We start from the raw sequence: 112,654 nt of genomic DNA, 5'->3' as shown, positions 1-112,654 counted from the left end.
AACACCTCGAAGTTGATGATCGCGCCCTGGTTCTTCAGGTCGCGCATGAAGGCCTGCAAGCCTTCGGTGACGTCCTTGACGTAGGTGGCGGTGATGGAACGGTCGACCGCCCACTTGTGGCCGTAGAGAATCGCGTCCATGACGATGTCCATGGTCCGCACGCGGGTGACGAAGGCCCATTTCGGGTCGCTGGACAGGGTGCGGTTGCCCCACAGGCGGAAGCCGTCGTCACGGATGATGGTGGCGATGTTGGCGTTGTTCAGCAGGTTGGCGCGGCAGCTGTCGTCGCCATCGAGGAACTCCACCGCGCGGCTGGTGCCGGTGATGCCGACGAACTCCTTGTTCGAAGGCGAGGCCCAGAAGCCGTACTCGCGGTCGGTGAAGGCGAACAGGCCGGCGACCCAGGCCGACCCCGGCGCGTCGACGGTGGCCTCTGCGGCGTTGTCCCAGTAGCGCACGCCCGGGTCGACCAGGAAGGCGCGCTTGGCGCCGAAGTTCTTGGCGTAGGCGATGGCCGCTTCGTCGGTGCTGTTGGGGCCGTCGATGATGGCGATGGCGCGCAGCTTGTCGGCCAGGGCCACCAGGGCGGTGCCGACGGCTGGGGTGGCGCTGTGCTTGGGGGCGACCAGCAGGCGTGGCTGGGCGTTGAAACGGCTCTTGCCGTCGAGCAGCGCCTGCAGGCCGGTGCGCTTGCCGTCGGCCAGCACGTTGCCGATGATCGCCGAGGTCTGCTCGGCGGCGTCCTCGAGCTTGGCCACGCCGCAGGCGACGATGACCGCCTTGGCGCGGCTGTAGATGGCGCGGCAGGCCTGGGTGATCGCCGCGTCCTGGCCGAACGCCGCGACCGCTTCGCGCTCGCTGGTGATCAGCACCAGGTCATTGGCCTTGGCGCTGGCGCCCGGGCCTTCGCTGAAGGTGTCGACCAGGCCGATGATCGAGGACGACGGCAGCGCGATGCTGCGCGCGCCGCTGTCGACGTTGGTCACGGTGACGCCGTGGAAGAATCCACTCATGTAGGTTTGCTCCAGATGAAAAATAAAGGCCCCGCGAAAGCGGGGCCGGGAAGATGCTGGCGTTGTAGGCGCCGCGTCAGTTGTAGGGAATGGGCAGGTTGGCCGTTTCAATGAACAAAACGGGAACGACCGGAATGCTTGGATCAAGCACTTTCCTGTAGCAGAACGCAGGTCCGCCGTGGTGGACGTAACCCAACGCGTAGCAGGTGAATGCCGCTCCCGTGAAGGCCACACCCTGGTTCCAGGTCATCAAAAACGGATTGTCAAAATACCGGTAGAACGCCTCCATGCTGCTGCCCCAGGCCATGGTGCTGGTAGCCAGGGTGCCACTGGTGGTGAGCGCGGGATTAATCATCCGTTGCAGGCCGACCAGGTGCGTAGCCGAGGAGAACGTTCTCAATCCCTTGTCGTCGTAAAGCTCGATGCCAAAATTGACCGCAGGGGCCTGTGCCGCGCTCATCAATTTGCATACATAAACCTGTACGGTACCGGGCACATCCGAGGCGATCCACAGCGGTAGTCCGTAGGGATGCGACTGCTGATAGGGCTGCGATGGCCGCCCCTCATACCACACCGTTGTCGTCGCCCCAGGTTTGGAATGGCGCATGAAGATCAGGCAGTCTTGTTGATTAAGTAGATTGCCAGGCGCCTGGTCGACATAGAACGAAGCCGCTCCGCCTTGGTTCATTCGATTGGTCACGACATTCATCGTAAAACTTTTGAACAATCGCAGCGGGTAGGTTTGAGTGCTTAGCGACAACGTACCGTTGTCATGGTAGACATCAAACATCCTGTACCCCCCAGTACACAACGCTTGGTACCCTGATGATGTCGCGAGACGCCCACATGTTCTGAACGGGGAAGGTCCAACTGGCCACCCCGTTGCTCCAGGTGACCACGGGATGCAAGGGGATCTGCGTGGCATTCAGGATGGTGGGCCTTGAAAAGTAGGCGAACTGTCCCTTGGCCGCGATCGGCAGAGCGATGGAACCGTTGGCGTTGGTGGTGGTGAACATTCCCATTGCCCGGAAGGGCAACGACGAGGTGGAGAACAGCTCGACGCCGTTCGCATCCCTGACCTGCAATCCCTGCGTCATTGTTGCTCCCTGTTGTAAAGAACGCCCGATGGTGCGCGGCGTTGTCTGTTGAAGACAGATGATCAATTGGCGAAGGCAGCAACCATCCGCCTACTCGGGAAAGGGATATCGCGCTCTGATCTCGCCTACTTTTTCCATCCAGGCGCTGTAGTCCGGGAGTTCCCCGGTAACCAGAGCGTTGTAATCAGCCTCATTCTTCAGCGGGTCGGACTCCTGCACATACGCGAATCTGCGCTGCATCATCACTTGCTCTGTAGTCAGGGGACGCTGCGGTGGCGTGCGAAGAACCGGCAAACCATGCACATCAGCAATGATTTCCTTGCCTGCCGCCTGCCCCTCCAACAATTCGGCATAGGTCGTCGTCCAATCTGCCTGTTCTATCGCGTCATCCGGCAGATGCCAGCCGTGAATGTCCGCAGTCAGGAAGCCGCCTGCGGTCGCGGAGTAGTAAATGTCTTGCATTGCTTGCGCTCCTTAGCTGCCGATGGCCTGCCAGGCGAAACCGTAGGTGGCTCCCAGGGAAATACTCCCAGGTTTCTCGGTGACCACGGTGGTGAATCCCGAGGGCGTGACGGTCGCACTTTCATCGACAATGAACATCGCCCCCCCTCCCCCCCAATGACAGCCGGTTATCGAATGCACCGTATTAGGGAATTTGGTGGGGAAAACCACTGCCGCCCTCCCAGTGGAAGCGTTGATTACTCCTCGTCCCCACTGCAAGATCAAGCCGTTGGGCATGCGGGAGTACCCGTTGGTAGCCAACGTGCGGCTCCAAGGCAACGTGACGGGTTCGACACCGGGTCCAAACATCGACCACAAACCACCACCGATATGCAGCACGTCAACATAGGTATCGGACGCAATTACCCGGGCAACGCTCGAGTAGCCGGACGTCAAGGTTTCCTGGATCTTGTCGGCACCCTGTGGAACGATACTCAGGGGGTGCGTCCCCCAGTTGTGAATCCTGACGCACGCCCCAGGCCCCACTCCCGCTGACGCGACACTTGGAACAGAGTACGACTGCGCGGATGTACCCCAGAAATGCACGATGCCACCAAGATGTTCCGGCGTACCGCTCACAGGGCCAGGGGCATTGAATGCCGCGACACCACTGAATTGCTGCCCCCTCGCCTGAACGAATGCCGTACTGGCAATTTGCTGGCTGTTGCTACCAGAGACCGCAGTAGGAACCGTTGGGGTTCCGGTCAACGCCGGGCTGTCCAAGGGGGCCTTCAAGGCCAGCGCAGCATCGACCTGGCCTCGGGTGTAGACATCGGTCAGACCGTACCCGGCAACCGTGGTCGGAGTGGTCGCGGCAATCACTCGCCCATACTTGTCTACCGTGACACTGCGGTAAGTCCCTGCCGATACACCGCTACGGCCGAAGGCCATTTCATAGTTCTGGGCACTGACTCCCAAGGTCGTCGGCCCATCGCTGACCAGTTGCCAGGCGCTGTCGCCATTGAACGTGCCCTTCTCGACCAGCACCAGCAGGCCAGAGGTGACCTTGGCATCGCTATCGGCATCGCGGCTGCGCGCCCATGGGCCTGAGCCCACCTGATACAGACCATTGTCCTTGGCAGACGTCTGATCCTTCACCAAAACCCGGGTGCCGGCTTGCACTGCAACGCCATCAATGGTTTGCAACCCGCTCAAACTGATGGGCGCTGTGGTCGCCACCTGCACCGAATGCTTGAAATCCTGCCGGGCCAGCTCCTCGGTCACCCACTCACGGGTAGCGAGCACCACGGACGGGTCGATCTTCAGCTGCACGTTGCTGGCGCTGCTGACCACCAGGTTCATGCGCACCACCTGGGTGCGCCCTGAGCCCTGGCTGAGCAACGGTTTGTAGGTCGGTGCGCAGTTAGCCACGGCAACCATGTCGCCATCGGCGTCGTACAACGCGATCTCGCGGATCCACTTACCGCCCACGTCCGCCGGGATGACCTGCTCGGCGACGATGATCGCACTGTTCTTGTCGTCCACCTTCAGCTGGTTCAACGGCGCCCGGCGCCATTCGTTGATCAGGCTGGTCTGGGTGGCGTTGGGGGTGGGGTCGGCGCCGCTGGCGTCGCCCACGCCCATCTGGGTGATTTTCCACGGGATGCCCAAGGCATCCGCGTTGGCCTGTTTCGCCGCGCCCACGTTGGTGAGGATGGCGTAGAACTGGGAATTCTGGTCAACCATGTGCAATGTCCAAGGTATCGATTGTGTGTTCCCGGCCGCCGCGACCGATGGCACCACTGACGATCAGGTCAGGCGATGCCGGCGGGTAGACGTCGAGTTCATCGCCGTCCTGCTGCGTGCAGCCGAAGTAGAGGACGCCACGGCTTTCGAGGCTGATCGCCAGCCCCGTCATGTGGCGGCTGACCGGCCGGGCGTCGTCGATCAGCGACGACAGTTCGTTGTAGGTTTGCTCGCTGATGCCGCTGTCGGTCACCCCGACCTTCAGGGCAAAGGTCCCCGGCACCCCGGCAGGCTCGGCCTGCCACCACTCCTGCACCTCGATCAGGTAGCCGAACGGCTCGACCACCCGGCGCAAGGCGCCGAGGGTGCCTTTGTGGGCATGGACGAAGAACGCCGAGCGGATCACCGAGCGCTTGATCGCCTCGCTCCAGCTGTCGTCCCAGCGGTCCACCGACCAGGCCCAGGCCAGCTGGTAGAGCAGGTGTGCCGGGCAAGTGTCGGGGTTGTAGAGGGTGCGCAGGGCGGCCTTGAGGTCTTCGTCAGCCGCCACTTCGATGGCCCGCTCCAGCGGCGTGCGGTTGAGCGGCAACAGGCTGTGCATGTCACTCACCCCGCTGCAGGTCGATGCCGGTGCACCAGGCGGCCTGGGCCTTGCTCGGACGAATGTCGCGCCAGCCGAGCAGTTCGACCCGGCTGACGCCGTCGATGTGCAATTGCGCGTCGATGCCCGAGCGGGCGACCTCGACGCCCAGGCGCCGGCGTGGGTTGACCCAGGCCTGCAGACGGCGTCGGCATTCGCTGAGCACCGTCTCGTACTCCGGGCCGTTGTCGGCCATGTGCAGCACCGCCTCGACGCGGTAGGGCAACACCTCGGCGCTGCGCACATTGACGCGGTCGGCGACCGGGCGGATATCGTCGTCGTTGAGGTAGGCCGTGACCTGGGCCAGCAGCTCGGGGCTGGCCACGCCATCGTTGTCCAGGCTCAGCACGGTGACGTCCACCACCGCCGGCGACGGGCTTTCGGCGGTCGCGTCGGCGACCCGCCCCGAAGCGTTGCGGGCATGGAGGATGTAGCTGTTGCGCGGGCCGGCGGTGGTCAGGCCTTCATAGACCAGTTGCACGCGCTCGCGCAGGGCACCGTCGGATTCAAGGATCGCCTCGGTAGGTGGCAGCGTGGTCGGGTCCTGCGCCTGGATCACCAGGCGTTGCAGGCTGACGTTGGCCGCCAGCTGGTCGAGGTCGCTGCCCTGGGCATAGGCCAGCAACAGGGCCTTGGCGGCGTCGTTGATGCGCGCCCGGTTGAGCAGCTTGCGGTAGGCGCCGACCTCGAGCAGCTTGGTGACCGGGTCGCTTTCCAGGTTGGCGGTCCAGGCGTCGCCCAACTGGGCGCGAAAGCTGGCCAGGTCATCCTGGTACAGCACTTCGAAATCGAGGTCTTCGAGCAGTTGCGGGGCGGGCAGTTTCGACAGGTCGACCTGGCTCATACGGTCACCTCCACCAGGGCGTCGTCGCCCAGGTAGCGGCCGCTCAGGGCCAGGCTGACCTGGCCGTCGAGCACGGCCAGGACCTTGACCCGCTCCAGTTGCAGGCGCGGCTCCCAGCGCCCGAGGGCGCGGGCCACTTCGGCCTGCACCGCGCTTTTCCAGCCTTCGTTGACCGGCAGGTCGACGTAGCGACGCAACTGGCTGCCGTACTCCGGGCGCATGCGCCGGCTGCCCAGCGGGGTGGTGAGGATGTCTTCGATGGATTGACGCAGATGGGCGACGCCCGATAAGGACTGACCGGTGCGGCGGTCCAGGCCGATCATGGGGTACCTCTTTTCCCATGCTCATCCAGTGTGCGGATATGCATGACGTTCTCCTGATATGAAAAAGCCCACGGGCGTGGGCTTGTGGTTCGACTCGACAGGGTCAGGACGGCGGCGCTGGCCAGTCGATCTCGGCGGGGTAGCCTGGCTGCTCGAACACACGGTTCAACGCGATGCGGTAGCGCTTCCAGGCTTGCAAGCGGGTGGTCTCGACCTCGCTGGCGTCATCCAGATCGACGGCATCTTGCAGCGGGGCGATGGCGCTGTCGGCCAGGCTGCGCAGACGCGCGACTTCAGCCTGGGCAGCGCTGCCAGGGTCGGGCGTCAACAGCCTTTGGTAGTACGCCTGGACTTCGGCTTCGCTCAGCGCAACCAGGGCGCTGTCGATATACGCATCCTGCGTGCCATCGGCCTTGAAGGCATGAATCATCGCCAGGCCATCCCATGGCTCGGCGCGGTAATACTTCATGTGCGGATCGAACATTTAGATCCTCCTGTCATCGCATTTCCACCCAGCTGTTGAGCGGCCCCGGGTTGTTGCCGACGAACAAACCATACGCCGCGCCCGCCGGGACAATGATCGCGCCAGTGTCGATGTACTGGCCTGCTGCGCCGCTATAGGACCCGGTGAGGGTGACGCCATTGACGACCCACTGCAGGTACGAGTTGACCTGAGTGGCAGGACCGACCAATGCCTTGGCCTGGATGGGCCGCCCGCTGTCGTTCACATACGAGGTATTGAGTGCCCGGGCGGTCGCTTGCCAGCCCTGCCCCACGGTCCCCATCGGCGTGGTATTGACCCATGCCGTCCAAACTCCGCCTAGTACCCGGCGGATGGCCGTCAGTTCATTGGTGACCGACCAGGCAACCTGCACGCATTCACTGTTGGCCGCACGCCACATGGTGCGCACTACGCCATAGGCAATGAAAGCGGGTCGGTTGACCGTGGTATCGATAAACTGACAGTCCCGGTTGTATTCGAAGTTCAGGTTGCTGGAAACACTCAGCCCAGTGGTCGGTGCACACTTCTCATACCACCCCGTCCAGGTGCCATTGATCAGCATTCGCTGGTAGAGGCTACTGTCGTTGTAGGCGGTGAACGACTGCATGGAGTAACTGCCCGCCACCGAGCACACACGCAGATAACCGTTGGTATTGAACGGCAGCACGCCAAGGCTCTTGCCCTCGACGTAGTAATCACCGGTGGAGCGCAGCGCGTTGATATCACCCTCGACCACGCCAGGGGTGAAACCACCGATGGCGAAGTCTCCGACTTTCAATACCCGGCCAGCGGTGGAGTCGCCGGTGGATGTGGTCAGGGCCGCGAAAGCCGCGGTGCCAAAGTCGGATGCAGCCGGGGTTGAGCGCCAATCGCTCCAGGCCTGGATATTGGCATTGAAGCCTCGGCTTGCCGACTTGCCAGTCATCGGATCCAGTGCGATCTGGACAATGAACCCTACGGCTGTCTGCGCGACACACACCACTGGGTAGGTAATCCCTGGCGGAAGGTGAGCCGTTGTTCCACTCAGGGCACTGTACCAACCTGGGCTGGTCGCCTGGTTGAGGTCGGAAACGTCCCGGGTAGGCGAAATGGGCGCGGTCAGCCCCATGTCGTCCATCATCTTGAAGTTGTTGTTGATCCGCATGAACGCGGTGCGCAGAACGTCACCGTCCGCGCCGCTGGGAGGGGTTCCCAGCTTGATTGAATCGAGTGGCATATGACCTCTTAGTATTCTGTTACGTCCAGAACCAATCCGTTGGTGTAAGCCGCAACCTAACCCTGGTTACTGCCCGATCCTGGCCTTGCAAAGACGGTGATGAGTTTGTTGCTGATCAGATAGGCGCGGGGGTCTGGCACTGGCCGTGCCACATCCGGACCGCCCCAATCTGGAGCGTGGCCTTGCCGCTCAGGACCTGTAGCCCTGCCGACATCAGTACACGTCATAGACGTGATGCCTGGCTGTACCACCCCGCCAGTCTGGCCAATGGTCAATGCTTGTGATTGGCGGTGTTGCCGGCGGTGTCGATGATCCGCCCGCCGCCATTGATGTCGCCGCTGACCAACAGCGGGCCGTTGACCGTGACCTTGCCGGTCAGGGTGATGGCACTGGCCTCAAGGCTGATCGCATCGTCGCTGACCAACAGGGTGCTGGCGCCGACCTGGACACGCGCGTTGCCCGTGGGCAGCTGGATGTCATAGCGCCCGGCCTGCCAGTCATAGCTCAGCGAACCGCCGTCGGCGAAACGCCAGACTTCCACATGGTCACGGTCATCCGGTGCGCTGCCGGCATTGCCATACAGGCCAGGCACGAAGGTCCCTTGTGCCGGCTCGCCGCTGGGGCTGATCAGCACACCCTGCTCGCCCAGGCTCGGTGCCCGCCAGTGGCGGGCCTTGCCGGCGGCCTGGCTGTGCCAGCGCAACCAGGCGCTGGTCCAGTCGCCGTCGCTTACCCGCACCCGTGCCGCGGCCAGGTCCACCGCCACCACCGAGCATGGAATCACCAGGCACGCCAGCATGCGGTCATGCATCGCCGTGGCGTAGCTCATGCCAGGTCCTCCGGCGCCCAGTAGGCCTGCTGCTTGCCCGGGCCGGTATCTGGATCGAGCCCCAGCATCAGGCTGCCAGGCGGCTGGTCGGACCAGTCCCAGCGCGGCTCGCCGAACAGGATTGGCTGTTCCCAGCGCACCTTCCAGCCGGGGCCGTCGTACTGCGCCTGGACATTGCGGCAGGCTTCGACGAAGTCCAGCCCCCACAGTTGCTGACGCAGCAGGTCCATCAGCTGCGCGGCCAGTTCGCTGCCCTGCAACCGCGCCTCGGGCTGGGTCGGGTCCGGGGTGATGTCGGCCTCGAAGGTGGCAAGCAGTACCGAGCGGCCATCGCGCGGCGCGCCGTCGGCAGTCATGCGCAAGATGCCGTGGCGCAATGCGGGCAGCGCGGGCGAAGTGTCGGCGTGGTCATGGCTGTCGACCGAGGCCAGCGCCGGCAGCGCTTCGCGCACCCTGGCCGTCAGTGTCGCGGTGAGTGTGGAGAGTTCGCTCATCGGCGATTCCTCATGCAGGCAAGCGGCGATCATTGCGGTGCGGATGGCCACTCGAGGGTTTCAGGAAAACCGTCCTGGTCGGGCAGGCGGTTGAGCGCCACGCGGTAGCGCTTCCAGGCCCTGAGGTTGTCCAGTTCCTGAACGCTGGCCTCCTCCAGGTCAACCGCATCCTGCAGCGGGGCAATGACCTGGTCGGCCTGGGCGCGCCGCTCGGCGATCTCGCGCAGGGCGGCGGCCAGCGGGTCGGGACGGGGCTCGGGCAGCGGCTCGGGCGGCAGCGGCTCGACGGCCACGTGCAAGGTCAGGCTGTGCTGCAGGTCGACCGCGACACCGTCGCGGCTGATACTGATTTCCAGCGCTGGCGCGACATGCCGGATGCGCACCTCGACACCTGCATCCAGCGGGTTGATGACATACCCCCAGCCTTCCGGTGGCGGCGCCATGCCCAGGGTGCCTTGCACCCGGTACTCACCGATGCCCGCCTTGTGGCTGCTGATCGCGTTGCGCCCCAGCGAGGTCACGTCGATGACTTCGCCGGTCGGCCCATTGAGGTTGATTGCGGCTCGGGTCATATCAGATCGCCTTGAGGGTACCGTCGGCGGCACGGGTGGTGTTGCCGGTGTGGTAGATGACGTTGAAGGTGGCCGTGGCGAAGCTGCCCGAACGCAGCACCAGGCGAGCTTCGGGAGACTGTCCGAAGAACAGCTGCGCGCCGCGGAACTCGGTCTCGCTGTAGGGCACCGTGAGCACCGAGCCATAGGCGATGCCCGTGGCCCCGACGTACTGGGTGTTCGGCGTGATCAGGGAAAATCCACCTTCCATGCGGTTGATCGAATCGCTGTAGGGGGACGACTTGCCGCCGACCCCGAACGCGCCGACCTCCAGCACGTTGCCTGCCGCAAGCCCAACGTTGCGCGTCGCGGCAGTCCCCAGGCCCAATGCTGCGCGAGCCTCGACGGCGCTCTTGCCGCCAGTGCCACCCTGGGCGAGGGTCAGGGGTGTGACAAGCCCGGTCAGCGCCTTGATATCGGCGTTGTTGCCTGCCGCAGCCTTGCTGGTCTGCAGGTTGGCGTCGGCTTGATAGAGTTCGTCGAAATTGGCGACAGCCTTGACCCAGGCGGAGCGCTGGGTGTCGCCGCCGGCACCGCCGGGTGCGGTGCCGAGGTTGATGGTCTGTTTGGCCATGTGTATCTCCATGCTGGGCCGTGCGCCAGCCGCTGGCTGGCGCTACGGGAGGGTGGAAGGTTGCCGCGCAGGCACGAGCGTCAGTAACCGGAAACGCTCGCGATGATCAGCGGCGCCATGGGGCCGGGCTCAGGGTCAGGCATGCTGGCATTGGGCTCGAGGAACATTTCGTCGGACCAGTTCCTGTCCTCGATGACCGCCAAGCGCCGCCCCAGGCTGACCCTGCCGTGGTCGACACAGATCATGTCGCGCTGGACGAAGGTCGTGGTGTGGAATGGCGGGGCCAGGTAATAACGGCGGTAATAGGCCAAGCCGGCGGCATAGGTGTTGCCAGGCACCACCGGGAAATCCATCCCGGCCTTGGTCACCGGCCCGGCATAGGCGATGCGCAAGGTCTTGTGGCTGGAGTCATATAGCAGTTCACCGCTCGCCGAGTAACTCTGCAGCCCCCACTGGCTGGGCATGATCGGCGCCTTGGCAAACACGTAGATCGTGATGACCGTGGGGTTGAAGCAGGCGAACCGAACCACATCCTTGTGCCCCAGCCCGTACTCCACCGAGATGTACTGGCCCTGGGTATCCCCCAGCAACAGCACGCCGTGGGCGGGCAAGGTCACATCGGCGCCGGCCATCAGCGAGCGGTTGAACGGATCGAACCCCTCGACCAGCGCGATGGTGCGCTTGTGTACCAGGCTGAGCACCGGGTTATTGCCCGTCAGTTGAATGTGATTGCCCTCGGCAAAGACTTCCAGGCCCATCAAAACACTCCATAGATGATTTCTACCGAGACGCTGTAGCCGTACTGGGCATAGGCACCGGTGTAGCGAAACGCCGGGAAGCTCCAGCTGAGCGTTTGCCCTTGCAGCTTGACCACCGGATAGATCAGCTCGTAGGGCAGCTGATAGTTCGGAGGTCGCGACGGCAACGCGTCAGGGTGAAAGAAGTAGAACGGCTCGCCACGCATCAGCTCAGGCACGATCAGGCTGCCTGCGCGGGTCCCGGTCACCACCGAGCCGAGCAGGGTGCCCAGGCGGTTGCTGGTATCCAGGTTCGGGCTCGCGTCTTCATTCCAGGTTTGCAAACCGAGCTTCATCCATCACCCCCAGATGCCCATGCGCACACGCAAGGTGTTGTTGGCGTCGAAGATCTGGATCAGTTGGTTGGTGATCACCAGGCGCCCCTGGCCATCCACCGAGCCGTTGATCTCGAACGCGCCGCTCTTGTCCAAACGCCATCCGGTGCGGCCGGGCACATAGTTGTTCGACTGGATCACATTGCCGATCTTGGCACTGCTGATGGCGCCGTCCTGGATCAACGCGGCGTTCATGAATACCTGGCCGTTGCTCACCGAAAATGGCGTGAACAGCTTGCCGCCCGCCTGGGTGCCGACCACCGAGAACCTGTCGGCGCGCACCAGGAACTGGCTCTGCTTGTCCTCGATGCCCAAGGACACCCCCGCCGCCACGTACTGACCGTCGTTGGTCACCTCCATCTTCACCGACCACATCGTCGACAACTTCTTGTCGAGCCCGGCTTGTACCTGGCTGATCTGCTGCACCGAGGCGTTGGTCTGGCCTTGCTGCACCTGCACGGTGTCCAGCTTGCGCGCCATGGCCAGGCCATCCTCGATGCGCGCCGACTGCTCGGACCACACGCCGACGAAGGTCTGGGTGGAGCCCGCCAGGTCGCTGCCGCTCCCCGCCAATGGCGGGTTGACCTGGGCGTAGATGCCGTCCAGGCGGGTGCCTTGGGCGGTGACCTTGCCGTCGAGCTGGGTCGCCTGGGTCTGCAAGGTGGTGATGGCCTTGGCCTGCCCCGCCGCCTGGCCCGCCACATCGCCGACGCGACTGGTCAGGTCGGTGATGGACGATCCCTGGGCGACCAGGGTCCGGCCTTGCTGGCTGACCGTCGCGCCCAGCTCGCTGATGGCGCTGGCATTGGCATTGTCGGCCTGGGTGACCCGCCGGGCGACGATGTTGCACCACAGCGAGCGGCCGCTACCGTTGGCCGGCTCGGTGCGCACGAGGATACGCCCCTTGACCGCGCCAGCTGGAGCCTTGACCCGCCCGCCAAGCTTGCGAAAGCCCTGGGCAGTGGCGGCCGGGAAGCTGAAGGCAGCCAGATAGCCCAGGTTCTTGTTGTCCTTGTCATAGAACTGCATCTGCAATTGCGCGGTCTGGCCGCTGGCCATTTCATCGGCACTGACCTCGGCTGCGAGGTCGAACTGCTCGTCCGAGCTGCAGAGGATATTGTTGCCCGTGCCACAGAAGCTGTTGCCATAGAAAGCGATGGCCTTGCCATAGCGGGTACCGCCCAGGTTCGCCGGCACCACCACCGCAGGCGCTGGGTAAAGCTTGGCATCGAAGGTCCAGGGCTGGCTGTCGCCGTCCTCGAAATCGCCCTTGATCACCAGGTTGTCCGGCTGCTGGCCCAGCGCGGCCTTGAGGCCAGTAATCGCCGAAGCCTGGCTGTCGAGCTTGCCCTGGGCCTCGCTGACCTTGTTGCTCAGGGTGGTCACGGCAGCGGCATCGGCCTTGCCCGACAGCGCGCTCTGCAACCCGGTGAGCTGGGTGTTCTGCACCGTGTTGATACCCTCGGCGGCGGTGATCTGGCTTTCCGCCTTGCTCATCCGTGCCGCCAGGCCGTTGCTGTCCTTGACCACCTGGCCCACATCCAGCCAGTAGCCGGCATTGGGCGGCGGCGTCTTGACCGGCACCGCCTTGAGTGCCTGGTACAGGCCCTGGGCCTGACGTACCAGATCGCCGAGGGCATAGGCCTTGGCCGGGTCGTAGTTCAATGCGTTGGCGGCGCGGGCGACATCGTCCAGGCGCGACTGCACATCGCTGTTCAAGCTTTGCAGGCGCTGGTTCACCGAGCCATTGCCGGCGCCGTCGATCAGCTCGATACGGTCGAACAGGTGCTTGCCCAGGGCCGACTCGCTGATCTTGCCGGAAAAGTAGCGGTCATAATCGCTCTGCTCGGCACTCGATTGGCCGCGTACGCCGATGCCGTCCGGATACCATTTGCCGACGTTGCCACTGCGGTCCACCAGGCGTGCCCAGAAGAACAGTTGCGCACCGGCGGCCAGGCCCTGAAGCTCATGCTCGGCCTGCGGGTAGGCAAAGTCGCCGAGCTTCCTGGCATCGACGCGGTTGGCGCTGGTGCCATACCAGATTTCCGTGCGCTGGGTATCGCCTGTGCCCTCGGGGAATTGCCAGCTCAGGCCGACGGCGAACACCTTGCTGGTGGCCAGTAGCTGAGCCACCGCCGCAGGCGTGCCGAGCTTGCCCTTGAGCGGGGTCAGTTCGGACAGTTTCCAGATCGAGGTGATCTCGCCGACGCTGATCGAGCGCACCCGTGCCAGGTAGTCGCCGGCATAGATCCCGGTGACGTCAACGCTGGTGGCACCGCTGCGCGGCAGGCTGATCCAGTTGCCATCGTCCTTGCGCCACTCCACTTCATAGGCCACCGCGCCCGCCACGGCCGGCCAGGTGATGGTCAAGGTGCTGACCGCCAGGCCTTGGCTGACGGCATGGTTGCTGCTGAGGCTGACACTGGCCGGTGGTGGCACCAGGTTGATCGGCGTGACGCTGACAGGCCGTTCTTCCAGGCGGGCACCGCTGTCGATATGGGCGAACTTGCTCGGCTCGTACTGCACCGCGCTGATCTCGTACACCCCAGGCTCGGGGCGCGACACGCTGGTCACCCGGTACAGCGGCACGCTCAGGTCCGGCGCGTCCAGCGCCCAGACCAGCTCCGCCTCGGGGGCGACGCTGTAGGCCGAGGTCAGGGTCAGGCGACGACCCGCGACCGTCTCTACCGTACGTGCCTCGCAGGTGCCGTCGGGCAGGTTGAGGATCAGCCGATCCCCCACTTTCGCCTGGGTATCACGGTCGAGGGTGACCTGACGGCCGCTGGCCGCGGCAATCCGACCACCGATGGCACGCCCGGCCAACAGCTCGTCGGCCACCGGAATGACGAAGCCGGGCAACGGGATGCGCCCGTCCATGCCGACCCGGAAACTGATGCCCCGGTCACGGGCGTTGGTCGCCAACGCCCACTTGCCACGGCGCTGCGCCTCGGATTCGCGGGTACAGCCGATGGCGCTGATTTCCAGTGGGTTATCGCCATAACGGCGCTGCAACTTCTCGTCGGTGACCACCGTGACGTCGGTGTCATAGCTGTTCAGCGGGTTGTCGTAGCTGATCAGGGCGCGGCTGTAGCGGCTGCGTTCCGAGCCACTGGAATAGCTGAACTTGCCGCCGATGACATTGGCACGGGTGTAGGCGAAGTCGAAATCGGTGGCCCGTGGCATGTCCGCCAGGCTGTACAACTGCCCCTGTGCCCAGTAGGTCATGCCGCGGTAGATCCCGGCGATGTCGCGCAACAGCGACCAGGCCTCGGCCTTGCTCTGCAGGTTGAGGTTGCAGATGAAACGCGCTTCCTGGCCGCCCTTGCCGTCGGGGACCAACTGGTCGCAGTACTGGGCGATGCGGTACAGCTCCCACTTGTCGACCATCCATGGCTTGATCCGGCGGCCCAGGCCGAAACGGTCGTTGGTGCAGATACCGTAGGTGACCCAGGCCGGGTTGTCGGTCCAGGCTTCCTTGAAGGTACCGTCCCACACGCCGATATAGGCGCGGGTGTCCGGGTCGTAGTTGCTCGGCACCGGCCACTTGCGGCCTCGACATTCCACGGTCACGGCAGGAATGTTGCGGAACTGCTCGGCGGAGAACTCGATGTACAGCAACGCGGTGTTGGGGTAACGCAGCTTGGCGTCGATCACCTCGGTCAGGCCGGCGAGCTGCATGGTGTCGGCGACCTTGTTGTTGTTCTGGTTCGGCGTCAGCCTGCGCACGCGCAGGGTCCAGCCGCTCGCGGCCTTGGGCAGGTCGATGCGTCGGGTACGCTCGTAGGTGCTGGTGGTCTTGCCGTGTACCGCGTCCTTGAGCACTTGCTGGTAGGCGCCGCCGTCGGTGGCCACCTCGACCACGTACTCGATACGGTGCCCGTTGATGTTGCCGGCGCTGTCCATGGCCTGCAGCGCCGGCCAGGCAAAGCGCAGGCGCACCGCCGACAGGCGGGTGTCACTGATGGCATGCACCCAGGGCTTGTCGCTGCGTAGCTCGATACCCTGGCTGATCTCGTTGTCCACCGACGGGATGCCCGGGATATGCGGCTGCTCGACCGAACCGGTGCGCCACTCCCACTTGACGCCTGGGAAGTTGTAGTTGCCCTGGTCGTCCATCAACGGCGTGCCGTCGAGGTAGATGTCACGGGCGCTCGGCGTGCCGGCGAATTCTCCCTCGCCAATCGCCAGCAACATCTTGGCTACCGCGATGGAACGCAGGCTGTCCGGCGCCTCGACCGGCGTCTTGGGCTTCTTCTGACCACCTTTGCGACCGATGATCACAGGTCTGTTGGTTTCGCCCATGTGTTCCTCCAGGCGTAAAAAAACCGCCTCCGAGGCGGTTGGCTGAATGGGGCCGGGGATGCAGGCCGGCTATGGCCCTGTACCTGGCGTTGGGTCCCGGGCGGTCAGAGCCGGTCCTCGGCATAGATGGCGGCGCTGATGATGGCGCCACCCCAGCGCCGCTTGCCCACGCACAAGGGCACCGGGTTGCCGGATGCCGTGGTGTTGCGCGCGGCGCCAAAGGCATAGCCGGGGGTGTTTTCCGGCGCCTGGCTCATGCTCAAGCCCTTGGGCTGCGGGCTGAGCAGCTGCATGACGCCACCCAGGGCCATGGCCGCGCCCATGTGGGCGACGAAACCGGCCGTCCCTTCCGAGGCGAAGGCTGCACCGACGCCACCGCTATAGAAGGCGGCAGCAGCGATCATCACGATGCCGACGATGGTTTGCAGGGTACCGGCGCGCTTGCTGCCGGCGACCACGGGGACGATGCGGATCTCCTCCCGGGCCTGGAAGCCGAGCTCCGCCTCGCCGACATTGCGCCGGTCGTTGAACACGGCAAACTCCAGGCCGCGTGAGCGGGCATTGGCCAGAAACCGTTCGAAACCAGGTACCAGCACGCACAAGGCCTTGATCGCCTCACGCGGTGTGTTCACCGCCAGCTCGAAGGTCTTGCCGAACTGGCGTAATTGGCCGCCAAGCCTGATACGGGTCAGCGGCGATTGAAGGGTGGCTGCTGACATTGCAACTCCTTGTGCGTAAGACGGCTGCCCAGGGCAGCCGTATTGACCAGGTGGCACCCCGCCCTCACAGGCGGTCCTCGGCGTAGATGGCCGCGCTGACGATCGCCCCGCCCCAGCGCCGCTTGCCGATGCACAGCGGCACCGGCAGACCGGTGGTGACGGTGTTGCGGGCGCTGCCGAAGGCATAGCCCGGGGTGTTCGAAGGGCTGGCGCTGAGCTTGAGGCCCTTGGGCTGCGGGCTGAGCATCTGCATCACGCCCCCCGCCATGAGGCCGGCGCCCATCTGCACCGCCCAGGTTTGTCCGAAATACAGCCCGCCGACGATCATCACCGCGCCGACGATGGTCTGCAGGATGCCGCCACGCTTGCTGCCGGCCAGCACCGGGACGATACGCAGCTCCTTGGTGCCCCCCAGGGCAAAGGCATCGCTGTCGACGTTGCGACGATTGCGGAAAATCGCGAAGCGCATGCCCAGACGGTCGAGCCGACGAATCTCCTGCTCGAAACCCTCCAAGGTGTTGCGCAAGGCCCGAAACACTTCCCATGCCTGGCCGCTGTCCAGGCGCCGCCGGTGTTCGCGGCCAAACTTGCGCGCCAGCACACCGGACAACTTGATGGTGGTCAGGGCCGGCGCATTGATCACGGATACAGCCATCGAGGGCCTCCTGTGCGAATCTGCTTGAAACGAAGGCCGCTCATTGGCGGCCATCGGCATCGCGGTGGCGCAACACCAGCCGCGTACGGTCCAGCCACGGTCCACCGAACACGATCACTTCGCTGGGGCGCCCGTACAGATGGTGCAGCAGGAACGGGCCAGCGCCGGTGGGCGTCCATGGCTCACCTGGCAGGCGCGGATCACTGCCCAGAAAAATCCCGGCATGGTTGGGGTGCGCGGTACGCCCAATGGCCATGACCAGCATGTCGCCACGTTGCGGGCTGTCCACCACGGTAAAACCAGCATCGGCGTAGGCCTGCTCGTACAGGCTGGGGCCCTGGGCATCCTCCCACCAGCCGTCTTCCCGGGCATAGCGCGGGAAGCTCAGCCCCCATTCGCGCAGGTACCAGTCGGCGCACACCTGCCAGCAATCCCACAGGCCATGCACGAACGGGCGCCCCAGCAATGGCGTTTGCCCCTGGGGCAGGATCGTGCGCAGGTCACCTTCCGGCCAGGACAGGATATGCCAGGGCAACCCCGTGGCCTCGCACATGGCCAGGTCACGGGGGGAAGGCCGGCTGCTGGCGTCCGGGTGCGAGTGCACCACCGCGACAATTTCCCCGAGGTCTTCCGCCGCCGCGTAGTCGTGCGGATCGATGCGGAACTCTTCGTCGGGTTCGCTGGCCGTGTTGCGACAGCGCTGGTAGTCAAGCCGCCCTGCCCGCTCGATGACCAACCCACAGGCTTCGCGGGGGTAGTCCTGGGCGGCATGGCAGCGGATAGCGTCGAGCAGGTCCGGTGCCATGGTTCAGTTCCGGGCGATCAGCGAAACGGCGGGGAAACCGCCATGCGGCAACTCGGCCGCCTCACCGAAGCGCAGCTTGCACGAGCGCAAGCCCCCCTTGCAGCGATCCTTGGCCGGGTCATCGGTGGGACGATCCTCATCGTCAAAGCGCAAGCTGCCGGTGTAGCCGCAGTTCGGACCACGGTAGCCATTGGTCATCGCCCAATGGCAATAGGCGGTCATCTGCCGGCCGGGCAAGCCATGGCTGTCGATCTCGCCGGGGGACGACAGCTCCCACTGCACGTGCTCGTCGTCTTCCTGGGTCTTCTGGTCGAGGAACCAGATTTCCAGGGCTTCCTGGGTTGGGTCGGCCTGGTTGTTGCCGGCGGCGAAGTTGCGCGCATCCAGGTACTGCCCCAGGGTCTGGCGCACGGTCAGCTTGAACTTGAGCAGGTCCTCGAAGGCCAGGCACAAGGCAGTGACCCGGCCATCGACATTGCCGGCGGTGAACTTCGGCCGGGTGGCCCGGCCGTTGCTGTTGGCACCGATACCATCGACCTGCACCGGCCAGGCGGCATACTCGCTGCCCTGCCACCAGATCGAGCGGGCCGGCAGTTCGGCCGCGCCAGCCGCGGCGACCGTCTCCGGATCGTGGGCGATGGCATGACCATGAAAGCGCAGGGTATCGGCGCCGAACTCGCTGCCGTCGATCTCGAACAGCACGATTTCCGCGCCCGGTTCGAGTTTCTGGATGTCATTGATCAGCGCCATGGCTGCTCTCCTCGGTCATGGATGAAAGGCCTGCTCGAACGTCGCGCTGATGCTGTAAAGGCCGCCCCCCTTGGCGGTGGGCTGATAGCCTTTGCAGCGATACAGGCCCGGCTTGCCCAGGGGCGCGGTCCAGCGGAAGGCTCGGCTGCCGGCATGGCGGTCGAGAAACTCGGCGATCGCGCGGATCTTGGTGTCGTCGCCAATGAACACCAACGGCCAGGACTGGCTGCGGTTGTTGATGCCATCGGCCACCGCCTGTTGGTAGCCGTCGCCGAACTGCACCGTGCGCACGCGGTATTCCACGGTGCCGGTCGGTTCGGTCCTGGGGCTCCAGGTAAAGGTTTCCATGTGATGTTCTCCTTGATCAGCGACCGTGAATGGCCGACCAGATCTGCCCGCCGGGCCTCAGCTCACGAGAGATCTGTTCGCTGGCGCCCTGGCGGGCGGCACCGGCATAGGCATTGGCCAGGCGCTGGGCATTGCCATCGCCCGCAGCGGCATTGCCGTCGCCGGCGGCCACGTTGATAGTCTGCTGGATGACCACTTCGCTGCTGTGGCTGGCAGCACCACCGCCACCGAGTGCGCGAACGCCCAAGGCGCCGTCGGCGCCGCGGGTCAGCGGCATGATCGCCTCGGGGCCGGCTTCGCCGAACAGCGCCATCGGCGCCAGGGTCGGCGTGCTCGCGACACCGTTGGTGAAGGCGCCCCCCTTGGCGAAGGCGGAGCCGCCATAGGAAATACCCGAAGCGTTGAGCTGCGGGGTGAAGGTGGTGGTGCTACCGCCCACGGTCATGCTGCTGGCAGCTGGCGTGGCCCCCCCGCTGAACCACGAGCCAACCAGGTTCATGCCGAACCCGAGCAAGCTGCTCAGCGCCTTGGAGGCGGCGGTCTTGGCAGCCAGCGCGGCCATGTCGGCGATCACCGACTTGGCAAAGTCGGAGAACGACAGCTTGCCGGTGGTGGCAAAGGTCTGCACGGCCGTGCCCATGCGCTCGAAGACACTGGCAAAGACGGCTTGCGACTGCGCCGCGACGTTGCTGGAGGTCTCCAGGTACTCCTCCCAGGCTGCGGATGCGCCGACCATCCAGTCGCCGCGCGCCTGGCTCATCATGTCGTAGTCGTTGAGCACCTGGTTGGTCATGTCGGCATGCCGGGTGCGCATGTCCTCCAGCTGCTGCTGGTAACTGGCGCCATCGGGGCCTGCGGCGCCCAACGGGTTGGCCTGTTCGAACTGGGCCCGTTCGGCGTAGTAGCCTTCGTCCACCTTGAACAGCTGGTCAGCCAGCCCGCCCTGGCGCTTGCTCATGCTCATCTTCGCCACTTCCAGCTCGGCACTGGCGTGTTGCTGGCGCAACGCCTCGCCATAAGGCCGCTCGGGGGCGTTCTGCACAGCCTGCTGCCAGCTCGGCGGCGTGTAGGCGGACTGGAAACGATCCAACGCCTTCCTCGAGATATCCAGGCTCGAGTCGGCGACGGCGCCCACACTCTTGAGGTACTTCTGGTTGAAAGCCTCGACGTTCTTCTGCATCTCGCGCAGGGTGCGGTCACTGAGGGCCGAAGCCCTGGACAGTGCCCGTTCGAGGCTGGAGAGGTCGATCGTCGGGCTGAAACTGGCAAGGTTGGTTGCCATGGGCCTACTCCCTGATCATTGTGAAACCCGCCATGGCGGGTTTCGTGAAGAAGGTGGTGCCGGTCATCAGCACCACTGCTGCATGGCACTCTCGAGCGACACCCCCTGGCGCCGCTGGTGAGGCATGAAATCGATCAACTCGGCGCTGCCGCCGGCCTGATGGTTGGCCTGCAGCGCCAACATGGCGATGCTGGCCTCCAGCCGGCGACCGCCGTGCAATGAGCCATGGCGCTGGATGTATTGCGCCCAGTCCCTGGCCTCTGCGTAGCTCAGCCGCTCCTTGGCTTCGCTGATCGTGCGGCCGCCGATACCGTTGAGCACCAGCTCGTGCCAGAACTCATCGGCGGCCGTCAGTTCTTTGCCGGGGTGTTACCGGTGCCGTTGACTTCGTTGATGGCATTGAGCAGCACGAAGCCCAGCGACGGCTCGAGGTTGAAGGCATCCTCGACGCTCAGCGGCTCCTCGCCGTCCTCGCCCAGGCTGACCGAGGCGGCCAGGTAATGGGCGTTGCGGCTGTGGGACGAAGCCTGTTCGGCGAACAGGCGCTCGATCACCCCGAACGAATGGCGGCGCACGTGCACCACCAGGGTCTGGGCAAGCATGGCGCCAGTCTGTGGGTCAGGCCGGTTCCAGACGATTTCCTTGCGCACGCGCTGCTCGTCGACGATGCCACCCAGGGCCTTGAGTTGATTGATGTTCATTCAGTTCTCCGGGCTCAGGCCTTTTTCGCCCAGGTGGAGCCGCCGGTGCGCTGGATGCTCACCGAAGTGGTAACCACCGCGTTGAGGGCGAAATTGAACGGGAAGTCGGCCACATAACCTTCGAAGGCGAACCAGGTACGGGTGGCCGGCAGCTCGAAACCATCGCCCTTGCTGTTGACGGTTGGCGCCACGCCCTTGCCGTCGGACCAGCCCACCACCCACTTGACGGTGGTGTTGCCCTTGGCTTCGGACAGCTGGTGCAGGCGGATGTGGCTGGCGTTGGTCGGGTCGGCATTGAGGCCGAGGGTAGCGGTGCCTGGGGTGCGCAGGCCTTTCTTGTAGGTGCGCTCCGCGGCATCGAGGGTGGTGTCCTCGATCTGCTCGGCGGGGGCGCCGCCTGGTTCGAACGAGGTCACGTGATCGACTTCCAGCACGCTGAGCGGGCCGGTGCCGGAGACCGGTGGAACCAGTGCATAGATCTGGGTGCCTTGGGTAAGAATCGACATAGGGGTGTTCTCCTTGAACATGATGAAAGCCGCCACGGGGAATCCCGGACGGTCGTGTGCTGCAGGTGAAAGGTGGAAAAAGTTCAGGCTGGCTTGGAGCCGTCGAGGTAGGGCGGGGCATCCGGGTCCGGTTCACGGCTCTTCAGATAAGCCACCAGTTGCTCGTTGCTCATCGCCAGTCGTTCGATCGACTGCCCCAGCGCGGTCTGCACCGAGGCCTGGTTACGCAGCGCGGCCAGCAGTTCGTCGAGTTGCGCTTCGTTCATAGGTGCTCCTTGCTCAATGCCTGCGGTCGTCGGCATCCACGCCGGCCGCGGGTTGCTCGATGCCCAGGCGACGAGCCGCCCAGCGTTCATAAAGGCCGATGGCAACATCGGCACCGGCCATGGCGGTGAGGCAGCCGAAGGCGCTGGCACTCCAGATGGTCATGCCGCTGGCGTACAGCAGCATCACCGTGGACACGCCACAGACCATGCAAGCTCCGGAGCGCAAGGCCAGGCGACGCAGCAGCCCCCAGCCCCGCGCCCCCGCCTTGTCGGCCCGCCACATTTCGCCAGACAGGCCGCCGAGCAAGGCCAGGACGATCACCAGCCAGAGCGGCATGTCGAGCAGTGCCTGTTGTTCGTTTGTCAAAGTCCTGTCTCCTTGGAAAATGGCCACCTCATCCCTCCATCGACTGGATGATCGGCACGCCGGGTAACTCATCGACCAGGACATGCAGCATCAGCGTGCTGATCAGCCGGTAAGGCTGACCGTCGCGGGTGACGGTCACCAGCAGGTCGCCCGAAGCCGCGTCGTGCTCGATGGCGACGTCGGCCTTGTTGTCCATGTGGCTGAGCGAGTAGCCCCAGCCGACACTCGCGGGTGGAAACGGCACCAGGCCCAGGCTGCCAGTGACCTTGAAGCGACCCTCGCCGAGAGCCTGCGAGGCCAGTCGCGTCTGCGCCGGGGTGATGTCGTAAGTGCTGCCATCGTTGAGCAGCGTGATGATTGCGCGCATTCAGGCCACCTTGATCGTGCCGTCGTTGCCGACCTGGCAATTGGCTGTGTTGAGCGTGGTAACGATGGTGAACGGCACCTGCTGCAAACTGGCCGCCGGTGGCGGACCGTCGACCACGATGCCCCAATTGGCCTCCTGCCCCCCCGGCATCGCCAGCGCACCGGTGTTAAGGCAACTGACCGCAAAGCGCGGGTAATAGGCCCTGGACGGGAACTTCAGGTACAGGTTGGCCAGGCCGTTTTCCTCATAGAGGATGATCTGCAGGGCGTTACTGGCCGCCAGGGTGCCCATCTCCCGCGAAGACGTGTTGACCAGCGCGGTCGCCGCGACGATCTTGCCGTCGTAGAAATACCAGCTCAGGTCGATGGTGACCGGCGAGGTGTAGGTCGCCAGGCAGCCGTGCAGGCGCACTATTGGGGCGATGCCTCCGGCGCTGGGCACCTTGGTCTTGAGCGTGAAGGCGTTCACGTAGTTGGACACCGCCAGCACCCCGACCTCGCGGTACAACTGGCCGGACAATGTCGAGTAGTCTGGCTGGAGGGCGCGATCCTTGAGCAGCGCCAGGTTGCGATTGACCTTGTCGAAACCGGTGCGCACCGTGTCGCCGCCGACGCCTGTGGGCGCCGTGCCCATATTGATGATTTCGAAACCCATTTCACCTCCGTTGCGATGAATTTCGTGGATATGAAGCTGCGATGGTCGAACCTATCGCGCTGCCTCGGCATTCCAAAAAGCCCGCCATGCAGGCTTTTCAGTAATGCGTTGATCAACCGCCGGCCACGACTGGTGACGCCGCGCGGTTGCGCTTCAAATTGGTGACTCCGACCGCGGCCGCCTGCCCGCCGGATAACTGATCGTGGTGCTTTACGCTGCACACCCGGGCCAGTTGCCAACCCTCTGAACAGTCGAGGCCTGTTCATCGCTGCCTGTGTAACAACCGGTTGCAGACCGGCTTGAGACACAGAATATGCATGCATGCATATGCAGTCAATGCGTTTGCGGAAAAATTTATGCACATGTTTTTGCCGAATGCATGAAGGGCTTTGCGGATGCGGGTTGTAGGGCTTTTCCGAGGGCGAAAAAAAACCCGCCTGGGCGGGTTTTCGAGATCAAGGGAAGGTCAGCGGGCGTACATGCCCCACCAGAAGACGTGGCCCAACAGGCTGATCTGCTCATCCTGCATCTGCTGGAAGCTGTAGTCTTCGTCCGGGTGCTCGTCGCGATTGAAGCTGCGCAGGCGAATACCGGTGGGCAGGCGATACACCTGCTTTACCCGCAACTGGCCATTGTGATTGATGGCATAGAGGTCGCCATCGATGATGTCGCCGATCGTGCATTTGCCGGTGTTGACGCCAACCGTGGCGCCATCGCGCAATACCGGCAGCATGCTGTTGCCACGCACCGTCACGCACTTGGCATGGTCGAATTGCACGCCATTGTGGCGCAGGCTGCGCTTGCCGAAACGCAAGCGCGCGTTTTCGCTTTCTTCGATGACGAATCTTCCTGATCCTGCTGCCAATTCGACCTCACGGAGAAAAGGAACGGACACCTCGTCGTCCTCGACGGGTGTTTCATCGTCCCACAGACTGATATCGCTCAGCGCGGCGTGGCCCTGGCCCGCAGCAGCCGCTTCACGCGACTCGCCCAGCTCGGCACGCCCGCGCAGCTGGTCGGTGCTGACGCCGAAGTACTCGGCGATCTTCGACACATGCTTGTCGGACGGGTCGACGATCTTCTCGCTGAGGATACGCGACAGGGTGGATTGGGGAACGCCCGTTCGCCGATGCAGCTCTGTCGGGGACAGGCCGTGGCGGTCGAGCAGTGCTCTGAGTACGGAGGCTACGTTGCGTTTTTGCATAGCGTGCATAATGCAACCCCGACGGACTAAATGCAATGCCTGCAGGGCCCACGCGTGAACGACCTCGCTGCAGGCCTGCACGCCGCCGCTCTGCAGGCCAATACCTGCGTGGATTTGCCCCGCCCATTCGACCTGCGTCGGGGGGAAAAAGCCTGTACCATGAGCGGTTTCGAAATTCGCCACCAGATCAACCGCTGTAAGGCCCTGAATGTCTGATCTCTCCGCACACACCCCGATTGTGCTGGAGTATTGACGAAAAAAAGCGCCCAAGCCCCATACACAAAGGGCTTGGGCGCTTTTTTGTATCTGATGGCGAAACGTCCAAAGGGCATTGAGGGGCATAGAATGGCGCTCAGTTTGCCCCATTTTTGCCCCATGATCTGGGGTGCCCTTCTACCGGACTCGCCATAGCTGATCGATCCGCGTGGTGTATGAACGACTCATCATCTCGCGCCGCATCCCCCAGTCAGGGGTGTCGGGGACGCTGGCCGTGCGCATCGTTCCTCGGCCGTACTTGCCGTTGATTTCGTCCAGCATCGACATCAACCGATCGCAAGCCGCCGGCTGCGTCACGGCGAACAGATCATCGCTGAACTCCCCTGGCTGCCGCAGATCCATCAGCAGAACCTCGGCCTTGCTATAGCGGAAACCCGAGCGGTAGACCTGCGCCGCCGCTTCGGTGGCAGCCCTGGTGAGCAGCAGCGTATCGTTGGTTGGGTATGGCAGCTCGACCAAGGCGCCCTTGGCATACTTGGCTTCGTCCGGATTGAACATACCGGTGCGGATGCTGACCCGCATGCGCTTGCATACCGATCCCTGGGCGCGCAGCTTCTCCGCCGCTCGCGCCGTGTAGGTGGCCACCGCCTGCTTGATCGGTGCCAGCGCCGTCAGCCGCTTGCCAAACATCCGACTGCAGCAGATCTCCTGCTTCGGCGGGTCCGCCTCATCCAGCTCGAGGCAAGGGGTACCGGCGAGCTCGCGCGCGGTCTTCTCCACCACGGATCCGACCGACTTGCCTTCTTATAGCAACTCGCGCGCAAGCATGGCGCTGTGCTGGCCAAACCGGCCTGTGTTAAGTCAGGAGTCCCTGTTCAGAGTTGCCTGAAACATAGGGACAAGAAGCTGGCTTCCCCTTTCGTTAAGATGATCGTCGTCAAAGTAGATAGGCAGACCGCCCATATCCCCCCAGCACTCTCCCGCGCTACACAAATATGGAATAGGGTCTAACACTTTCGCTCCACACTGCTCGACAGCCTGATCAATGGCCTGCAGCGCATCGAAATTTCGGGAGTTGTAACTAGCACTCGACATTAAGGTGCGCGCCGGGGAGTTCAGCATCATAGATCGCCCCATAGTCACAGGAACATTATTGCCCTGTTCAGGTGTAGGCCTAACGATATAAACCTCCCTAACTGCAGCTAGCTCACAAACGGTTTTTACGATACCGGCGCGCATCTGCTCCCGATACTGGCTCGTACCAAACGCGAAACCATTGATAGAGAATTTGGAAACCAACCCCATGAGAGCCGGGTCATCCTCGTTCGGGCCATCGAAATAGACTGAAAATCTATTTACTAGAACCACTGGCACATTTTTTGGAAGCTTACTTACCTGACGCAGGCTCCACTCCAAAAATAAACCGCAATCATGCTTCGGCACTTCATTTCGAATGCCGTAAGCCAGCGGGCAGGCATTAGCTGACCATTGAAGCACGTCGCCTTCACTCATCGCAGACTTCACCGCTGTAACTATTGAGGATGAGTGACTATCACCAATAACAACTGCTTTTACTTTACCCTCATTACCATATCGACAATCAGGGACAGGGTGATCTTTTGGTCCCATTTTGGACGCACCTGCGGCGCACTCGCTCAAACGAGGATTTCTGTTATTTGCTTGGTTTATAACTTCGAGGGTTGGAGGATCCAGCCTGCCGGGAAATCCACGATTGATCACTGAAAGAACTCCAGAAGCCCCTACGATAAGGGCAGCGCACAGCAGCAGAGCATATGACACGACTCCCGACCGTTTACTAAAGCCATTACGAACTGCTTTCTCCACGTATCGATAGGACAATGTCCCGAGCACTAGCGTAGAACAGAGCCCGTACAGAGTCGCCATCAAGTGCCCTTTCAAGCCCCAAAACGCCAGCAGGACCGCAATCGGCCAATGCCAGAGATAGATTGAGTATGAGCAACTACCTAACCACTGGGTAGCAGTACCTCCAGTCCACCAGGAACCTTGGCGCGCAGCAAGGATGACCAATGCCGCTCCAAAAACCGGGACGGCAGCCCGCCATCCTGGCCACTGGCTCCCGCTGTCAAAAATTAGAATAGAGAACACGATCAGCGAGAAACCAATCGCCTCAATCCAACGCCGGAAAATTTCACTAAGGACAAAACGGTCAGCATAGAAAAAAATCAGACCGCCCACCAGCAGCTCCCATGCTCGGGTGTGCAGAAGGTAAAATGCCGCCTCGGGCTTCCCTGATGTAAGTGTTATGGAAAGGCAGAATGACGCTATTAAGCCAAGCACTACCGCAATTACTAGCGCATTACATTTCGGACGCAGCTTCCAAATCGAAAACATCACGACTGGAAGCACCATATAGAACTGCCATTCAACAGAAAGAGACCATGTATGCAGAAGCAAATTATCATGGGCTTCAGGTGTAAAATACCCTGCACTCTGCTTCAGCTTGACATTAGAAAAAAAGCCGAGTGCCGCAATCACATAGACTCCAAGCTCCTTGAGCTCGGAGGGCAGTAAGACATACCACCCCAAGACCAAAACCCCGAAGCACAGCACGACAAGTGCAGGCAGAATACGCTTGGCCCTCGCTAAATAGAATTCGATAATAGAGAATTTCTCACCTGACAGTCCGCGCGCAATAATTCCGACCATAAGATAGCCAGAAATCACGAAAAATAGATCGACCCCAACAAAGCCGCCCGAAAAACCCGCGACATCAAAGTGATACAATACTACCGATGCGACCGCCCATGCTCGGAGACCGTTTATATCGGAACGGAATCCGACTGCTTTACTTTCCATAACTTCCCATCAGCAAAAATCGTCCTATTTCTCGTCACATCCGCGTGAGGAGATACGACCCACGTGTCAATCAATCAGGCAGCCCCACGCTTGGATCTGTGGGTTAGGGATAGCCTCGAAGAGAGCAATGATTTCACGAAAGCCACCTATACGCCACCATAGGACGAAACCTAGGGAAGGCGCCATGCAAGAGCGCATCCTTAGGCACTCCCAGGCAAGATACGCACCTCATCGCGCGAAAGAATCTACATACGCCTGGCAGGCCTTCAGCGCGATCAATCCTCGATCACCTTCGTCGGTGATGGCGATAATTCGTTTAGCATGCGCTGGGTCAAGTTGGGCGCGTAGGGCTCCATCCACCACGCCTCCGGTGCCGGCGGGCGCTCGCACCCCACCGCCACAACCCTGGGCGGCAACGGATCCGGCATCGACCAGAACTGACAACCGCAGATCAGCAGTAGCAAGCCGGTCGCGCAGGCGAGCCAGAGCTTGTTGAGCATCGTTCATCTCCTTCCAGTAGGTTTGGTCCTGCGCCTGCAGGCGATCTTCCAACTCGCGCCTGGCTGCCTGCAACTGTTCGAGCTGACCGAGCACCGCCACCGCAGCACCCTCCCGCTCCCGGCCATGCTCCAGATCCTTTGTCGCAAGCCGCTGCTCATAGCCCGCCGCCTGAGTGGCCAGCTCGTTGGCCTGCCACAACTAGGCAAGCCGTGCGCCGACCACCGCCCCGAACACCAGTGCCAGCAGGGCTAGCCGCGATTCGAGGCCCATCAGATCAGCACCTCCTCTGCGCGCTCGTAGATCTCCAAACGATCGGCCTGTCCGTTGAGCCCGCCGTTAATGCGTCGCGTGATGGCTTCGAACGCAGAAGGCCCCTTGTCGGCCAGCGAGTTAAGGCCCGCCTGATGCCAGAACCACCCGGCTGAGTCAGCGGCATGCTCAGGGCGCTCGATGAGTTCGGGGTGGGCCAGCAGGTCCAGGCCAAGCGCCTCGCCACAGCGCTTGTAGTTGGCGCGCCCGGTGATCTGAATCAGGCCACGGCCACAGTACTTTTGGCCGTCGCCGTCGGCCTCGGGCGTGTTGCCCAGGCGGGCGGCGAGCTTGCCGGTGTCCTACTTTGCCAGGTACTGGTCGCCGCCCAGTTCGCGGACGTAGCGCAACTGGCCGGACTCATGGCCGACCTGGGCGAGGAAGGCACGCTTGCGCAGCGCGGTGACGATGCCCCACTTCACCGTGTGTACCACAACCGACATGAATGGAGAGATGAGTCGGTAACCCCGCTCCTGTCGCCAAGCACCCAAGCAAGGAAGGGAGTGATCAATGAGTGGTTCGTCTCAACTGCCTGGAACACGAAATGGGCAGGCATCCAGCGCCGTGCCGGAATCCGTCCGAGACGCCCCTACAAGACACGGCACACGTACGCATGCTGGTGCCTGACGGCACGAGGGAATCTGGCGTTCATTGCAAAGCAGATGGGGCACAAGGACTTCACGATGCTTGTAGAGGTATATGCAAAATGGATGGATGATGAGTCGTCCCAAGAGCTGGATCGAATCTGGATGGGTATTTGCCAAGGCCGCCGCAAAAATTAAAGAGGAGCCCCCCGCCGGCGAACCGGCGGGATGGGCTGCTACCGCAAGGACAGCATCATGGTGAGCGGAGAAATTTCTGGGCAGCGGACAAAGCCGGCCTTCTTCGCGTAGAACTCAGCAAGCGCCTCGTTCAGAGGATGAACCAGCAGCGCAGCAGTACCGACAACCTCAGAAGATGCGAGCACCCGGCCAATGGCATCCTGCAGAAGCCCTTCGGCAAAACCGAAACCCTGAGCAGACATCGTCACCCCCATGCGACCGAGAATCGTCGCAGGATGGACATCTGGGGTATTCCGCTGGAGCTTCTTGGGCAACACGTGCTCACGCACGATAGAGCCACTAGACAGAGTGTAGTAACCGGCCACCCGGTTAGTGCCCTTGAAGCAGATCACGTAGACCACCGCTTGCTTCTTCTCTTGCGCCCTCCTTGCGTACTTGTGAAGGTACTCGGTGATCGAGCTCTCTCCACAGTCAAAGTCACTGAAATCGTGAAACGCGTTCAGCTTCTCGGGTTTGCTCAGCTCCAGGGGGCAGGCTTTGACATCAGTTTTTCTAAACACTTGTTACTCCTTAACGGATTGGATTCAAGTGCCTGTTCAAAGCGGTCGAACGCTTCATCATTGAGAATGAATAATTGACGATCCATGATCACTTCTTCCGCTCTCTTGCAAGCAGCATCCAAAATGAAGCTAGTCCTGTCAGTTCCCAGCAGCTCCACGGCCGCATCGATCAGGCTTCGTTTTTTTGTATCAACCCGCATGTTGATTGGTACGGGTTTATCTCGCTCGATGTTTAGAGCAGACATTTTTCTTACCTCTAATAGTTTGGTTACTGGTTCCTTTTTCTCCTTATAGGTCCACTTCGAATTAGGTTGTCACGTCGTATGTCACATCGAGCTGCTTGCATGCGGTCACACATTTGCTTTGCCTCGGTATGCCCCAGATAAGCGGGGACTTTTGCCCAGAGAAAACGGGACTTGATCTAGACCTTCTTAGGCTATGCTCCTGACATGTCGGAGCTTAGGTGTGGAGGCCATCTCCACGTTTCCAATACTACCCGATTCGTGTAGCCAACGTCTACACGCGTGTATGAATCTGACTTACAAAAAACCCGCCTCGCTCCAAAGCGGCGTCGTGGTACCCTAGATACATTCTCCGCAAGGACTGCGGCATCGAGCCCTTAGCTTTCAATCGAAATGCCCCGTCCATGCCCCAGCGCCAGAACAGAATCCCCTAAGCTATTGATGAATAAAGCAATTACTGATTTTTCAGCACACACCCCGATGATGCAGCAGTACTGGAAGCTGAAGAACCAGCACCCGGACCAGCTGATGTTCTACCGCATGGGCGACTTCTACGAGATCTTCTACGAAGATGCGAAGAAGGCCGCGAAACTGCTGGATATCACCCTGACCGCCCGTGGGCAGTCGGCGGGCCAGTCGATCCCCATGTGCGGGATTCCATTCCACTCGCTGGAGGGCTACCTGGCCAAGCTGGTCAAGCTCGGCGAATCGGTGGTGATCTGCGAACAGATCGGCGACCCGGCCACCAGCAAGGGCCCGGTGGAGCGCCAGGTGGTGCGTATCATCACCCCCGGCACGGTCAGCGACGAAGCGTTGCTCGATGAGCGCCGCGACAACCTGATCGCCGCCCTGCTCGGTGACGAGCGCCTGTTCGGCCTGGCCGTGCTGGACATCACCAGCGGCAACTTCATCGTGCAGGAGATCAAGGGCTGGGAGAACCTGCTGGCCGAGCTCGAGCGCATCAACCCGGTGGAGCTGCTGATCCCCGACGACTGGCCGCAGGGGCTGCCCGCGGAGAAGCGCCCCGGCGCCCGTCGCCGCGCGCCCTGGGACTTCGACCGCGACTCGGCGCGCAAGAGCCTCTGCCAGCAGTTCGCCACCCAGGACCTCAAGGGCTTCGGTTGCGACAAGCTGACCCTGGCCATCGGCGCGGCCGGCTGCCTGCTGACCTACGCCAAGGAAACCCAGCGTACCGCCCTGCCCCACCTGCGCAGCCTGCGCCACGAGCGCATGGACGACACGGTCATCCTAGATGCCGCCAGCCGCCGCAACCTGGAACTGGACATCAACCTGGCCGGTGGCCGCGACAACACCCTGCAATCGGTGATCGACCGCTGCCAGACCGCCATGGCCAGCCGCCTGCTGACCCGCTGGTTGAACCGTCCGCTGCGCGATCTGAAGGTGCTCAAGGCACGCCAGGACTCGATCCGTTGCCTGCTGGACGGCTACCGCTTCGAAAAGCTGCAGCCGCAGCTCAAGGAAATCGGCGATATCGAGCGGATCCTGGCGCGCATCGGCCTGCGCAACGCTCGCCCACGTGACCTGGCACGCCTGCGCGACGCCCTGGGCGCGTTGCCCGAGCTGCAGAACGCCATGGCCGAGCTGGAAGCGCCGCACCTGGCACGCCTGGCCGCCATCACCGGCACCTACCCGGAGCTGGCCGGCCTGCTGGAGCGGGCGATCATCGACAACCCGCCAGCGGTGATCCGCGACGGCGGCGTGCTCAAGACCGGCTACGACAGCGAGCTGGACGAGCTGCTGGCCATGAGCGAAAACGCCGGCCAGTTCCTGATTGACCTGGAAGCCCGCGAAAAAGCCCGCACCGGCCTGGCCAACCTCAAGGTCGGCTACAACCGCGTGCACGGCTATTTCATCGAGCTGCCCACCAAGCAAGCCGAACAAGCGCCAGGCGACTACATCCGTCGGCAGACGCTCAAGGGCGCCGAGCGCTTCATCACCCCCGAGCTCAAGGCCTTCGAAGACAAGGCGCTGTCGGCCAAGAGCCGCGCGCTGAGCCGCGAGAAGATGCTCTACGACGCGCTGCTCGAGACCCTCATCGGCCACTTGGCGCCACTGCAGGACAGCGCCGCCGCCTTGGCCGAGCTGGACGTGCTGAGCAACCTGGCCGAACGCGCGCTGAACCTGGACCTGAACTGCCCAAGCTTCGTCGACGAACCCTGCATGCGCATCGAGCAGGGGCGCCACCCGGTGGTCGAGCAGGTACTGACCACGCCGTTCGTGGCCAACGACCTGGGCCTGGACGACAGCACCCGGATGTTGATCATCACCGGCCCGAACATGGGCGGTAAATCCACCTACATGCGCCAGACCGCCCTGATCGTGCTGATGGCGCATATCGGCAGCTACGTGCCCGCCGCGCGCTGCGAGCTGTCGCCGGTCGACCGCATTTTCACCCGTATCGGCTCCAGCGACGACCTGGCCGGCGGGCGCTCGACCTTCATGGTCGAGATGAGCGAGACCGCCAATATCCTGCACAACGCCACCGACCGCAGCCTGGTGCTGATGGACGAAGTGGGCCGCGGCACCAGTACTTTCGACGGCCTGTCGCTGGCCTGGGCCGCCGCCGAGCGCCTGGCCCAGCTGCGCGCCTATACCCTGTTCGCCACCCACTACTTCGAGCTGACCGTGCTGCCCGACAGCGAGCCGCTGGTGGCCAACGTGCACCTGAACGCCACCGAGCACAACGAACGCATCGTGTTCCTCCACCATGTGCTGCCGGGGCCTGCCAGCCAGAGCTACGGCCTGGCGGTGGCGCAACTGGCGGGCGTGCCCGCGGTGGTGATCCAACGTGCCCGCGAACACCTGGGCCGGCTGGAAACCGCCAGCCTGCCCCACGAGGCGCCGGTCGTACGCAACGACACCAGCGCCCGCAGCAACACGCCTCACGTGCCGCATCAAAGCGACCTGTTCGCCAGCCTGCCACACCCGGCCATCGAGAAGCTGGGCAAGCTGGACCTGGACGACATGACGCCGCGCCAAGCTATCGAAACGCTATATCAACTGAAAAACCTGTTATAACGGCACACCGCGCAAGCTGGTAGAATCCGGCGCGGTTTGCGAGTGCTGCAGGCTATTAGCCTGGCCTGCAGCCACCACCGTGAACCGCGCTGCCCTGGAAGGAAGGGCAAGCTGCCGTCGCCTGAGGAGAGAATTAGAAATGACCTTCGTCGTCACCGACAACTGCATCAAATGCAAGTACACCGACTGCGTGGAAGTCTGTCCGGTGGACTGCTTCTACGAAGGCCCGAACTTCCTGGTGATCCACCCGGACGAGTGCATCGACTGTGCGCTGTGCGAGCCAGAATGCCCGGCCCAGGCCATTTTCTCGGAAGACGAAGTGCCAGCTGGCATGGAGAACTTCATCGAGCTCAACGCAGAGCTCGCGGAAATCTGGCCGAACATCACAGAGAAGAAGGATGCGCTGCCAGACGCCGAAGAGTGGGATGGCAAAACTGGCAAGATCGCCGATCTGCAGCGCTGATCGCGCCCGGACGCAAAAAGGCCCGCAAGGGCCTTTTTCATTTTCCGCGGGCAAAAAAAAGGGGCGGTTTGACCCGCCCACATTTTTTCCGTAGTCCCTGTTTGTCCCAAACATCATCCTGATGAATCGCGTCCCGCGATGTCCTTGGCCGTCATCCTTGAAAGCCTGTGTCAGTCCGTAGACACAGTTCAGATATTAGCGATTCCCCGGCAGGGAACAAGCGTCGAATTTGTCAGGATGATTCCGGCGATACATTTTTCAACACCGTTAAAATCATTGTTTTTCAATTAGTTATGAAAATTAAACCATTGAAAACGACATTGATTTACCGATCCCTACAGCAATAGCTTACGCGCTTGGTAAGCAAATGCTTACACGTGTTGTTGCGAGGGTGGCTAAAGGAATATTGAGTCGGGTTGGCCGTAGCGGATGGGCGAGTGGATGGCACCGGCTGCGCCGGTGTTCGCCAGCAAGGCTGGAGCCTGCAACACCATCATTCCTGGGGCAACGAGCTGCTGCCAGAACGCAAACGCCCCGAACAAGTCGGGGCGTTTGCCGTACCTGGCTCAACGACTACTGAAACAACGACTCGCTGGACAGGCCATTCTTCTCGAGGATCTCGCGCAAGCGCTTGAGGCCTTCGACCTGGATCTGCCGCACCCGCTCACGGGTAAGGCCGATCTCCAGCCCTACATCTTCCAGGGTGCTGCTTTCATGCCCACGCAGACCAAAGCGGCGCACCACCACTTCGCGCTGCTTGTCGGTCAGTTCGCCCAGCCACTGATCGATGCTCTGCGACAGGTCGTCGTCCTGCAGCAGCTCGCACGGGTCGGTGGGGCGGTCGTCGGTCAGGGTATCGAGCAGGGTCTTGTCCGAGTCCGGGCCAAGCGAGACGTCCACCGACGACACCCGCTCGTTGAGGCCGAGCATGCGCTTGACCTCGGCCACCGGTTTTTCCAGCAGGCTGGCGATTTCTTCCGGCGACGGCTCGTGGTCGAGCTTTTGCGTCAGCTCCCGCGCGGCACGCAGGTAGACGTTGAGCTCCTTGACCACGTGAATGGGCAGGCGGATTGTGCGCGTCTGGTTCATGATCGCCCGCTCGATGGTCTGGCGGATCCACCAGGTCGCATAGGTCGAGAAGCGGAAGCCACGCTCAGGGTCGAACTTCTCCACCGCGCGAATCAGGCCCAGGTTGCCTTCCTCGATCAGGTCGAGCAACGACAGGCCACGATTGACGTAGCGGCGGGCGATCTTGACCACCAGGCGCAGGTTGCTTTCGATCATGCGCTTGCGACCGGCAGGGTCGCCTTTTTGCGAGAGGCGCGCGAAATGCACTTCTTCCTCTGGCGAAAGCAGAGGCGAAAAGCCGATTTCGTTGAGATACAGCTGCGTGGCATCGAGCGCCCGGCTGTAATCGATGTACTTGTGCTGCTTGAGCGATGCGCCCTGTTTCGACTTGGTCCGAACCGAAGGTACAGCAGGTTCGTCTGACACCACATCCGTTTCCAAAACGATGCCCGTCTCCATCAGTAGGAGGTCATCGTCGATGTCAAACTCCGGCACTTCTTTACTGAGAGCCATTGTTATAGTCCTTTGCTGAGTTCGAACTCAGACTCGAGCGTCACCCTTCCATGGCAGCGCTGGAGCCTGTCCCCTCTACATCCAAGGAACAGGCCGGGACATTGATCAACGGCGTGGCAGGAACTGGAGTGGATCGACGGGTTTGCCCTGGCGGCGAATCTCGAAATGCAGCTTCACCCGATCAGTGCCCGTGGACCCCATTTCTGCGATCGTCTGCCCTGCCTTGACCTGCTGCCCCTCCCGAACCAAAAGCCTGCGGTTGTGGCCGTAGGCACTGACGTAGGTATCGCTATGTTTGATGATGATGAGCTCGCCATAGCCCCTCAAGCCACTGCCGGCGTAGACCACCGCTCCATCAGACGCAGCAAAAACAGGCTGTCCCAAATCACCGGCGATATCAATGCCTTTATTCAAACTACCGTTTGAAGCGAATTTTCCAATCAGCACGCCGTTCGCCGGCCACGTCCAACCGCCGACGGCACGCTCTGCGGCGGGCACCTGGGCAACCGTTTGCGAGGCGCCGGAAGAGGCAGGCGTGGCACTTTTGCCATTGCCTGCGGGCGGTGGTGGAGTACCGACCGGACGGCGGATGACCGTGGTCTTGCTCGATGACGACGGGCTGCTGACGACCGTGGTGCTGCCCCCCGCGCCGCTGCTGAAACGGATCGGCTGGCCGGGGCGGATGGTGTAGGGCGCGGCGATGTTGTTGCGCGCCGCCAGTTCCTTGTAGTCCCAGCCATAGCGGAAGGCGATGGAGAACAAGGTGTCGCCCGGCTTGACGATGTACTGCCCCGAGGTGACGGTCGGGCGCTTGGGCGCCGCGTTGTTGCGGTCGACCACGCGCGCGCCGTTCGAGCCGGTGCTGGAACAGCCGGCCAGCAAGGTCCCCATGGCCAGCGCCAGCACCAGAAGCTTCAACCCCGACCGATCCTTGCGCTGCCGCATGACTGTGTGACCCACCCGCGCTCCCCTCATGGTGCCTGAATACGACGATACGAAATGCAATATTGTTTCAATTATAACCGAGCCTGCGCCCCGGGGGTGGCTCGCAGTTGGCCCCGACGCTCGGCAGTGGCCACGCCAGATAGACAGGGCCGGCGCGCAGTAATTCGTCGTGCGCGCAAATATTCCGGGACCGCTCAGGCCAACGGGCCGTTGAGCAGCGGCACGAAGCGCACCGCCCCGAGCATACGGCGCGAGAAACCATGCTCCTCGCGCACGATCAGCATCAACTGCTGGGCCTCCCCCGCCGGGCCCACCGGGATCACCATGCGCCCCCCCGGGGCCAGCTGGTCGAGCAGCGCCTGGGGGACTTCCGGCGCCACGGCGGTGACGATGATGCCGTTATAAGGCGCCAGCGCTGGCCAGCCTTCGCAACCATCGCCCCAGCGGAACACCACGTTGCGCAGGTTGAGCTCGACCAGGCGTTCCTTGGCCCGGTCCTGCAGCACCTTGATCCGTTCCACCGAGAACACCCGCTCCACCAGCTGGGCGAGGATCGCCGTCTGGTAGCCCGAGCCGGTGCCGATTTCCAGCACCTTGTCCAGGGGCCCGGCCTCCAGCAGCAGTTCGCTCATGTGCGCGACCATGAACGGCTGGGAGATGGTCTGGTTGTGGCCGATCGGCAGCGCGGTGTCTTCGTAGGCGCGATGAGCCAGGGCCTCGTCGACGAACAGGTGGCGCGGGGTGCGGCGAATGGCCTCGAGCACCTTGGCGTTGGACACGCCCTCCTCGTACAAGCGCTGGATCAGCCGCTCACGGGTGCGCTGGGAGGTCATGCCGATCCCACGCCGCATCAAATCGTCCTGCTCGCGCATCAGAGCACGCCCTCCAGCCAGCCCTCGAAACGCTCGAAGGCGTCGTTGAAGGTGCGGTCCAGCTGCAACGGGGTGATCGACACGTAGCCTTGCATCACCGCATGGAAGTCGGTGCCCGGGCCGCCGTCCTCGGCGTCGCCGGCCACCGCGATCCAGTAGCCTTCCTTGCCGCGCGGGTTGACCACCTTGGTCGGCGCCGCCGCCCGCGCCCGGTGCCCCAGGCGGGTCAGCTGGATGCCACGGATGTGCTCCAGCGGCAGATTGGGGATATTGATGTTGAGCACCGTGCGCGCGGGCAATTCCAGGCGCGCCTGGGCCTCGACCAGGCGCCGGGCGATATACGCGGCGGCCGGCAGGTTGTCGGGTTGGCGCGAGAGCAGCGAGAACGCCAGCGAGGTGCCACCCAGGAAGCGCCCTTCGAGCGCGGCGGCGACCGTGCCGGAATACAGCACATCGTCACCCAGGTTGGCGCCCAGGTTGATGCCGGAGACCACCATGTCTGGGGTCTGCGCGAGCAGCCCGTTGAGCCCCAGGTGCACGCAGTCGGTCGGCGTGCCATTGAGGCTGATGAAGCCGTTGGCCAGGGTCTGCGGGTGCAGCGGGCGGTCCAGCGTCAGCGAACTGCTGGCGCCGCTCTTGTCTTGATCCGGGGCAATCACCACGCACTCGGCGTAGTCCGCCAGCGCAGCATGCAGCGCGGCGAGGCCGGGTGCGGTAACACCGTCGTCATTCGAAATCAGAATACGCATGGGCTGTCCGTCTGCCCTGCCGGCACCAGATCGACGAGTTCGCGCACCACCACGGTGGCGAAGCATCCGGCCGGAAGGACGAATTCCAGTTGCAGGATATCAGGCTCGGGATAATGCCACGTCAGCCGCCCAATAGGGAGCCGCAGGATGCGCCGTTCGTGATCCATGCCCGCTCGCGCCAGCCAATCGCACAGCGCTGGGTGGCGCGCGGCGACCGCGGACTCCAGCGCCAGGGCCGCGCCCTGGCTTGGGGCCGCGCCCGCGCCCCACAGCGCCCCGGTCGGGTGCAGGTCGAGAATGGCCAGGCGCGGATCGCTGCATGCGGCCTCGTCGGCCATGAAGAAGCTGCGCTTGTCGGTGAAGGCCAGCAAGTCGCCGACCTGGGCGCGCTGCCAACTGCCATCGGCGACGCGCTCGGCCAACACCTGGTTGAACAGGTAGCTGCGCCCGGCGGACAGCAGCCGCGAGCGCAGGTTGCGCTGCTCGGGCAATGCCTGGCGCGCGGCCCAGTCCTGGGCGTCGTGCACGTTGCCGCCAGCATGGCCGAAGCGCTGGGCGCCGAAGTAGTTCGGCACGCCGTGCTGCTTGAGCTGCTCGAGACGGGCGTCGATGGCCCCGTGCTCGGCGTGCAGCGCGGTCAGGCGCAGGGTGAAGCCGTTGGCCGAATGGGCGCCGCGTTGCAGCTTGCGCTGGTGGCGCACCTGCTTGAGCACGCGCAGAGTGTCGTCCTCGGCCCGGGACAGATCCGGGTCGGCCTTGCCCGGCAGGTGCAGGCTGAACCACTGGCGGGTCAGGGCCTGGCGGTCCTTGAGCCCGGCATAGCTGATGGCGCGCACCGGCACGCCGGCGGCGCGGGCTAGGCGGCGGGCCGCTTCCTCGGTGTTGAGGTCGCGCTTCTCGACCCACAGCCACAGGTGCTCGCCCTGGCCGGACAGCGGGATGTCGAGCACTTCGTCGACCTGGAAGTCATCGGCCACGGCCTTGAGCACCGCTGTGCCCAGCGCTTCGCCCGAGGCCCGTGGCCCCAGCAGTTGCAGGTCGTTCATGCGGACAGCAGCAAGGCGACGGCGTGCACGGCGATGCCCTCCTCACGGCCGGTGAAGCCCAGCTTTTCCTCAGTGGTGGCCTTGACGTTGACCTGGTCGAGCTCGACCTGCAGGTCGGCGGCGAGGTACTGGCGCATGGTCTCGATATGCGGCGCCATGCGTGGGGCCTGGGCGATGATGGTGGCGTCGATGTTGCCGACCTTCCAGCCCTTTTCGCCGACGATGCGCACCACATGGCGCAGCAGCTCGCGGCTGTCGATGCCCTTGAAGCGCGCGTCGGTGTCGGGGAAGTGCTTGCCGATATCGCCCAGCGCCGCGGCGCCCAGCAGGGCATCGCTCACCGCATGCAGCAGCACGTCGCCGTCGGAGTGGGCCAGCAGGCCGTATTTATGGGGGATACGCACCCCGCCCAGGGTAATGAAATCACCGTCGCAAAAACGGTGGACATCGTAGCCATGGCCAATACGCATAGAAAAACGCCCTGATTGAGTCAGGGCGTGATTCTACCTGCTTTGCAGGGGCTTGGGCGGATGTGTTTGGGGCTGTCGATGACGACCCGTAGGAGCCGGCCGGCGAACACCGGCATAGCCGGTGCCATCCTGCGCAGCGCCTGTTTCGCCAGCAAGGCTGGCTACGGCCCCCAGGCACGCCCTTGCCTTGGGCTACACCCTGCCCAACGCCACTGCGTGATGGCGCAGGTGTTCATCGATGAAGCTGGCGATGAAGTAGTAGCTGTGGTCATACCCCGGCTGCAGGCGCAGGGTCAGCACATGCCCGCCTTTGCGTGCCGCCTGCTCCAGCGCTTCGGGCTTGAGCTGCTGCTCGAGGAAGTCGTCACGGTCGCCCTGGTCCACCAGCAACGGCGGACACTCGCCGGACGGGGTTTCGGCCAGCAGCACGCTGGCGTCCCACTCGCGCCAGCGCGCACGGTCGTCCCCCAGGTAGCGGCCGAAGGCCTTTTCGCCCCATGGGCAGTCCATCGGGTTGCTGATCGGCGAGAACGCCGACACCGAACGGTAGCGCCCAGGATTGCGCAAGGCGCACACCAGCGCGCCGTGGCCGCCCATGGAATGGCCGCTGATGCTGCGCTGCCCGGAGGCCGGGAAGTGCGCCTCGATCAGTGCCGGCAACTCATGGACCACATAGTCGTGCATGCGGTAATGCTGCGCCCAGGGCTGCTGGCTGGCATTGAGGTAGAACCCGGCGCCGAGGCCGAAGTCGTAGGCACCGTCAGGGTCGCCCGGCACCTGCTCGCCGCGCGGGCTGGTGTCCGGGGCGACGATGATCAGCCCAAGCTCGGCGGCCAGGCGCTGGGCGCCGGCCTTTTGCATGAAGTTCTCGTCGGTGCAGGTCAGGCCGCTGAGCCAGTACAGTACCGGCAGCTGCTCGCCCTGCTCGGCCTGGGGCGGCAGGTACACGGCGAACACCATGTCGCAGCCAAGCACCTTGGAGCTGTGCCGGTAACGCTTGTGCCAGCCGCCGAAGCTCTTCTGGCAGGAGATGTTTTCCAGCGTCATGGCAGGGCCTCAGAAGTGGATAACGCTACGGATGCTCTTGCCTTCGTGCATCAGGTCGAAGGCCTTGTTGATGTCTTCCAGGCCCATGGTATGGGTGATGAAGGTATCCAGCGGGATCTCGCCTTTCTCGGACATCTCGACATAGCTCGGCAGCTCGCTGCGGCCACGCACGCCGCCGAACGCCGAACCGCGCCAGACGCGCCCGGTGACCAGCTGGAACGGACGGGTGGCGATTTCCTGGCCGGCGCCGGCCACCCCGATGATCACCGATTCGCCCCAGCCCTTGTGGCAGCACTCCAGCGCCGCGCGCATCAGCTGTACGTTGCCGATGCACTCGAAGGAGAAGTCCACGCCGCCGTCGGTGAGGTCGACGATGACTTCCTGGATCGGACGGTCGTAGTCCTTGGGGTTGATGCAATCGGTGGCGCCCAGCTGGCGGGCGATCTCGAACTTGGCCGGGTTGATGTCGATGGCGATGATCCGCGACGCCTTGGCCTTGACCGCGCCAATCACTGCCGACAGGCCGATGCCGCCCAGGCCGAAGATGGCCACGGTATCGCCAGGCTTGACCTTGGCGGTGTTGAGCACCGCGCCGATTCCGGTGGTCACGCCACAGCCGAGCAGGCAGACCTTCTCCAGCGGCGCGTCCTTCTGGATCTTGGCCACGGAAATTTCCGGCAGCACGGTGTACTCGGAGAAGGTCGAGGTCCCCATGTAGTGGAACAGCTGCTGGCCCTTGTAGCTGAAGCGGGTGGTGCCGTCGGGCATCAGGCCCTTGCCCTGGGTGGCGCGAATGGCCTGGCACAGGTTGGTCTTGCCAGACAGGCAGAATTTGCACTTGCCGCACTCGGGGGTGTACAGCGGGATCACATGGTCGCCCACGGCAACCGAGGTGACGCCCTCGCCCACCGCCTCGACGATCGCCCCGCCTTCATGGCCGAGGATGGAAGGGAAGATACCTTCCGGGTCGGCACCAGACAGGGTGTAGGCGTCGGTATGGCAGACACCGGAGGCGACGACGCGCAGCAGCACCTCGCCCGCCTTGGGCATGGCCACGTCGACTTCGACGATTTCCAGGGGTTTCTTCGCCTCGAAGGCAACAGCGGCGCGGGACTTGATCATCAAGGGTCTCCAGACTGAGTGTCGATTGCAGTCTTGCAGTGTAATTCACCCTTGTTTGGTGAATAATCCAGGCAACCACAAAACATTATTGCCATACAGGGACAATCCATGAGCAGTCGCTGGGAAGGCATCGACGAGTTCGTCGCCGTGGCCGAGTCTGGCCAGTTCACCGCGGCAGCCGAGCGGATGGGTGTGTCGTCATCGCACATCAGCCGGCAGATCGCCCGCCTGGAGGAACGCCTGCAAACCCGCCTGCTATACCGCAGTACCCGGCGGGTGACCCTGAGCGAGGCCGGGCAGACTTTCCTGCAACACTGCCAACGCCTGCAGGATGGCCGCGAGGAGGCCCTGCGGGCCATGGGCGATCTGGCCAGCGAGCCGAAGGGCCTGCTGCGCATGACCTGCGCGGTGGCTTACGGCGAGCGTTTCATCGTGCCGCTGGTAACCCGGTTCATGGCGCTGTATCCGCAACTGCGGGTCGAGGTGGAGCTGAGCAATCGCACCCTCGACCTGCTGCACGAAGGCATGGACCTGGCGATCCGCCTGGGGCGCCTGCAGGATTCCCGGCTGGTGGCCGCGCGCCTGGCACCCCGGCGCATGTACCTGTGTGCGTCACCGGCGTACCTGGAGCGCTATGGCCGGCCGCACAGCCTGTCGGAGCTGACGCGGCACAACTGCCTGGTCGGCAGCTCGGACCTGTGGGTCCTGCAGCAGGATGGCCGCGAGATCAGCCAGCGGGTGCAAGGCAACTGGCGCTGCAACAGTGGCCAGGCGGTGCTGGATGCGGCGCTGCAGGGCATGGGCTTGTGTCAGCTACCGGATTACTACGTGCTCGAGCATCTGCACAGTGGCGCGCTGGTGTCGTTGTTGGAGGCGCACCAGCCACCGAATACGGCGGTGTGGGCGCTGTATCCGCAGCAGCGGCATCTGTCGCCGAAGGTCAGGCGTTTGGTGGACTATCTGAAGGAAGGGTTGGCGCAGCTGCCGGAGTATCGGGGAGCCTGAACGAATGCTGGGGCTGTTGCACAGCCCTTTCGCGACACAAGGCCGCTCCTACAAGGGGACGCTATTACCTGTAGGAGCGGCCTTGTGTCGCGAAAGGGCCGCACAGCGGCCCCAGCGATTTCAGCGGCGCCCAGCCCAGCGCTGACGCAACCACTCCAAGTCCTCTGGCCGGGTCACCTTGATATTGTCGCTGCGCCCTTCGACCAGGCGCGGCGCATACCCGGCCCACTCGATGGCGGACGACTCATCGGTGACCGCAACATCGGACACCAGGCACTCGGCCAGCGCCCGGTGCAACATGCCGAGGCGGAACATCTGCGGGGTGTAGGCTTGCCAGACGGTGCTGCGGTCGACCGTCGCCGCCACCCTGCCCTCGCCGTCGGCACGCTTGAGCGTGTCCCGAGCGGGTACGGCGAGCAATCCACCGACGGGATCTTCAGCCAGGGCTGACAGCAACTTGTCCAGATCGCCACGCGCCAGATTCGGCCGCGCGGCGTCGTGCACCAGCACCCAGTCGTCATCCGACGCGCCTTGGGCGTGCAGCAGCAATAGCGCATTGAGCACCGAGTCAGCGCGCTCGTCACCGCCCGAGGCACGCTGGATACGCGGATCGCTGGCACAGCGCAGGCCGGGCCAGTAAGGGTCGTGTTCGGCAATGCTGACCACCACACCCTTGAGCGCGGGGTGGCCAAGAAAACAGTCGAGGCTATGCTCGAGAATGCTTTGTCCGCCCAATTGCAGGTACTGCTTGGGGCGGTCGGCAGCCATGCGGGCACCTACGCCCGCGGCGGGAATCACGGCCCAGAAGGCCGGCAATACAGGGGTCATTTCTGCGGCAACTGGTAGAGGGTTTCGCCCTCCTTGACCATCCCCAGTTCATGGCGAGCCCGTTCTTCCACGGTCTCCATACCTTTCTTCAACTCCAGGACCTCGGCATCGAGCACACGGTTGCGCTCCAGCAAACGTTCGTTTTCCGCATGCTGGTCGGCAATCTGCTGCTTGAGCTCGGCCACTTGCGCCAGGCTGCCGTTACCGACCCAGAGGCGATATTGCAGGCCTCCAAGCAAAAGGAGCAGGACGAGGAACAACCAATAGGGACTGCGCATGAAGATATCCAGGGTAAAAAAGGCCGCCGCAGCGAGCTTCCGATAGCACGAAGCCTGGCCGAGGCCAGGCTTCGTCGACAGAAACCCGTGGGAAACGCCTGAAAATTCAATATGAACTTTCAGGCCGCCCCGGCTGCTGCCTTTTTACCATCTCTTGCTCAGCCGCGAAACTCGGCGCGACCGCGATAGACGGCCTTGGCACCCAGTTGCTCTTCGATGCGCAGCAGCTGGTTGTACTTGCTGACGCGGTCGGAGCGGCACAGCGAACCGGTCTTGATCTGGCCAGCGGCGGTGCCCACGGCCAGGTCGGCGATGGTCGAGTCCTCGGTTTCACCGGAACGGTGCGAGATCACCGCGGTGTAGCCAGCGGCCTTGGCCATCTGGATGGCTTCCAGGGTTTCGGTCAGCGAACCGATCTGGTTGAACTTGATCAGGATCGAGTTACCGATGCCCTTCTCGATGCCTTCCTTGAGGATCTTGGTGTTGGTGACGAACAGGTCGTCGCCGACCAGTTGCACCTTCTCGCCGATCTTGTCGGTGAGGATCTTCCAGCCAGCCCAGTCGGACTCGTCCAGGCCGTCCTCGATCGAGATGATCGGGAAGCGCTCGGTCAGGCCCTTCAGGTAGTCGGCGAAGCCTTCGGCGTCGAACGACTTGCCTTCGCCGGACAGGTTGTACTTGCCATCTTCATAGAACTCGGAGGCTGCGCAGTCCAGCGCCAGGGTCACGTCGGTGCCCAGCTTGTAGCCGGCTTTTTCCACGGCTTCGGCGATGGCGCCCAGGGCGTCTTCGTTGGAAGCCAGGTTCGGCGCGAAACCACCTTCGTCACCCACGGCGGTGTTCAGGCCACGGGCCTTGAGCACGGCTTTGAGGTGGTGGAAGATCTCGGTGCCCATGCGCAGGCCGTCGGAGAAGGTCTTGGCGCCAACCGGCTGCACCATGAACTCCTGGATATCGACGTTGTTGTCGGCGTGCTCGCCGCCGTTGATGATGTTCATCATCGGCACCGGCATGGAGTACTGGCCCGGGGTGCCGTTGAGGTTGGCGATGTGCGCGTACAGCGGCAGGTCCTGGTCCTGGGCGGCGGCCTTGGCGGCGGCCAGCGAGACGGCGAGGATGGCGTTGGCGCCCAGCTTGGCCTTGTTCTCGGTGCCGTCCAGTTCGATCATGGCGCGGTCCAGGGCTTTCTGGTCCGATGGGTCCTTGCCCAGCAGCAGGTCGCGGATCGGGCCGTTGATGTTGGCGACGGCCTTCAGCACGCCCTTGCCCAGGTAACGGCTCTTGTCGCCATCACGCAGCTCCAGCGCTTCGCGCGAGCCAGTGGAAGCACCCGAAGGCGCGCAAGCGCTGCCGATGATGCCGTTGTCGAGCAGGACATCGGCTTCCACGGTGGGGTTGCCACGCGAATCGAGAACTTCACGACCTTTGATGTCGACGATCTTTGCCATTGTTGTAAGCACTCCAGAATTGACGAAAACAACGCAGCTTTTGGGAATTCTTGCCGTTCACCAGGCGACATGGCACGGGCAGGCCTGGGGAAGGGAGCCCCTGACCGAAAGGTCAGGGGTGGAACGGGCGGTACTTTACCCGAGAAATGAGCTTTACGCGGTTTCTACCGTCGGAAAACTTTTCACCAGGTCATCCAGCTGCTTGAGCTGGCTGAGGAACGGTTCCAGCTTGTCCAGGCGCAAGGCGCATGGACCATCGCACTTGGCGTTGTCCGGGTCCGGGTGGGCCTCGAGGAACAACCCGGCCAGGCCCTGGCTCATGCCGGCCTTGGCCAGGTCGGTGACCTGGGCGCGGCGGCCACCGGCGGAGTCGGCGCGACCACCCGGGGTCTGCAGCGAGTGGGTCACGTCGAAGAACACCGGGTACTCGAACTGCTTCATGATGCCGAAGCCGAGCATGTCCACCACCAGGTTGTTGTAGCCGAAGCTCGAACCACGCTCGCAGAGGATGAGCTGGTCGTTGCCGGCCTCGACGCACTTGGCGAGGATGTGCTTCATCTCGTGGGGCGCCAGGAACTGCGCCTTCTTGATGTTGATCACCGCACCGGTCTTGGCCATCGCCACCACCAGGTCGGTCTGGCGCGACAGGAAGGCCGGCAGCTGGATGATGTCGCACACCTTGGCCACCGGTTCGCACTGGTAGGGCTCGTGCACGTCGGTGATCACCGGCACGTTGAAGGTGCGTTTGATCTCCTCGAAGATCTTCAGGCCTTCTTCCATGCCCGGGCCGCGGTACGAGTTGACCGACGAGCGGTTGGCCTTGTCGAAGCTGGCCTTGAACACGTACGGGATGCCGAGCTTCTCGGTGACCCGCACGTACTCCTCGCAGACCTTCAGGGCCAGGTCACGGGACTCCAGGACGTTCATGCCGCCGAACAGGACGAACGGCTTGTCGTTGGCGATCTCGATGTTACCGACGCGAATGATCTTCTGGGTCATGGATCAGGCCTTGTTCTTCTGTGCCAGGGCCGCCTTGACGAAGCCGCTGAACAGCGGGTGCCCGTCACGCGGGGTGGAGGTGAACTCCGGATGGAACTGGCAGGCGACGAACCATGGGTGGTCCTTGGACTCGACCACTTCGACCAGCGCGCCGTCTTCGGAGCGACCGGAGACCTGCAGGCCCGCTTCGACCAACTGCGGCAGCAGCACGTTGTTGACTTCGTAGCGGTGGCGGTGACGCTCGGTAATGATGTCCTTGCCGTAGCAGTCGTGGACCTTGGAGCCGGCCGCCAGTTGGCAGTCCTGCGCGCCCAGGCGCATGGTGCCGCCCAGGTCGGACGCTTCGGTACGGGTCTCGACCGCGCCGGTGGCATCGGCCCACTCGGTGATCAGGCCCACTACCGGGTGGCCGCTGTTGCGGTCGAACTCGGTGGAGTTGGCATCTTTCCAGCCCATGACGTTACGGGCGAACTCGATCACGGCCACCTGCATGCCCAGGCAGATGCCCAGGTACGGCACCTTGTTCTCGCGGGCGTACTGCACCGCGGTGATCTTGCCTTCGACGCCGCGCAGGCCGAAACCGCCCGGCACCAGGATGGCATCGGCGCCTTCCAGCAGGCTGGTGCCCTGGTTCTCGATGTCTTCGGAGTCGATGTAGCGCAGGTTGACCTTGGTGCGGTTGGTGATGCCGGCGTGGCTCATCGCTTCGATCAGCGACTTGTACGCGTCCAGCAGCTCCATGTACTTGCCGACCATGGCGATGGTGACTTCCTGCTCAGGGTTGAGCTTGGCGTCCACCACCTTGTCCCACTCGGACAGGTCGGCGCTGTTGCACTGCAGGCCGAAGCGCTCGACGACGAAGTCGTCCAGGCCCTGGGCGTGCAGCACGCCTGGGATCTTGTAGATGGTGTCGACGTCTTCCAGCGAAATCACCGCACGCTCTTCGACGTTGGTGAACAGCGCGATCTTGCGACGCGACGAGGCATCGACCGGGTGGTCGGAGCGGCAGATCAGCACGTCTGGCTGCAGGCCGATGGAGCGCAGCTCCTTGACCGAGTGCTGGGTCGGCTTGGTCTTGGTCTCGCCCGCGGTGGCGATGTACGGCACCAGGGTCAGGTGCATCAGCATGGCGCGCTTGGAGCCCACTTCGACGCGCAGCTGGCGGATCGCTTCGAGGAACGGCTGCGACTCGATGTCACCCACGGTGCCGCCGATCTCGACCAGCGCGACGTCGGCATCGCCGGCGCCCTTGATGATGCGGCGCTTGATTTCGTCGGTGATGTGCGGGATGACCTGGATGGTCGCGCCCAGGTAGTCGCCACGGCGCTCTTTACGCAGCACGTGCTCGTAGATGCGGCCGGTAGTGAAGTTGTTGTTCTGGGTCATCGTGGTGCGGATGAACCGCTCGTAGTGGCCCAGGTCGAGGTCGGTCTCGGCGCCGTCATGGGTGACGAACACTTCACCGTGCTGGAACGGGCTCATGGTGCCCGGGTCGACGTTGATGTACGGGTCCAGCTTGAGCATGGTGACCTTCAGGCCCCGCGCTTCCAGGATGGCCGCCAGGGAAGCCGAGGCAATGCCTTTCCCCAATGAAGAAACAACACCGCCCGTGACGAATATGTAGCGCGTCATGAAAAACCCTAGAAGTCTGCGTTAAGGCGGTCAGCGCCGCCGGAGAAAGCGAAGGAAGGCCGAAGCCCCCGATCACCTGCGTCAATCACAGTGCATCTCGAAAAACTGCCGCGTCTGTACAGACCAGGGGTATCCCCGGCATGGAGCTCGCTCGTCATTTTAAGAAATCAGCCCAGCAAAAAACTGCTTGGTAATCGGCAACCTCTGTGTTTTCGCGGAACCCACAGAAGCTGTATCAAGAAGGGAGGGTAGTCTACCCGAATGTACCCTTCAGCTCAAACCTTGCACGTTCGTCGGTGGCCGCCAGTGCAACTGGCCATCTGCCGCTGAGCGCGCGGGCAGGTTGGCCACCGCCAGCAATTGCCCGTCGCGATACAGCAATGGCAGGCGCTGGCGCACGAAGTGCGGGATCTGCGCCTCGTTGAGCAGGCGCTTGAGATCGCGCCGGCCACGCCCCGGCGCATCCAGCACTTCGCCCCCTTGGCGATAGGCGATGTGCAGGCTGCCGCCGACAGCGCAGCTGGCCAGCCAGACCTGGCCGTTGCCCGGCAGCGCCAAGGGCAGCGCGGGGTTCGGCCAGGCCAGCGGGCCAGTCGGGGCCTCGAGCCATTGGCCGTCCAGCCACCAGATACGCCCATGGCCACGCTGCACTTGACCGTCGGTCAGGCGCCACAGCGGGCAGGCATCGCCGGCGGCGTCACGCAGGTCGTCCCAGCCCGCCCAGTGGCGGCTGTCCGGCAGCCGGGTACGGCGGCTGAGCCAGGCTTGCAGGGCATTGCGCTGGCGTGCCGGCGACAGGGCCTTGAGCACGGCCAGGTCGAGGGAGGCCAGGCCGAGCCAGGGCAGCGGCGCATTGTCGCAGGCCGGGGCCAGGTCGCTGGCGGCCAGCTCCTCGAGCAAGCCCAGCGCCTCGCCCAGGTGCTCGGCACTGCGCGCCAGATTGGCGTCCACCTGCGGCCAGCGACCGCGCAACAGCGGCAGGACCTCGCCACGGAGAAAGTTGCGGGCAAAGGCGGTGTCGTCATTGGAAGGGTCATCGACCCATGCCAGCCCGTGAGCGTCGGCGTAGGCCTGCAACTGCTGGCGCGACAGCCCCAGCAGCGGCCGCACCAGGCTACCCTGGCCCAGCACCCGATGTTCCGGCATGGCGGACAATCCGCGCAGGCCGGCACCGCGCAGCAGGCGAAAAAGCAGGGTCTCGGCCTGGTCGTCACGGTGCTGGCCGGTGAACAACACCGCACCTGCGCCCAGGCGCTTTGCAAAAGCGTCATAGCGGGCATTGCGGGCCGCCTGTTCGAGGCTGGCGCCGGCGGCGACCTGCACAGGGACTACCTCGAGCTCGACACCCAGGGCGGCACACACCGCCCGGCAGTGATCGGGCCAGGCGTCGGCGGCGGCTTGCAGGCCGTGATGGACGTGGATGGCGCGCAGGGGGGGCGTTGAATGGTTGCGGGAGTAATTGGCAAGCTGGTGCAGGAGGACGGTGGAGTCCAGGCCGCCAGAGAAGGCGACGTACCAGGCGGGGGCGTTGAGCCAAGGGGTGAGGTTGAGCATCAGGGCCTCACAGGGCTTGAGATCGCAGGGGGCGCTTGGCGCCCCTTTCGCGACACAAGGCCGCTCCTACAGACGCGGCCTTGTGTCGCGATAGGGCCGCGAAGCGGCCCCCGGAATCCATCAGAGGCCGTAGCTCATCAGGCGATCGTAACGGCGCTTGAGCAGCGCGTCGTGGTCGAGCTTGCCGAGCATGTCCAGCTGTTCGATCAGGTCGCCACGGATGCTCGCGGCCATCGCGGCCGGGTCGCGGTGGGCGCCGCCCAGGGGCTCGCCAATGACCTTGTCGACGATGTTCAGGCTCTTCAGGCGCTCGGCGGTGATGCCCATGGCCTCGGCGGCGTCGGCAGCCTTGTCGGCGGTCTTCCACAGGATCGAGGCGCAGCCTTCCGGCGAGATCACCGAGTAGGTGGAATACTGCAGCATGTTCAGCTGGTCGCAAACGCCGATGGCCAGCGCGCCGCCGGATCCACCCTCACCGATCACGGTGGCGATGATCGGGGTCTTCAGGCGCGCCATCACGCGCAGGTTCCAGGCAATGGCTTCGCTCTGGTTGCGCTCTTCGGCGTCGATGCCCGGGTAGGCGCCGGGGGTATCGATGAAGGTCAGGATCGGCATCTTGAAGCGCTCGGCCATTTCCATCAGGCGGCAGGCCTTGCGGTAGCCTTCTGGGCGCGGCATGCCGAAGTTGCGGCGTACCTTCTCGCGCACTTCGCGGCCTTTCTGGTGGCCGATGACCATGACTGGCTTGTCGTTAAGGCGCGCGGTACCGCCGACGATCGCGGCGTCGTCGGAGAAATGACGGTCGCCGTGCAGCTCTTCGAACTCGGTGAAGATGTGGTCGATGTAGTCGAGCGTGTACGGACGGCGCGGGTGACGGGCCAGGCGGGCGATCTGCCAGCTGGTCAGGTTGCCGAAGATGCTCTCGGTCAGGGTGCTGCTCTTGTCTTGCAGACGGGCAATTTCATCGCTGATGTTCAGCGAGTTGTCGTTGCCCACCAGGCGCAGCTCTTCGATCTTGGCTTGCAGGTCGGCAATCGGCTGTTCGAAATCGAGGAAATTCGGGTTCATAGGCTTCCGTCTTGGGTCTACGGCCAGGCGGCCGGCCGGTGGATCCGTTTGGCGCCCTACCTTAAGGGATCAGGCGCATAAAGGTCGAGATTAAAATTCGTCGTTTCAACGGTATTGCAGGAAGACGTTCTCACGTCCGAACTGGTCACGCAGCGCCTGAATCAGCCCATCGGCGGGGTCGATGCACCACTGGTCGCCGAATTGCAGCATGGCCTTGGCGTCGCTGCCGGTGTACTCCAGGGTAATCGGGCAGCCACCGCGATGGCGGGTGATCAGCTCGCCTAGCCAGCTCAGGCGGTCGCCCTTGAGCGCTTCATGGCTGATCTTCAGGCGCAGGCTCTCGGCCAGCTTGGTCCGCGCGTCCTCCATGGTCATCACGGTCTTGACCCGTAGGCGCAGGCCGCCGGAGAAGTCGTCGTTGCTCACCTCCCCTTCCACCACCACCATGGCGTCGGTCTGCAGCAGGGCCTGGGCGGCCATGAAGGCGTCGGCGAACAGCGAGGCCTCGATGCGCCCGGAACGGTCATCGAGGGTGACGAAGCCCATCTTGTCGCCTTTCTTGTTCTTCATCACCCGCAGGGCAATGATCATCCCGGCGATGGTCTGGGTGTCGCGGGCCGGCTTGAGGTCGACGATGCGCTGGCGGGCGAAGCGGCGGATCTCGGTCTCGTACTCATCGATCGGGTGGCCGGTGAGGTACAGGCCGAGGGTGTCCTTTTCGCCTTTCAGGCGTTCCTTGAGGGTCAGCTCGCGCACCTTGCGGTGGTTGGCATAGACGTCTACGTCGGCGGCGTCGAACATGCCACCGAACAGGTCGACGTGGCCGCTGTCGGCGGTGTGCGCGGCCTGCTCGGCGGCCTTCACCGCCTCGCCCAGCGCCGACAGCAAGGTTGCCCGGTTGATGTCGATGTTGGCCTGGTAGGCCTTGATCTCATCATGGAAGTGCGGGCCCAGGCGGTCCAGCGCACCGCTGCGGATCAGCGCGTCCAGGGTACGCTTGTTGACCCGCTTGAGGTCGATACGCTCGCAGAAATCGAACAGGTCCTTGAACGGACCGCCTGCGGCGCGCGCCTCGACGATCGCCTCCACCGGGCCCTCGCCCACGCCCTTGATCGCACCCAGGCCATAGACGATACGACCGTCGTTGTTGACGGTGAACTTGAAGTCGGAGAAGTTCACGTCCGGCGCGTCCAGGCGCAGCTTCATGCTGCGCACTTCCTCGACCAGCACCACGACCTTGTCGGTGTTGTGCATATCCGCCGACAGCACCGCGGCCATGAACGGCGCCGGGTGATGGGTCTTCAGCCAGGCGGTCTGGTACGACACCAGGCCGTAGGCGGCGGAGTGGGACTTGTTGAAGCCGTAGCCGGCGAACTTTTCTACCAGGTCGAAGATGTTACCAGCAAGATCGGCATCGATATTGTTGGCCACGCAGCCTTCGATGAAACCGCCGCGCTGCTTGGCCATTTCCTCGGGCTTTTTCTTACCCATGGCCCGGCGCAGCATGTCGGCGCCACCGAGGGTGTAGCCGGCCATCACCTGGGCGATCTGCATCACCTGTTCCTGGTACAGGATGATGCCGTAGGTGGGCGCCAGTACCGGCTTGAGGCCTTCGTACTGGTAGTCCGAGTGCGGGTAGGCCAGCTCCGCGCGGCCATGCTTGCGGTTGATGAAGTCGTCCACCATGCCCGACTGCAGCGGGCCGGGGCGGAACAGCGCCACCAGTGCGATGAGGTCTTCCAGGCAGTCGGGCTTGAGCTTCTTGATCAGCTCCTTCATGCCGCGCGATTCGAGCTGGAACACCGCCGTGGTCTCGGCTTTCTGCAGCAGCTCGTAGGTCTTGCGATCGTCCAGCGGGATGAAGTCGATGTTGACCTCGGGCAGGTTCTTCTTGGCCTGCTCGCGGTTGATGATCTCCATCGCCCACTTGATGATGGTCAGGGTGCGCAGGCCGAGGAAGTCGAACTTCACCAGGCCGGCGGCCTCGACGTCGTCCTTGTCGAACTGGGTCACCAGGCCGCCACCCTCTTCGTCACAGGCGATCGGCGAGAAGTCGGTGAGCTTGGTCGGCGCGATCACCACGCCACCGGCGTGCTTGCCGGTACCGCGGGTGACACCTTCGAGCTTCAAGGCCATGTCCCAGATCTCGCGGGCGTCCTCGTCGCCCTTGAGGAAGTCGCGCAGGATCTCTTCCTGCTCGTAGGCCTTCTCCAGGGTCATGCCCACTTCGAACGGGATCATCTTCGACAGGCGGTCGGCCAGGCCGTAGGACTTGCCCTGCACCCGCGCCACGTCGCGCACCACCGCCTTGGCGGCCATGGTACCGAAGGTGATGATCTGGCTGACCGCGTTGCGCCCGTAGGCCTCGGCCACGTAGTCGATCACCCGGTCGCGGCCATCCATGCAGAAGTCGACGTCGAAGTCGGGCATGGAAATACGTTCAGGGTTGAGGAAACGTTCGAACAGCAGGTCGTAGGCCAGCGGGTCGAGGTCGGTGATCTTCAACACGTAGGCCACCAGCGAACCGGCACCCGAACCCCGCCCCGGGCCAACCGGCACGTCGTTGTTCTTGGCCCACTTGATGAAGTCCATGACGATCAGGAAGTAACCGGGGAAGCCCATCTGGATGATGATGTCCAGCTCGAACTTCAGGCGGTCCAGGTAGACCTGGCGCTTCTCTTCGTAATTGGGCGTGGTCTCCTTCGGCCAGAGCACCGCCAGGCGCTCTTCCAGGCCTTCGTGGGAAACGTGGCGCAGGTAGTCGTCGATGCCCATGCCGTTGGGCGTGGGGAAGTCGGGCAGGAAGTACTTGCCCAGCTGCACGCTGATGTTGCAGCGCTTGGCGATTTCCACGGTGTTGGCGATGGCGTCCGGCAGGTCGCTGAACAGCTCGGCCATTTCCTCGGCGGACTTGAGGTACTGCTGGTCGCTGTAGCCACGCGGGCGACGCGGGTCGTCGAGGGTCCAGCCCTCGCCGATGCACACGCGGGTCTCGTGGGCGTCGAAGTCCGACTGCTTGATGAAACGCACGTCGTTGCTCGCCACCAGCGGCGCGCCGAGCTTGTCGGCCAGGGCCACGGCAGCGTGCACGTATTCCTCGTCACCGGCACGGTTGGTGCGCTGCAGCTCGACGTAGAAGCGCTCGGGGAACATCGCCATCCAGTCAGCGAGCAGGGCCTGGGCTTCGTCCTGACGATTGCTCATCAGGGCCATGCCGATATCGCCTTCCTTGCCCGCGGACAGGGCGATCAACCCTTCGCTGGCCGGGGCGATCCAGTCACGCTGGATGATCACCAGGCCATTGCGCTGGCCGTCGGTCCAGCCGCGCGAGATCAGCTCGGTGAGGTTGCGGTAGCCCTTGGGGTTCATGGCCAGGAAGCAGATGCGCGACAGCGGCGCCTCGGGGTCGGCCCCGGCCAGCCACAGGTCGGCGCCGCAGATCGGCTTGATGCCAGCGCCCATGGCGGTCTTGTAGAACTTCACCAGCGAGCACATGTTGCTCTGGTCGGTGATCGCCACCGCCGGCATGTTCATCCCGGCCAGGGCCTTGGCCAGCGGCTTGATCCGCACCAGGCCGTCGACCAGGGAGAATTCGGAGTGCACGCGAAGGTGAACGAAGGAGACCGACATGGAGGATCCTGTAGCAGAGCTGAACGACAAGGGCGCGATTGTAGCGTAAATGGCGCAGGGTGATCGAAAGCATCGCGGGGCAAGCCCGCTCCCACGCCGGATGATCAAGCATGGGAGCGGGCTTGCCCCGCGATGGGCCTCAAACCAATCAGATCAACGCGTTGCAGACGCCGTCACGGGCCTCCCACGCCGCCCGCACCGGCGCGAACGAACGCCGATGAATGGGCGTCGGCCCGAGCCGGGCCAGGGCTTCCAGGTGCACCGGCGTCGGGTAGCCCTTGTGCCCGCCGATCCCATAGCCTGGGTAGATCAGTTCGAAGGCGCTCATTTCCCGATCGCGGGTGACCTTGGCCAGGATCGAAGCCGCGGCGATGGCCGGCACCTGGGAGTCGCCCTTGACTACCGGTGCCGACGGCACCGCCAGCTTCGGGCAGCGGTTGCCGTCGATCAATGCCAGCTTGGGGGTGACATGCAAGCCTTCCACCGCGCGCTGCATCGCCAGCATGGTGGCCTGGAGGATATTCAGCTGGTCGATCTCCTCGACCTCGGCGCGAGCAATGCAGAAGCTCAGGGCTTTTTCGCAGATCTCGTCGAACAGCGCCTCGCGCCGGGCCTCGGTGAGTTTCTTCGAGTCGTTCAGGCCAAGGATCGGCCGGTTCGGGTCGAGGATCACCGCGGCGGTGACCACCGCGCCGCACAGCGGGCCACGGCCGACCTCGTCGACACCGGCGACCAGGTCCTCGACCAGGTTGAAATCCAGTCCCATCTGCATGTCAGCGGTCCTTGAGCAGGGCGAGCACCGCGTCAGCCGCCTGGTTGGAGGCGTCGCGGCGCAGGGTGCGGTGAATCTGGTCGAAGCTGTCGGTCTGCTGCGAGCCGTCCTCGAGCAAGGGTGCCAAGGTCTGCGCCAAGGCTTCGCTGGTGGCGGCGTCCTGCAGCAGTTCCGGCACCAACAGGCGCTGGGCCAGCAGGTTGGGCAACGACACGTAGGGGCTCTTGACCATGCGCTTGAGGATCCAGTACGTCAGCGGCGCCAGGCGGTAGGCCACTACCATCGGCCGCTTGTACAGCATCGCTTCCAAGGTAGCGGTACCCGAGGCGATCAACACCGCATCGCAAGCCGCCAGGGCCTGGTGCGACTGGCCGTCGAGCAAGGTCAGCGGCAAGTCGCGCCCTTCGAGCATCTGCTCGAGCTGGGCGCGCCGCGCGGCGTTGGCGCACGGCAGCACGAAACGCACGCCGGGCACGCGCTCACGCAGGTGCTGGGCGGCATCCAGGAACAGCGCCCCCAGACGCCCCACTTCGCCGCCCCGGCTACCCGGCATCAGCGCGATGACCGGACCATCGCCCAGGCCCAACTCGGCACGCGCCGCGCCTCGGTCAGCCTCGAGGGGAATGGTGTCGGCCAGCGGATGGCCGACAAAACGCACTGGCACGCCCTGCTCTTCATAGAAGCGCGCCTCGAACGGCAGCAGGGTCAGCATCAGGTCGCAACCCTGGCGAATCTTCAGCACGCGCTTCTGCCGCCAGGCCCAGACCGAAGGGCTGACGTAGTGCACGGTCTTGATCCCGGCCTGGCGCAGCTTGAGTTCGATATTGAGGGTGAAGTCGGGGGCGTCGATGCCGATGAACACATCGGGTCGTTCGTCGATCAGCGTCTGGATCAGCAGCTTGCGGCGCTTGAGCAGCTCGCGCAGACGCCCGAGCACTTCCACCAGGCCCATGACCGCCAGGCGCTCCATGGGGAAGTAGGAGCTCATGCCCTCGGCTTCCATCAGCGGGCCACCCACGCCGATGAAGCGCACATCGGGGTGGCGGGCCTTGATGGCGCGCATCAGGCCGGAACCGAGTATGTCGCCGCTGGCCTCGCCCGCGACCAGCGCAACACAGAGCTGGGCCATGTCAGCGGGTGATGCCGCGGGCGGAGCTGGCGATCGACTGGCGGAACACGTCGACTTGCGGGAACTGCTCGACCAGCTCGTCCAGCTCCTTCAATGCCTCTTCGACGGTCAAGCCCTGGCGGTAGACGATCTTGTAGGCGCGGCGCAGCGCATGCAGCACCTCGTCGCTGAAGCCACGGCGGCGCAGGCCTTCGAAGTTCATGCTGCGGGCCTCGGCGGGGCTGCCGAACACGGTGACGTAGGCCGGTACGTCCTTGCCGATCGCCGTGCCCATGCCGGAGAAGGCGTGAGCGCCGATGTGGCAGTACTGGTGCACCAGGGTGTAGCCGGACAGGATCGCCCAGTCGCCGACATGCACATGGCCCGCCAGCGCGGTGTTGTTGACCAGGATGCAATGGTTGCCGATCACGCTGTCGTGGCCGATGTGGGCATAGGCCATGATCAGGTTGTGGTCGCCCAGGGTGGTCTCCGCGCGGTCCTGGATGGTGCCGCGATGGATGGTGACGCCCTCGCGGATCACGTTGTGGTCACCGATCACCAGGCGCGTCGGCTCACCCTTGTACTTCAGGTCAGGGGTGTCTTCGCCGATCGACGAGAACTGGTAGATGCGGTTGTGCTTGCCAATGCGGGTCGGCCCCTTGAGCACCACGTGCGGCCCGATGACGGTGCCCTCCCCGATTTCCACATCGGGGCCTACGATCGACCAGGGGCCGACCTCGACGCCGTCGGCCAGCTTGGCCGAGGGATCGATGATCGCCCGAGGGTCAATCGAACTCATAGGGAACGTTCCGCGCAAGTGATCTCTGCCGAGCATACCGGCTTGCCGTCGACCAGGGCGCGGCACTCGAACTTCCAGATCATGCTCTTGCGGCTGAGGAACTTGGCTTCCAGCACCAGTTGGTCGCCCGGCAGCACCGGCTGGCGGAAGCGCAGCTTGTCGGAGCCGACGAAGTAGTAGAGGGTGCCGTCGGCAGGTTTCGCGTCGAGCATCTTGAATCCGAGAATCCCGGCCGCCTGGGCCATTGCCTCGATGATCAGCACGCCCGGCATGATCGGATGCGCCGGGAAGTGGCCATTGAAGAACGGCTCGTTGATGCTGACATTCTTGTAGGCACGAATGCTTTGGGCCTCGAAGTCCAGATCCGTGACCCGATCCACCAGCAGGAACGGGTAACGGTGAGGCAGGTATTCGCGAATCTCGTTGATGTCCATCATTTCGGGGGGAAGCCTGTAATAAGAATAGGGAGCGCAGGTGCTGGCAACTGGCGCCTCGTGCACAGGCACAGAGGCGCCGGCCAGCGACTGCTCACGCTCGCTCGGAAAAAGGTATCAGCCTTCTGATGTCGGCTGGCCATCCGAGGTCACGGTGTCGACACGTTTTTCCAACTGCCCGAGACGCTTGGCCATCTCGTCCAGCTGGCGGATACGCGCGGCGCTCTTGCGCCATTCGGCCAGCGGTTGCATGGCCGTGCCGGACGAGTAGCCACCCGGCTCGGTAATCGAGCGGGTCACCATGGTCATTCCGGAGACGAATACGTTATCGCATACGTCGATGTGGCCGACCATGCCGACACCACCGGCGATCATGCAATGCTTGCCGATCTTGGTGCTGCCGGAAATACCGACACAGGCAGCCATCGCGGTGTGGTCACCGACCTGGACGTTGTGGGCGATCTGGATCTGGTTGTCGAGCTTGACCCCGTCACCGATACGCGTATCCGACAGCGCACCGCGGTCTACCGCGGTGTTCACGCCGATTTCGACATCGTCACCCAAGGTGACGCCGCCGATCTGGGCGATCTTGCGCCAGATGCCTTTCTCGTTGGCGAAACCGAAGCCCTCGCCGCCGATCACCGCGCCCGACTGGATCACCACGCGCTTGCCGATGGTCACGTCGTGGTACAGCGTCACCCGCGGGGCGAGCCAGCCACCCTCGCCGATCACGCAACGCGCACCGATGAAGCAGTGGGCACCGACGGTCACGTTGGCATCGATACGCGCGCCGCTCTCGACCACCGCGAACGGGCCGATGCTGGCGCTGGCGTCGACCTGTGCGTCATCCGCCACCACGGCGCTGGGATGAACTCCCGCCACAGCCTTGGGCTTTGGATCGAACAGGTGCGAAAGGCGCGCGTAGGCCAGGTACGGATCGGGCACGATCAGGGCGTTGCCGGCAAAACTTTCGGCGTCCTCGGCCTTGAGCAACACCGCGCTGGCCTGGCTCTCGTCCAGGAACTTGCGGTACTGCTTGTTGGCCAGGAAGCTCAACTGACCCTGGCCGGCCTCCTGCAAGGTGGCCAGCCCGGTGATTTCCAGCGCTTCGGGGCCCTTGAGAGTGGCCCCGAGGGCCTCGGCCAATTGGCCGAGTGTCATCGTCACGGTCATATCAACGCGCTTGGTTCATGCGCTCGATCACCTGGCGGGTGATGTCGTACTGCGGCTTGACGTCGATGACCGCGCCACGTTCGAGCACCAGGTCGAAGCCACCTTTCTTGATCACTTCTTCCACGGCGCCATCGAGCTTGGGCTTGAGCTGCTTGAGCATGTCACGGTCGGCCACGGCCTTGGCTTCGTTGAGTTCCTTGGACTGGAACTGGAAGTCACGGGCCTTTTGCTTGAATTCGAGCTCAAGACGCTCGCGCTCTGGCTGAGGCATCTTGTCGCCGCCCTTGATCAGGCGATCCTGGATGCCCTTGGCGCTGCTTTCCAGGCCCTTGAGCTTGGTCAGCTGCGGGCCGAACTTCTTCTCGGCATCCACGGCGTACTTCTTGGCCGCGTCGGATTCCAGCAGCGCCATCTGATAGTTCAGCACGGCCACTTTCATTTCGGCGAAAGCCGGGGTGGCGACCAGCGCCGCGGCCACGAGGGCCAGTTGGGTCAACTTACGCACGATGCACTCCTGGATAATCCGTTGTCGTTATGCAAGGGCCGACCTTAGAAGGTCTGGCCCAGAGAGAATTGGAACACTTGCGTGTCGGCGTCGTCCGGCTTCTTGATCGGCATCGCCAGGCTGAAGCTCAGCGGGCCCAGCGCGGTGATCCAGGTCACGCCCAGGCCGACGGAGCTGGCCATGTCCGAGAAACCGACCTTGGTGCAGTCCGGCTTGGAGCCGCAGTTGGTGTCGAACACGTTACCCACATCCCAGAACACGGAGGTGCGCAGCGAACGTTGGTCCTTGACGAAAGGCAGCGGGAACAGCAGCTCGACACCACCCTGGACGAGGACGTTACCACCGAACGGCAGCGGATCCTGGTCCGGGTCGGCGATGGTGCCCTGGTTGCCGGTAACGGCGGCGCCGCGGCTCGGCGTACTGCGTGGGCCCAGGGTGCTGTCCTTGAAGCCGCGCACGGAGTTGAAACCACCGGCGTAGTAGTTCTCGTAGAACGGCAGGCCCGAAGTCGAACCGAAACCATCACCATAGCCCAGCTCGGTGTGCAGGCGCAGGGTGTAATCGTTGTTGATTGGCTTGAACAGCTGGCCGCGGTAGTCGAGCTTGTAGAACGACAGGTCGCTGCCCGGCACGGTGGTTTCCAGGGTCAGGCTCTGCGAGTGACCGCGGGTGGCCAGCACGCCCTTGTTCAGGGTGGACTCGGACCAACCGATCGACGCCTTGAAGTTGAGGAAGCTGTCGCCTTCGTCCTGGATGAACTTGAAGATCTCGTCCACGGTGTAGCGACCGGTCTTCAGTTTGTCCTGCTGCACGGTCAGGCCGTAGGTCAGGCGCGAGGTTTCGCTGATCGGGTAACCAAGGCTGACACCGGCACCGAGGCTGTCCACCGCGTAGCTGGCCACGTCGACATCGAGGTCGTCGTAGTCGGTGCTGCGGTAGAAGGCGTTGTAGCCCAGGCTCACACCGTCGGCGGTGAAGTAGGGATCGACGAAGCCGAAGTTGTAGCGGGTCTGGTATTCGGAACGGGTCAGGCCGATGGAGACCTTGTTACCGGAGCCCAGGAAGTTACTCTGGCTGATCGAGCCGCCGAGGATCAAGCCGGCGCTCTGGGCGAAACCGACGCTGGCGGTGATCGAGCCGGAGGCCTGTTCCTCGACGCTGTAGTTGACGTCGACCTGGTCGTCGGTGCCCGGCACCGGCGGGGTCTCGACGTTGACTTCCTTGAAGAAGCCCAGGCGCTCGAGGCGGGTCTTGGACTGGTCGATCAGGTAGGTCGAGGCCCAGCCGCCTTCCATCTGGCGCATCTCGCGACGCAGCACCTGGTCTTCGGTCTTGGTGTTGCCGCGGTAGTTGATGCGGTTGACGTAGGCACGCTTGCCCGGATCGACGACGAACATGATGTCGACGGTGTGATCTTCGTCGTTCGGCTGTGGCACGCCGTTGACGTTGGCGAAGGTGTAGCCTTCGTTACCCAGGCGACGGGTGATCAGGTCGGACGTGGTGGTCATCACCTTGCGCGAAAACACCTGGCCCGGCTGCACCAGCAGCAACGACTTGACCTGGTCTTCAGGCACCTTGAGGTCACCGGAGAGCTTCACGTCGCGGACGGTGTACTTCTCGCCTTCGTTGATGTTGACGGTGATGTAGACGTGCTTCTTGTCCGGGGTGATCGACACCTGGGTGGAGGCGATGTCCATGTTGATGTAGCCGCGATCCAGGTAGTAGGAACGCAGGCGCTCCAGGTCACCGGAGAGTTTTTCGCGGGCGTACTTGTCGTCGTTCTTGAAGAACGACAGCCAGTTGGTGGTCTTGAGTTCGAACAGCTGGCCCAGGGTCTCGTCGTCGAAGACCGTGTTGCCCACCACGTTGATGTGCTGGATCGCGGCCACGGTGCCTTCGTTGATCTTGATCTTCAGACCGACACGGTTGCGCGGCTGCGGCACCACCTCGGCGTCGACCTCGGCCGAGTAGCGGCCCTGGGCCACGTACTGGCGCTGCAGTTCGTTACGCACGCCTTCGAGGGTCGCGCGCTGGAAGATTTCGCCTTCGGCCAGGCCCGACTGCTTCAGGCCCTTCATCAGGTCTTCGGTGCTGATCGCCTTGTTGCCTTCGATCTCGATGCTCGACACCGATGGGCGCTCGACCACGTTGATGATCAGGACATTGCCGTCGCGGTTCAGCTGAATGTCCTGGAAGAAACCGGTCTTGAACAGCGAGCGGGTCGAATCGACCAGGCGGCGGTCGTCGACCTGGTCACCGACGTTCAGTGGCAAGGCGCCGAACACGCTGCCGGCGGAGACCCGCTGCAAGCCGTTGACACGGATATCGGAGATGGTGAAGGACTCGGCGTGAACTTCAGCGATCATCAGTGCGGAGAGCACCGCAGTTAGCAGCAGACGTTTCATGAAGTCCTTTTATTCCAACTGGCAATAAACAACCCGCCGCGACAGGGCGGCAGGTTTTCGCGATTGAGCGAAGCTTTTTATAGTCGACCCAGATCATTGATCAGGGCGAGCAACATCACCCCGACGACCAAACTGATACCGATCTGGACCCCCCAACCTTGCACCCGATCCGAGAGCGGACGACCGCGCGCCCACTCGATCAGGTAGAACAGCAAATGCCCCCCATCCAGTACCGGGATGGGCAGCAGGTTCAGAACCCCCAGGCTTATGCTCAGATAGGCCAGGAAATTCAGGAAATCCCCGACGCCCGACTGGGCTGAAGCGCCCGCCACTTTAGCAATGGTTATCGGTCCGCTCAAGTTTTTTACCGAGAGCTCCCCGAACAGCATTTTCTTCAGCGATTCGAGGGTCAGAACACTCATGTTCCAGGTGCGGGAAAGGCCCTCGCCCACCGCTTCCAGCGGGCCATAGCTGACCTCGCGGAGCATCTGCGCCGGCCATTGCGTGGCCTTCACGCCTGCTCCCAGGTAGCCGCCGGCGGCCTTGCCTTCGCCCTTGCGGGCCAGGGTCACCGGCACCTCGAGCGAAGCGCCGTCACGCTCGATCCGCAGGCTCACCTGGCGCTGCGGGCGGGCACGCACGGCGTCGACCACTTGCTGCCAGTCGGCGAGGGCCACGCCGTCCAGGGCCAGCAGCTTGTCGCCGGCCTTGAGCCCGGCGGCGGCCGCCGGCCCCTTGGGGTCGATCTCGGCCAGCACCGGCGCGACCGCCGGACGCCACGGACGCAGGCCGAGGGACTGGATCGGATCCGGCTCGTCGACACCCTTGAGCCAGTGGCTCAAGGTGATGTCGTGCTGATGCTCGGCAGTCGCGCCTGCGTCGACCACACCCACCCGCAGGGTGCCGCTCTCGCCAAGGCGCCGCACCAGCTGCAGGTTGACTGCCGACCAGCCGGTGGTCGGCTCGCCATCAATGGAAACAATTTCCTGGCCGACATTCAGACCGGCGGTTGCCGCCAGGCTGCCCGCCTCCACCGCGCCAATGACCGGCCGCACCTGCTGCGAGCCGAGCATGGCGACCACCCAGAAGAACAGGATGGCGAGCAGGAAGTTGGCGATCGGACCGGCGGCGACGATGGCAATGCGCTGGCGCACCGACTTGCGGTTGAACGACTGCTCGACCAGCGCTGGCGGCACTTCGCCCTCGCGCTCATCGAGCATCTTGACGTAACCCCCCAGCGGAATCGCCGCGACCACGAACTCGGTGCCTTGGCGGTCATGCCAGCGCAGCAGCGGCGTGCCGAAGCCCACCGAGAAGCGCAGCACCTTGACCCCACAGCGGCGCGCCACCCAGAAGTGGCCGAACTCGTGGAAGGTGACCAGCACACCCAGCGCAATCAGGGTACCGATGATCATGTAGAGCGCAGTCATGTCCAATCTCCGGGTGACAGTCGGCGGGGCGTGCCGCTGGCGTCAGCGGCCGTGGCGCCGCAACCACTCCCGGGACAGTTCCCGGGCACGTTGATCGGCGGCGAACACCGCCTCGAGCGTAGGCAGCGAGACCACCGGCTCCTGGTCGAGTACCTGCTCGATCATACTCGCGATCTCCGGGAAGCGAATACGCCCCTGCAGGAACGCATCCACCGCCACCTCGTTGGCGGCATTGAGCACCGCCGGCGCACTGTTGCCGGCCTCGGCAGCCTGACGTGCCAGGCGCAGGCAAGGGAAGCGCTGTTCGTCGGGGGCCTGGAAATCCAGACGGGCGATGGCGAACAGGTCCAGCGGCGCGACGCCCGAGTCGATACGCTCCGGCCAGGCCAGGGCGTTGGAGATCGGCGTGCGCATGTCCGGGTTGCCCAGCTGGGCCAGCACGGAGCCGTCGATGTAGTCGACCAGCGAGTGGATGACGCTTTGCGGGTGCACCACCACTTCCACCTGGGACGGCTTGGCATCGAACAGCCAGCACGCCTCGATCAGCTCCAGGCCCTTGTTGAGCATGCTCGCCGAATCGACCGAGATCTTGCGGCCCATGGACCAGTTGGGATGGGCGCAGGCCTGCTCGGGCGTGACGTTGAGCAGCGCTTCGGCCGGGGTATCGCGGAACGGGCCACCAGAGGCGGTCAGCAGGATCCGCCGCACCCCCACGTTGCCCAGGCCACGGGCGAAGTCGCCGGGCATGCACTGGAAGATCGCGTTGTGCTCGCTGTCGATCGGCAGCAGCACCGAACCGCTGCGACGCACCGCGTCCATGAACAAGGCGCCGGACATCACCAGGGCCTCCTTGTTGGCCAGCAGCACCTTCTTGCCCGCCTCGACCGCCGCCAGGGTCGAACGCAGGCCCGCGGCGCCGACGATGGCCGCCATCACCGCGTCCACTTCCGACGCCGACGCCACCTGGCAGAGCCCGGCCTCGCCTTCCAGCACCTCGGTGGCGCAACCCGCCGCGGCCAGCCCGTCGCGCAAGCGCGCGGCGGCCTCGGCGCTCGGCACCACGGCGAATGCCGGGCGGTGACGCACGCACAGGGCCAGCAACTCGTCGATGCGCGAATAGCCGCTCAGGGCGAACACCTGGTAACGCTCAGGATGGCGTGCGATGACATCCAGGGTGCTCAGGCCGATCGAGCCGGTAGCCCCGAGCACGGTAATACGTTGCGCACGATTCACATTACACCCCATTCGGCAGCCCACAGCAGTACGGCAAACATCGGAATCGCCGCGGTCAGGCTGTCGATGCGATCGAGCACGCCGCCGTGCCCCGGCAGCAGGTTGCTGCTGTCCTTGATGCCTTCGCGGCGCTTGAACATGCTCTCGGTCAGGTCACCGACCACCGAGGACATGACCACCACCACCGCGCCCAGCAGGCCCAGCAGGATCTGGCCAAAGCCCCAGTCGCGGGCCAGGCCCACGCCCAAGGTGATCAGCAGGCTGACCAGCAGGCCGCCATAGACGCCCTCCCAGCTCTTGCCCGGGCTGACCTGGGGCGCCAGCTTGCGCTTGCCGAAAGCACGCCCGGAGAAATAGGCACCGATGTCGGCGGCCCAGACCAGCACCATGACCGCCAGGATCAGCCAGTTGCCCAGCGGCCAGTGCTTGAGCAGCACCAGGCCCTGCCAGGCCGGCAGCAGCACCAACAAGCCGATCAGCAGGCGGCAGGCGGCGCTGCTCCACAGCTCGTTGCTGCGCGGATAGGTCAGCACCAGCCAGGTCGCCAGCGCCCACCAGATCACCGAGGCGCCCAGCACCCAGGGGGCGAGGTCCGGCATCAGGTAGAGCAGCATCGACCCACCAGCCACCACGGCGGCGTAGGCGATGCGCAGCGGCTGCGCCACCAGCCCAGCCAGGCGCGCCCACTCCCAGGCCCCGAGCGTGACCACGAAGCCGATGAACAGGGCGAAATCCCCGCCATTGAGCAGGAAGAAACCGCCCAGTGCGATCGGCAACAGGATCAGCGCGGTAATGATGCGTTGTTTAAGCATTAAGCACGGGCTCCAGCCTCGACCTGCTCGCTGGTCTTACCGAAGCGGCGCTGGCGCGAAGCGAAATCGGCCAGCGCGTTGCGCATGGCCTCGTGTTTGAAGTCCGGCCAGTACAGGTCGGAGAAGTACAGCTCGGCGTAGGCCAGCTGCCATAGCAGGAAGTTGCTGATGCGGTGTTCGCCACCGGTACGAATGCACAGGTCGGGCAGCGGCAGGTCGCCGGTGGCCAGGCACGCCTGCAACAGCTCGGGGGTGATGTCATCCGGGCGCAGGTGCCCGGCCTGGACTTCCCGCGCCAGGCGCTGCGCGGCCTGGGCGATATCCCACTGGCCACCATAGTTGGCGGCGATCTGCAGGATGAAGCGGTTACTGCCGGCGGTCGCCGCCTCGGCCTCGCGCATGGCCGCTTGCAACTCCGGATGGAAGCGCGAACGGTCGCCGATGATGCGCAGGCTGATGTTGTTGTCGTTCAGGCGCTTGGCCTCGCGACGCAGCGCCGAGAAGAACAGCTCCATCAGTGCACCGACCTCTTCGGCCGGGCGCTGCCAGTTCTCGCTGGAGAAGGCGAAGAGCGTGAGCACCTCGACCTTCGCCTCGGCGCACACTTCGATCACCGCGCGCACGGCATCGACACCGGCCTTGTGCCCGGCGACGCCGGGCAGCAGGCGCTTCTTCGCCCAGCGGTTGTTGCCATCCATGATGATCGCGACATGACGCGGCACCGAGGACGGCGCCGCTGGCTTGGTCTTTTCCATTAAAGAGCAACCCTGGCCTCAAACGGCCATCAGGTCCTTTTCCTTGGCCTTGAACGCGGCGTCGACTTCAGCGACGTACTTGTCGGTCAGCTTCTGGATCTCGTCGGCGGCGCGACGCTCTTCGTCTTCGCTGATTTCCTTGTCCTTGGTCAGCTTCTTGAGGTCGGCCAGGGCATCGCGGCGCACGTTGCGCACGGCGACCTTGGCGTCTTCGGACACAGCGCTGGCCTGCTTGGTGTAGCCCTTGCGGGTTTCCTCGGTCAGGGCCGGCATCGGTACGCGAATGGTGGTGCCGGCGCTGGACGGGTTCAGGCCCAGGTCGGACGTCAGGATGGCCTTCTCGATGGCCGCGCTGAGGTTCTTGTCGTGAGCGACGATTTTCAGGGTACGTGCGTCCTCGACGGTGATCGCGGCCACCTGGTTCAGCGGCATGTCGCTACCCCAGGCAGGGACCTTGACGCTGTCCAGGATGCTCGGGTGGGCGCGACCGGTGCGGATCGCCGCCAGGTTACGGGCCAGTGCCTCGATGGACTTGCCCATGCGCTCCTGGGCGTCTTTCTTGATTTCGTTGATCATTTTTGAACTTCCTCGATCAGAGTTCCTTCCGCGCCGCCATGCACGATGTTCAGCAGGGCGCCGGGCTTGTTCATATTGAAGACACGCAGCGGCATCTGGTGGTCGCGGCACAGGCAGATTGCCGTCAGGTCCATCACGCCCAGCTTGCGATCCAGCACTTCATCGTAGGTCAGATGATCGAACTTCTCGGCATGCGGGTCCTTGAATGGATCTGCAGTGTATACACCATCGACCTTGGTTGCCTTCAAAACCACGTCGGCATCGATCTCGATGGCGCGCAGGCAAGCGGCGGAGTCGGTGGTGAAGAACGGGTTGCCGGTACCGGCGGCGAAGATCACGACTTCCTTGGCGTTCAGGTGGCGCATGGCCTTGCGACGATCGTAGTGATCGGTCACGCCAACCATGGAGATGGCCGACATGACGATGGCGGTGATGTTCGCCCGCTCCAGCGCGTCGCGCATGGCCAGGGCATTCATCACGGTTGCCAGCATGCCCATGTGGTCACCGGTGACGCGATCCATGCCGGCTGCACTGAGCGCCGCGCCACGGAACAGGTTACCACCACCAATCACCAGGCCGACCTGAACGCCGATACCGACCAGCTGGCCGACTTCCAGCGCCATGCGATCCAGGACCTTGGGGTCGATCCCGAACTCTTCCGAGCCCATCAGGGCCTCGCCGCTAAGTTTGAGTAGAATGCGTTTATAGCGAGCCTGATAACCACTGCCCTGCTGAGCCATTGCGAATCTCTCCTGCGGCGTTTGTAAAATTCTGGCGGGCTGCTTGAGCCTGCATGTAACACTGACATGACGCAGCGACTGCGTCAGCGAGCAACGGCCTGACAAACCGCTCCCGCTTTGACAAAGAGGCTGCGCGCGTGAGCGGGCAGCCTCTTTGGGGCGACAGACGAGTCCGTCTTACTGCTTGGCGGCAGCGACCTGGGCGGCAACTTCGGCAGCGAAGTCGTCAACCGGCTTCTCGATGCCTTCGCCGACCTTGAAGTAGGTGAAGGAAACGATTTCAGCACCGGCTTTCTTGGCCAGGGCGCCGACTTTGACTTCTGGGTCCATCACGAAGGCTTGCTCTTTCAGCGAGGCTTCGGCTTTGAACTTGGCGATACGACCGTTGATCATGTTCTCAACGATGTTTTCCGGCTTGCCGGCGATCTTGTCGGCGTTCAGCTGCAGGAAGACGTTCTTCTCGCGCTCGATGGCCTCGGCGGAGATTTCCGATGCATCCAGGAACTCTGGGTTCGAAGCTGCAACGTGCATGGCGATGTTCTTGGCCAGATCGACGTCGCCGCCTTTCAGGACAACAACGGCACCGATCTTGTTGCCGTGCAGGTAGGCACCGACAACGTCACCCTCAACGCGCACCAGGCGACGGATGTTGACGTTCTCGCCGCACTTGGCAACCAGGGCTTCGCGAGCGGCTTCGCGCGAGGCGATCAGCGGCGCGGCGTCGGTCAGCTTCTGGGCGAAGGCTTCTTCGAGGCTTTCGGCGACGAAGTTCTTGAAGTCGTCTTGCAGGGCCAGGAAGTCGGTCTGCGAGTTCACTTCCAGCAGGACGGCGGATTTACCGTCGGTCTTGACGGCGATAGCGCCTTCAGCAGCGACGTTGCCAGCCTTTTTAGCGGCCTTGATGGCGCCCGAGGCACGCATGTCGTCAATGGCTTTCTCGATGTCGCCGCCGGCCTTTTCCAGGGCCTTCTTGCAATCCATCATGCCTTCGCCGGTACGCTCGCGCAGTTCTTTGACCAGCGCCGCAGTAATTGCTGCCATTTCAAAATCCTCTTGGAAAGTTTTTCAACCATTCCACCCGCTCGTCACGGGCGTTAAATTCTGCAAATCGCTGCCTTTATATCAGCTCGCCCATGATGCGGGGCCGTTGCTGACAGCAGGATTTCAAGGTGGCAAAAAGGGGGCCAAGCCCCCTTTTTGCGTGCCAAGTAGACGCCAGGCGTCAATTACTCAGCAGCAGGTGCAGCCGCTTCTTCAGCGTAGACTTCAGTGCCGCCGGCAACGTTGTTGCGGCCGCGGATGACGGCGTCAGCCATCGAAGTCATGTACAGCTCGATAGCGCGGATGGCGTCATCGTTACCTGGGATGATGTAGTCAACACCTTCTGGGCTGCTGTTGGTATCGACAACGCCGATAACCGGGATGCCCAGCTTGTTGGCTTCGGTGATGGCAATGCGCTCGTGGTCGACGTCGATCACGAACAGGGCATCAGGCAGGCCGCCCATGTCCTTGATACCACCCAGGCTGCGGTCCAGTTTTTCCAGATCGCGCGAACGCATCAGGGCTTCTTTCTTGGTCAGCTTGGCAAAGGTGCCGTCTTCGGCCTGGGTTTCCAGGTCGCGCAGACGCTTGATCGAGGCGCGGATGGTCTTGTAGTTGGTCAGCATGCCGCCCAACCAACGGTGATCAACGTATGGCGAACCGCAACGAGCAGCTTGCTCGGCAACGATCTTGCCGGCGGAACGCTTGGTGCCGACGAACATGATCTTGTTCTTGCCCTGGGCCAGGCGCTCGACGAAGGACAGAGCCTCGTTGAACATCGGCAGGGTTTTTTCCAGGTTGATGATGTGGATCTTGTTACGCGCGCCGAAAATGTACTTGCCCATTTTCGGGTTCCAGTAACGGGTCTGGTGGCCGAAGTGCACACCGGCCTTCAGCATATCGCGCATGTTGACTTGGGACATGATAGTTCCTTGATAAGTCGGGTTGGGCCTCCACGTATCCCAATGACCAACCCGCGCTTGCGAGCAAGCGGGGCACCCAGGCCATCGTGTCGACACGTGTGTGGGTTTGAGCTAACGGAGGTCTCCCCCGAAAGCGGCGCATTTTATATCACAGACTGCGCGCGAACGGAACCCGGATGATGCAGCGTCCGTCAGCGACTTTTGCAGCGACCCGGCTTTGGGGCCAGAATGCCTTCAATAGACCACCGGATCGCCGGGTTTCTCCCGCCAGATCGCCGCCGCCCTCTGGTAGAATCCGGTCTTTCCCGTTTGTTCGCGCCGCCCGTGGCGCCGTAGAGAGCCTGTAATGACCGTCACCATCAAGACCGCAGAAGACATCGAAAAGATGCGCATCGCCGGCCGCCTGGCCGCCGAAGTGCTGGAAATGATCGAACAGCACGTCAAGCCCGGTGTCACCACCGAAGAGCTCGACCGCCTGTGCCACGACTACATCGTCAACGTCCAGCAGGCGATCCCGGCACCGCTCAACTACAAGGGCTTCCCCAAGTCGATCTGCACCTCGATCAACCACGTGGTCTGCCATGGCATCCCCAATGACAAGCCCCTGAAGGACGGCGACACCATCAACATCGATGTCACCGTGATCAAGGACGGCTACCACGGCGACACCAGCCGCATGTACCACGTCGGCACCGTCGCCCCGTGGGCCGAGCGCCTGTCGAAAGTCACCCAGGAATGCCTGTACAAGGCCATCGAGCTGGTCAAGCCGGGCTGCCGCCTGGGCGACATCGGCGAAGTGATCCAGAAGCACGCCGAGAAGAACGGTTTCTCGGTGGTCCGCGAGTTCTGCGGCCACGGCATCGGCAAGGTGTTCCACGAAGAGCCGCAGATTCTCCACTACGGCCGCGCCGGCACCGGCATGGAGCTCAAGGAAGGCATGACCTTCACCATCGAGCCGATGATCAACCAGGGCAAGGCCGACACCAAGGTGCTGGGCGATGGCTGGACCGCCATCACCAAGGACCGCAAGCTCTCGGCCCAGTGGGAACACACCCTGGTGGTGACCGCCGACGGCTACGAGATCTTCACCCTGCGCAAGGACGACACCATCCCGCGCACCTCGGCCTGACTTTCATCCAAAGGAACGCGACTCGATGCCCCAGGTGGATCCCGAGCTGTTCGACCGCGGCCAGTTCCAGGCGGAACTGGCCCTCAAGGCTAGCCCCATCGCCGCGTTCAAGAAGGCCATCCGCCTGGCCGGCGAGGTGCTCGACAAGCGTTTTCGCGAGGGCCGGGAGATCCGCCGCCTGATCGAGGATCGCGCCTGGTTCGTCGACAACATCCTGCAACAGGCCTGGCGCCAGTTCGACTGGGGCAACCCCGACGGCATCGCCCTGGTCGCCGTCGGCGGCTATGGCCGCGGCGAGTTGCACCCGTATTCCGACATCGACCTGCTGATCCTGCTCGAGGCCGCCGAGCACGAGCAGTACCGCGACGCCATCGAACGCTTTCTGACCTTGCTGTGGGACATCGGCCTGGAAGTCGGCCAGAGCGTGCGCACGGTCGACGAATGCGCCGAGCAGGCGCGCGCCGATCTCACGGTCATCACCAACCTGATGGAAAGCCGCACCATCGCCGGCCCCGAGCCTCTGCGCCAGCGCATGCTCGATGCCACCAGCACGGCGCACATGTGGCCGAGCAAGGAGTTCTTCCTGGCCAAGCGCGCCGAACTCAAGGCCCGCCACCACAAGTACAACGACACCGAGTACAACCTGGAGCCCAACGTCAAGGGCGGCCCCGGCGGCCTGCGCGACATCCAGACCGTATTGTGGGTAGCCCGGCGCCAGTACGGCACCCTCAACCTGCACGCCCTGGCCGGCGAGGACTTCCTGCTGGAAAGCGAGAACGAACTGCTGGCCTCGTCCCAGGCTTTCCTGTGGCGCGTGCGCTATGCCCTGCACATGCTCGCCGGGCGTGCCGAGGACCGCCTGCTGTTCGACCACCAGCGCAGCATCGCCGCGCTGCTGGGCTACAGCGACGACAACCCCAAGCGCGCCATCGAGCAGTTCATGCAGCAGTACTACCGGGTGGTGATGAGCATCAGCCAGTTGTGCGACCTGATCATCCAGCACTTCGAGGAAGTGATCCTCGCCGATGACAGCGGCAGCACCCAGCCGCTCAACGCGCGGTTCCGCCTGCACGACGGCTACATCGAGGCGGCCAGCCCCAACGTGTTCCGCCGCACGCCCTTCGCCATGCTGGAAATCTTCGTACTGATGGCCCAGCACCCGGAGATCAAGGGCGTGCGCGCCGACACCGTGCGCCTGCTGCGCGAGCACCGGCACCTGATCGACGAGCGCTTTCGCAACGATATCCGCAATACCAGCCTGTTCATCGAGCTGTTCAAGTGCGAGATCGGTATCCACCGCAACCTGCGGCGGATGAACCGCTACGGCATCCTCGGCCGCTACCTGCCGGAGTTCGGCCTGATCGTCGGGCAGATGCAGCACGACCTGTTCCACATCTATACGGTCGACGCCCACACCCTCAACCTGATCAAGCACCTGCGCAAGCTGCAGTACACCCCGGTGTCGGAGAAATTCCCGCTGGCCAGCAAGCTCATGGGCCGCCTGCCCAAGCCCGAGCTGATCTACCTGGCCGGGCTGTACCATGACATCGGCAAGGGCCGCCAGGGCGACCATTCCGAGCTGGGCGCGGTGGACGCGCAAGCCTTCTGCGCCCGGCACCAGCTACCCGCCTGGGACAGCCGGCTGATCGTCTGGCTGGTGCAGAACCACCTGGTGATGTCCACCACCGCCCAGCGCAAGGACCTCTCCGACCCGCAGGTGATCAACGACTTCGCCCTGCATGTGGGCGACGAGACGCGCCTGGACTACCTCTACGTGCTGACCGTGGCCGATATCAACGCCACCAACCCCAGCCTGTGGAACTCCTGGCGCGCCAGCCTGCTGCGCCAGCTCTACACCGAGACCAAGCGCGCCCTGCGCCGGGGCCTGGAGAACCCGCTGGACCGCGAGGAGCAGATCCGCCAGACCCAGTCCGCGGCCCTGGACATTCTCGTGCGCGAAGGCACCGACCCGGACGACGTCGAGCAGTTGTGGTCGCAGCTGGGCGATGACTACTTCCTCAAGCACAACGCCGCCGACGTGGCCTGGCACAGCGACGCGATTCTCCAGCAGCCGGCCGACGGCGGCCCGCTGGTGCTGATCAAGGAGACCACCCAGCGCGAGTTCGAGGGCGGCACGCAGATCTTCATCTATGCCCCCGACCAGCATGACTTCTTCGCCGTGACCGTGGCCGCCATGGCCCAGCTCAACCTGAACATCCACGATGCGCGGATCATCACCTCGAGCAGCCAGTTCACCCTCGACACCTATATCGTGCTCGACAACGACGGCGGTTCGATCGGCGACAACCCGCAGCGGGTCCGGCAGATTCGCGACGGCCTGGCCGAGGCACTGCGCAACCCCGAGGACTACCCGACCATCATCCAGCGCCGGGTGCCGCGCCAGCTCAAGCACTTCAACTTCCCGCCGCAGGTGACCATCCTCAACGATGCCCAGCGCCCGGTGACCGTGCTGGAGATCACCGCCCCCGATCGCCCTGGCCTGCTGGCACGGATCGGGCGGATCTTCCTGGAGTTCGACATTTCGCTGCAGAACGCCAAGATCGCCACCCTCGGCGAGCGTGTGGAAGACGTGTTCTTCATCACCGACGCCGACAACCAGCCGCTGTCCGACCCGCAGCTGTGCAGCCGCCTGCAGGAAGCCATCGTCCAGCAGTTGCAGGCCGGCCAGGCCAGCGACGCCAGCCCTACCCGCATGACCTTTTGACGATAACGAGACCTTGCGCCGATGAACCACGCCTTGACCCAGCTCCAGCCCTACCCGTTCGAGAAACTGCGCGCCCTGCTGGGCACCGTGAAGCCGGCAGCCGACAAGCGCGCCATCGCCCTGTCGATCGGCGAGCCGAAGCATGCCTCGCCGGCATTCGTCGCCCAGGCCATGGCCGACAACCTCGACAAGCTGGCGGTGTATCCGAGCACAATCGGCCTGCCCGCCCTGCGCCAGGCCATCGGCCAGTGGTGCGAGCGGCGGTTCGGCGTACCCGCCGGCTGGCTCGATGCCGACTGCCACATCCTGCCGGTCAACGGCACCCGCGAGGCGCTGTTCGCCTTCACCCAGGCCGTGGTCAACCGCGCCGATGACGGCCTGGTGGTCAGCCCCAACCCGTTCTACCAGATCTACGAGGGCGCGGCGCTGCTGGCCGGCGCCACCCCGCACTACCTGCCGTGCCTGGAAAGCAACGGCTTCAACCCCGACTTCGACGCGGTGCCGGCGCACGTGTGGAAGCGCTGCCAGATCCTGTTCCTGTGCTCGCCGGGCAACCCCACCGGTGCGCTGGTGCCGATGGACACCTTGAAAAAGCTGATCGCCCTGGCCGACGCGCATGATTTCGTGATCGCCGCCGACGAGTGCTACAGCGAGCTGTACTTCGACGAAGACGCACCGCCGCCGGGCCTGCTGAGCGCCTGCGCCGAGCTTGGCCGCAGTGACTTCAAGCGCTGCGTGGTGTTCCACAGCCTGTCCAAGCGTTCCAACCTGCCGGGCCTGCGCTCGGGCTTCGTCGCCGGCGATGCCAGCATCATCAAGCCATTCCTGCTGTACCGCACCTACCACGGCTGCGCGATGCCGGTGCAGACCCAGCTGGCCAGCGTCGCCGCCTGGCAGGATGAAGCCCATGTACGCGAGAACCGCGACCTGTACCGGGCCAAGTACGATGCCGTGCTCGAGATCCTGCAACCGGTGCTGGACGTGCAACGCCCCGATGGCAGCTTCTACCTGTGGGCCAAGGTGCCGGGCTGCGATGCCGACTTCACCCGCGACCTGTTCGAGGCCGAGCATGTGACGGTGGTGCCGGGGTCGTACCTGTCGCGGCAAGTGGATGGCGTCAACCCAGGCGCCGGCCGCGTACGCATGGCACTGGTCGCGCCGCTGGCCGAGTGCATCGAGGCGGCGGAGCGGATTCGCGCGTTCCTGGGCCGCTGATGGCAGACGCGCCCCCTCACAGGGGGCGCAATCTGCATCAAGGCAAGCATTAAATACCGCCAGCGCAGCATGCTGGCGACTGATAGTTGGCACCTCTCAACCCCCTGAAGGTGCACAACGATGTCCGATGTACTCATGGCAGGCGCAACCTACCGCCTGCGCCAGAAGTTGCTGTTGCCGCAATCGGCGAAGCCGCGCAGGAAACGCTCGGTGGCCGATCCTTCCGCATTCTGGCGCCCAGGCCAGACACTCAGGGTCTCGTTCATCGGCACGCCCTGCCCATGGCTTGAGAAGGCGGTTTTCGACACCGCGTGCCAATGGCTGAAATACGCCAACCTGACATTCGAACACCTCGGCAACGATGTCGACGAAGCCGAGATCCGCATCCAGACCGATGTGCAGGAAGGTGTGAATTTCAGCCTCCTGGGAAACCAGGCCCTGAACGTGGAGGGCGCCACCATGGCATTGGGGGTCAAGTTGTCCGACCCGTTGTTCGAGACGGTGGTACTGCATGAATTCGGCCACGCATTGGGCATGGAGCACGAGCACCAACACCCACAGGCCAATATCCCCTGGGATCTGGACGCGGTGCGCCAGTTGCTGGCCACGTCCCTGGCCGACGAGGCCAAAGACCGTGATCACCTCGACGACCTGATCGAAGAGGAGCTCGCAACCCAGTTCCTGCCACTGCCCGACAACGGCGACCTGCTCATCCTGCCCTATGACAGGCAGTCGATCATGCATTACCGCATCAGGCAGAGGTTCACGCACCACGACTTCAAACGCAGCCAAAACCTGAAAATCAGCCAGAAGGACAAGCGCTTCATGCGCCTGGTCTATCCAGCTTCATGTAAACAGCACGGCTAACGGATCTGCCCGAGGTTGGCCTCGCTCAGGTCCAGCTCGCCCAGCACCTGGCGGACCACTTCATCCCCCACCAGGTGCTGGCGATGCAGCTCATACAACTCCAGACGCTGCGCACGCAAAGCGCGCAGGCGCAGACGGCGTTCAAGCTGATCCATTTGCTCGGCCAGCGCCCTGGCCTCGGCACTGTCGTTGTAGCTGTCCAGCTCATCGCGGTACTCGGCCATCAGCCGTGCCTTGAGCTCGGTGGCCAGGGTTGTCTGGGCAGCATCCTGCGGCGCGCTGGCATCGATCACCTCTTCGGCCTCGAGCGCATGGATTGCCGCCTCGGCGGTACGCCGCCAGGCCTCCTGCACTTCCTGGTGCAAGCGCTCATCCGGGCTCTTGATCACGCCGCGCAGCAGGATCGGCAGGGCGATGCAAGCACTGACCAGCGACAGCAGGATCACCCCGGCGGCAATGAAGATCAGCAGGTCACGCTCGGGAAACGCCTTGCCCGCACCGATCAGCAGCGGTACCGACATCACGCCCGCCAGGGTTACCGCGCCACGTACCCCGCCCAGGGTCAGCAGCCAGCACGAGCGCGCGGTCGGCATCAGCACCAGCGCAGGCTTGCCGCGCCAGCGCCGAACCACGCCGATGGCCCGCCAGATGCTCTGTACCCAAATGAACCGCAACAGCACCAGCGCGGCGAAGATCGCCACCACGTCCAGGCAACGCCAGGCCAGGGTCGGCCATACCGCCGCCTCGTCGCTGACCACCGCCTTGATGATGTCCGGCAACTGCAGGCCCAGCAGCAGGAATATCAGGCCATTGAAGGCGAACTCCAGCAAAGACCAGACACTGCGGTTGAGCAGCCGGGTGCTGGTCTGGCGCGGCAGCAGGTCGAGCCAGCTCTGCATCATGCCGGCGGCCACCGCCGAGAGGATCCCCGACACGCCCAGGCGCTCGGCCAGCACGTAGGCGGCAAAGGGCAGCAGCAACATGAACACCACATGGGTGGCCGGGTCGTCCCAACCGCGGGTGATCATCCACATGCGCAGGCGCCCCACCAGCCAGCTCAGCGCCACGCCCACCGCCAGGCCGCCCAGGGCGACCAGGACGAACGTCAAGCTGGCTTCGGTCAGCGAGAACACCCCGGTAATGGCCGCAGCCAAGGCAAACTTGAAGGTCACCAGGCCCGAAGCGTCGTTCATCAGCGCTTCACCCTGGAGCATGTGCATCAGCGGGGTGGGCAAACGGTCCTGGGTAATGGCCGAGACCGCCACCGCATCGGTGGGCGACAGCACCGCCGCCAGGGCGAAGGCCACCGGCAGAGGAATGCTCGGCAGCAGCCAGTGGATGAAGTACCCGGCGCCGACCACGGTGAACAGCACCAGCCCCACGGCAAGGGCCACCACCGGCCCGCGTATACGCCACAGCTCGCGCTTGGGCATGCGCCAACCGTCGGCGAACAGCAGCGGTGGCAGGAACAGGAACAGGAACAACTCCGGGTCCAGCACCACATGCAGGCCCAGGGTCGGCCACGCCAGCAAGGCACCGGCGGCGATCTGCACCAACGGCAATGGCAGCGGCAACAGGCGCCCCACCAGTTTGGAAACGCTCACCAGCATCAGCAGGATAAGAACGGTATAGGCTGACTGCATCGGCAAGCTTCCTGTGTGATTCGAGAAACGACAGCGGGGCGAAACATCGCCATTGAAACAATATGTTAGCGGGCTACGTCGATCTTGGGCCGCTGCACGATAGTCGCAGCCACCCAACGAATATGTAACACAATGCTACTCGTGACGCCGTGACACACATCGCCCCGTACCGATGAGCCCGCAGCCGTGGCGCCAACCCTGTCGATACCGCATAATCGGCCCACCCCCCTCTTCAAGGAGTATCGGGCACGCCCAGGCTGCCCCAGGCATTCAATGGCTTACACTCTCTACGGCATCAAAGCCTGCGACACCATGAAAAAGGCCCGCACGTGGCTTGAAGAAAAGGCCATCGGCTACGACTTCCACGACTACAAGACCCAGGGCATCGACCGCGACAGCCTCAACCGCTGGTGCGACGAACACGGCTGGGAAATCGTGCTGAACCGCGCCGGGACCACCTTCCGCAAGCTCGACGACGCCAGCAAGGCCGACCTCGACCAGGCCAAGGCCGTCGAGCTGATGCTCGCCCAACCGTCGATGATCAAGCGTCCGGTGCTCGACCTCGGCGAGCGCACCCTGGTCGGCTTCAAGCCCGACCTGTACGCCGCCGCACTGGCCTGATCCCGCATTACGCTCCATCCCCTTTTCGCACGAGGTAATCGCATGTCTCAATCGCTGTTCAGCCTGGCCTTCGGTGTCGGCACCCAGAACCGCCAGGGCGCCTGGCTGGAAGTCTTCTACGCGCAGCCGGTGCTCAAGCCATCGGCCGAGCTGGTCGCCGCCGTCGCGCCGATCCTCGGCTACGAAGGTGGCAACCAGGCCATCGCCTTCAGCACCGCCCAGGCCGCGCAACTGGCTGAAGCACTCAAGGGCGTGGACGCCGCACAAGCCGCCCTGTTGACCCGCCTGGCCGAAAGCCACAAGCCGCTGGTCGCCACCCTGCTGGCCGAGGACACCGCGCTGGCCTCCACCCCAGAGGCCTACCTCAAGCTGCACCTGCTGTCGCACCGCCTGGTCAAGCCGCACGGCGTGTCGCTGGCCGGCATCTTCCCACTGCTGCCGAACGTGGCCTGGACCAACCAGGGCGCCATCGACCTGGCCGAGCTGGCCGAGCAACAACTGGAAGCACGCCTCAAGGGCGAGCTGCTGGAAGTGTTCTCGGTGGACAAGTTCCCGAAGATGACCGACTACGTGGTCCCGGCCGGCGTGCGTATCGCCGACACCGCCCGCGTGCGCCTGGGCGCCTACATCGGCGAAGGCACCACCATCATGCACGAAGGCTTCGTCAACTTTAATGCCGGCACCGAAGGCCCGGGCATGATCGAAGGCCGCGTGTCGGCCGGCGTGTTCGTCGGCAAGGGCTCGGACCTGGGCGGCGGCTGCTCGACCATGGGCACCCTGTCCGGTGGCGGCAACATCGTCATCAAGGTCGGCGAAGGCTGCCTGATCGGCGCCAACGCCGGTATCGGCATCCCGCTGGGCGATCGCAACACCGTCGAGGCCGGCCTGTACATCACCGCCGGCACCAAGGTGAACCTGCTGGATGAAAACAACCAGCTGGTCAAGGTGGTCAAGGCCCGCGACCTGGCCGGCCAGACCGACCTGCTGTTCCGCCGCAATTCGCTCAACGGCGCGGTGGAGTGCAAGACCCACAAGTCGGCCATCGAGCTGAACGAGGCGTTGCACGCCCACAACTGAGAACCTGCGAGTTCGAAGTGATAAGATCGGGTCTTGCTCTTACGGGCAGACCCGATTTTTCATTCCAGGCCCCGCGACCATGTTCCAGCCCTCCCCCTGGCGTGCCGACTTTCCCGCCATCGCCGCCCTGCAACGCCAGCACCAGACCTACCTGGACAGCGCCGCCACCACGCAGAAGCCCCAGGCCCTGCTCGATGCCCTGAGCCACTATTACGGCCATGGCGCAGCCAACGTGCACCGTGCCCAGCACCTGCCCGGTGCCCTGGCCACCCAGGCCTTCGAGGGCTCCCGCGACAAGGTCGCCGCCTGGCTCAATGCCGCCGACTCGCGGCAGATCGTCTTCACCCACGGCGCCACCTCGGCCTTGAACCTGCTGGCCTATGGCTTGGAACACCGCTTCGAGGCCGGCGACGAAATCGCGGTCAGCGCCCTGGAACACCACGCCAACCTGTTGCCCTGGCAGCAAATGGCGCAACGCCGCCAGCTGCGTCTGGTGGTGCTGCCGGTGAACGAGCAGGGCCATGTCGACCTGGATCAGGCCCTGCAACTGATCGGCCCGCGCACCCGCCTGCTCGCCATCAGCCAGCTGTCCAACGTGCTGGGCACCTGGCAACCGCTGGCGCCACTGCTGGCCCATGCCCAGGCCCAGGGCGCGCTGACCGTGGTCGACGGCGCCCAGGGCGTGGTCCATGGCCGTCACGATGTGCAACAACTGGCCTGTGACTTCTACGTTTTCTCCAGCCACAAGCTCTATGGCCCGGAAGGCGTCGGTGTGCTCCATGGCCGGCCCCAGGCGCTGGGGCTGCTGCGCCACTGGCAATTTGGCGGCGAAATGGTCCAGCTCGCCGAATACCAGACCGCCAGTTTCCGCCCGGCACCGCTGGGCTTCGAGGCAGGTACCCCACCCATCGCCGGGGTGATTGGCCTGGGTGCCACCCTGGACTACCTGGCCAGCCTCGATGCCAACGCGGTGGCCACCCATGAGGCCACCTTGCACCAGCACCTGGTCCGCGGCCTGGCCGATCGCGAAGGCGTTCGCCTGCTTGGCTCGCCGCAGGCGGCGCTCGCCAGTTTCGTCATCGACGGGGTGCACAACGCCGATATCGCCCACCTGCTGACCGAACAGGGCATTGCCGTGCGCGCCGGGCATCACTGCGCCATGCCCTTGCTCAAGGGGCTGGGGTTGGACGGCGCGATCCGTGTGTCCCTCGGGCTCTACACCGACAGCGATGACCTGCAACGCTTCTTCGACGCGCTTGACCAGGGCCTGGAGCTGCTGCGATGAGCCTTTCGGTAGAGGCCAGCCAGGCGCTGGAAAGTTTCCAACAGGCGCGCGGCTGGGAGCAGCGGGCGCGGTTGCTGATGCAGTGGGGCGATCGGCTGGAGCCACTGGACGCCAGCGAGAAGAACGAGGCCAACCAAGTGCATGGCTGTGAGAGCCTGGTGTGGCTGGTGGCGCAACAGGAAAATGGTCAATGGCATTACAAAGCCGCTAGCGATGCACGGCTGTTGCGCGGTTTGCTGGCACTGCTGCTGGTGCGTGTGCAAGGCCTGGCCAGTGACGAACTGGCTGCGATCGATCTGGGCGACTGGTTCAGCAGCCTTGGGCTGGAACGCCAGCTGTCGCCGTCGCGCAGCAATGGGCTGCATGCGGTGTTGCTGAAGATGACCGAGTTGGCGACCACTCACTGACGCCAAGGCAGCACTCGCACGGGTAGGAGCGGCCTTGTGTCGCGAAAGGGGCGCGTAGCGGCCCCGGAAATTGCGGGGTAATCACTATCGCCGGGGCCGCTTCGCAGCCCTTTCGCGACACAAGGCCGCTCCTACAGGGGCTTGACCCGCTCTGAAGGCCGCCGCGCGCCGGCGACCAGTTTTTCAACGGCCTTGCTCGCCGCGACCATGCCGAACGTCGCGGTCACCATCATCACCGCACCGAACCCACCGGCACAGTCCAGGCGCACGCCTTCGCCGACGAAGCTTTTCTGCAGGCACACGCTGCCATCGCCCTTGGGATAGCGCAGCTGCTCGCTGGAGAACACGCACGGCACGCCATAGTTGCGGCTGGTATTGCGCGAGAAGTTGTAGTCCCGGCGCAGGGTCGAGCGCACCCGCGAGGCCAGCGGGTCGTTGAAGGTCTTGTTCAGGTCGCCGATCTGGATCTGCGTCGGGTCGATCTGCCCGCCTGCGCCACCGGTGGTGACCACGGCGATCTTGCGCCGCCGGCACCAGGCGATCAGCGCGGCCTTGGCCATCACGCTGTCGATGCAGTCGATCACGCAGTCCAGCTGCTCGGTGATGTACTCGGCCATGGTCTCGCGGGTGACGAAGTCGGCCACCGCGTGCACCGTGCAGGCCGGGTTGATGGCGCGCAGGCGCTCGGCCATCACCTCGACCTTGGCACGCCCGACCATGCCCTCGAGGGCATGGGCCTGGCGGTTGGTGTTGCTGACGCACACGTCGTCCAGGTCGAACAGGCTGATCTCGCCCACGCCACTGCGGGCCAGGGCTTCGGCCGCCCACGAGCCCACCCCGCCGATACCGACGATGGCCACATGGGCCTGGCGCAGGCGCTGCAGGCCGTCGTCGCCGTAGAGCCGGGCAACGCCGGCGAAGCGGGGGTCTTCTGTGCTCATGCTGCTACCTCGAAAAATCCGGCGCGCATTATAGGCCAAGCGGGGTGATTCCGGGACCGCGTTGGCAAGAGTCCTGCCAAGCCTGCTTTAATGTCCCATTACGTACAACGATCTGAACGACAACCGAGCGGGCCAAGAACTTCATCCCTTGTCGAAAATCCAACGCATTGCCTGCCCTGGCAGTGTAGGACTTGCAGCCAGACACCATGCCCCGCGCCTCTCTTCGGAACCACGCACACCTATGTCATCACGCAAATTCGGTCTCAACCTGGTGGTGGTGCTGGCCATCGCCGCGCTGTTCACCGGGTTCTGGGCCCTGATCAACCGTCCGGTATCCGCCCCTGCCTGGCCTGAGCAGGTCTCCGGGTTTTCCTACTCGCCGTTCCGCCTGGGCCAGAGCCCGCAGAAAGGCCAGTACCCCAGCGAGGACGAGATCCGCCAGGACCTCGAGCAGCTCAACAAGCTGACCGACAACATCCGCATCTACACCGTCGAGGGCACCCAGGCCGAAGTGCCGCGCTTGGCCGAGGAGCTTGGCCTGCGCGTTACCCTGGGCATCTGGATCAGCGATGACCAGGAACGCAACGAACGCGAAATCGAGAAGGCCATTGGCCTGGCCAACACCTCGCGCAGCGTGGTGCGGGTGGTGGTCGGCAACGAGGCGCTGTTCCGCAAGGAGGTCAGCGCCGAGCAACTGATCGGCTACCTGGACCGGGTACGCGCCGCGGTCAAGGTGCCGGTGACCACCAGTGAACAGTGGCATGTCTGGCAGGAGCATCCTGAACTGGCCAAGCACGTCGACCTGATCGCCGCGCACATCCTGCCGTACTGGGAGTTCGTGCCGATGCAGGACTCGGTGCAGTTCGTCCTCGACCGCGCCCGCGAACTGCGCAAGCAGTTCCCGCGCAAGCCGCTGCTGCTCTCGGAAGTCGGCTGGCCAAGCAACGGTCGCATGCGCGGCGGCGCCGACGCCACCCAGGCCGACCAGGCCATCTACCTGCGCACCTTGGTCAACACCCTCAACCGTCGTGGCTACAACTACTTCGTCATCGAGGCCTACGACCAGCCATGGAAGGCCAGCGACGAAGGCTCGGTAGGCGCCTACTGGGGCGTGTACAACGCCGAGCGCCAGCAGAAGTTCAACTTCGAGGGGCCGATCGTGGCGATCCCGCAGTGGCGCGCCCTGGCCGTGGCCTCGGTGGTACTGGCGATGATCGCCCTGGCCATCCTGCTGATCGACGGCTCGGCCCTGCGCCAGCGCGGGCGAACCTTCCTCACCTTCATCACCTTCCTGTGCGGCTCGGTGCTGGTGTGGATCGCCTACGACTACAGCCAGCAGTACAGCACCTGGTTCAGCCTGACCGTGGGCGTGCTGCTGGCGCTCGGCGCCCTGGGCGTGTTCATCGTGCTGCTGACCGAGGCCCATGAACTGGCCGAGGCGGTGTGGATTCACAAGCGCCGCAGGGAGTTCCTGCCGGTACAGGGCGACAGCGCCTACCGGCCGAAAGTGTCGGTGCATGTGCCGTGCTACAACGAGCCGCCGGAGATGGTCAAGCAGACCCTCGACGCCCTCGCCGCGCTGGACTACCCGGACTACGAAGTGCTGGTGATCGACAACAACACCAAGGACCCGGCCGTGTGGGAGCCGCTCAAGGCCCACTGCGAAAAGCTCGGCGAGCGTTTCAGGTTCTTCCATGTCGCGCCCCTGGCCGGCTTCAAGGGCGGCGCGCTGAACTACCTGATACCGCACACCGCCAAGGACGCCGAGGTGATCGCGGTGATCGACTCGGACTACTGCGTCGACCGCAATTGGCTCAAGCACATGGTGCCGCATTTCGCCGACCCGAAGATCGCCGTGGTGCAGTCGCCCCAGGACTACCGCGACCAGCACGAAAGCGCCTTCAAGAAGCTGTGCTACAGCGAGTACAAGGGCTTCTTCCATATCGGCATGGTCACCCGCAACGACCGTGACGCGATCATCCAGCACGGCACCATGACCATGACCAGGCGCAGCGTGCTCGAGGAGCTCGGCTGGGCCGAGTGGTGCATCTGCGAAGACGCCGAACTGGGCCTGCGCGTGTTCGAAAAGGGCCTGTCGGCCGCCTATGCCCACAACAGCTACGGCAAGGGCCTGATGCCCGACACCTTCATCGACTTCAAGAAGCAGCGCTTCCGCTGGGCCTACGGCGCCATCCAGATCATCAAGCACCACGCCAGCGCGTTGCTGCGCGGCAAGGACAGCGAACTGACCCGTGGCCAACGCTACCACTTCCTGGCCGGCTGGCTGCCGTGGATCGCCGATGGCATGAACATCTTCTTCACCGTCGGCGCGCTGCTGTGGTCGGCGGCGATGATCATCGTGCCGCATCGGGTCGACCCGCCGCTGATGATGTTCGCCATCCCGCCGCTGGCGCTGTTCTTCTTCAAGGTCGGCAAGATCCTGTTCCTCTACCGCCGTGCGGTGGGGGTCGACCTGAAGGATGCCTTCGCCGCGGCCCTGGCGGGGCTGGCGCTGTCGCACACCATCGCCAAGGCAGTGCTGTACGGCTTCTTCACCAGCAGCATGCCGTTCTTCCGCACGCCGAAGAACGCCGACAGCCATGGCCTGTTGGTGGCGCTTGCCGAAGCCCGCGAAGAGCTGTTCATCATGCTGATGCTGTGGGGCGCCGCGCTGGGGATCTACCTGGTGCAGGGGCTGCCGAGTTCGGACATGCGCTTCTGGGTGGCGATGCTGCTGGTGCAGTCGCTGCCGTACCTGGCGGCGCTGGTGATGGCGTTGCTGTCGTCGCTGCCCAAGCCCGCCGAGAAGGTTGCAGAGCCACAACAGGCTTGAGATCGCCGGGGGCGCGTTGCGCCCCTTTCGCGACACAAGGCCGCTCCTACAGGGGATCGCGTACGCCTGTAGGAGCGGCCTTGTGTCGCGAAAGGGCCGCACAGCGGCCCCATTGGCCTATCAGTTTGATATAAGATAACGCCCCTCAGTTTCCCCCGCCTTGCCTTGCCCCGGAGTCCTGCAATGACGGCCCCAGCCGAGCTTTCGCCTACCCTGCAACTGGCCTGCGACCTGATCCGCCGCCCCTCGGTCACCCCGGTCGACGCCGACTGCCAGACCCAGATGATGAACCGCCTGGGCGCCGTCGGCTTCCAGCTCGAGCCGATGCGTATCGAAGACGTCGACAACTTCTGGGCCAGCCACGGCAGCCAGGATGGCCCGGTACTGTGCTTTGCCGGCCACACCGACGTGGTGCCCACCGGCCCCGTGCAGCAGTGGCAGCATGAACCGTTCGAGGCACTGATCGACGCCGACGGCATGCTCTGCGGCCGCGGCGCCGCCGACATGAAAGGCAGCCTGGCATCGATGGTGGTGGCCTGCGAGCGCTTCGTGCAGGACTACCCGAACCACCGCGGCAAGGTCGCTTTCCTGATTACCAGTGACGAGGAAGGCCCGGCCCACCACGGTACCAAGGCGGTGGTCGAGCGCCTGAAGGCACGCAACGAACGCCTGGACTGGTGCATCGTCGGCGAGCCGTCGAGCACCAGCCTGCTCGGCGACGTGGTCAAGAACGGCCGCCGTGGCTCGCTCGGCGCCACCCTGACCGTACGCGGCAAGCAGGGCCACGTGGCCTACCCGCACCTGGCACGCAACCCGATCCACCTGGCCGCCCCGGCCCTGGCCGAGCTTGCCGCCGAGCACTGGGACGAAGGCAATGCGTTCTTCCCGCCGACCAGCTTCCAGATCTCCAACCTCAACGCTGGCACCGGCGCCACCAACGTGGTCCCGGGCGAGCTGACGGCGCTGTTCAACTTCCGTTTCTCTACCGAATCGACCGTCGAAGGCCTGCAACAGCGGGTCGCGGCGATCCTCGACAAGCATCAGCTGCAGTGGCACATCGACTGGGCGCTGTCGGGCCTGCCGTTCCTCACCGAGCCGGGCGAGCTGCTCGATGCGGTGTCCTCGAGCATCAAGGCGGTCACCGGCCGCCAGACCCGGCCGTCGACCAGCGGCGGCACGTCCGATGGCCGCTTCATCGCCACCATGGGCACCCAGGTGGTCGAGCTCGGCCCGGTCAACGCCACCATTCACCAGGTGGATGAGCGCATCCTGGCCAGCGACCTCGACCTGCTCACCGAGATCTACTACCAGACAATGGTACGGTTGCTCGCCTGATGCTCGCCTGCCCTCTTTGCCAGGCGCCCCTGGCGCGTCTCGACAACGGCGTGGCCTGCCCAGCCGGCCACCGCTTCGACCGCGCCCGCCAGGGCTACCTGAACCTGCTGCCGGTGCAGCACAAGAACAGCCGCGACCCCGGCGACAACCAGGCCATGGTTCAAGCCCGCCGCGACTTCCTCGACGCCGGCCACTATGCGCCAGTGGCCGGCCGCCTGGCGCACCTGGCCGCCGAGCGCCAGCCAGGCGCCTGGCTGGACATCGGCTGCGGCGAGGGCTACTACACCGCGCAGATCGCCCAGGCCCTGCCGGCAGCCGACGGCTATGCCCTGGACATCTCCCGCGAGGCGGTCAAGCGCGCCTGCCGCCGCGCCCCGCAGCTCACCTGGATGGTCGCCAGCATGGCCCGCGTGCCCCTGGCCGACGCCAGCTGCGGCTTCATCGCCAGCGTGTTCAGCCCGCTGGACTGGGCCGAAGCCAAGCGCCTGCTCGCCCCCGGTGGCGGCCTGATGCGGGTTGGCCCAACCAGCGGCCACCTGATGGAACTGCGCGAGGTGCTCTACGATGAAGTACGCCCCTATGCCGACGACAAGCACCTGGCGCTGGTGCCGCATGGCATGCACCACGCCCACAGCGAAACCCTGGACTTTCGCCTGAGCCTGGTCGAGGCCAAGGCCCGTGCCGACCTGCTGGCCATGACCCCGCACGGCTGGCGCGCCAGCGCCGAGAAACGCGCGCAGGTCATCGACCAGCCCGAGCCGTTCGAGGTCACGGTTTCCATGCGTTATGACTATTTCGTGCGCCAAGACTGAGCACACACCGGAGCCCCCCATGCGTCAACCCGATATCGAGATCTACCTCAAGGACGACGAGGTCGACCACAAGCAGATCGCCAACTGGCTGACCCAGGCCCTGGGCCCGTGCAGCGAATGGAAGCAAAAAGGCCAGACCTTCAAGTGCACGGCCGGTAACATTCCGGTCACCTGGTTACCCAAGGCTGTGGGGAAATGGAACAGCCTGTACCTGGAAAGCGACCAGACGCCCTGGGCCGACGACATCGCCTGCGCCCGCGCGGCATTTGCCGCACTCAACGTCGAAGTACGTTGCGCGCCAGGTAGCTGGAGCGAGGAAGATGGGGAAGAAGATGCCGATCGCTGGATCCGCATCAGCGCCGACGGTGAACAGGAAATCACCTGGCGCACCAGCTGATGACACTGCGCATCAGGCTGCAAGTTCCACGGTCAACTTGCAGCTTGAGCGTACGGCCTAAGGCTTAGAGCCCTACCACGTCCTCGGCTTGCAGGCCTTTCTGGCCTTGCACGAGGGCGTATTCAACCTGCTGCCCCTCGACCAGGGTGCGATGCCCCTCACCGCGGATAGCCCGATAGTGGACGAACACGTCCGCACCACCTTCGCGCTGAATGAAGCCATAACCCTTGGCATCGTTGAACCACTTCACATTCCCAGTCTCACGAGACGACATCTGAACTACTCCGGATTTTTATTTTGAAGATCGCCTTGCAGGCACGGGATCAACCGCTCAATGCCCCGTGCCAACGCCGCTTGCCCAAACTATCTTGCAAGCGGCAGGCCGAGTATATGACAGGCAACAAAAAAATTTCATGACGGCCGGGAGAATCGCCGAATTTTGCTGAACTTACGCAGATACGGCAGACTAACCGCCTGTAAAACACCGAAACTTCACCAGGGCCCCACCCCATGACCCGTTCTCCCCTGCGCCGCCTTATCTTCGGCGCCCTGCGTCGCGTGCTGTACCTGTGGGTGCGCTCCGAGACCATCAACCAGTCCTCGCTCACCCTCAAGCTCGACCGCAGCCGTCCGGTGTTCTACGCCCTGCCCTCGCCGTCGCTCACCGACCTGGCGGTCATCGACCACGAATGCACCAAAGCGGGGCTGCCACGCCCAGTGCTGCCGGTCAGCGTAGGCCCCCTGCAAGAGCCGGCCGCGTTCTTCTACCTGACTCCCGACCCGGACTGGCTCGGCCGCCATGACAAGCGTGGCGCGCCGCCCACCCTCGAGCGCCTGGTCGCGGCGATCAGCCAGCATGCCGAGGAAGATGCCCAGATCATTCCGGTGAGCGTGTTCTGGGGCCAGACCCCGGCCAGCGAGTCGAGCCCGTGGAAACTGCTGTTCGCCGACAGCTGGGCCGTCACCGGCCGCCTGCGCCGCCTGCTCAGCGTGTTGATCCTGGGGCGCAAGACCCGCGTGCAGTTCTCCGCGCCCATCCACCTGCGCGAGCTGGTGGCCCATAACAAGGGCCACGAGCGCACCGTGCGCATGGCCCAACGCATGATGCGCGTGCATTTTCGCAACCTGAAGACCGCGGTGATCGGCCCGGATATCTCGCACCGTCGCAACCTGGTCAAGGGCCTGGTCCACGACCCGCTGGTGCGCCAGGCCATCAGCGACGAGGCCGACCGCGAGAAGATCCCCTATGCCAAGGCCGAAGCCAAGGCGCTGCACTACGGCAACGAGATCGCCTCGGACTACACCTACACCGCCATCCGCTTCCTCGAAGTGGTGCTCAGCTGGTTCTGGAACAAGATCTACGACGGCATCAAGGTCAACCACATCGAGCAGGTGCAGGGCATCGCCCCGGGCCACGAAGTGATCTACGTACCCTGCCACCGCAGCCACATCGACTACCTGCTGCTGTCCTACCTGCTGTTCCGCAACGGCCTGACACCGCCGCACATCGCCGCCGGCATCAACCTCAACATGCCGGTGATCGGCGGCCTGCTGCGCCGCGGCGGGGCGTTCTTCATGCGCCGCACCTTCAAGGGCAACCCGCTGTACACCGCGGTGTTCAACGAATACCTGCACACCCTGTTCAGCAAGGGCTTCCCGGTGGAGTACTTCGTCGAGGGCGGGCGCTCGCGCACCGGGCGCATGCTGCAGCCGCGCACCGGCATGCTGGCGATCACCCTGCGCAGCTTCCTGCGCTCCTCGCGCACGCCGATCGTCTTCGTACCGGTGTACATCGGCTACGAACGGGTGCTCGAAGGCCGCACCTACCTCGGCGAGCTGCGCGGCGCGAGCAAGAAGAAAGAATCGATCTTCGACATTTTCAAGGTCATCGGCGCGCTCAAGCAGCGCTTCGGCCAGGTCTATGTCAACTTCGGCGAGCCGATTCGCCTGAACAGCTTCCTCGACCAGCAACAGCCCGGCTGGCGCGAGCAGGCGCTCGGCCCGCAGTTCCGCCCGGCCTGGCTCAACGACACCACCACCCGCCTGGGCGAGACCGTGGCCCGCCACCTCAACGAGGCGGCGGCGATCAACCCGGTCAACCTGGTGGCCCTGGCGCTGTTGTCGACCACCCGCCTGGCCCTGGACGAACGCGCCCTGACCCGCGTGCTCGACCTGTACCTGGCCTTGCTGCGCCAGGTGCCCTACTCGCCCCACACCACCCTGCCCGAAGGCGACGGCAAGGCGCTGATCGAGCATGTACTGGGCATGGACCTGCTGGCCGAGCAGAAGGACGCGCTGGGCCGCATCCTCTACCTGGACGAAGCCAACGCGGTGCTGATGACCTACTACCGCAACAACGTCCTGCACATCTTTGCCCTGCCGGGGCTGCTGGCGAGCTTCTTCCTCAGCAGCTCGCGCATGAGCCGCGAGCTGCTGGGCCAGTATGTACGGGCGCTGTATCCCTACCTGCAGGCCGAACTGTTCCTGCGCTGGGCACCCGAGCAACTGGACGAGGTGATCGACCAGTGGTTGGCGGCGCTGGTCGAGCAGGGCCTGCTGCGCCAGGAGGGCGAGCTGTACCTGCGCCCGGCGCCGAGCTCGCGGCAGTTCGTGCTGTTGACCCTGCTGGCACGGACCATCACCCAGACCCTGCAGCGCTTCTACATGGCCACCTCGCTGCTGCTCAACAGCGGCCAGCACACGCTGAATGCCGAGGAACTGGAAGAGTTGTGCGTGATGATGGGCCAGCGCCTGTCGATCCTGCATGGGCTCAACGCCCCGGAGTTCTTCGACAAGACCCTGTTCCGCCACTTCATCCAGACCCTGGTGCGCGAAGGCGTGCTACAGCCTGATGCCGACGGCAAGCTGGGCTACCGCGACAAGCTCGCCGAACTGGCCGAAGGCGTGGCCAAGCGCGTGCTGTCGGCCGAGCTGCGCCTGTCGATTCGCCAGGTGGCGCTGCACCGGGATGAAACGCCGGAGCCCGTGGCGCTTGAGTGACCATGCGCGCTTGCGTCGGCTACAGGGGCGCCACCCGCCATGCTGTACGAAAAAATCCGCTAAAGTCCCTGAGGCTGGCCACACGCCAGCCTCATGTACACCGGAGACACCATGAAAAAACTCTTGATGCTGTGCTGCGCCTCCCTGCTCGCAGCGTGCTCCAGCAACACCTCCTCGCCCCAGGCCAGCCTGGACGGCGAGGTCTTCTACCTGCAGCGCATGGCCCTGCCAGCGGCCGCCACCCTCAGCGTCGAGCTGCAGGACGTGTCGCTGATGGACGCCCCGGCCGTGACCCTGGCCCGCCAGGCCGGCCCAGTCAAAGGCAACGTGCCGCTGCCGTTCCACCTCGAGTACGACCCGGCCCAGATCAAGCCCGGCCACCGCTACGCGGTGAGCGCACGCATCGAGCTGGGCGGCAAGCTATTGTTCATCAACACCGAGCACCACGGCGTCCAGCTCGACGGCAGCGACAGCCTGCCGCTGCGGGTCAAGGTCGACCCGGTGCGCTGAACCCCGTTCGTTCCATTCTGCCCATAAGGAAATCCCATGCTTCGCACCTCCCTGCGCTTCACCACCCTGTGCGCCGGCCTGCTGCTGTCAGCCAGCGCCCTGGCCCTGTCCCTTGGCGACCTGTCGCAAAGCGACGCCTCCGGCGGCCTGAAGGACGCCCTCACCCAAGGCGCGCAGATCGCCGTCAAGCAGCTGAGCACCCCGGGTGGTTTCAGCAACAACCCAGACGTGCGCATCGAGCTGCCGGGCAACCTGGGCAAGGCGGCCAAGGCGATGAAAATGTTCGGCAAGGGTGATCAGGTCGAAGCCCTGGAAACCAGCATGAACAAGGCCGCCGAGGCCGCTGTGCCGCAGGCCCAGGCGATCCTCGTGGATGCCGTGAAGAAGATGACCGTGACCGATGCCAAGGGCATCCTCAGGGGCGGCCAGGACTCGGCCACCCAGTACCTGAACAAGAGCAGCCGCGAGCAGATCCGCGCCAAGTTCCTGCCGATCGTCAAGCAGGCCACCGACAAGGTCGGCCTGGCCCAGCAATACAACAGCTTCGCCGGGCAGGCCAAGGGCCTGGGCCTGATCAAGGATGACGCCAACATCGAGAACTACGTGACCGAGAAGGCCCTGGATGGCCTGTTCGAAATGATCGGCAAGCAGGAAGAGAACATCCGCCAGAACCCGGCCGGTGCCGCCACCAGCCTGGCCAAGAAGGTGTTCGGCGCGCTTTGAGCCGGCCCAGGTGACGCGATCCCCGTAGGAGCCAGCCTTGCTGGCGAAAGGAGGGCACAGCCCTCCCCTGCGGTTTTTCAGTCTTTCCTGACCCTGAACCACGCGGCATACAATGCCGGCAGGAACAACAGGGTCAGCACCGTGGCCACGATCAACCCGCCCATGATCGCCACCGCCATCGGCCCATAGAACACGCTGCGCGACAACGGGATCATCGCCAGCACCGCCGCCAGCGCGGTCAGCACGATCGGCCGGAAGCGCCGCACCGTCGCCTCGATGATCGCCTGCCAGCGGTCCAGCCCCGCGGCGATATCCTGCTCGATCTGGTCGACCAAAATCACCGAGTTGCGCATGATCATCCCCGCCAGGGCGATGGTCCCGAGCATGGCGACGAAGCCGAACGGCTGGCGGAACACCAGCAGGAACAGGGTGACGCCGATCAGCCCCAGGGGCGCGGTGAGGAACACCATGAACATCCGCGAGAAACTGCGCAGCTGGATCATCAGCAGGCTCAACACCACCACGATGAACAACGGCATGCCGGCGTTGACCGAGCGCTGGCCGCGCTCGGAGTCCTCGACCGTGCCGCCGACCTCCAGCAGGTAGCCGTCCGGCAGCTCGGCCTTGACCTGTTGCAGGGTCGGCAGGATCTGCTTGACCAGGGTCACCGGCTGTTCCTTGTCATAGATATCCGCCCGCACGGTGACCGTCGGCAAGCGGTTGCGGTGCCAGATGATGCCCTCCTCGAAGCCGTACTCCAGGGTCGCCACCTGCGACAGCGCCACGCTCTGGCCGTTGTCGGTGGGCAACGCCAGGCTGCCCAGGTTGCCCAGTTCGCGGCGCTCCTCGGGGGTGCCCCGCAAGAGGATCTCGATCAGCTCGTTGTCTTCGCGGTACTGGCTGACACTGCTGCCGGTCAGCGAGCTTTGCAGGAAGCTCGACAGGTGCGCGGTGCTCACCCCCAGCGCGCGGGCGCGGTCCTGGTCGATGTCGAGGTACACCGCCTTGCTCGGCTCTTCCCAATCCAGGTGCACGTTGACCACGTGTGGGTTCTCGCGCACCTTGGCCGCCACTTGCCGAGCCAGGGCGCGAACCTTCTCGATGTGCTCGCCAGTGACCCGGAACTGCACCGGGTAGCCCACGGGCGGGCCGTTCTCCAGGCGCGTGACCCGCGAACGCAGGTCGGGGAACTGCTCGTCCAAGGTGGCGATCAGCCAACTGCGCAGGCGTTCGCGGTCTTCCAGCGACTTGGCCAGCACCACGAACTGGGCGAAGCTCGCCGCCGGCAGCTGCTGGTCCAGCGGCAGGTAGAAGCGCGGCGAGCCGGTGCCGACATAGGCGACATAGTTGTCGATGCCATCCTGCTGCTTGAGCATCGCTTCCAGTTGCTTGACCCGCTCGGCGGTGTTGTTCAGCGAGGCACCCTCGGCCAGCTTGAGGTCGACCATCAGCTCCGGGCGACCGGAGGCCGGGAAGAACTGCTGCGGCACGAAACGGAACAGCAGGATGCTGCCGACGAACGCGGCAATGGTCAGCACGATCACCGTCTTGCGCCGGCGCACGCACCACTCCACCAACCGCCGCACCCGCTGGTAGAACGGCGTGCCGTAGGGGTCGGGGGCATGCCCGCGGGCAGCGTGCAGCTTGGCCAGGTCCGGCAGCAGGCGCTCGCCCAGGTAGGGCACGAACACCACCGCGGCCACCCACGAGGTCAGCAGGGCGATGGTCACCACCTGGAAGATCGAGCGGGTGTATTCACCGGTGCTCGAGGCGGCCGTGGCGATCGGCAGGAAGCCGGCGGCGGTGATCAGGGTGCCGGTGAGCATCGGGAAGGCCGTGCTGGTCCAGGCGTAGCTGGCCGCCTTGAGCCGGTCGTAGCCCTGCTCCATCTTGATCGCCATCATCTCCACCGCGATGATCGCGTCGTCCACCAGCAGCCCCAGCGCCAGCACCAGCGCGCCCAGGGAAATCTTGTGCAGGCCGATGCCGAAGTAGTGCATCGCGGCGAAGGTCATGGCCAGCACCAGCGGAATCGCCAGCGCCACCACCAGGCCGGTGCGCAAACCGAGGGAGAAGAAGCTCACCAGCAAGACAATGGCCAAGGCCTCGATCAGCACCTGGACGAACTCGCCGACCCCGGCCTTTACCGCCGCTGGCTGGTCGGACACCTTGCGCAGCTCCATGCCCGCCGGCAGGCTCTGGGCCAGGCGCGCGAACTCGCCTTCCAGGGCCTTGCCCAGCACCAGGATGTCGCCGCCGTCCTTCATCGACACGGCCAGGCCGATGGCGTCCTCGCCCATGAAGCGCATGCGCGGCGCGGGTGGGTCGTTGAAGCCGCGCTGCACCTCGGCGACATCGCCGATACGGAAGGTGCGGTCACCGACGCGAATGGGGAACTGGCGAATCTGCTCGACACTGTCGAAACGCCCGCTCACCCGCAGCTGCAGGCGCTCGCTGGGGGTCTCGAAGAAGCCGGCGGTACTCACCGCGTTCTGCTCGCGCAGGGCCTGCTGCACCGCGCTCAACGGCACGCCCAGGGTCGCCAGCTTGACGTTGGACAGCTCGATCCAGACTTTCTCGTCCTGCAGCCCGACCAGCTCGACCTTGCCCACGTCCTTGACCCGCTGCAACTGGATCTGGATGCGGTCGGCATAGTCCTTGAGCACCGCATAGTCGAAGCCGGCGCCGGTCAGGGCATAGATGTTGCCGAAGGTGGTGCCGAATTCGTCGTTGAAGAACGGCCCCTGAACCTCCGGCGGCAAGCTGTGCTTGATGTCGGCGACCTTCTTGCGGATCTGGTACCACAGCTCGGGAATGTCCTTGGAGTGCAGCGAGTCGCGGGCCATGAAGGTGACCTGGGACTCACCCGGCCGGGAGAACGACACAATTCGCTCGTACTCGCCGGTTTCCATCAGTTTCTTCTCGATGCGCTCGGTGACCTGGCGCGACACCTCCTCGGCGGTCGCACCCGGCCACAGGGTACGGATGACCATGGCCTTGAAGGTGAACGGCGGATCCTCGCTCTGGCCGAGCTTGGTGTAGGACATGGCGCCGATCGCCGCCAGCAGGATCATCAGGAACAAGACGATCTGCCGATTGCGCAGCGCCCAGGCGGAAAGGTTGAAACCCATCGGGACTTACTCCTTGGCCGTCAGGTTCACGTCACGGTTGCTGCGGTCCACCGGGCGCACTTGCTGGCCTTCGCGCAGCACATGACCACCGGCGGCCACCACCCAGTCGCTGGCCTGCAGGCCCTCGAGCACCGGCACGCTGTCGGCGCCGTAAGCACCGAGGCGCACCTGGGCGCGCTCCAGGCGGTTGCCCTGGCCGACTCGCCAGACATACGCCTGGCCGGCCTCGGCAGTGACCGCCGACAATGGCACCGCCAGTGGCGCGCGCTCGCGGTGGGCGATGAACACCCGGGCGCTCTGGCCCAGTTCGGCCGGGGCACTGCTGGAGGCGAAGGCAATCCGCGCGGCGAAAGTGCGCGAGCGCGGATCAGCCGCCGGGGACAGTTCACGAATGCGTCCTTCGAAGCGTTGATCCGGGTGCGACCACAGCTCGACGCTGACCGCCTGGCCCACGGCAAAGCGGGCGAACTGCTGTTCCGGCAGGCCGATGGCCACCTCGCGCTCGCCATCGGCGGCCAGGGTGAATACAGTCTGCCCGGCAGCGACCACCTGGCCCACTTCGACCTGGCGCTTGGCGATCACCCCGGCCTGGGGCGCGCGCAGCACGGCGTATTCGGCCTGGTTGCCAGCGACCTCGAACTCGGCCTTGGCTTGCTTGAGCCGCGCCTGGCCGGCACGGTAGAGATTCTCGGCGTTGTCGAACTGGGAATGGCTGACCATCTGCCGCTCGAGCAGTTTCTGGTAGCGGTCGCGCTCGGCGCGCACCAGCGCCAGGTTGGCCTCGGCGGCGGCCAGTTGAGCGCGGTTGGCTTCCAGTTGCAGGCGCACATCCTGTGGATCGAGCTCGGCCAGGGGCTGTTCGGCCTTGACCCGCTGCCCCTCCTCCACCAGGCGCTTGCTGACCTTGCCGCCGATGCGGAAGGCCAGTTCCGGCTCGAAGCGCGCCCGCACCTCGCCCGGATAACTGTCGGCGGACGCCCCGGCGGGCTGGGGCTGGATCACCAGCGCCGGGCGCGGGGCCGCAGGAGGCGCGGCCTCCTGGCCGCAGGCGGTAAGCAGCACGATGGCAGCGGGCAGGGCGAGGGACAACGCACGACGCAACATGGGGGAGGACCTTTGGCAGAGGACGCATCGAATATTTATACTGGCCGGTATATTAAGTCAGCGAAACGGGCCGGGGAAGCGGGTAGACAGGAGAAAACGTGCATTCGCCATGCGACGTACGCTACAGCCGGACAGCCCGCGACCCGGTAAGATGCTCACCTTTCCCAGCAGATACGGTTTCCAATGTCCAACGACGCACCCATCGGCCCAGGCCGGCCCAAGGACCTGGCCAAGCGCGAGGCCATCCTCGAAGCCGCCAAGTCGCTGTTCCTCAGCCTTGGCTATGCCAACACCAGCATGGATGCGGTCGCTGCGGCGGCAGGTGTTTCAAAACTCACGGTCTACAGCCACTTCACCGACAAGCAGACGCTGTTCGGCGCGGCGGTCATGGCCACCTGCCAGAACCAGTTGCCGGACCTGATGTTCGAGTACCCCGAAGGGGTGGCGGTGGAGGATGTGCTGCTGAACATCGCCCGTGGTTTCCAGGCCTTGATCAGCAGCGACGAGGCGGTGAAGTTGAGCCGCCTGATCATTGCCCTGGGCAGCCAGGACCCCGGCTTCGGGCAGTATTTCTACGAAGCGGGGCCCAAGCGGGTGCTGGCGGGGATGGAGAGCTTGCTGCGCGGGGTGGACCAGCGTGGGTTGTTGCGCATCGACAATCCGTTGCAGGCGGCTGAGCATTTTTTCTGCCTGATCAAGGGCGCACCGGACTATCGCTTGTTGATCGGCTATGCGCCAGCCTTGGTCGGGGATGAGGTCGAGGCGCATGTGCAGGAGGCTGTGGGCGTGTTTGTGCGGGCCTACCGGCAGTAGGTATTTGCCGGCACAGGCGCTGCCAGGCTATCGCTTGGCACCCGCCAGCGCTGACACGCAAACACCCAATCCGTATCAGCCCTTCAACGCCTTCTTGGGGTAGATATCGTAGCGGCTCGATTTGCCCTCCAGGCTGTGGCTGGGCTTGGGCCCGGCAATGATCGGCGCCTTGCGCGGGCGCTTGACCACCACCCGGTGCGAGGCCAGCGCCAAGGCGGCCTCGAGCAACGCCGGCGCATCCAGGTCATCCCCGACCAGCGGCCGGAACACGCGCATTTCCTTTTTCACCAGCGCGCTCTTGTCGCGGTGCGGGAACATCGGGTCCAGGTAGACCACCTGCGGCGCCTCGCCTTCCCAGGTGCGCATGCGCTCGATGGCATTGCCGGTCAGCAGGCGCATGCGCGCCACGATCGCGCCCACCTCTTCATTGCCCCGCGCCCGCGCCAGCCCGTCTTCCAACAGCGCGGCGACCAGCGGCTGGCGCTCGATCAGGGTCATCTGGCAGCCCAGGCTGGCCAGGACGAATGCATCCTTGCCCAAGCCCGCCGTGGCATCGAGCACCTGCGGCCGCACGCCCTGGGCGATGCCCACGGCCTTGGCGATCATCTGCCCATTGCCGCCCCCGTACAAACGCCGGTGCGCCGCCTGGCCCTCGACGAAATCCACCCGCACCGGGCCCGGTGCCTGGGGGCCCAGTTGCTGGATCTGCAAACCCTCTCCCCCCACCTGCACGGCAAATTCCGCAGCCTCGTCCACCAGCGGCAACCCCAGGCGCTCAGCCCATGCCACGGCTTGCGCCTGGAATTGCGGGGCCAATGCCTCGACCCTGATACCCGTGCCCTGCTGTTGCTCTGCCATCCGATCCCGCACTCGCAAAAAAATTAATGAAAACCCGGCCAACGCCGATACAAGCCATATTCCCGCTATTCTGCCAGAGCACAACGCGCGCGACTGCCATGTCAGATACTCTTCCCATCGGCTTGACCTACCTGTCGCCCGTCGGCAACTACGGTCGGCAGAATACCCAGGCACTGGGTGGCGTCAGCCACCTGTGGCAGGATTTCTTCGCCCGCGCGATGGCCGAGCAGCAAGGCGAGGTCGACGGCACTGCCCAGGCCCTGGTGCAGTACGACAAGGAAAGCGGCGAACCCATCGGCGGCGCCCGCGCCCTGGCGCTGATCGATGCCCAGCGTGGCCTGCCGGTACACGACCGCGAAGTCGCACCGCCCGAGCCGCTGTTCCTGCCCAAGGCCGAGCTGGAGGCGCGCTTTCTGCCGCCTGCCCCCGAGCCGTTCAGCACCGCCGAGTTGATCGAGCAGCAACGCCAGCTGGACATCAACAACAGCTGGCTGCGCCCGGTGGTGATGAACCAGGGCCAGCCTATCGCCGAGCCTGGCCCCGGTCCTTCGCCGCGCCCTCTGTTCTTGCCGATTGCCGAGTTCGAGATGAACCTGCTCGATCCGGCGCCCGAGCCGTTCGACGACGCGACCCTGGCCCAGCAACAGAACGACCTGGAGTTCGATACTCACTGGGCACGCCCGGTGGTGCTGAACAATGTGCGCGTACACGCCTGAGTTCATCGGCAGATCTGCCAGAATCCCATGTCCAGGTGGAAGTGGTTGTGATGGGCGGCGTTATAGTCAGGCCCCAGCACCGTGCTGAAACTCTCGCAAGCCATCTGCTGCACCTCGCGCAGGAATTGCGCCTTTACCCCTTCCCCTTGCCAGTCCCGCGCCAGCAGGATGCGCTGGCCGTCCTTCAGGCGAAAACCACTAATATCCAGTGCATTGGCGGTGGCATGCTGGCTTGGACGCCCCTGTTTGCGATGGTAGACATTGCGGCAGGCGAAACTGCCAAGGTGATCGATCTGGGCCACCGGCTGCCCGAACGCACGCAGCGCCGCCGGTTGCAGCCCCTGCACCTCGAACAACGCATAGGCCACCGCCAGCGGGCAACTGGCCAGGAAACTGCTGCTCAAGCGCACATCGCCGCCCTCGATGCGCCAGACGTTGCGCAATGGGCAGCTGGCATCGGCGGGGCTGTCCGCCTGCCTTCGATAGCGCAGGGACGAGGTTGCCAACGCCCGGCGACACAGCTCGGGGTCATCGCGCAGGCGTGACAGCTTGTAGGGCGTCAGCAGGTTCGGTGCCTGCCGCACATCCAGCACGGCCCAGGGGTTCCAGGTATCCGGCGGGCGCCAGCCCAGCAACTGCCAAGCCAGGCCTGCCAGCAGCAGCAGGCCTCCCAGCAGCGCCAGGCTCAGGCGCATGCGGCCTCAGCGGCGAAACAGTTCATTGAGCTGGGCAAAAGGCAGCGCCTGCTCACCATAGGTGAAAGTCCCCTGCTCCTGGATCTCCAGCGCTGCCCGCTGCAAGCCACCCAGCGCGGCACGGGCCAGTGACGAACCCACACTGATGCGCCTGACCCCCAGGTCCTGCAACTGGTTCACGCTCAACGCCACCCCCGCCAGCCCCATCAACACGTTGACCGGCCTAGGCGCCACGGCTTGCACCACCGCGCGGATCTCGTCGACACTGCGCAACCCCGGCGCGTAGAGCACATCGGCCCCCGCCTCGGCATAGGCCTGCAGACGCTTGATGGTGTCGTCCAGATCGAGGCGCCCATGCAGCAGGTTTTCCGCGCGGGCGCACAGGGTGAAGGGAAATGGCAGGCTGCGCGCTGCCTGGACCGCGGCACGCACCCGCGCCAGCGCCAGCTCGAAGTCGTAGATCGGTGCCGCGCCCTGGCCAGTGGCATCCTCGATGGAGCCACCCACCAGACCGGCCTCGGCCGCCCGCAGGATAGCCTGCGCGCAGTCTTCCGGCAGGTCGGCAAAGCCGTTTTCCAGGTCTGCCGCCACCGGCAGCGGCGTGGCATCGACAATCGCCCTGGCGTTGTCCAGGGTCTCCTCCAGGGTCAACGCACCTTGGCCATCCGGCCGCCCCAGGCTGAAGGCCAGGCCCGCGCTGGTGCTGGCCAGCGCCTCGAAACCCAGGCTGGCCAGCAATCGCGCGGAACCGGCATCCCACGGATTGGCGATGACGAACGCGCCATCACGTTCATGCAGCGCCTTGAAGGCTTCGGCTCGCAGGGTTTGCACATCCATGGATCAACCTCTCGCTTTAAGGTCAAAGTAGCCCCAACTGTTCGACCTCCGGGGCGCGTGGCAATTCCGCCAGTGGCGCCAGCCCCGGCAGGCGGGCCATCAGACGCTGGTGAAAACGCTGGGCAAGCGCTGCGGCCAGGCGGTTGTCCGAGGTGTGCAGGAATACATAAGGGCTGCGGCCCTCTTCGATCCAGGCCGCCACCTTGTCGACCCAGGGCGTGAGGAAAGGCTCGTTGGCCGCCAGCTCCGGATGGCCGATGAAGCGCACCTGCGGGTGCTGGCTGAACGCAGCCGGGCGCGGCGGTACCTTGGGCTTCTTGGACTGGGCGTGAAGCACAGCGGGCTCGCGGGACGTGCAACTGAACAGCGCCCGCGGGTCGAGGCAGATGCGTTCCACGCCACGCTCGTGCAACAGGCGGTTGAGCAGGCGCTCTTCGTCGCCGCGGGCGAAGAACGCATCGTTGCGCACCTCCACCGCCACCGGCACGCCGATCTGATCGAGGAAATACGCCAATTCGCCCAACCGCGTCGGGCCGAACATCGCCGGTAACTGCAGCCAGTACGGGGAGACCCGCGCACCCAGTGGCGCCATCAGCTGCGTGAAGTTGCGGGCCGAATCGAGTTGCTCGCGCAAGTCGCCAGCATGGCTGACATCACCTGGGAACTTGGCCGTGAAGCGAAACCCGGGCGGCATGAGTTGCGCCCAGCGCTCGACGGTGGCGGGGGCTGGGCGGGCATAGAAGGTGGTATTGCCCTCGACGGCATTGAACACCTGGCTGTACAACCCAAGGTATTCGCCGGAGCGCGCGTCGGCAGGGTAGAGATAGTCGCGCCAGGCATTTTCAGCCCAGGACGGACAACCGAGAAAATAAGGCAGGGTTGATGGCGTCATCCATCAAATGTACAGGTCCAGCCCCAGCACTTCCATCTCCCAGTCAGTGAAGCCGGCAGTGGTCAGGTAGCTGGCCAGGGCCGAGGCCGTGCGCCGGTCACGGGCACGGGGGAAGATCAGGTCCTGCTGGCGGGCTGGCAGGTTTTCGCTGCGGCGGCTGGCGCGGCTGATCTGCGCGTCGGTGTCGTCGATGATCTCGGCATCGGCCTCGTCGATGTTTTCGTCACGGGCCAACGCCTTGCGCGGCGCGCGCTTGATGGGGTAGCTCGATGAGGAAAAGCCGTCGATACGCATGAAAAGGCACTCAGGATCAATGATGGCAATTTAGCAGCACCTGTAATCCTTCGCTAATGCCCTAACTGATAACTGGACCACAGAACGCGCAAAAGGTTTTATCGTGAACGGCGATAGCCGACGAACTGCCTTCAACGCGCCTTGGGCGTAGCCACATTATCGCGCAGGTACACCGGTTGCGCCTGTTCGGCGGCAACCGCCTCGCCCCGGGCCCAGGCAAAGCCGGCCAGGGTCAGGATATCCAGGGCGCTGGGCAAGGCGCTGGCATCGCTGGCGGCGACCTGCACCGCCAAGCGCTCGGCATAGCCCCAGCCACTGCCGGCGCCAAACCACTCAGCGCCCAGCCCCGCTGGCAGGGCCACGCGCTCCGGCGCCAGCACCGCCTCGTGGCCGACCAGGCGCATTTCGCCCTGCTGGGCCTGGTAGCAGCCCCAATACACCTCGTCCATGCGCGCATCGATGGCCGCGGCCACCTGCTGCACGCCGCGCCCACGCAGTGCGCCCTGGGCCAGCGCGGCCAGGTTGGATACCGGCAGCACCGGGCGCTCGAGGGCGAAGGCCAGGCCCTGGACCACGCCGATGGCGATACGCACGCCGGTAAAGGCGCCGGGGCCACGGCCGAAGGCGATGGCATCCACCGCGCTCAACGCCACGCCCGAGTCAGCCAGCAACTGCTTGATCAGCGGCAGCAGCTTCTTTGCGTGCAGGCGCGGGGCCACCTCGTAATGGCTGGTCACCTTGCCGTCATGCAGCAAGGCGACGGAACAGGCTTCGGTGGCGGTATCCAGGGCCAGCAAGGTGGTCATCGAGCGAGGTATCCAGGCGATAGGGAAAAAGAGCGGCAGTATAAACGACAACGGCCCGCAAGCGGGCCGTCGTGATGCATGGCGAGGATCAGCTCAGGGCTGCCAGCACCTTGGCAGTGATCGACTCGACCGAGCCGACGCCTTCGATATGGCTGTACTTCGGCTTGCCGGCGTTGGCGGCCGACAGCTTCTGGTAGAAGTCCACCAGCGGCTTGGTCTGGCTGTGGTAGACCGACAGGCGATGACGCACGGTCTCTTCCTTGTCGTCGTCGCGCTGGATCAGGTCTTCGCCAGTGACGTCGTCCTTGTCTTCGACCTTCGGCGGGTTGTACTGGATGTGGTAGGTGCGCCCCGAGGCCAGGTGCACGCGGCGACCGGCCATGCGCCCGACGATCTCTTCGTCGTCCACGGCGATCTCGACCACGGCGTCGATGTCGACACCGGCAGCGACCATGGCTTCAGCCTGCGGGATGGTGCGCGGGAAACCGTCGAACAGGCAGCCGTTGGCGCAGTCCGGCTGGGCGATGCGCTCCTTGACCAGGCTGATGATCAGTTCGTCGGAGACCAACTGGCCGGCATCCATGACTTTCTTCAGTTCCAGGCCCAGCGGGGTGCCGGCCTTGACGGCGGCACGCAGCATGTCACCGGTGGAGATCTGGGGGATACCGAACTTTTCGGTGATGAACTTTGCCTGAGTACCTTTACCGGCCCCGGGAGCTCCCAGCAGAATTACGCGCATCTTGTGCTCCTCATATTTTTCTATGCAAATCAACGGATTCGGCGCACAAGGCCAACTCCGGAAAATCGGATGAGACCGCAAAATCGGTCAAAAGGCTGATCAAGATACACAGCGTCCGCCCCCCCGACAAGCGTCCCAAAGTGGCAGGAATGCGCCACTTGCGGCCTGCCAGGGGGGCGGTTGCGCCCGGCGCAACCAGGCATCATGCCCGCGCAGTGCCCCAGGCAGGACACCCGCCAGACCCAGCGCCCCGGCCCTTCAACCGGTATTGCGCAAGCCCGCCGCGATACCCGCCACGGTCACCAGCAAGGCCTGCTCCAACGGGCTGTCCAGAGCGGCTTCGCGGCTGCGCGAACGTGCCAGCAGCTCGGCCTGCAGGCGATGCAAAGGGTCCAGGTAGGTGTTGCGCAAGCGGATGAATTCCAGGGTTTCCGGGCTGTGGGCGAGTAGCACCGGCTGGCCGGTCAAGCCCAGTACCACCTGGCACGACTGCGACAATAGGTCGCGCAGGTGCGCACCCAGGGGCAGCAGCGCGGGTTGCACCAGACGTTGGTCGTAGGCCTCGGCAATCTGCGCGTCGGCCTTGGCCAGGACCATCTCCAGCATGTCGATGCGGGTACGGAAGAACGGCCATTGCTCGCGCATCTGCGCCAGCAGCTCACCCTGGCCGCGGGCCAGGGCATTGTTCAGCGCGGTTTCCCAGCCCAGCCAGGCGGGCAGCATCAGCCGCGTCTGGGTCCAGCCGAAGATCCACGGAATGGCCCGCAGGCTCTCGATACCGCCGGCGCGGCGCTTGGCCGGGCGACTGCCCAGTGGCAGGCGACCCAGCTCCTGCTCCGGCGTCGACTCGCGGAAATACTCGACGAAGTCCGGGTTGTCCCGCACCACGCCGCGATAAGCCTTGACCCCATCGGCCGCCAACTGGTCCATCAGCGCGCGCCAGGCTGGCTGCGGCGGCGGTGGCGGCAGCAAGGTCGCTTCCAGCACCGCGGCCAGGTAGAGGTTGAGGTTCTGCTCGGCAATGCCGGGCAGGCCGAACTTGAAGCGGATCATTTCGCCCTGCTCGGTGGTGCGCAAGCGCCCGTCCACCGACCCCGGCGGCTGCGACAGGATCGCCGCATGGGCCGGGCCGCCGCCACGGCCAACCGTGCCGCCGCGGCCATGGAACAACAACAGCTCGACCTGATGCTCGCGGCAGATGCGCACCAGGTTCTCCTGGGCGCGGTACTGGGCCCAGGCGGCGGCGGTGGTGCCGGCGTCCTTGGCCGAGTCCGAGTAGCCAATCATCACCTCCTGCGGACCGTGCAGGCCGGCGCGGTAGCCGGGCAGCCCCAGCAGGCGCTGCATGACCGGGCCGGCGTTATCCAGGTCGGCCAGGGTCTCGAACAGCGGCACCACCCGCATGGGCCGGGTCAAGCCGGCCTCCTTGAGCAGCAACTGCACGGCCAGCACATCCGAGGCGGCGCCGGCCATGGAGATCACGTAGGAGCCCAGCGAAGCCGCTGGCGCGGCGGCAACCTCGCGGCAGGTGGCCAGCACTTCGGCAGTGTCGGCCTCGGGCTGGAAGTGCGCCGGCAGCAACGGCCGACGGTTGTTCAGCTCGGCCTGGAGGAAAGCGATGCGCGCCTCCTCGTCCCAATCGGCATAGCGGCCCAGCCCAAGGTAATCGGTGATTTCCGACAGCGCATCGCGATGGCGGGCGGCGTCCTGGCGCACATCGAGGCGCACCAGGAACAGGCCGAAGGTCACCGCCCGGCGCAGGCAGTCGAGCAGCGGCCCATCGGCGATCACGCCCATGCCGCACTCATGCAGCGAGTGATAGCACAGCTGCAAGGGCGCGATCAGCTCGCGGTTGTCGACCAGCACCGCGGCGCTGGCCGGCTGGGTCGCCGCCAGCGAGGCGTGGGCCCAGGCCCGGGTGGCGCGCAGGCGATCGCGCAACTGCTTGAGCAAGGCGCGGTACGGCTCGGCACTGTCGCCGACCTGGGCACGCAGCGCCGGGCTGGCCTGCTGCATGGACAACTCGGCGGCCAGATGGTCGATATCGCGCAGGAACAGGTCGGCAGCCATCCAGCGCGCCAGCAGCAGCACCTCACGGGTTACCGCCGCGGTGACATTGGGGTTGCCGTCGCGGTCGCCGCCCATCCAGGAGGCGAAACGCACCGGCGCCGCCTCCAGCGGCAAGCGCAGGCCGGTGGCCTCGAACAATGCGCCATCGACCTTGCGCAGGTGATTGGGGATGGCTTGCCACAGCGAATGCTCGATCACCGCGAAGCCCCATTTGGCCTCGTCCACCGGGGTCGGCCGGGTACGGCGGATCTCCTCGGTGTGCCAGGCCTCGGCGATCAGCCGGCGCAGGCGCTCGCGCACTTGCTGGCGTTCGGCGGGGAGCAGGTCGCGGTGGTCCTGCGCCGCCAGCTGCGCGGCGATGGCGTCGTACTTCTGGATCAGCGTGCGGCGGGCCACTTCGGTGGGATGGGCGGTGAGCACCAGCTCGATGTCCAGCCTGGCCAGCTGGCGGGCCAGGGCTTCATTGGCGTGCCCCGCGGCCTGCAACCGCGCCAGCAGCTCGGGCAGTACCCGCGCCTCGAAGGGCGCGGGCTGGTCGGCGTCGCGGCGGTGGATCAACTGGTACTGCTCGGCGATATTGGCCAGGTTGAGGAACTGGTTGAATGCCCGCGCCACCGGCAGCAGGTCTTGCTCGGCGAGGTCGCCCAGGGTCGAACTCAACTGCTCGCCGGCATCGCGCCGGTCGGCCTTGGCACTGTGGCGAATGGCCTCGATCTTCTGCAGGAACGCCTCGCCATGCTGCTGGCGAATGGTCTCGCCCAGCAGCTCCCCCAACAGATGCACATCCTCACGCAAGCGCAGATCGATATCGCTCATCGGGCCTCTCCATTCCGGGAAACAGCAGGCCCCAAGAGTGCCCACCAAGGCGCGCGCCTGGCAAGCCGGGAACACGCAAAGCAACTAAAGTGAACACAGGTCATCCGAAGCAATGCCACTTTCGAGGCTTTGACAGAGGTCATCATGAAAATCCGCGAACTCGCCCAGCACTGGGAACAGAATGCCGCCGGCCGCCTGAGCCCGACCGGCCATGTCCTGCACCTGGACATGGAAGCCGAAGCGCGCCTGGCCGCGCTGATCGAGATGTACCCCAAGCGCAGCCCCGAGGAACTGCTCGGTGAGCTGGTGGCCGCCGCGCTCGAGGAGCTGGAGGCCAGCTTCCCCTACATCAAGGGCCAACAGGTGATCGCCACCGACGAGGAAGGCGATCCGCTGTACGAGGACATCGGCCCTACCCCGCGCTTTCTGGCCCTCTCCCGCCGCCACCTGCAGGCCCTTGGCCGGGTGCCGGAAGACCCCTCGCACTGAGCTTCGCGGGTGCCGGGCAAGGCCCGGCATACCGCCATCGGCCACGTAAGTTCCAGGTCAAGTCCGCTGACCAATTAGTCAGAAAAAAATACCTTTAGCGTGCAAATTTTTCTGAACTATTCAAAAAACGCCTCGGTCACAGCCAATAGCCATCACGGCAAAACCCTTAAGACACGGGCGTTGCCGCGCTCGCCTGGCGTCAGGGGAACAGCGATGAACCCGTAGTGGCCATCGTCGTTTAACAGGAGTGACCCAATGGAGTTGACCACCATGAAGACCCGCATCGAAAAACCTACTTCCACTCACCTGCGCGGGCTCAAGCTGGCCGCGCTGGCCCTGGGCAGCAGCCTGGTGCTGGCCGGTTGCGCGGGCAAACCGCCTACCGAGCAATACGCCGTGACCCAGTCGGCGGTCAACTCGGCGGTGAGTGCCGGCGGTACCGAATTTGCCGCGGTGGAGATGAAAGCCGCCCAGGACAAGTTCAAGAAGGCCGAGATCGCCATGCACGACAAGCAGTACGACGAGGCCAAGCTGCTCGCCGAACAGGCCGAGTGGGACGCCCGCGTCGCCGAGCGCAAGGCCCAGGCCGCCAAGGCCCAGAAAGCCGTGCAGGATGCCCGCCAGGGCGTCAACGACGTACGTGAGGAAGGCCTGCGCAGCGCCGAATGAGCCTGCCCCGCCACTTGAGCCTTCGTTAGAGATCAAAGGATGAACACCATGCGCAAACAGATCATGATTCCCGCCCTGCTGGCCCTGAGCGTAGGCCTGGCTGCCTGCTCCCACGACCCGAACGCCAACCTGGAATCGGCCCGCACCAACTTCTCGGCCCTGCAGAGCGATCCGCAGTCGAGCAAGGTGGCCGCGCTGGAGACCAAGGACGCCCAGGACTGGCTGAACAAAGCCGACAAGGCCTACATGGACCGTGAGAACGAGAAGAAGGTCGACCAGCTGGCCTACCTGACCAACCAGCGCGTCGAAGTGGCCAAGCAGACCATCGCCCTGCGCACCGCCGAGGCCGACCTGAAGAATGCCGCCGCCCAGCGCGCCCAGGCCAAGCTGGACGCCCGCGACGCGCAGATCAAGAAGCTGCAGGACAGCCTCAACGCCAAGCAGACCGACCGCGGCACCCTGGTGACCTTCGGCGACGTGCTGTTCGACTTCAACAAGGCCAACCTCAAGAGCAGCGCCTACCCGAACATTACCAAGCTGGCCCAGTTCCTCCAGGAGAACCCTGAGCGCAAGGTGATCGTCGAGGGCTATACCGACAGCGTCGGTTCGGCCAACTACAACCAGACCCTGTCCGAGCGCCGCGCAGGCTCGGTACGCATGGCGCTGGTGCGGGCCGGCGTCGACCCTGCGCGCATCGTCGCCCAGGGCTACGGCAAGGAGTATCCGGTGGCCGACAACGGCAGCAACTCGGGCCGTGCGCAGAACCGTCGGGTGGAGGTGACCATCTCCAACGACAACCAGCCGGTGGCGCCGCGTTCGGTGAGCCAGATCCAGTAACCACTGGTGCTTGAGTGAAGAACCCCGCCTGATGGCGGGGTTTTTTTATGGCTTGGGATTGAACATCGTGCGGGCGACACATCGCGGGGCAAGCCCGCTCCCACGCAGACAGCACCCTCCTGAAACCTGGCCTAGCACTGCCCCATCTGAAGGTCAGGACAGGCTCACTGCACCTGCTGCGGCGTCTCCTGCCCCATGCACCGCACCGCACGCTTGCGGTTGTCCACCAACACGCCGGTCAGGCCCTTCTGCTCGGTATCGAACAGCACCAGCACGCCATCGATGCACTGCGCCACCTGTGGCGCCGGGGTCAGGGAAAGCTTGTAGTCCTCTCCGGGAATGGTCTTGAGCATGGTGAAGTCCTGCAACAGCAGCGCATCCTGCGGCTTGGCGAAATGCAGGTAGCCGTAGTACCAGAGGACTCCCACCGTCACGATGATGCTGCCGACACCGGTCAGGATCAGGGGGATGGCGTTGCGTTCTTCACTCATTGCGCGTTCTTCTCATCAAGGTAATTGGGGACTTCGGCCAGGCGGCGCAGGCCGTTGAAGTGCGTGGGGTCGTCCAGGAAGCGCAGCATCACCTGGCGCCAGGTCGGGTCGGCAAAGGTCTGCACATGGTCGCCGCGGGTCAGCTGCAGCACCCGTGGTGGTGGCGCGTGCTGGTACAGGCGCAGGCCGTTGTCCAGCGGCACCAGCCGGTCGTCGATGCTGTGGAAGAACAGCTTGGGTGGGCTGGCCAGGCGCTCGATGGAATGGATCGCGCTGTCGCCATCGGGCACCAGCCACGACAACGGCACCTGCAGCGGCCAGGTCATCCACGAGGTGCCCAGGGCATAGCGCCCCACCGCGCGGTAGCTGGCCGGCACGCCATCGAACACCAAGGCGCTGAAGCGCTGGCGCTGTTGCGGGTGTTGCGCCAGGTAGTGGATGGCCATGGCCCCGCCAAGGCTCTGACCCAGCAGCACCAGCGGCTTGCCTTGCGCCTGGGGCGCCTGGTCGAGCCAGCTCAAGGCTGCGGCAATGTCGCCATACACCTCGGGCAGCGTCGGCTTGCCCTGGGACAGGCCGTAACCGCGGTAGTCGATCATCAGCACCTGGTAACCTTCCTTCGGCAACCAGTAGCTGCCGCCAAGGTGCCAGGCCAGATTGCCGCCGTTGCCATGCAAGTGCAGCACCGTGCCCTTGATCGCGACCCCCTCGGGCACCGGCAACCACCAGCCGTGCAGGCGGGTGCCATCGGCGGCGGTCAGGGTCAGGTCCTGGTAGGCCAGGCGGGCCTTCGCCGGGGTGAACGGCTGGCCAGGCTCGGGATAGAACAGCAGGCTGCTGCAGCCGGCCAACAGCAGCAACCCCAGGCCGAGGGCGAGGTGACGCCAGGCGTCAGAGAATGTTCGCGTAGTCGGCTTCAATGCGGTCCAGGCTCAGGTGGTTGAGGAAGTTGGAGAAACACATCCAGGCCGACAGCGCGTTGAGATCGCGGAACTGCTCGGGCAGGTACTTGGGCGGCTCCACCAGGCCTTCCTCGACCAGCTGGCGCAGCGTGCGCATGTCTTCCAGGGTGGTCTTGCCGCAGAACAGCAAGGGGATCTGCTCCAGCTTGCCCTTCTTCACGGCCAACTGAATGTAGTTGTAAACCATGATGAAGCCCTTGAGGTAGGACAAGTCCTTGGTGAATGGCAGGCCATTGGGCACCGAGCCGCGGAACACTCGGCTGGCGTTGCTGTAGCTCTGGCCCATCTCGAAGCCCTGGCCACGGAAGAACTCGAAGACCTGCAGGAAGTCCGCGCCCTCCTCGACCATGTGGATGGCGCGGGTGCGGTTGGTGAGCTTGCGCAGGCGGCTGGGGTAGGAGGCGAAGGCGATCACCTCCATGAGGATGGCCAGGCCTTCCTGGGTCACCGTGGACGAGGGCGGGCCCTTGGCCAGGAAGGTGCAGATCGGCTGGTTGAGGCCGTTGAGGGTGGTGCCGACATGCACCAGGCCCTCGTGAACCTCCAGTGCCCGCACGTCGCGGCTGTTGAACATGGCGTCGGCGCGCACCTTGATGTAGTCGGCCCCCGCCGCGGCGTCGGCGACGATACCGTCGGACTCGAACACGCGGATGGTTTCCTCGGCCTCGCCGAACACCTTGTTCAGGCGGCGCTGGAGGATCGCCACCGCCTCTTTCGCCGTGAGGTTCTTCGGCTCGTCCTTCAGGTCGCCACGGCCGTCGATGTTGTTCAGGTAGTCCGAAAGCATCAGGCCCAGGTCGGCCAGGGTCGGGTCACCGGCGTGGAACGCGTCCGAGGCTGCGCCGTAAAGCTCCTGGGAGATCAGGCCGAAGTCCTCGGTGCCGCGCGCCTCGAGCATGCGCACCACCATGCGGTACTCCTTGCACATGCGCCGCATGATCTGCCCGACCGGGTTGAACTGGCCAAGCTGGCGGGTGATGTCGCGTTCGATGCCCTGGAATTCAGCCTTGAGCGCATTGGAGTCGAACGACAGCGGGCGGCTCTGGTAGTAGGCCCGGTCCACTGCCGGCGGCTCCTTGCCCTTGGCCTTGAGAAAACCCTGGCGGATGCCGTCGTCCCACTTGACCGCGTCGAGCACGCGGATCGGGGTCTGCGCGGCGACGATACGGTCGGACAAGCTGCGGATGGTTTGCTGGTACTCGTCCACCGGGGACTCCTTGCATTCTAGTGGGCCGGGTGCGCCGGCAAGGCCGGCGAACCGCGCCTTGCTACTTGGCGGCACGCTGGAAGCGCGCCACCTCGACGAACAGGTCCGAGTTGGCCGGGTCGTCCAGGTACGCCAGCACCCGCTGCGCCGGGCTGTCGATCAACACGCCCTGGCCATTGTCGTCCGCTACCGCGGTACTGCGCCCGCTCAGTTCCTTGTTGGCCACCGCCTGCTGCACCTGTTCGACATCGAGGTTGTAGACCACCAGTTCCTTGCCATCGACGATTTCGAAACCACCAATCAGGAAATTGCCGCCCAGGCGCTTGGGCACGCCGGCCGACAGGTACCAGCGGTTACCATGCCGGGCCACGGTGAAGGCGTACTCCTCGGGCGCCTTGCCCTGGGCGCGGGCCACGGCCTTGTAGGTATTGCCGCCGGCGCGGCTGATGCTCAGCTTCAGCGGCTGGCCCCAGGCGTCCTTGCTGCTCCATTGGCCGAGCAAGGCCTTCGGCGCCTGCTGGTTGGCCGCCAGCGGCTCGTCGAAGGTCACCAGACATCCGCCCAGCACGAGGAATGACAAGGTCAACAACACCACACGCCAGGCTTTCATCAGCTTCTCCTTGAAAAGTCGTTCGCCACTCAGGCCGAAGCCAGCACCATCTGCAAGTATCGGACAAGGATAGCGAGCATCTGCTCATCGGCCCTTGCATTCGCGTCCTCGAGCAGGCCCTGATATTCCATCTGCTCGATTATCGCCGTCAACATCTGGGCGTCCTGCTCGGGGTGACGCGAGCCGACCACCTGCAATATCTGCCGCGCACCATGCAGCAGGATCTGCTCGTGGGCCTGCACCAGCTCTGCCAGGCGCCGGCACAGCAGCGCCTCCTGGCGGAAGGCCTGCTCGGCCATGAGGAAGTCGCGGCGATTGTTAAGCTGGCGCAGGACGTAGTCGGCCAGCATGCGCGCCACTTCATCGGCCAGTTGCGCCCGGGCCTGGGGTGAACCGTCGCCCTGGGCGAGCAACTGGCGCAACACGCCCTCGGTATTGGTCCACAGCTTGGCCATGTAGGCGGCGCTGCGCTCGACATACTGGGCGAAGGTGTCGGCCAGCAGGTCCTGGATGTCCTTGAAGTAATAGGTGGTGGCCGACAGCGGCACACCAGCTTCAGCGGCCACGGCGCGGTGGCGCACGCCACGCACGCCATCACGCACGACGATGCGCATGGCCGCGTCGAGAATCTGCTGGCGGCGCTGCTCGCTGCCCTGGCGGGCGGTCTTGCGGCCCTGGTACTGCACACTTTCGGCGACGGCGGTGGCGATGCCGGCGGCGCCCTGGTGGGGCATGGCGGGGGTCACTCTGGTTTACCTCACGAACAGTGGGTTGCCTGTACGCGCCCCGCGATGAGGCCCGTAGAAACAACATAAAGCTTCAGGCATGAAAAAGCCGCCTCGAAAGGCGGCTTGTTCACATCACTCAGGCCTGTGGACGCATGTGCGGGAACAGGATCACGTCACGGATCGACGGCGAGTTGGTCAGCAGCATCACCAGGCGGTCGATGCCGATGCCTTCACCGGCGGTCGGCGGCATGCCGTACTCCAGGGCACGAACGAAGTCGGCGTCGTAGTGCATCGCTTCGTCGTCACCGGCGTCCTTCTCGGCCACCTGGGCCAGGAAGCGCTCGGCCTGGTCTTCGGCGTCGTTGAGCTCGGAGTAGGCGTTGGCGATCTCGCGACCGCCGATGAACAGTTCGAAACGGTCGGTCACGGCCGGGTTGTCGTCGTTGCGACGGGCCAGCGGCGAGACTTCGAACGGGTACTCGGTGATGAAGTGCGGCTGCTCCAGCTTGTGCTCGACCAGCTCCTCGAAAATCATCACCTGCAGCTTGCCCAGGCCTTCATGGCCGAGCACCTTGGCGCCGGCCTTCTTGGCGATGTCACGGGCGCGGTCGACGTCTTGCAGGTCGGCGGCGGTCAGCTCGGGGTTGTACTTGAGGATCGAGTCGAACACCGACAGGCGCACGAACGGCTCGCCGAAGTGGAAGACCTTGTCGCCATAGGGCACGTCGGTGCTGCCCAGTACCAGCTGCGCCAGCTCGCGGAACAGTTCCTCGGTGAGGTCCATGTTGTCGCGATAGTCGGCGTAGGCCTGGTAGAACTCGAGCATGGTGAACTCGGGGTTGTGCCGGGTCGAAACGCCTTCGTTACGGAAGTTGCGGTTGATCTCGAAGACTTTCTCGAAGCCACCAACGACAAGCCGCTTGAGGTACAGCTCCGGCGCGATACGCAGGAACATGGCCATGTCCAGGGCATTGTGGTGGGTTTCGAACGGCTTGGCCGCGGCGCCGCCCGGGATGGTCTGCAGCATCGGCGTCTCGACCTCGAGGAAGTCGCGCTCGATGAGGAACTTGCGAATGTGCGAGATCACCTGCGAACGCACACGGAAGGTGTGGCGGGTTTCCTCGTTGACCATCAGGTCGACGTAGCGCTGGCGGTAGCGCTGTTCGGTGTCGGTCAGGCCGTGGTGCTTGTCCGGCAGCGGGCGCAGCGACTTGGTCAGCAGGCGCACGTTGGTCATTTCGACGTACAGATCGCCCTTGCCGGAGCGAGCCAGGGTGCCTTCGGCGCTGATGATGTCGCCCAGGTCCCAGGTCTTGACCGCGGCCAGGGTTTCTTCGGGCAGGGTCTTGCGGTTGACGTAGACCTGGATGCGCCCGGTCATGTCCTGGATGACCATGAACGAGCCACGGTTGAGCATGATGCGACCGGCAACCTTGACCGGAATCGCGGCTGCTTCCAGCTCTTCCTTGGTCTTGTCCGCGTACTGTTTCTGCAGGTCGTTGCAGTAGCTGTCGCGGCGGAAGTCGTTGGGGAAGGCATTGCCCTTGGCGCGCTCTGCGGCAAGTTTGTCCTTGCGCAGGGCGATCAGGGCGTTTTCTTCCTGTTGCAGGTCTTGCGCTTCGGTCTTGAGGTCGCTCATGTCGTCATTCTTTCCATCAGGTGTTCGTTGCCCGATCCGGGCAGGGCACGCGCTACCGGCGGCTGGCCAGGTAGCGCGGCGGTGGTGTACGGCTTACAGGCCCTGCTTGAGGCTCGCTTCCAGGTACTGGTCGAGGTCGCCGTCCAGGACCTTCTGGCAGTCGCTGCGCTCGACGCCGGTACGCAGGTCCTTGATGCGCGAGTCATCGAGCACGTAGGAGCGGATCTGGTGGCCCCAGCCGATGTCCGACTTGCTGTCTTCCAGGGCCTGGGAGGCGGCGTTGCGTTTTTGCATTTCCAGTTCGTACAACTTGGCCCGCAGCATTTTCATGGCGGTGTCCTTGTTGGCGTGCTGGGAGCGTTCGTTCTGGCAGGCCACCACGGTGTTGGTCGGCACGTGGGTGATCCGCACCGCCGAGTCGGTGGTGTTGACGTGCTGACCGCCGGCCCCGGAGGAGCGGTAGGTGTCGATGCGCAAGTCGGACGGGTTGATCTCGATCTCGACCTTGTCGTCGATCTCGGGCGACACGAACACCGCGCTGAACGAGGTGTGGCGACGGGCGCCGGAGTCGAACGGGCTCTTGCGGACCAGGCGGTGCACGCCGATTTCGGTGCGCAGCCAGCCGAAGGCGTACTCGCCCTTGATGTGCACGGTGGCGCCCTTGATGCCGGCGACTTCACCTTCGGAGAGTTCGATGATGGTGGCGTCGAAGCCGCGCTTGTCGGCCCAGCGCAGGTACATGCGCAGCAGGATGTTGGCCCAGTCCTGGGCCTCGGTGCCGCCGGAGCCGGCCTGGATGTCCAGGTAGGCGTTGTTCATGTCCATCTCGCCGCTGAACATGCGACGGAACTCGAGCTGGGCGAGGGATTCCTCAAGCCCTTGCAGCTCGGTCTCGACATCGCTGACGGCGCCTTCATCGTTCTCCTCGACAGCCATGTCGAGCAGGTCCTTGCAGTCGGTCAGGCCGTTGGACAGCTTGTCCAGGGTCTCGACCACCTGTGCCAACATGGCGCGCTCGCGGCCCAGGGCCTGGGCGTACTCGGGCTTGTTCCAGACAGCGGCGTCTTCCAGCTCGCGGTTTACTTCGACCAGACGATCATGTTTGTGATCGTAGTCAAAGATACCCCCGAATGGACTGGGAACGCTCGGTGAGGTCCTTGATGGTGTTCAGGATCGGTTGGATTTCCATGGGCGGGCAGCTCTCGTGCGAATTCGGTGAAAAGCCTGCGAGTATAACCGAGTCTGGGGGATGGCGGCAGACCCGCCGGGCGGTATGGACGCATTCCATGAACGCAGTGTTGCCGTTGCCGTTGCCGATCAAGAGGCTAGCGCCCTAGCCCACGAGCGACAGCTGCGCCAGCCCAGGCGCCGCCCGTAACTTCGCGACTTCAGGAGGCCGAACGCAGGCCTTGC

109 protein-coding genes and 3 pseudogenes (1 of these 112 cut by a window edge) are annotated in these 112,654 nt (G+C 64.4%); 24 read left to right on the top strand and 88 right to left on the bottom strand.

Annotated elements, in window-relative coordinates; genetic code table 11:
• The 35 genes and pseudogenes from NJG22_RS12395 to NJG22_RS12225 all read right to left on the bottom strand — a co-directional run.
• A protein-coding gene (locus NJG22_RS12395; protein ID WP_253094869.1) for a phage tail sheath family protein crosses the window boundary here: on the bottom strand, positions 1-1,013 show its 5' portion. The gene continues 154 nt to the left of window position 1, outside the view; the window shows 1,013 of its 1,167 coding nt (coding positions 1-1,013); it begins with the start codon at positions 1,011-1,013; its stop codon lies beyond the left edge, outside the window.
• 76 nt (positions 1,014-1,089) lie between these two features.
• Positions 1,090-1,803, bottom strand: a complete 714-nt coding sequence (locus tag NJG22_RS12390) for a hypothetical protein (protein WP_253094867.1) — start codon at positions 1,801-1,803, stop codon at positions 1,090-1,092.
• Positions 1,796-2,110: a hypothetical protein gene (locus tag NJG22_RS12385; protein WP_253094865.1), complete on the bottom strand. Its 315-nt coding sequence runs from the start codon at positions 2,108-2,110 to the stop codon at positions 1,796-1,798. The genes NJG22_RS12390 and NJG22_RS12385 overlap by 8 nt, the downstream gene beginning before the upstream one ends.
• A gap of 90 nt (positions 2,111-2,200) precedes the next feature.
• Positions 2,201-2,572, bottom strand: coding sequence for a hypothetical protein (locus NJG22_RS12380; protein ID WP_253094863.1), 372 nt, complete (start codon positions 2,570-2,572; stop codon positions 2,201-2,203).
• 12 nt (positions 2,573-2,584) lie between these two features.
• Positions 2,585-4,297, bottom strand: a complete 1,713-nt coding sequence (locus NJG22_RS12375; protein ID WP_253094861.1) for a phage tail protein — start codon at positions 4,295-4,297, stop codon at positions 2,585-2,587.
• Entirely contained in the window at positions 4,290-4,898 is a 609-nt protein-coding gene (locus NJG22_RS12370) for a phage tail protein I (protein ID WP_253094859.1), read from the bottom strand. Before NJG22_RS12370 ends, NJG22_RS12375 begins: the two co-directional genes overlap by 8 nt.
• Before the next feature lies 1 nt (position 4,899).
• Positions 4,900-5,781 (bottom strand): baseplate J/gp47 family protein, encoded by an 882-nt coding sequence (locus NJG22_RS12365; RefSeq protein WP_253094857.1) that lies wholly within the window; start codon positions 5,779-5,781, stop codon positions 4,900-4,902.
• Complete coding sequence (locus tag NJG22_RS12360) at positions 5,778-6,104, bottom strand: GPW/gp25 family protein (RefSeq protein WP_217849460.1); 327 nt, start codon at positions 6,102-6,104, stop codon at positions 5,778-5,780. The genes NJG22_RS12365 and NJG22_RS12360 overlap by 4 nt, the downstream gene beginning before the upstream one ends.
• A gap of 103 nt (positions 6,105-6,207) precedes the next feature.
• Complete coding sequence (locus NJG22_RS12355) at positions 6,208-6,588, bottom strand: tail fiber assembly protein (protein ID WP_253094856.1); 381 nt, start codon at positions 6,586-6,588, stop codon at positions 6,208-6,210.
• A 13-nt stretch (positions 6,589-6,601) separates the two neighbouring features.
• Positions 6,602-7,822, bottom strand: coding sequence for a pyocin knob domain-containing protein (locus NJG22_RS12350; protein ID WP_253094854.1), 1,221 nt, complete (start codon positions 7,820-7,822; stop codon positions 6,602-6,604).
• A 271-nt stretch (positions 7,823-8,093) separates the two neighbouring features.
• On the bottom strand, positions 8,094-8,651 hold the full coding sequence (locus NJG22_RS12345; RefSeq protein WP_253094852.1) for a phage baseplate assembly protein V: 558 nt from the start codon (positions 8,649-8,651) through the stop codon (positions 8,094-8,096).
• On the bottom strand, positions 8,648-9,145 hold the full coding sequence (locus NJG22_RS12340; protein WP_253094850.1) for a hypothetical protein: 498 nt from the start codon (positions 9,143-9,145) through the stop codon (positions 8,648-8,650). The genes NJG22_RS12345 and NJG22_RS12340 overlap by 4 nt, the downstream gene beginning before the upstream one ends.
• Positions 9,146-9,174: 29 nt before the next feature.
• A complete protein-coding gene (locus tag NJG22_RS12335) occupies positions 9,175-9,717 on the bottom strand; it encodes a tail fiber assembly protein (protein WP_253094848.1) in 543 nt (180 codons plus the stop codon).
• A gap of 1 nt (position 9,718) precedes the next feature.
• Positions 9,719-10,330 carry a hypothetical protein gene (locus NJG22_RS12330; protein WP_253094846.1) on the bottom strand — a complete coding sequence of 204 codons (612 nt, stop codon included), beginning with the start codon at positions 10,328-10,330 and terminating at the stop codon, positions 9,719-9,721.
• Between the two features lie 80 nt (positions 10,331-10,410).
• Positions 10,411-11,088, bottom strand: coding sequence for a hypothetical protein (locus NJG22_RS12325; RefSeq protein WP_253094844.1), 678 nt, complete (start codon positions 11,086-11,088; stop codon positions 10,411-10,413).
• On the bottom strand, positions 11,088-11,423 hold the full coding sequence (locus NJG22_RS12320) for a hypothetical protein (RefSeq protein WP_253094842.1): 336 nt from the start codon (positions 11,421-11,423) through the stop codon (positions 11,088-11,090). The genes NJG22_RS12325 and NJG22_RS12320 overlap by 1 nt, the downstream gene beginning before the upstream one ends.
• Positions 11,424-11,426: 3 nt before the next feature.
• Complete coding sequence (locus NJG22_RS12315; RefSeq protein ID WP_253094840.1) at positions 11,427-15,764, bottom strand: phage tail protein; 4,338 nt, start codon at positions 15,762-15,764, stop codon at positions 11,427-11,429.
• A gap of 104 nt (positions 15,765-15,868) precedes the next feature.
• A complete protein-coding gene (locus NJG22_RS12310) occupies positions 15,869-16,483 on the bottom strand; it encodes a tail assembly protein (RefSeq protein WP_253094838.1) in 615 nt (204 codons plus the stop codon).
• Positions 16,484-16,547: 64 nt separating this feature from the next.
• Positions 16,548-17,138 carry a tail assembly protein gene (locus tag NJG22_RS12305; RefSeq protein WP_217849482.1) on the bottom strand — a complete coding sequence of 197 codons (591 nt, stop codon included), beginning with the start codon at positions 17,136-17,138 and terminating at the stop codon, positions 16,548-16,550.
• A 40-nt stretch (positions 17,139-17,178) separates the two neighbouring features.
• Positions 17,179-17,943: a C40 family peptidase gene (locus NJG22_RS12300; RefSeq protein WP_253094836.1), complete on the bottom strand. Its 765-nt coding sequence runs from the start codon at positions 17,941-17,943 to the stop codon at positions 17,179-17,181.
• A 3-nt stretch (positions 17,944-17,946) separates the two neighbouring features.
• Positions 17,947-18,693: a phage minor tail protein L gene (locus tag NJG22_RS12295; RefSeq protein WP_253094834.1), complete on the bottom strand. Its 747-nt coding sequence runs from the start codon at positions 18,691-18,693 to the stop codon at positions 17,947-17,949.
• A gap of 15 nt (positions 18,694-18,708) precedes the next feature.
• Positions 18,709-19,041, bottom strand: a complete 333-nt coding sequence (locus tag NJG22_RS12290; protein WP_253094832.1) for a phage tail protein — start codon at positions 19,039-19,041, stop codon at positions 18,709-18,711.
• Between the two features lie 16 nt (positions 19,042-19,057).
• Positions 19,058-20,323, bottom strand: coding sequence for a phage tail tape measure protein (locus NJG22_RS12285; protein WP_253094830.1), 1,266 nt, complete (start codon positions 20,321-20,323; stop codon positions 19,058-19,060).
• 66 nt (positions 20,324-20,389) lie between these two features.
• A complete protein-coding gene (locus NJG22_RS12280) occupies positions 20,390-20,644 on the bottom strand; it encodes a hypothetical protein (protein ID WP_217849491.1) in 255 nt (84 codons plus the stop codon).
• 29 nt (positions 20,645-20,673) lie between these two features.
• On the bottom strand, positions 20,674-21,024 hold the full coding sequence (locus tag NJG22_RS12275) for a phage tail assembly chaperone family protein, TAC (protein WP_253094827.1): 351 nt from the start codon (positions 21,022-21,024) through the stop codon (positions 20,674-20,676).
• A gap of 14 nt (positions 21,025-21,038) precedes the next feature.
• Complete coding sequence (locus tag NJG22_RS12270; protein WP_217849495.1) at positions 21,039-21,530, bottom strand: phage tail tube protein; 492 nt, start codon at positions 21,528-21,530, stop codon at positions 21,039-21,041.
• Between the two features lie 83 nt (positions 21,531-21,613).
• A complete protein-coding gene (locus NJG22_RS12265; RefSeq protein ID WP_253094825.1) occupies positions 21,614-21,796 on the bottom strand; it encodes a hypothetical protein in 183 nt (60 codons plus the stop codon).
• 13 nt (positions 21,797-21,809) lie between these two features.
• Positions 21,810-22,163, bottom strand: a complete 354-nt coding sequence (locus NJG22_RS12260) for a phage holin family protein (RefSeq protein WP_253094823.1) — start codon at positions 22,161-22,163, stop codon at positions 21,810-21,812.
• A gap of 28 nt (positions 22,164-22,191) precedes the next feature.
• The gene (locus tag NJG22_RS12255; protein WP_253094822.1) at positions 22,192-22,530 is read right to left on the bottom strand and encodes a hypothetical protein; all 339 of its coding nucleotides are present in this window, start codon (positions 22,528-22,530) and stop codon (positions 22,192-22,194) included.
• A complete protein-coding gene (locus NJG22_RS12250) occupies positions 22,531-23,184 on the bottom strand; it encodes a hypothetical protein (protein WP_217849502.1) in 654 nt (217 codons plus the stop codon). It abuts the gene before it with no gap.
• A 466-nt stretch (positions 23,185-23,650) separates the two neighbouring features.
• Positions 23,651-24,397, bottom strand: a complete 747-nt coding sequence (locus NJG22_RS12245; protein ID WP_217849504.1) for an XRE family transcriptional regulator — start codon at positions 24,395-24,397, stop codon at positions 23,651-23,653.
• A gap of 384 nt (positions 24,398-24,781) precedes the next feature.
• Positions 24,782-25,447, bottom strand: a pseudogene (locus tag NJG22_RS12240) (DUF4113 domain-containing protein); the annotation flags it as partial.
• 18 nt (positions 25,448-25,465) lie between these two features.
• Positions 25,466-27,442 carry an acyltransferase family protein gene (locus NJG22_RS12235; protein ID WP_253094820.1) on the bottom strand — a complete coding sequence of 659 codons (1,977 nt, stop codon included), beginning with the start codon at positions 27,440-27,442 and terminating at the stop codon, positions 25,466-25,468.
• Between the two features lie 228 nt (positions 27,443-27,670).
• Positions 27,671-28,213, bottom strand: a pseudogene (locus NJG22_RS12230) (lysis system i-spanin subunit Rz).
• Positions 28,213-28,707: pseudogene (locus tag NJG22_RS12225) on the bottom strand (glycoside hydrolase family 19 protein). The pseudogenes NJG22_RS12230 and NJG22_RS12225 overlap by 1 nt, the downstream one beginning before the upstream one ends.
• Here NJG22_RS12225 and NJG22_RS12220 point away from each other — a divergent pair.
• Positions 28,615-29,034: a tyrosine-type recombinase/integrase gene (locus tag NJG22_RS12220; protein WP_253094818.1), complete on the top strand. Its 420-nt coding sequence runs from the start codon at positions 28,615-28,617 to the stop codon at positions 29,032-29,034. The pseudogene NJG22_RS12225 and the gene NJG22_RS12220 overlap by 93 nt on opposite strands.
• Before the next feature lie 38 nt (positions 29,035-29,072).
• Here the strand turns inward: NJG22_RS12220 and NJG22_RS12215 are convergent, their stop codons facing one another.
• Positions 29,073-29,594 (bottom strand): hypothetical protein, encoded by a 522-nt coding sequence (locus tag NJG22_RS12215; protein WP_253094817.1) that lies wholly within the window; start codon positions 29,592-29,594, stop codon positions 29,073-29,075.
• Positions 29,552-29,839: a DUF1778 domain-containing protein gene (locus tag NJG22_RS12210; RefSeq protein ID WP_253094815.1), complete on the bottom strand. Its 288-nt coding sequence runs from the start codon at positions 29,837-29,839 to the stop codon at positions 29,552-29,554. The genes NJG22_RS12215 and NJG22_RS12210 overlap by 43 nt, the downstream gene beginning before the upstream one ends.
• Before the next feature lie 450 nt (positions 29,840-30,289).
• On the opposite strand from NJG22_RS12210, the gene mutS reads away from it, so the two are divergent.
• Positions 30,290-32,875 carry a DNA mismatch repair protein MutS gene (gene mutS / locus NJG22_RS12205; RefSeq protein WP_253094973.1) on the top strand — a complete coding sequence of 862 codons (2,586 nt, stop codon included), beginning with the start codon at positions 30,290-30,292 and terminating at the stop codon, positions 32,873-32,875.
• 139 nt (positions 32,876-33,014) lie between these two features.
• Positions 33,015-33,338 (top strand): ferredoxin FdxA, encoded by a 324-nt coding sequence (gene fdxA, locus NJG22_RS12200; protein ID WP_217849508.1) that lies wholly within the window; start codon positions 33,015-33,017, stop codon positions 33,336-33,338.
• 573 nt (positions 33,339-33,911) lie between these two features.
• On the opposite strand, the gene rpoS is transcribed toward fdxA, so the two are convergent.
• The 8 genes from rpoS to NJG22_RS12160 all read right to left on the bottom strand — a co-directional run bounded on the left by rpoS (position 33,912) and on the right by NJG22_RS12160 (position 41,170).
• A complete protein-coding gene (gene rpoS / locus NJG22_RS12195; protein WP_011535249.1) occupies positions 33,912-34,919 on the bottom strand; it encodes an RNA polymerase sigma factor RpoS in 1,008 nt (335 codons plus the stop codon).
• A gap of 105 nt (positions 34,920-35,024) precedes the next feature.
• A complete protein-coding gene (locus NJG22_RS12190; RefSeq protein ID WP_253094814.1) occupies positions 35,025-35,879 on the bottom strand; it encodes a peptidoglycan DD-metalloendopeptidase family protein in 855 nt (284 codons plus the stop codon).
• 179 nt (positions 35,880-36,058) lie between these two features.
• Positions 36,059-36,697 (bottom strand): protein-L-isoaspartate(D-aspartate) O-methyltransferase, encoded by a 639-nt coding sequence (locus NJG22_RS12185; protein WP_253094971.1) that lies wholly within the window; start codon positions 36,695-36,697, stop codon positions 36,059-36,061.
• 38 nt (positions 36,698-36,735) lie between these two features.
• On the bottom strand, positions 36,736-37,485 hold the full coding sequence (surE, locus tag NJG22_RS12180) for a 5'/3'-nucleotidase SurE (RefSeq protein WP_217849512.1): 750 nt from the start codon (positions 37,483-37,485) through the stop codon (positions 36,736-36,738).
• Positions 37,473-38,531 (bottom strand): tRNA pseudouridine(13) synthase TruD, encoded by a 1,059-nt coding sequence (truD, locus tag NJG22_RS12175; RefSeq protein ID WP_253094813.1) that lies wholly within the window; start codon positions 38,529-38,531, stop codon positions 37,473-37,475. Before truD ends, surE begins: the two co-directional genes overlap by 13 nt.
• Complete coding sequence (gene ispF / locus NJG22_RS12170) at positions 38,528-39,001, bottom strand: 2-C-methyl-D-erythritol 2,4-cyclodiphosphate synthase (protein WP_253094812.1); 474 nt, start codon at positions 38,999-39,001, stop codon at positions 38,528-38,530. The genes truD and ispF overlap by 4 nt, the downstream gene beginning before the upstream one ends.
• A 192-nt stretch (positions 39,002-39,193) precedes the next feature.
• Positions 39,194-40,048, bottom strand: coding sequence for an S-formylglutathione hydrolase (fghA, locus tag NJG22_RS12165; RefSeq protein ID WP_253094811.1), 855 nt, complete (start codon positions 40,046-40,048; stop codon positions 39,194-39,196).
• 9 nt (positions 40,049-40,057) lie between these two features.
• Entirely contained in the window at positions 40,058-41,170 is a 1,113-nt protein-coding gene (locus NJG22_RS12160; RefSeq protein WP_217849519.1) for an S-(hydroxymethyl)glutathione dehydrogenase/class III alcohol dehydrogenase, read from the bottom strand.
• Between the two features lie 108 nt (positions 41,171-41,278).
• On the opposite strand from NJG22_RS12160, the gene NJG22_RS12155 reads away from it, so the two are divergent.
• On the top strand, positions 41,279-42,175 hold the full coding sequence (locus tag NJG22_RS12155) for a LysR substrate-binding domain-containing protein (RefSeq protein WP_253094810.1): 897 nt from the start codon (positions 41,279-41,281) through the stop codon (positions 42,173-42,175).
• A 120-nt stretch (positions 42,176-42,295) separates the two neighbouring features.
• On the opposite strand, the gene ispD is transcribed toward NJG22_RS12155, so the two are convergent.
• From ispD to rpsB, 23 genes are all read right to left on the bottom strand, one after another.
• A complete protein-coding gene (gene ispD / locus NJG22_RS12150) occupies positions 42,296-43,003 on the bottom strand; it encodes a 2-C-methyl-D-erythritol 4-phosphate cytidylyltransferase (protein WP_253094809.1) in 708 nt (235 codons plus the stop codon).
• Positions 43,000-43,281 carry a cell division protein FtsB gene (gene ftsB / locus NJG22_RS12145; RefSeq protein WP_253094807.1) on the bottom strand — a complete coding sequence of 94 codons (282 nt, stop codon included), beginning with the start codon at positions 43,279-43,281 and terminating at the stop codon, positions 43,000-43,002. The genes ispD and ftsB overlap by 4 nt, the downstream gene beginning before the upstream one ends.
• Positions 43,282-43,439: 158 nt before the next feature.
• Positions 43,440-44,729 (bottom strand): phosphopyruvate hydratase, encoded by a 1,290-nt coding sequence (eno, locus tag NJG22_RS12140; RefSeq protein ID WP_003252333.1) that lies wholly within the window; start codon positions 44,727-44,729, stop codon positions 43,440-43,442.
• Positions 44,730-44,882: 153 nt separating this feature from the next.
• On the bottom strand, positions 44,883-45,728 hold the full coding sequence (gene kdsA, locus NJG22_RS12135) for a 3-deoxy-8-phosphooctulonate synthase (protein ID WP_166883517.1): 846 nt from the start codon (positions 45,726-45,728) through the stop codon (positions 44,883-44,885).
• Positions 45,729-45,731: 3 nt separating this feature from the next.
• On the bottom strand, positions 45,732-47,360 hold the full coding sequence (locus NJG22_RS12130; protein WP_023630712.1) for a CTP synthase: 1,629 nt from the start codon (positions 47,358-47,360) through the stop codon (positions 45,732-45,734).
• 270 nt (positions 47,361-47,630) lie between these two features.
• Positions 47,631-48,914, bottom strand: a complete 1,284-nt coding sequence (gene tilS / locus NJG22_RS12125) for a tRNA lysidine(34) synthetase TilS (protein WP_253094805.1) — start codon at positions 48,912-48,914, stop codon at positions 47,631-47,633.
• Between the two features lie 120 nt (positions 48,915-49,034).
• A complete protein-coding gene (locus tag NJG22_RS12120; protein ID WP_253094803.1) occupies positions 49,035-49,982 on the bottom strand; it encodes an acetyl-CoA carboxylase carboxyltransferase subunit alpha in 948 nt (315 codons plus the stop codon).
• 105 nt (positions 49,983-50,087) lie between these two features.
• Positions 50,088-53,612, bottom strand: coding sequence for a DNA polymerase III subunit alpha (gene dnaE / locus NJG22_RS12115; protein ID WP_253094800.1), 3,525 nt, complete (start codon positions 53,610-53,612; stop codon positions 50,088-50,090).
• Positions 53,613-53,760: 148 nt separating this feature from the next.
• A complete protein-coding gene (gene rnhB, locus NJG22_RS12110) occupies positions 53,761-54,384 on the bottom strand; it encodes a ribonuclease HII (RefSeq protein WP_253094799.1) in 624 nt (207 codons plus the stop codon).
• A gap of 1 nt (position 54,385) precedes the next feature.
• Positions 54,386-55,513 (bottom strand): lipid-A-disaccharide synthase, encoded by a 1,128-nt coding sequence (lpxB, locus tag NJG22_RS12105; RefSeq protein ID WP_253094797.1) that lies wholly within the window; start codon positions 55,511-55,513, stop codon positions 54,386-54,388.
• 1 nt (position 55,514) lies between these two features.
• A complete protein-coding gene (gene lpxA, locus NJG22_RS12100; RefSeq protein ID WP_253094794.1) occupies positions 55,515-56,291 on the bottom strand; it encodes an acyl-ACP--UDP-N-acetylglucosamine O-acyltransferase in 777 nt (258 codons plus the stop codon).
• Positions 56,288-56,728 carry a 3-hydroxyacyl-ACP dehydratase FabZ gene (fabZ, locus tag NJG22_RS12095; RefSeq protein ID WP_003252314.1) on the bottom strand — a complete coding sequence of 147 codons (441 nt, stop codon included), beginning with the start codon at positions 56,726-56,728 and terminating at the stop codon, positions 56,288-56,290. The genes lpxA and fabZ overlap by 4 nt, the downstream gene beginning before the upstream one ends.
• A gap of 114 nt (positions 56,729-56,842) precedes the next feature.
• Positions 56,843-57,898 carry a UDP-3-O-(3-hydroxymyristoyl)glucosamine N-acyltransferase gene (gene lpxD / locus NJG22_RS12090; protein WP_253094792.1) on the bottom strand — a complete coding sequence of 352 codons (1,056 nt, stop codon included), beginning with the start codon at positions 57,896-57,898 and terminating at the stop codon, positions 56,843-56,845.
• A gap of 1 nt (position 57,899) precedes the next feature.
• Positions 57,900-58,403, bottom strand: coding sequence for an OmpH family outer membrane protein (locus tag NJG22_RS12085; RefSeq protein ID WP_023629834.1), 504 nt, complete (start codon positions 58,401-58,403; stop codon positions 57,900-57,902).
• Between the two features lie 44 nt (positions 58,404-58,447).
• Positions 58,448-60,808, bottom strand: a complete 2,361-nt coding sequence (bamA, locus tag NJG22_RS12080) for an outer membrane protein assembly factor BamA (protein WP_134689529.1) — start codon at positions 60,806-60,808, stop codon at positions 58,448-58,450.
• 77 nt (positions 60,809-60,885) lie between these two features.
• Positions 60,886-62,238: a sigma E protease regulator RseP gene (gene rseP, locus NJG22_RS12075; RefSeq protein WP_253094790.1), complete on the bottom strand. Its 1,353-nt coding sequence runs from the start codon at positions 62,236-62,238 to the stop codon at positions 60,886-60,888.
• 42 nt (positions 62,239-62,280) lie between these two features.
• Positions 62,281-63,471, bottom strand: a complete 1,191-nt coding sequence (ispC, locus tag NJG22_RS12070) for a 1-deoxy-D-xylulose-5-phosphate reductoisomerase (protein ID WP_253094788.1) — start codon at positions 63,469-63,471, stop codon at positions 62,281-62,283.
• On the bottom strand, positions 63,468-64,283 hold the full coding sequence (locus NJG22_RS12065; RefSeq protein ID WP_253094786.1) for a phosphatidate cytidylyltransferase: 816 nt from the start codon (positions 64,281-64,283) through the stop codon (positions 63,468-63,470). The genes ispC and NJG22_RS12065 overlap by 4 nt, the downstream gene beginning before the upstream one ends.
• A complete protein-coding gene (uppS, locus tag NJG22_RS12060; protein ID WP_253094784.1) occupies positions 64,283-65,038 on the bottom strand; it encodes a polyprenyl diphosphate synthase in 756 nt (251 codons plus the stop codon). The genes NJG22_RS12065 and uppS overlap by 1 nt, the downstream gene beginning before the upstream one ends.
• Positions 65,039-65,056: 18 nt before the next feature.
• Positions 65,057-65,614: a ribosome recycling factor gene (frr, locus tag NJG22_RS12055; protein WP_253094782.1), complete on the bottom strand. Its 558-nt coding sequence runs from the start codon at positions 65,612-65,614 to the stop codon at positions 65,057-65,059.
• Positions 65,611-66,354 carry a UMP kinase gene (gene pyrH / locus NJG22_RS12050; RefSeq protein ID WP_217849543.1) on the bottom strand — a complete coding sequence of 248 codons (744 nt, stop codon included), beginning with the start codon at positions 66,352-66,354 and terminating at the stop codon, positions 65,611-65,613. The genes frr and pyrH overlap by 4 nt, the downstream gene beginning before the upstream one ends.
• 177 nt (positions 66,355-66,531) lie before the next feature.
• Positions 66,532-67,395, bottom strand: a complete 864-nt coding sequence (gene tsf, locus NJG22_RS12045) for a translation elongation factor Ts (protein ID WP_253094780.1) — start codon at positions 67,393-67,395, stop codon at positions 66,532-66,534.
• Positions 67,396-67,580: 185 nt separating this feature from the next.
• Entirely contained in the window at positions 67,581-68,318 is a 738-nt protein-coding gene (rpsB, locus tag NJG22_RS12040) for a 30S ribosomal protein S2 (protein WP_028690678.1), read from the bottom strand.
• Positions 68,319-68,664: 346 nt separating this feature from the next.
• On the opposite strand from rpsB, the gene map reads away from it, so the two are divergent.
• From map to NJG22_RS12020, 4 genes are all read left to right on the top strand, one after another.
• On the top strand, positions 68,665-69,447 hold the full coding sequence (gene map, locus NJG22_RS12035) for a type I methionyl aminopeptidase (protein ID WP_134689536.1): 783 nt from the start codon (positions 68,665-68,667) through the stop codon (positions 69,445-69,447).
• A 25-nt stretch (positions 69,448-69,472) separates the two neighbouring features.
• Positions 69,473-72,172 (top strand): [protein-PII] uridylyltransferase, encoded by a 2,700-nt coding sequence (locus NJG22_RS12030; RefSeq protein ID WP_253094778.1) that lies wholly within the window; start codon positions 69,473-69,475, stop codon positions 72,170-72,172.
• A gap of 21 nt (positions 72,173-72,193) precedes the next feature.
• Positions 72,194-73,387, top strand: a complete 1,194-nt coding sequence (dapC, locus tag NJG22_RS12025; RefSeq protein ID WP_253094777.1) for a succinyldiaminopimelate transaminase — start codon at positions 72,194-72,196, stop codon at positions 73,385-73,387.
• Between the two features lie 120 nt (positions 73,388-73,507).
• Positions 73,508-74,254 carry a hypothetical protein gene (locus tag NJG22_RS12020; protein ID WP_253094776.1) on the top strand — a complete coding sequence of 249 codons (747 nt, stop codon included), beginning with the start codon at positions 73,508-73,510 and terminating at the stop codon, positions 74,252-74,254.
• On the opposite strand, the gene NJG22_RS12015 is transcribed toward NJG22_RS12020, so the two are convergent.
• Positions 74,251-75,897 (bottom strand): Na+/H+ antiporter, encoded by a 1,647-nt coding sequence (locus tag NJG22_RS12015; RefSeq protein WP_253094775.1) that lies wholly within the window; start codon positions 75,895-75,897, stop codon positions 74,251-74,253. The two genes, NJG22_RS12020 and NJG22_RS12015, sit on opposite strands and share 4 nt — an antisense overlap.
• 273 nt (positions 75,898-76,170) lie before the next feature.
• Between NJG22_RS12015 and NJG22_RS12010 the strand changes: the two genes are divergently transcribed.
• The 4 genes from NJG22_RS12010 to NJG22_RS11995 all read left to right on the top strand — a co-directional run bounded on the left by NJG22_RS12010 (position 76,171) and on the right by NJG22_RS11995 (position 79,287).
• On the top strand, positions 76,171-76,518 hold the full coding sequence (locus NJG22_RS12010; protein ID WP_217849553.1) for an ArsC family reductase: 348 nt from the start codon (positions 76,171-76,173) through the stop codon (positions 76,516-76,518).
• Between the two features lie 42 nt (positions 76,519-76,560).
• Entirely contained in the window at positions 76,561-77,595 is a 1,035-nt protein-coding gene (gene dapD / locus NJG22_RS12005) for a 2,3,4,5-tetrahydropyridine-2,6-dicarboxylate N-succinyltransferase (RefSeq protein ID WP_253094774.1), read from the top strand.
• Positions 77,596-77,674: 79 nt separating this feature from the next.
• The gene (locus NJG22_RS12000) at positions 77,675-78,880 is read left to right on the top strand and encodes a cysteine desulfurase (RefSeq protein ID WP_253094773.1); all 1,206 of its coding nucleotides are present in this window, start codon (positions 77,675-77,677) and stop codon (positions 78,878-78,880) included.
• Positions 78,877-79,287: a SufE family protein gene (locus NJG22_RS11995; RefSeq protein ID WP_253094772.1), complete on the top strand. Its 411-nt coding sequence runs from the start codon at positions 78,877-78,879 to the stop codon at positions 79,285-79,287. The genes NJG22_RS12000 and NJG22_RS11995 overlap by 4 nt, the downstream gene beginning before the upstream one ends.
• A 131-nt stretch (positions 79,288-79,418) precedes the next feature.
• On the opposite strand, the gene tcdA is transcribed toward NJG22_RS11995, so the two are convergent.
• Complete coding sequence (gene tcdA, locus NJG22_RS11990) at positions 79,419-80,228, bottom strand: tRNA cyclic N6-threonylcarbamoyladenosine(37) synthase TcdA (protein WP_217849560.1); 810 nt, start codon at positions 80,226-80,228, stop codon at positions 79,419-79,421.
• A gap of 241 nt (positions 80,229-80,469) precedes the next feature.
• Here tcdA and NJG22_RS11985 point away from each other — a divergent pair, with 241 nt between their 5' ends.
• The 4 genes from NJG22_RS11985 (at position 80,470) to NJG22_RS11970 (ending at position 85,605) form a co-directional block, all read left to right on the top strand.
• A complete protein-coding gene (locus tag NJG22_RS11985) occupies positions 80,470-83,061 on the top strand; it encodes a glycosyltransferase (RefSeq protein ID WP_253094771.1) in 2,592 nt (863 codons plus the stop codon).
• Positions 83,062-83,244: 183 nt separating this feature from the next.
• Positions 83,245-84,396, top strand: coding sequence for a succinyl-diaminopimelate desuccinylase (gene dapE / locus NJG22_RS11980; protein WP_253094770.1), 1,152 nt, complete (start codon positions 83,245-83,247; stop codon positions 84,394-84,396).
• The gene (locus NJG22_RS11975; RefSeq protein WP_253094768.1) at positions 84,396-85,208 is read left to right on the top strand and encodes a putative RNA methyltransferase; all 813 of its coding nucleotides are present in this window, start codon (positions 84,396-84,398) and stop codon (positions 85,206-85,208) included. Before dapE ends, NJG22_RS11975 begins: the two co-directional genes overlap by 1 nt.
• Before the next feature lie 19 nt (positions 85,209-85,227).
• Positions 85,228-85,605: a hypothetical protein gene (locus NJG22_RS11970; protein ID WP_253094766.1), complete on the top strand. Its 378-nt coding sequence runs from the start codon at positions 85,228-85,230 to the stop codon at positions 85,603-85,605.
• 64 nt (positions 85,606-85,669) lie between these two features.
• Here the strand turns inward: NJG22_RS11970 and NJG22_RS11965 are convergent, their stop codons facing one another.
• Positions 85,670-85,879, bottom strand: coding sequence for a cold-shock protein (locus NJG22_RS11965; protein ID WP_011535295.1), 210 nt, complete (start codon positions 85,877-85,879; stop codon positions 85,670-85,672).
• A 236-nt stretch (positions 85,880-86,115) separates the two neighbouring features.
• Between NJG22_RS11965 and plsB the strand changes: the two genes are divergently transcribed.
• The 3 genes from plsB to NJG22_RS11950 all read left to right on the top strand — a co-directional run bounded on the left by plsB (position 86,116) and on the right by NJG22_RS11950 (position 89,838).
• Positions 86,116-88,605, top strand: coding sequence for a glycerol-3-phosphate 1-O-acyltransferase PlsB (plsB, locus tag NJG22_RS11960; RefSeq protein ID WP_253094764.1), 2,490 nt, complete (start codon positions 86,116-86,118; stop codon positions 88,603-88,605).
• Positions 88,606-88,716: 111 nt separating this feature from the next.
• The gene (locus tag NJG22_RS11955) at positions 88,717-89,115 is read left to right on the top strand and encodes a YbaY family lipoprotein (protein WP_253094762.1); all 399 of its coding nucleotides are present in this window, start codon (positions 88,717-88,719) and stop codon (positions 89,113-89,115) included.
• 36 nt (positions 89,116-89,151) lie between these two features.
• Positions 89,152-89,838 carry a DUF4197 domain-containing protein gene (locus NJG22_RS11950; protein WP_253094760.1) on the top strand — a complete coding sequence of 229 codons (687 nt, stop codon included), beginning with the start codon at positions 89,152-89,154 and terminating at the stop codon, positions 89,836-89,838.
• A gap of 77 nt (positions 89,839-89,915) precedes the next feature.
• Here NJG22_RS11950 and NJG22_RS11945 read toward each other — a convergent pair whose 3' ends face one another.
• Positions 89,916-92,969, bottom strand: coding sequence for an efflux RND transporter permease subunit (locus NJG22_RS11945; RefSeq protein ID WP_253094758.1), 3,054 nt, complete (start codon positions 92,967-92,969; stop codon positions 89,916-89,918).
• Positions 92,970-92,975: 6 nt separating this feature from the next.
• Complete coding sequence (locus NJG22_RS11940; RefSeq protein WP_253094757.1) at positions 92,976-94,073, bottom strand: efflux RND transporter periplasmic adaptor subunit; 1,098 nt, start codon at positions 94,071-94,073, stop codon at positions 92,976-92,978.
• Between the two features lie 171 nt (positions 94,074-94,244).
• On the opposite strand from NJG22_RS11940, the gene NJG22_RS11935 reads away from it, so the two are divergent.
• Positions 94,245-94,886: a TetR/AcrR family transcriptional regulator gene (locus tag NJG22_RS11935; RefSeq protein ID WP_302467661.1), complete on the top strand. Its 642-nt coding sequence runs from the start codon at positions 94,245-94,247 to the stop codon at positions 94,884-94,886.
• A gap of 75 nt (positions 94,887-94,961) precedes the next feature.
• Here the strand turns inward: NJG22_RS11935 and NJG22_RS11930 are convergent, their stop codons facing one another.
• Positions 94,962-95,744 carry a class I SAM-dependent methyltransferase gene (locus tag NJG22_RS11930; protein WP_217849581.1) on the bottom strand — a complete coding sequence of 261 codons (783 nt, stop codon included), beginning with the start codon at positions 95,742-95,744 and terminating at the stop codon, positions 94,962-94,964.
• 98 nt (positions 95,745-95,842) lie between these two features.
• Here NJG22_RS11930 and NJG22_RS11925 point away from each other — a divergent pair, with 98 nt between their 5' ends.
• A complete protein-coding gene (locus tag NJG22_RS11925; protein WP_217849583.1) occupies positions 95,843-96,460 on the top strand; it encodes an energy transducer TonB in 618 nt (205 codons plus the stop codon).
• Between the two features lie 2 nt (positions 96,461-96,462).
• Here the strand turns inward: NJG22_RS11925 and NJG22_RS11920 are convergent, their stop codons facing one another.
• The 7 genes from NJG22_RS11920 to ppc form a co-directional block, all read right to left on the bottom strand.
• Positions 96,463-97,155, bottom strand: a complete 693-nt coding sequence (locus NJG22_RS11920; RefSeq protein WP_253094754.1) for an extensin family protein — start codon at positions 97,153-97,155, stop codon at positions 96,463-96,465.
• A 6-nt stretch (positions 97,156-97,161) separates the two neighbouring features.
• Positions 97,162-97,992: an isocitrate lyase/phosphoenolpyruvate mutase family protein gene (locus NJG22_RS11915; RefSeq protein ID WP_253094752.1), complete on the bottom strand. Its 831-nt coding sequence runs from the start codon at positions 97,990-97,992 to the stop codon at positions 97,162-97,164.
• Positions 97,993-98,014: 22 nt separating this feature from the next.
• Positions 98,015-98,884 (bottom strand): DUF72 domain-containing protein, encoded by an 870-nt coding sequence (locus NJG22_RS11910; protein ID WP_253094751.1) that lies wholly within the window; start codon positions 98,882-98,884, stop codon positions 98,015-98,017.
• 3 nt (positions 98,885-98,887) lie between these two features.
• Positions 98,888-99,178, bottom strand: a complete 291-nt coding sequence (locus tag NJG22_RS11905) for a hypothetical protein (RefSeq protein WP_134689562.1) — start codon at positions 99,176-99,178, stop codon at positions 98,888-98,890.
• 131 nt (positions 99,179-99,309) lie between these two features.
• Positions 99,310-99,984, bottom strand: coding sequence for a tRNA (adenosine(37)-N6)-threonylcarbamoyltransferase complex dimerization subunit type 1 TsaB (tsaB, locus tag NJG22_RS11900; protein ID WP_253094748.1), 675 nt, complete (start codon positions 99,982-99,984; stop codon positions 99,310-99,312).
• An 88-nt stretch (positions 99,985-100,072) separates the two neighbouring features.
• On the bottom strand, positions 100,073-100,723 hold the full coding sequence (gene adk / locus NJG22_RS11895) for an adenylate kinase (RefSeq protein ID WP_253094746.1): 651 nt from the start codon (positions 100,721-100,723) through the stop codon (positions 100,073-100,075).
• 258 nt (positions 100,724-100,981) lie between these two features.
• Entirely contained in the window at positions 100,982-103,609 is a 2,628-nt protein-coding gene (ppc, locus tag NJG22_RS11890) for a phosphoenolpyruvate carboxylase (RefSeq protein WP_253094744.1), read from the bottom strand.
• Positions 103,610-103,753: 144 nt separating this feature from the next.
• On the opposite strand from ppc, the gene NJG22_RS11885 reads away from it, so the two are divergent.
• The 3 genes from NJG22_RS11885 to NJG22_RS11875 all read left to right on the top strand — a co-directional run bounded on the left by NJG22_RS11885 (position 103,754) and on the right by NJG22_RS11875 (position 105,604).
• Positions 103,754-104,098, top strand: a complete 345-nt coding sequence (locus NJG22_RS11885; protein WP_217849596.1) for a pilin assembly protein — start codon at positions 103,754-103,756, stop codon at positions 104,096-104,098.
• A 255-nt stretch (positions 104,099-104,353) separates the two neighbouring features.
• Positions 104,354-104,767 carry a DUF4398 domain-containing protein gene (locus NJG22_RS11880; protein ID WP_134689567.1) on the top strand — a complete coding sequence of 138 codons (414 nt, stop codon included), beginning with the start codon at positions 104,354-104,356 and terminating at the stop codon, positions 104,765-104,767.
• A 48-nt stretch (positions 104,768-104,815) separates the two neighbouring features.
• Complete coding sequence (locus tag NJG22_RS11875; RefSeq protein ID WP_253094742.1) at positions 104,816-105,604, top strand: OmpA family protein; 789 nt, start codon at positions 104,816-104,818, stop codon at positions 105,602-105,604.
• 164 nt (positions 105,605-105,768) lie between these two features.
• Here NJG22_RS11875 and NJG22_RS11870 read toward each other — a convergent pair whose 3' ends face one another.
• The 7 genes from NJG22_RS11870 to prfB all read right to left on the bottom strand — a co-directional run bounded on the left by NJG22_RS11870 (position 105,769) and on the right by prfB (position 112,430).
• Positions 105,769-106,095, bottom strand: coding sequence for a hypothetical protein (locus tag NJG22_RS11870; protein ID WP_134689569.1), 327 nt, complete (start codon positions 106,093-106,095; stop codon positions 105,769-105,771).
• Positions 106,092-107,015 carry an alpha/beta hydrolase gene (locus NJG22_RS11865; protein ID WP_253094740.1) on the bottom strand — a complete coding sequence of 308 codons (924 nt, stop codon included), beginning with the start codon at positions 107,013-107,015 and terminating at the stop codon, positions 106,092-106,094. The genes NJG22_RS11870 and NJG22_RS11865 overlap by 4 nt, the downstream gene beginning before the upstream one ends.
• Positions 106,987-108,264 carry a flavohemoglobin expression-modulating QEGLA motif protein gene (locus NJG22_RS11860; RefSeq protein WP_134689571.1) on the bottom strand — a complete coding sequence of 426 codons (1,278 nt, stop codon included), beginning with the start codon at positions 108,262-108,264 and terminating at the stop codon, positions 106,987-106,989. The genes NJG22_RS11865 and NJG22_RS11860 overlap by 29 nt, the downstream gene beginning before the upstream one ends.
• Before the next feature lie 61 nt (positions 108,265-108,325).
• Positions 108,326-108,874 (bottom strand): hypothetical protein, encoded by a 549-nt coding sequence (locus NJG22_RS11855; RefSeq protein WP_253094738.1) that lies wholly within the window; start codon positions 108,872-108,874, stop codon positions 108,326-108,328.
• Positions 108,875-108,903: 29 nt separating this feature from the next.
• Positions 108,904-109,608 (bottom strand): TetR family transcriptional regulator, encoded by a 705-nt coding sequence (locus NJG22_RS11850; protein ID WP_217854059.1) that lies wholly within the window; start codon positions 109,606-109,608, stop codon positions 108,904-108,906.
• A gap of 130 nt (positions 109,609-109,738) precedes the next feature.
• Entirely contained in the window at positions 109,739-111,241 is a 1,503-nt protein-coding gene (gene lysS, locus NJG22_RS11845) for a lysine--tRNA ligase (RefSeq protein ID WP_217849607.1), read from the bottom strand.
• A 93-nt stretch (positions 111,242-111,334) separates the two neighbouring features.
• A protein-coding gene (prfB, locus tag NJG22_RS11840; RefSeq protein ID WP_134689589.1) for a peptide chain release factor 2 occupies positions 111,335-112,430 on the bottom strand; the annotation gives its coding sequence in 2 pieces (ribosomal slippage) (positions 111,335-112,357 and positions 112,359-112,430; 1,095 coding nt in all).
• Between the last annotated feature and the right edge of the window lie 224 nt (positions 112,431-112,654).

Source organism: Pseudomonas sp. VA159-2, assembly GCF_024126635.1.
Lineage (GTDB): Bacteria > Pseudomonadota > Gammaproteobacteria > Pseudomonadales > Pseudomonadaceae > Aquipseudomonas > Aquipseudomonas muyukensis.
The sequence above is the reverse complement of the archived record's forward strand: the minus strand, read 5'-3'. Positions and strand labels throughout refer to the sequence as shown.

Coding starts and splice junctions, on each gene's coding strand:
- NJG22_RS12390 (WP_253094867.1), bottom strand. CDS start 1,803: ATGTTTGATGTCTACCATGACAACGGTACGTTGTCGCTAAGCACTCAA.
- NJG22_RS12385 (WP_253094865.1), bottom strand. CDS start 2,110: ATGACGCAGGGATTGCAGGTCAGGGATGCGAACGGCGTCGAGCTGTTC.
- NJG22_RS12380 (WP_253094863.1), bottom strand. CDS start 2,572: ATGCAAGACATTTACTACTCCGCGACCGCAGGCGGCTTCCTGACTGCG.
- NJG22_RS12375 (WP_253094861.1), bottom strand. CDS start 4,297: ATGGTTGACCAGAATTCCCAGTTCTACGCCATCCTCACCAACGTGGGC.
- NJG22_RS12370 (WP_253094859.1), bottom strand. CDS start 4,898: ATGCACAGCCTGTTGCCGCTCAACCGCACGCCGCTGGAGCGGGCCATC.
- NJG22_RS12365 (WP_253094857.1), bottom strand. CDS start 5,781: ATGAGCCAGGTCGACCTGTCGAAACTGCCCGCCCCGCAACTGCTCGAA.
- NJG22_RS12360 (WP_217849460.1), bottom strand. CDS start 6,104: ATGATCGGCCTGGACCGCCGCACCGGTCAGTCCTTATCGGGCGTCGCC.
- NJG22_RS12355 (WP_253094856.1), bottom strand. CDS start 6,588: ATGTTCGATCCGCACATGAAGTATTACCGCGCCGAGCCATGGGATGGC.
- NJG22_RS12350 (WP_253094854.1), bottom strand. CDS start 7,822: ATGCCACTCGATTCAATCAAGCTGGGAACCCCTCCCAGCGGCGCGGAC.
- NJG22_RS12345 (WP_253094852.1), bottom strand. CDS start 8,651: ATGAGCTACGCCACGGCGATGCATGACCGCATGCTGGCGTGCCTGGTG.
- NJG22_RS12340 (WP_253094850.1), bottom strand. CDS start 9,145: ATGAGCGAACTCTCCACACTCACCGCGACACTGACGGCCAGGGTGCGC.
- NJG22_RS12335 (WP_253094848.1), bottom strand. CDS start 9,717: ATGACCCGAGCCGCAATCAACCTCAATGGGCCGACCGGCGAAGTCATC.
- NJG22_RS12330 (WP_253094846.1), bottom strand. CDS start 10,330: ATGGCCAAACAGACCATCAACCTCGGCACCGCACCCGGCGGTGCCGGC.
- NJG22_RS12325 (WP_253094844.1), bottom strand. CDS start 11,088: ATGGGCCTGGAAGTCTTTGCCGAGGGCAATCACATTCAACTGACGGGC.
- NJG22_RS12320 (WP_253094842.1), bottom strand. CDS start 11,423: ATGAAGCTCGGTTTGCAAACCTGGAATGAAGACGCGAGCCCGAACCTG.
- NJG22_RS12315 (WP_253094840.1), bottom strand. CDS start 15,764: ATGGGCGAAACCAACAGACCTGTGATCATCGGTCGCAAAGGTGGTCAG.
- NJG22_RS12310 (WP_253094838.1), bottom strand. CDS start 16,483: ATGTCAGCAGCCACCCTTCAATCGCCGCTGACCCGTATCAGGCTTGGC.
- NJG22_RS12305 (WP_217849482.1), bottom strand. CDS start 17,138: ATGGCTGTATCCGTGATCAATGCGCCGGCCCTGACCACCATCAAGTTG.
- NJG22_RS12300 (WP_253094836.1), bottom strand. CDS start 17,943: ATGGCACCGGACCTGCTCGACGCTATCCGCTGCCATGCCGCCCAGGAC.
- NJG22_RS12295 (WP_253094834.1), bottom strand. CDS start 18,693: ATGGCGCTGATCAATGACATCCAGAAACTCGAACCGGGCGCGGAAATC.
- NJG22_RS12290 (WP_253094832.1), bottom strand. CDS start 19,041: ATGGAAACCTTTACCTGGAGCCCCAGGACCGAACCGACCGGCACCGTG.
- NJG22_RS12285 (WP_253094830.1), bottom strand. CDS start 20,323: ATGGCAACCAACCTTGCCAGTTTCAGCCCGACGATCGACCTCTCCAGC.
- NJG22_RS12275 (WP_253094827.1), bottom strand. CDS start 21,024: ATGAACATCAATCAACTCAAGGCCCTGGGTGGCATCGTCGACGAGCAG.
- NJG22_RS12270 (WP_217849495.1), bottom strand. CDS start 21,530: ATGTCGATTCTTACCCAAGGCACCCAGATCTATGCACTGGTTCCACCG.
- NJG22_RS12265 (WP_253094825.1), bottom strand. CDS start 21,796: ATGAACGAAGCGCAACTCGACGAACTGCTGGCCGCGCTGCGTAACCAG.
- NJG22_RS12255 (WP_253094822.1), bottom strand. CDS start 22,530: ATGCGCGCAATCATCACGCTGCTCAACGATGGCAGCACTTACGACATC.
- NJG22_RS12250 (WP_217849502.1), bottom strand. CDS start 23,184: ATGGGTTTCGAAATCATCAATATGGGCACGGCGCCCACAGGCGTCGGC.
- NJG22_RS12245 (WP_217849504.1), bottom strand. CDS start 24,397: ATGCACGCTATGCAAAAACGCAACGTAGCCTCCGTACTCAGAGCACTG.
- NJG22_RS12235 (WP_253094820.1), bottom strand. CDS start 27,442: ATGGAAAGTAAAGCAGTCGGATTCCGTTCCGATATAAACGGTCTCCGA.
- NJG22_RS12220 (WP_253094818.1), top strand. CDS start 28,615: ATGGCCGACCTGGGCGAGGAAGGCACGCTTGCGCAGCGCGGTGACGAT.
- NJG22_RS12210 (WP_253094815.1), bottom strand. CDS start 29,839: ATGTCTGCTCTAAACATCGAGCGAGATAAACCCGTACCAATCAACATG.
- fdxA (WP_217849508.1), top strand. CDS start 33,015: ATGACCTTCGTCGTCACCGACAACTGCATCAAATGCAAGTACACCGAC.
- rpoS (WP_011535249.1), bottom strand. CDS start 34,919: ATGGCTCTCAGTAAAGAAGTGCCGGAGTTTGACATCGACGATGACCTC.
- NJG22_RS12185 (WP_253094971.1), bottom strand. CDS start 36,697: ATGACCTCCCAGCGCACCCGTGAGCGGCTGATCCAGCGCTTGTACGAG.
- surE (WP_217849512.1), bottom strand. CDS start 37,485: ATGCGTATTCTGATTTCGAATGACGACGGTGTTACCGCACCCGGCCTC.
- truD (WP_253094813.1), bottom strand. CDS start 38,531: ATGAACGACCTGCAACTGCTGGGGCCACGGGCCTCGGGCGAAGCGCTG.
- ispF (WP_253094812.1), bottom strand. CDS start 39,001: ATGCGTATTGGCCATGGCTACGATGTCCACCGTTTTTGCGACGGTGAT.
- fghA (WP_253094811.1), bottom strand. CDS start 40,048: ATGACGCTGGAAAACATCTCCTGCCAGAAGAGCTTCGGCGGCTGGCAC.
- NJG22_RS12160 (WP_217849519.1), bottom strand. CDS start 41,170: ATGATCAAGTCCCGCGCCGCTGTTGCCTTCGAGGCGAAGAAACCCCTG.
- NJG22_RS12155 (WP_253094810.1), top strand. CDS start 41,279: ATGAGCAGTCGCTGGGAAGGCATCGACGAGTTCGTCGCCGTGGCCGAG.
- ispD (WP_253094809.1), bottom strand. CDS start 43,003: ATGACCCCTGTATTGCCGGCCTTCTGGGCCGTGATTCCCGCCGCGGGC.
- ftsB (WP_253094807.1), bottom strand. CDS start 43,281: ATGCGCAGTCCCTATTGGTTGTTCCTCGTCCTGCTCCTTTTGCTTGGA.
- eno (WP_003252333.1), bottom strand. CDS start 44,729: ATGGCAAAGATCGTCGACATCAAAGGTCGTGAAGTTCTCGATTCGCGT.
- kdsA (WP_166883517.1), bottom strand. CDS start 45,728: ATGACCCAGAAGATCATTCGCGTCGGTAACATCGAGATCGCCAACGAC.
- NJG22_RS12130 (WP_023630712.1), bottom strand. CDS start 47,360: ATGACGCGCTACATATTCGTCACGGGCGGTGTTGTTTCTTCATTGGGG.
- tilS (WP_253094805.1), bottom strand. CDS start 48,914: ATGCTCAACCTCACCCCTTGGCTCAACGCCCCCGCCTGGTACGTCGCC.
- NJG22_RS12120 (WP_253094803.1), bottom strand. CDS start 49,982: ATGAACCCGAATTTCCTCGATTTCGAACAGCCGATTGCCGACCTGCAA.
- dnaE (WP_253094800.1), bottom strand. CDS start 53,612: ATGTCGGTCTCCTTCGTTCACCTTCGCGTGCACTCCGAATTCTCCCTG.
- rnhB (WP_253094799.1), bottom strand. CDS start 54,384: ATGCAGATGGGACTGGATTTCAACCTGGTCGAGGACCTGGTCGCCGGT.
- lpxB (WP_253094797.1), bottom strand. CDS start 55,513: ATGGCCCAGCTCTGTGTTGCGCTGGTCGCGGGCGAGGCCAGCGGCGAC.
- lpxA (WP_253094794.1), bottom strand. CDS start 56,291: ATGAGTTCGATTGACCCTCGGGCGATCATCGATCCCTCGGCCAAGCTG.
- fabZ (WP_003252314.1), bottom strand. CDS start 56,728: ATGATGGACATCAACGAGATTCGCGAATACCTGCCTCACCGTTACCCG.
- lpxD (WP_253094792.1), bottom strand. CDS start 57,898: ATGACCGTGACGATGACACTCGGCCAATTGGCCGAGGCCCTCGGGGCC.
- bamA (WP_134689529.1), bottom strand. CDS start 60,808: ATGAAACGTCTGCTGCTAACTGCGGTGCTCTCCGCACTGATGATCGCT.
- rseP (WP_253094790.1), bottom strand. CDS start 62,238: ATGACTGCGCTCTACATGATCATCGGTACCCTGATTGCGCTGGGTGTG.
- NJG22_RS12065 (WP_253094786.1), bottom strand. CDS start 64,283: ATGCTTAAACAACGCATCATTACCGCGCTGATCCTGTTGCCGATCGCA.
- uppS (WP_253094784.1), bottom strand. CDS start 65,038: ATGGAAAAGACCAAGCCAGCGGCGCCGTCCTCGGTGCCGCGTCATGTC.
- frr (WP_253094782.1), bottom strand. CDS start 65,614: ATGATCAACGAAATCAAGAAAGACGCCCAGGAGCGCATGGGCAAGTCC.
- pyrH (WP_217849543.1), bottom strand. CDS start 66,354: ATGGCTCAGCAGGGCAGTGGTTATCAGGCTCGCTATAAACGCATTCTA.
- tsf (WP_253094780.1), bottom strand. CDS start 67,395: ATGGCAGCAATTACTGCGGCGCTGGTCAAAGAACTGCGCGAGCGTACC.
- rpsB (WP_028690678.1), bottom strand. CDS start 68,318: ATGTCCCAAGTCAACATGCGCGATATGCTGAAGGCCGGTGTGCACTTC.
- map (WP_134689536.1), top strand. CDS start 68,665: ATGACCGTCACCATCAAGACCGCAGAAGACATCGAAAAGATGCGCATC.
- NJG22_RS12030 (WP_253094778.1), top strand. CDS start 69,473: ATGCCCCAGGTGGATCCCGAGCTGTTCGACCGCGGCCAGTTCCAGGCG.
- dapC (WP_253094777.1), top strand. CDS start 72,194: ATGAACCACGCCTTGACCCAGCTCCAGCCCTACCCGTTCGAGAAACTG.
- NJG22_RS12020 (WP_253094776.1), top strand. CDS start 73,508: ATGTCCGATGTACTCATGGCAGGCGCAACCTACCGCCTGCGCCAGAAG.
- NJG22_RS12015 (WP_253094775.1), bottom strand. CDS start 75,897: ATGCAGTCAGCCTATACCGTTCTTATCCTGCTGATGCTGGTGAGCGTT.
- NJG22_RS12010 (WP_217849553.1), top strand. CDS start 76,171: ATGGCTTACACTCTCTACGGCATCAAAGCCTGCGACACCATGAAAAAG.
- dapD (WP_253094774.1), top strand. CDS start 76,561: ATGTCTCAATCGCTGTTCAGCCTGGCCTTCGGTGTCGGCACCCAGAAC.
- NJG22_RS12000 (WP_253094773.1), top strand. CDS start 77,675: ATGTTCCAGCCCTCCCCCTGGCGTGCCGACTTTCCCGCCATCGCCGCC.
- NJG22_RS11995 (WP_253094772.1), top strand. CDS start 78,877: ATGAGCCTTTCGGTAGAGGCCAGCCAGGCGCTGGAAAGTTTCCAACAG.
- tcdA (WP_217849560.1), bottom strand. CDS start 80,228: ATGAGCACAGAAGACCCCCGCTTCGCCGGCGTTGCCCGGCTCTACGGC.
- NJG22_RS11985 (WP_253094771.1), top strand. CDS start 80,470: ATGTCATCACGCAAATTCGGTCTCAACCTGGTGGTGGTGCTGGCCATC.
- dapE (WP_253094770.1), top strand. CDS start 83,245: ATGACGGCCCCAGCCGAGCTTTCGCCTACCCTGCAACTGGCCTGCGAC.
- NJG22_RS11975 (WP_253094768.1), top strand. CDS start 84,396: ATGCTCGCCTGCCCTCTTTGCCAGGCGCCCCTGGCGCGTCTCGACAAC.
- NJG22_RS11970 (WP_253094766.1), top strand. CDS start 85,228: ATGCGTCAACCCGATATCGAGATCTACCTCAAGGACGACGAGGTCGAC.
- NJG22_RS11965 (WP_011535295.1), bottom strand. CDS start 85,879: ATGTCGTCTCGTGAGACTGGGAATGTGAAGTGGTTCAACGATGCCAAG.
- plsB (WP_253094764.1), top strand. CDS start 86,116: ATGACCCGTTCTCCCCTGCGCCGCCTTATCTTCGGCGCCCTGCGTCGC.
- NJG22_RS11955 (WP_253094762.1), top strand. CDS start 88,717: ATGAAAAAACTCTTGATGCTGTGCTGCGCCTCCCTGCTCGCAGCGTGC.
- NJG22_RS11950 (WP_253094760.1), top strand. CDS start 89,152: ATGCTTCGCACCTCCCTGCGCTTCACCACCCTGTGCGCCGGCCTGCTG.
- NJG22_RS11945 (WP_253094758.1), bottom strand. CDS start 92,969: ATGGGTTTCAACCTTTCCGCCTGGGCGCTGCGCAATCGGCAGATCGTC.
- NJG22_RS11940 (WP_253094757.1), bottom strand. CDS start 94,073: ATGTTGCGTCGTGCGTTGTCCCTCGCCCTGCCCGCTGCCATCGTGCTG.
- NJG22_RS11930 (WP_217849581.1), bottom strand. CDS start 95,744: ATGGCAGAGCAACAGCAGGGCACGGGTATCAGGGTCGAGGCATTGGCC.
- NJG22_RS11925 (WP_217849583.1), top strand. CDS start 95,843: ATGTCAGATACTCTTCCCATCGGCTTGACCTACCTGTCGCCCGTCGGC.
- NJG22_RS11920 (WP_253094754.1), bottom strand. CDS start 97,155: ATGCGCCTGAGCCTGGCGCTGCTGGGAGGCCTGCTGCTGCTGGCAGGC.
- NJG22_RS11915 (WP_253094752.1), bottom strand. CDS start 97,992: ATGGATGTGCAAACCCTGCGAGCCGAAGCCTTCAAGGCGCTGCATGAA.
- NJG22_RS11910 (WP_253094751.1), bottom strand. CDS start 98,884: ATGACGCCATCAACCCTGCCTTATTTTCTCGGTTGTCCGTCCTGGGCT.
- NJG22_RS11905 (WP_134689562.1), bottom strand. CDS start 99,178: ATGCGTATCGACGGCTTTTCCTCATCGAGCTACCCCATCAAGCGCGCG.
- tsaB (WP_253094748.1), bottom strand. CDS start 99,984: ATGACCACCTTGCTGGCCCTGGATACCGCCACCGAAGCCTGTTCCGTC.
- adk (WP_253094746.1), bottom strand. CDS start 100,723: ATGCGCGTAATTCTGCTGGGAGCTCCCGGGGCCGGTAAAGGTACTCAG.
- ppc (WP_253094744.1), bottom strand. CDS start 103,609: ATGAGCGATATCGATCTGCGCTTGCGTGAGGATGTGCATCTGTTGGGG.
- NJG22_RS11885 (WP_217849596.1), top strand. CDS start 103,754: ATGAAAATCCGCGAACTCGCCCAGCACTGGGAACAGAATGCCGCCGGC.
- NJG22_RS11880 (WP_134689567.1), top strand. CDS start 104,354: ATGGAGTTGACCACCATGAAGACCCGCATCGAAAAACCTACTTCCACT.
- NJG22_RS11875 (WP_253094742.1), top strand. CDS start 104,816: ATGCGCAAACAGATCATGATTCCCGCCCTGCTGGCCCTGAGCGTAGGC.
- NJG22_RS11870 (WP_134689569.1), bottom strand. CDS start 106,095: ATGAGTGAAGAACGCAACGCCATCCCCCTGATCCTGACCGGTGTCGGC.
- NJG22_RS11855 (WP_253094738.1), bottom strand. CDS start 108,874: ATGAAAGCCTGGCGTGTGGTGTTGTTGACCTTGTCATTCCTCGTGCTG.
- NJG22_RS11850 (WP_217854059.1), bottom strand. CDS start 109,608: ATGCCCCACCAGGGCGCCGCCGGCATCGCCACCGCCGTCGCCGAAAGT.
- lysS (WP_217849607.1), bottom strand. CDS start 111,241: ATGAGCGACCTCAAGACCGAAGCGCAAGACCTGCAACAGGAAGAAAAC.